Below are 115,343 nucleotides of genomic sequence, written 5' to 3' on the forward strand. Positions count from 1 at the left end.
TCACGGCGTTTCCGCGCATTACCGGCCTGGTTCAGCCTGACTGCTTATGGCCGTGAAGGGTTTGAGCAGATCGTGGCAAATAGTGTTGCGCGCGCGGCACAGTTGGGGAAGTATATCGACGAAAGCGATCATTTCGAGCTGGTGGCGCCAGTCAGGCTCAATGTGGTATGTTTCAGGTTGAAAGCAACGATTGAAAAGATGCCCCAGTTTCTTCGAAATCTCAACCGGCGGGGAAAGGTTTTTATGACCCCGACTTTGCTGCGGGGTGAACCTGCGTTACGAGCGGCATTTGTGAATTACCGTACGTGTGAAGAAGATGTGCAGATCGCTATTCATGAAATGGAAGAAGTAATGGCAAGCCTGTGATTTTCCCGGGCAAAACTGTATATTTAGGCTGGTACAGTTGCGTTTCCGGGTGCACACATGCTAAAATTGCTATCCACACTTCTCATCGCTGTTGCGGGCTTGTCGGCCATGAATTGCCGACCCGGCCGTTCTTCGCTGATGGTTGGCCAACTCCCTAATTACAACAGAGAATCTAAAGACCATATCATTTTTCTGACATTTCAGATAACCGGTGAGGTGGGGGGGAGAGAGAAAGTCAGGCTGATGTACGCCAACGCAGGCAATGGCCGGATGAAGGAAATGCTCCGTCCGGTACATTTCCCATATCAGATCATAGCCATTCCGCGATACACTACGAATACAATTGAAAGGGAGATGGCTTTTGAACATCCGCTTTTCAAATCCGCCGAGATCAGTGACCCTTCCGGCAAAATCCGGCAGGTTGAGGCGACGTCGAAGGAGGGCACCATGCTGGTTCGCCTGCAACAGAATCCGGGACTCAACCGATTGGAGCTTTTCAGTGTCAGTCCTCAAAAAGGAGCTGTGAAGATTTACACCCTGCATTTCGATTAGCTATGAAAAAAATCTTTACGACGCTTCTGACTATCTGCATTTACGCCGCGGCGCTGGGCCAGCCGTATCAGGTGGATACGCTGTACAAAACCGGCTCGCTGGATAACCGGATCAACGTCGTGATTCTGGGTGACGGTTTTACGGAGCAGGAGCTTCCAAAATTCGTCGGAGAGGCTAAAAAGTTTGCAGATTTTTTCCGTGCCTACGATCCCTACGACCGTTATCACAATTATTTTAACTTTTTTGCAATCCGGACACCTTCCCAGGAAAGTGGCATCAGCAACCCCGGCACAGCGCCGGATGCGTATCCGAACCAGCCGGTTGTTACAAAAAACACTTTTTTCGGCGCTTCATTCGGGCATTCCATTCACCGGCTTGTGACGATCTCGAAGTGGGATGTTTTCGGGAATCTCATGTCGAGTCAATTCCCGATGTATGACCTCGTCATCGTATTGGCTAATACTACTTTTTATGGAGGCTCAGGTGGGGGAATCGCCGTACACACGCTCCATGACGCTGCAAATCGCATCGGCGTGCATGAGGTCGGGCATACCTTTGCACACCTGAACGACGAGTATTGGGCGGGTGCGATTTATGGATGGGAAGCCGCCAACATGACTGCCGACTACAATCCGGCCACTATCAAATGGAAAAACTGGCTGGATAGCCCACCGATCGGCATCTACAAGCATGGCAGCAGCGACGGCGCGGACAAATGGTACAAGCCGACGCAGGGCGCCTGTTTGATGGAATACCTGGATAAGCAATTTTGTGCTGTGTGCCGTGAAGCAACTACCGAGACGATTTTACAGCTCGTTAACCCTATCGAACGGGTCGAGCCCGATAGCGCGTACGTGGTGAACGCCGAGGGTGACACGCGGTTTAGGTTAACTTTGGTAAAACCGGAGCCCAATACTTTACAGGTAGAATGGAGATTGAATGACAATGTCGCCGCCGTCCACGGCGACGAGCTGGTATTGAATGACAGCCAAATTCCGGATGGTTCAACGTTGACAGCCACCATTTTCGACTCTACTACAACCAGTCGAAGGGACGGCATCAGAGCGATCCGTACGCGGAGGGTGAGTTGGTCGCTTCGATCAAAAACGCCGAATGTATTCAGGGTTGTAGCTTCCAGAGACACGATCTGCGAAGGTGATGAGGTAATGCTTACCGCGTACAGTTGCTCTGGCGCACTGAGCTGGTCGACCGGTGAAACGGGAGCTTCCATTTCTGCAAAGCCAGCCGCAAGTGCCAGATACCAAGCCTATTGTAAAATGCAGGGCCAGCCAACCATTACAATCGAAACAGCGGTAACTGTGCTCCCATTGCCAGCTGCCATGGCGACCAACACCGGGCCTTATCTGGTGGGCGAAACGGTAGAGCTGGCGGCTCAGGGCGGGGTAGATTACAAATGGGCTGGACCGCGTAACTTTTCTGCCAACACAGCCAATGCTTCTATTTCTGAGGCGGGGACTAGTCAGGCGGGCATCTATGAAGTGAAAGTAACGGACGCGCATGGCTGTTTCAAAACTGTGCAGACAGAAGTTAAAATAGACCCTATTCTGTCCGTGCCCCAGGATCCCGAAGAATGGGTGCGTGTTTCGCCGAATCCTGCGGCAGATTATATTTTGGTTGAAACTGTGCTGCCCGGCGAGTCTGTGTTGATTTTATATGACCAGTCAGGACGAAAGTTGTTGTCCAGGTCTTTCCGCTCCAGAACGGAAATAGCTTTGCGGATTCCCGCTGGCCTTTATGTCTATCATTTTGTAAATGGTGCCCGGGAAACATCGGGGAAACTAGCGATCCGGTAAATCTCAACGAATCGTATTTTTTCCAAGACTGATATTTTTCTTTCGGCTAGGGCTGATTTTTCTAAGGCGTATGTAACTTACCGTTCGTTTGAAAATTGCCATTAAACTGCTGTACGGCCGATTGTGAGAGTGCTGATTGTCCTATGATTATTGCGTTTAATACTTTAAATTTAGGTAAATCAATCAGTCATGAAGATAATCATTCACACACTATGTGCATTGGGTTGGTGTACAGCTGCATTTGCACAGCATTACCAGGTCGATACCCTTTACAAGACCGGGCCGCTGGATAACCGCGTCAACGTCGTGATCCTGGGAGACGGTTTTACAGCACAGGAGATGCCCCAATTTGCCGACGAAGCCAGGAAGTTCTCGGATTTCTTACGCGCCTTCGATCCCTACGACCGTTACCGCGATTATTTTAATTTTTTCGCGATTCGTACTCCCTCGCGGGAAAGTGGCGTCACGAATCCCGGAACAGCTTCCGACGCTTATCCTGATCAGCCCATTGAAGTGAAGGACACCTTTTTTGGTGTGTCATTTGGTGAATATAATCACCGGTTAGTTAAGATAACAAAAAATGACGTTTTTGCTGAGCTGATGGCTACCCATTTTCCCATGCACGATCTGGTGATAGTGTTGGTTAATTCGAAGTATTATGGCGGCTCCGGAGGCGGTATCGCTATTTATACCCTCCAGGAACAAGCGGACCGCGTTGGGGTACATGAGGTGGGGCATACTTTGGGTCAACTGGCAGACGAGTACTGGTTTTCGGGAGGGGAAGCGGCCAACAGGACTGCCGACAATAATCCGTATACAATCAAATGGAAGAACTGGTTAAAAACTCCTCCCATCGGCATTTATCAGCATGGGACCAGCGACGGTGCGGAACATTGGTATAAACCGGCACACGGCACCTGTATGATGGAGTTTATAGATAAACAGTTTTGCGTAGTATGCCGGGAGGCAACAACTGAAAGGATTTTAGAGCTGGTGAGTCCCCTCGACCGAATCGACCCCGATACTGTCCATGCGGTAAATGTAAATGCAGAAAGCCATTTTAAATTGACATTGGTAAAGCCCAGCCCAAACACTTTACAGGTTGAATGGCGATTGAATGGTGAACTGATTGCGCACGGCGTTGACGGGGTAGTGCTCGATGCAGATCAGACGCAGGATTTTTCAACACTTACCGCCACTATTTTTGATTCGACTGCTACCAGCCGGAGAAATGGTATCAGAAATGTCCGGACAAAAACGGTTAACTGGTCACTTCGGTCACGAATGCCTGGTGTTTTTAGGGTTCTAACTTCGAAGGACACGATCTGCGCCGGTGACAGCGCAATCCTGAATGCCTACGGTTGTTCCGGTACATTGAGCTGGTCGACAGGCGAAACGGCAGCGGCAATTTCTGTGAAACCAGCCGAGACCGCGAAGTTCAACGCTTACTGCAAAGTGGAAGGGAAATCACCGATTACAAGCGAAGTTATGGTGACGGTGTTGCCGCTACCTGCTGCCATCGCAAGTAATACCGGTCCTTACCTGGTGGGCGAGACGATTGAACTTACCGCGCAAGGAGGCAATAGCTACGAATGGATTGGGCCTCGCAGTTTTTCGGCGAATACCGCAAACACAACTATTCGTGAAGCTGGGGTTAGTCAGGCAGGGGTCTATGAAGTTAAAGTCACGGATGTAAATGGCTGCACTGAAACGGCGCAGACGGAAGTGAAAGTGGATCCAATCCTTTCTGTACCAAACGACCGGGAAGAGTGGGTGCGGGTTTCGCCGAATCCTGCGACGGATCATGTTTCTGTCGAAACAGCATTACCCGGTAAATCCACGCTGGTTTTGTATGACCAGTCCGGCAGGGAGCTTGTTTCGAAATCTTTCTTATTAAAAACAGAGATTTCCTTGCGTGTGCCTGCCGGCATTTACCTCTATCGGTTTACAAATGGTGCGCGGGAGGCTACGGGGAAAATGGTAGTTCAATGATCAGGCCCGATTAGGTTCCAACGAAAAAGTCTCCCGGAAGGAGACTTTTCTTATTCCGCCATAGACTTGGGTTTGCGGCCCACCTTGGTGCGGTTACGTATCTTATCGGGGCGCGGACGGATTTCTTTGTCCTGAAAATACAGCTTTAAGGATTCCAATATGATGTCTTTTTGCGTAAGACCCTCCCAATAGCCGTAATCTTTCATATTTTCCATCAACACGTAGTCACAATCGAAAGTTACTTTGGTAGGAGCTCCATCGGCAACCGCTTCTGCGGGTTTGAAGGCCGGCTCATCTTCCTGTACATCGGTTACCAGGGGTAGGGGTGCAAAATCAAACTTCCTTTCCTTTGCCATAGTGTCAGTTATTTATTCGTTCCAGTATTTCTTTTGTTAACTTATAATAATCCTCGGCTCCGTTGCTGTTTGGCGCGTAGTCAAAGATCGTGGTTCCGTTGGCCTGCGCTTCCGACAATGCAATGTTGTCGCGGATGTAAGCCTCCATAAAAACCTCACCCAGTTGTTCCCGGGTTGCCATGATCAGTTCGTGGCTGATCTTCTTCCGGATCTTCGGATTGTAGCGTGTCGCGAAAACCCCACCGAGGTTAGTGCTCGGACTGATCTTCTTAATCTCCGCCGAGTACACCAGGAAGTTTCGAAGACCCTCGTAGCTTAAAAACTCTGCCTGTAACGGAACATAATACTGGTGGCATGAAACCAATGCCAGCCTCGTATTTCCGTAGAGGGCGGGAGGGCAATCGATGATCACAAAGTCGTAACGGTCCTTTACTTTTTCCAAAGCAATTTTCAGGTTGAAAGGAAAAATCGGAGCCGACTTGATCGTGTCTTCCCGGTGGATCATTTCAGCAGATCCTGGTAAAACATCAATATCTCCAACACGCTTGACGATCTCATCAAATTCGTATTCGCCGGTGATGAACGAGCCGCTGTCCTTCTTAAGACCGGCATGGTGAATGCCGAAACTTTTTGTAAGACTGGCTTGCGCATCCAGGTCAATAACCAACACACGGGCATTGGCAAATTTGCTGAGACCGGCAGCAATACTTTGGGCTGATGTAGTCTTTCCCACACCACCTTTGTTGTTGACAATACTGATGATTTTCATTTAAAAGTATTATATGTATAAAAAGTTAATAGTTTATTTCATGTCGAATATGTAAATAAACGTAAAATATTTTTATACCTAATCCTTCCAAATAGAAAGTCTTAAAAGTTTTTTGTCGACATAAATGTATCAATCTTTTTAAAAGAATAATAAGTATTAAAAGATTTTATTTTTAACCATCCTGTAAAATATTAATTATCAAATTGTTGTAAAAATTAACTACCTGCCCTAAAACGCGTATCACCCTGACCAAAGTCGAAAGGTGTTTGACATAACGCCATTCGACTTCGATCAGGGTGACAATAAATGTGACCAAAAAGGCTCAGACCGCCGGGTTAGCCGCGCCGACGGGTGGGGTGGCCGCCAGTTTTTGGCCGACATACTTATGAATGCGGTACATCAGCAATGCTGTAACGATTACCGCGAACACGACGACGTCACCCAATAATGGGTAGTTTTCGATGAAACCGGTGCTCGTTTCCGACACGATAAAACCTGCCAGCAAGGAAGCCAGCCCGCCGGCAATCTGCTGGACCGACGAGTTGATACCCATGTAAGCGCCGCGGTCCTGGGGGTCGGGGACTGCGGTCATCAATGCGGAGGCTGATATCATCCGGCCGGTGATTCCGATGAAGAGCAGGATGTTCAAGCCGATGATAATCCACAGCGGTGTAATGCTGAGGTTGCAATAAATGAAGGTCATGATACAGGTAATGGCCGACCCCATCAGGAACACTTTGTACTTGCCGATCTTGTCGCTGAGCTTGCCGATCATCGGGCTGAAGACAAGCATACTGATACCCGTTACCATATACAATGTGGGGAGCGAAGCTTCTGCAATACCGAGGTTGTGCACGCCATAGGCAGTACCGAACGGCATGAGCATGAAGCCCCCGGTCGCGAGCAGGGTAGTGGCTGCAAACCCCTGGAGATATTCCGGGCGCGCGAGGGTCTTGCCCAGGTGTTGGAAAGCATTTCCTTTCGATTGCATTTTCAGGTGTGCATTGATCGGCTTCATATACATGACGATCAGGATGCCGACGATCAGGCCCAGTCCCACGATCATCAGAAACGGCGCATGCCAGCTGAACTGCTTGGCGAGATACAGGCCGATGGGGATACCTAAAACCTGACTGCTCGCAAAAGCCATTTGTACAAAACCCATTACACGCCCGCGAACCTGGATGGCAAACAGATCGGTAATAATGGCAAAGCTGATAGATCCGATTACGCCACCAAAAACCCCGGTAAAGACCCGGGCTGCCAGTAGAGTTGGATAGGTGGGCGCTATTCCACACAGGAACGTCCCGATTAGGAAGCCGCAATAAAAGAATATAAGCAGCTTCTTCCGGTCGAATTTATCGGCAAAGCCGGCAGTAAGGAGGCCTGACGCCCCTGCGCTGAATGCGTACGCCGACACAACCAAACCGAACTGGCTGGTTGTGATGGAGAGTTTGTCGAGCAGGATGTATCCCAGCGGCGAAAGTACCATGAAATCGAGGACGACCGTAAATTGCAACGTAGCAAGGAGTGCTATGATGAACTTCTCATAGCCCGTAAAGGTGTTTGTTTTTGTTTCGGACATAGGGTTGATTTTTTGTGGACATTAGTCTGTTAATTCTTCGCAGGCATACCCTGCATTAGTCACCATTTCGATTACCCGTCCGCAATTTTCGTGGGTGGATTCAATGCGGAGCACCTTGTCGATGTCGGAAATATCGACATTCCATTTGCGTATTTCCGGGCAACGGTCCAGCAGGGCCGAAATGGATTTTACCTGTTGTGTACTGTTTATATTGGTTCTGAAAACCAGGACAAACAGATGGGTTGTACTTGAATCGTTCATAGCAAACAAATTAGGATGCGGACCGGTTTCAGTGCCTGAAAATTAAGGTTTCAGGGCTTTGAGTATCAATCCGAGAGTAAGATTGATTTTTTCTTCATCAAAAATGAAAGGAGGTCTGTCGGGCATGCTCCTTTTTGAAATATGAAACTTAACCAATTGGTAAAGAGGTGCAAATGCAACTGACCAGTAGATCTCGACGGGTAGGGGAATCAACTCCCTTCTCTCAATGGCATTATGCACAAACCGGCCCATGGCCTGCAAAAAACGGGTATCCACAGTCGAGCGATCCAGGAGTGGCGAATGCTTTACCTGTTCCATGAATGTCATGCTGTAAGGATTTTCGAGACAATAGTTCATGCGGTTGATCCACTGGACCTTCAATCCTTCATCGAAATGTGAATCGGGATCGAAACCGGTCAGAGTGGCGTCTGTCATTTTCCTGGATTCTTCCTTGTAAACTTGCTGAATCAAGTCTTCCCGGTCTTTGAAATAAATGTAAATAGTCGCGACGGAAACGTTGGCCGCTTTCGCCAGCTTATGCATGCTCAACCCGTCGAAACCGTCATGGACGATCAGCTCAATGGCTTTTTCGCGGATTACCGCCTCTTTATTTAAGTCCCTTGTTCTCAATGTAAATGCAATTTTTCCGATTGCAAATATAAATGAACGTTCGTTTATTTATATTCTTATTTCCTGAGATTTTCGACGTGTGGATTTGAAAAATGCTTGGTTAATAGGACACGATCTGTCGTAAATGGTGCTCCATGTGATCGACATAATCGTCGAAATACCATTTTAGGGTATGCTTCTGACCGTCACGCCCAATGCCGTTCTTTTGCAGGTTTTCGGGTATAATTGCCTTACCCAGGGTGATCAGGTGAAGATTATAGTACTTCCAGAGCGCAATCAGATGAGACGGGCTTACGGCGTTGTAATTACTGAGTGCTACCCAGTCGTTCTGATTGTAAAAAATAACAGGCTCATTTTCAGCTTGTATTCTGATAAACCGCTGGTGATTGTTGGCAGCACTGTCGATCAGATGCCCGAGAATCTCCTTTTTGCTCCATTTGCCTGGTGCAGGCCTGGCGGTAAATTCATGGTCCGGGATGAGATCGAGCAAAGCGGGAATATTATCGCAAAGCCAGATAAGGCGGTTGGCGGCATGCTGGACATCCATGGCATCAGGAGTGATTGGTGATGATAAAATTCTCGATTATCTTTTTGTTGTAGCCTTTATAGCCACCCTGAAAATCCCGTCCGGCTGTGGCGATAAAGTCGGCCATGCGCTGGGAATTAAGTTGCTTCAAAAGTGCGTCGTAATCTCCCTCGTATTTAATAAAATACCCCGAGTAAACTGTTACGTCCGGATTTTTATACAAAATGAAATTGGGCTCCCGATTCATGGGTGAAAAAATGATCTTTTTACCAAATGCATTGTCCAACCCCTGCGCCCTTCCGAACGCGTACCATGCGACGGCATTAGGCTTCCCATTATCACGACGATCTAATTCCGGTTTTACTTTAAGCAGGTAGGAATAAGTTTGCGGAAATTCAGATTTAAGGGTCTCTTCCGGTATAATTCGCTGTTTTTCAGCAATGTCCTTTTGGTATGGGAATAAAATATATTCGGTTACTTCATCGTCCGGGCCCTTGAGTTTGGATCCTTTGACGACCGGTTTGAGTAATCCTTTTTCGAGATGTGTGAAAAAACCGTTTTTATTCCGCGCATAAACTACTCCGTTTTTTTCACTGAGGATTGTAAACAGATAGCACCCGTCGGAAAGAGTGGTTAGCCCGACTGAAATTTTACAAATGTCACCCAGACGCTTTCCCGTTGCCTGAGGTTGCATCCGCACCGAAAGCTGCCATGGCAGATCGGGTTTGACTTCCGGGTAGGGAATGTCCCTGCCTTCGTATTCAAAGCGGTTGTTGAGGCATTGTTCGAACCGGAAGCCATCGTTTCCCGCCTTGCCAAAAACCGTCACCGCCGCATAGGTAGACGCGGCCCCAAAAACCGACACAGTGCCAAAATTCGTGATATGCAGCAGGTTTTGTTGCTTTTGAAAATAGGTCCGCAATGGACGGCCCGATTCGGAAACCAGGTAGGAATTGGGAGTGATAAACCCGCAGACGCCGCGCTCGGCAAGCAGCTTCGATGCAAGCTGAAAGAATGCGATATATGCATCCGTGGAGCCGCTGCTACAAAACGAATAGTTCTTCTGAATGTATTTGCGTTGTTGCTCCGGCAAATGCTGAATCCGGATATAAGGCGGATTGCCGACAATGAAGTCGAACTTCTGACGATGCCGGCTTTGTTTGAGCGCATCGCAGCGCCGCAGGTTCCATTGCACCGAAATACCCAGTGGCACGATCAGCGCGTCCAGGTTTTCGCGGCATTGGAGCAATGCGTTCCGGTCGATATCCCAGCCATGAATGCACAGTAGTCTTTCGACAAGCTGTTCCGGAGGTGAATTTTTGATGATAAAATCAGCAACAGGCACCAGGAAACGACCATCGCCGCACGCCGGATCCAGGAAGGTTTTATGACCTAAATCTATCTCGTAGAACCCCGAAATGTGCAGTATCTTTTCAACGATATGCGAAGGGGTGTAAACCTGGCCCAGAAGCTTTTTTTGCGCATAGCTGCGTGTTTGAGAAGCCATTTGTCAGAAGTCGATGCCGGGCCGTTTGTTCAGAACCTGGTTGAGAAACTGAGCAGGCGAAAAGACCCGCATTTGAGTTGCATGAATTTTAAAATCACGCACGTTGCATGTAATCAGGTGATCGCATGCGGCTTGTACGCGGTGGAAATACTGAAAGACATCTTCGGTGTCTCTGAAATCGGACCGGATGCCTTGCAGAAAATAGCTTCTACCGCTTGAACACAAATGCAAAAGCGAAAAGTAATGTTCAATCTTCATTTTTAAATTATCGCCTCTGACTCCATTCTTTTGAAATGAGTACAGAGAGCCGGGAGAAATATACACAGGAATATCATGTTTTTCAGCCCAAAACACTGGATAAGCAATCTCTGAGGGCTGTCCGGTAGGACGGGAAAGGGCATGATCAAGAAGCACATTCGTATCAAAAAACAGCCTCATAGGCCATACCTGTCGAGCACCATCATATCCTTTATCTGGTCATCAGTCAATTGGCTTAGCGGACCTTTTGCACAGCCCATTAACTGATATGACAATGCATTAACTGATATGACAATGCATTGCGAAATTCCGAAACTTCCGGGTTGTCGTCCTTTCCTAAATTATGGCCATAATCTTCGCCAGAAAAATGTTTGTTTGTCTTTCCTTTACGAAGTTGACCGGCACTCAAAGTCAATTTAACCTTTGGCTCTTTTGCAGTTTTCATTGTTTTCACGAAAATGAATGAGTGTTATTCAAAAATACACACAAAACATACTCATTTCAATGAACAAAAGCGGAAACCCTTTATCCTGCGTAGAGAATTGGTTATCACGGGCGGGCGTATGTCGCTGAGTGGCACCTCGTAGGTGGCCTCATTGAAGGTGAAACTGCTACCATCTTTTCGGGTACGCTTTGTGCCTTGCGCAAATAGTTTCCCGGTTGTGCCGTCTGCCAGTTCCTGTTTGTCCAGGAAGCCGATCAGTGAGGCAATAGTGCCTTCGGATTCAGATTGGTGAAAAGAGATGCAGAAGTAGTGGGAGGTTTTGGCGCCCGGTTTGTGCAATTGGGATGCTGGAATATTCAATACGTAGTCTCGCCCCAGTTCTCCGGATTTCCGTTTCATGGATTTGATGTCCACCACAAAAATATCCTGGTCGGAGCGAATCTCGAAGTCCATTCCCCAGTCTTGTCCATCGGTGGCCCCAAATGACCGGCTCGGACGGGGGAGATGGTAACAGTCGGCGAATATGATTTCTCCCAGTGTACCCGTGAACCGCAACATGCGGGTTTGCGTGAGGCGCTCTTTATTTTTATCCCAAATGTTTGATACGTGATGGTGACGGAGCGAGTGCTCTACGAGCTGGCGGGCAAAAAGCTTCTGCTCGCTGCTGACAGAGATTTGAATATACGTGCCGTTGTTCAGAACAATTTGCTCCATGCAAACCTGATGGCTAGCAAAGTGAGGATAAAACCAATTAAAATGACCGAAAACGGAACGTAAGTAAATGCTACAAAGTGGATTCTGTCAAAGAACCACATCACGCCGATGAGCGCGGCAATTAAGGTAAGAAAACCTGAAATCTTGCCAAAACCGGGAATAAGTGAGAAAGGGATCTTGCTTTTGATCAGCATCAATGTAACAGCCATTGAAATGATCGGCAAAAACTGTAAAACGATGTTGGCTTGCCAGACACTCTGACGTTCGAAGAAAAAAAGGTAGATGTTGAGTGTAACGGCGAAAATTCCGGGAATGCAAACTGCATAGACAAGGATAGCATAAACAACACTCCAGAATCTGACATCACGACTCCCGTCAGCAGCCATACCAACCACCCAGGCAACAAATGGCAATAGCAAAAAGTAAACTGCTGCGGGCCACGGATTGGAAGAAACGGAGGCGAAAAACTGTGATAGTGTCATTTGTGAAAATGGGAGGATGGGGGGAAGGAGGATGGAGGAATGGGAAGAGGGAGAAATGGAGGAAGGAGCCCGGGAGGAGTATTTCCCTTTCCTCCATTCCTCCCTCTTCCTTTATTATAGTCCTAGCAAAAATCCGATGGTAAAGTTAGCGTCCCAATCGAAGACAAATTGCTGGCAACCGGTCGCGTCGGTAACGGCTTTATAAATGTTAACTCCTGCTTTTGATTTAGCATTGGTTAATTTGGAATAGGCAAGAGGCGCGCTCAAAGTCGTGTAGCGTTCTTTTCCCTTACGCACTTCCTTGGCCATTTCGAAAGGTACACCACCGATGATGAAGCAGGTTGTCCGTAATTCGGCAGGTACTTGTTTTGCTTTCGCGCTCACTTCCTGGTATACCTTGCTGTCGTCCGTCCCGTCCTGGAAATACTTCGCGCCATAAGATTCGATTGCCGAGACCTTCGACCCGCTGATCCACGAAATTTTGGTATTTCCTGAGCCAATGTCAACCACGAATGCCTTGCTGGCGTATTCCGCAGGTAGAACCGATTTGAGTGCCAGCTGCCCTTCCTGCTCTGGCGTAACCTGATTCACTACATAGCCCAACGACTTCAAAACCCGGGTAATTTTCGTAGTAACCTCAGCTTTCGCAGCGCCGGAGCTAACAACAAAATGAATGTCCTTGCTTCCTACGCCGTAGTCCAGCATCGTACCAATGTACTTTTTCAAACCAATGCGGACATCTTCGTCGGTAGCCATGTTCTCGGTAACCAGGCTGTTGCCAAATTCTGATTTTTCAAGCTTCCAGCGTTTCTCCTTGTCGACTTTAATAACAAAAGAATTAAAACCGCTTGCCCCCAGCTCTACGACGCCTTTCAGTTTGCCGTCGACGGGGACAGGTGGCGTGTAGCTGAATGCATTTGCAACTGCCGATGTGGCCTCGGTATTTTCAGGCGACGATCCCCCAGGTGCGGGGCTCTCGGATTCTCCGGTGGTAGCTTCTGTCTGAGGGCTTTGGGCTTGGTCAGCAGCCATTTGGTCCAGAGCCTTCTGGCCGCCGAAGTATTTGTACCCTACGAATATGGCTCCCAAAATCAGCGCGGTGATCATCAACCGGCCGGCAACTGTTAGTCTTTTCATGGATTTTTAAATGTGTAAAATGAGAAATATGAAGCGAATAAATGAAGAATTATCAATCCAACAGGCCTTTGTAGCTCGAATCTTTCGGTGTATCTATCGAACGGGTGTTGCTTTGCTGGGAATCGAGCTGGATCAGTCTGAACTGCCCCGAATTGTAGGCTTCCAGCATGGCCTGACCTTTATCGGAAAGCAACCCGTTCTGAACATCTACGCCATTGATGAAGTCGAGGGACAGGTCCATGGCACGTTTCATTTCTCCGAGTTTCTGGCTCATGTCGTCCTGGATATATTCCATGGATTCGTCGAAATAGAACTTCTTGTCGGGGTTGCCTTTGAAAATGCTGATGGCGGTACGCAAGGCATTGGAGCTCTCCTTTACAATTCTATATTCCGCTTCTTTGAGTTTAACTTTTATTTCAGTCTCTTTAATAATGTAATCTGCGCTCTTGTTTACTTTTTCCATAAACTCAAGAATCACCTTCATATTCCGTTGTAAGGGCAGCAGTTTTTCGTTCATTTCCTGTAAACCGGCCCCTTCGATGGTCGCCAGAGAAGCGGTTTCCTTCATTCCGGGGCGGTCCAACATCGTGTTTGCTTTGTTAGCCTCGGCAAACTTCTGCTTGATCTGTTCGTTGTTTTCGTTGATGTTTTTGTTCAGCTTCACCAGTTGACCCGCCAACGTGTTGATCTGGCCCTGCATCTTCTCGCGCTTTTCTTTCAGATCATCGATGTATATCTTCATAATAGCGATCGGATCGAGCTTGATAATCAGTCCGGTAATGTTCCGCATCAGGGTCTTGAATAAAAAGAACGCAGCTGTTCGTACGTCTTTACTGGTCAGCAGGAAGATAACCAATGCCAGTACAGCCATCAGGAAGCCGAGATACAGCGTGTTTTGCGTCACCTCGATCAGGAAAGCGGCGATCTTGTTCCAATAGTACAGCGCAATAGCCCCTGCTGCTCCCAGGAACAGGAGGGAAGTAATGCCTTCCGGTCGGCTCCAATAGGATTTTTTGGAATTATCTTCCTGTGAGCCGCCGATCTGCGAGAAATCTGGTGTTGCCATTGTTGATTCAGTTGTCAGGTTATTGAAGGTATTGGTTAATTTTTGCAAGATCCGAGCTAATCTGGTCTACAAAGCTCGCATAAGTAACTTCGAAGCTATCTTTATTGGTATTGATTTTCGCGGTCTGTTCAGAAACCTCTCCCGAGATCTGTCCCAGTCGTGCCTTATTATCGTCTATTTTCTTTTGTAAGTCAAGAATTTGCTGTGCAAAGGCGGCATTGCTTTCTTCCAGTTTTTTATGTTCGTCCTGCAATGCCCCAACACGGTCCTTAATAGCTTTATCGACGTCTTTCAGAAAAGATTCGCGGTCTTTTACAAGAATCGCAAGGTACTGATCCGCAGAAGTTTTGAGAATGCCGGTATCCTTTGCGCCACCCATCGCCTTGAAACTGGCCCATGCAGCCTGAAATTGCTTTTCCTCTCCGAGCCCCAGGCTCTCCATGCTCTGCAAGGCCTGCTTGTATTCAAAATAGTCGGGGCCGGGCAGATTTGCTTTTTCAAGCAGGTTAACAAAGTGCTCGACGAATTTTCGGTCGATCTGCCCCGTGCCTGCTGCATTGGGAACTGTCGCAGGCGCTGCGGGTTTGGATGGTTCCGGAGCGGGGTCGGCAGCAGTGGGCTTAGCAGCCGCTTCGTCCGCATCGTTGATGAAAAAGCTGAGTATTTTTTTACCAATACCCGGTTCAGAGTCTGCCATAAGCTGATAATGTGTTAAGGTTCATCGATTTTCTCGGATCAATATTACTAAAATTAAAAGGATTTCACAGGGAGCGTTAGTTACCAATGGCGTCCAGCCCGGATGAAGCCGTCGAATTTTTGGATGAATCCTTGAAAGCCGGTCGATTTTTATGGATGTTTGCCTCAAAAACTGGATCCTTATGCTAAAATTAGGTTTTAATAGTGCAATCCTGGCCGATTTCGGCTTCGAACACGTGGTTCAATTTGCCGGGACTAATGGCTTTTCCTGTGTCGAAATGATGTGCTGGCCCGCCGACAATACCGACAGTCGGCGCTACGCCGGGGTTACCCATATCGATGTCAACCAATTGACACCGGCGAAAGTATCCTCTATCCGGCATGCGCTGAAAGAGGCGGGTGTTTTTATCTCCGCTTTGGGATATTACCCCAACCCCCTGGACCCGGATACCAGCCGCTCTGAATATTACATCGAACATATTAAGGAGGTGATCCGGGGTGCTGCGAAGCTGGATATCCCCGTTGTGACCACCTTCATTGGTCGCGACCCTTCCAGGAGCATTAAGGATAACCTGGCGCGTTTTGCGGATGTCTGGCCCGCTATTGTGAAGGTTGCAGAGGAGAATGATGTGAAAATTGGGATTGAAAACTGCCCGATGTTTTTTACGGACGACGAATGGCCCGGTGGCAAAAACCTCGCCATCAGTCCGGCCGTGTGGGACAGGATGTTCGAAATTATCCCCAGCCCGATCTTCGGCTTGAACTATGATCCTTCACACATGATATGGCAGATGATGGATGAAGTGCTTCCGATTTATAATTATAAATCAAGATTGCATCATGTACATTTGAAGGATGCGAAAGTTTATAAAGGTAAACTTAATAATGTTGGTATTTTGGCCAATCCCCTGGAGTACCACTCTCCAAAACTTCCGGGATTGGGAGATGTAAACTGGCGGGGCTTTTTTGCTGCATTGACTGATGTTCGTTATCGCGGCCCGGTTGTTATCGAAGTGGAGGACAAAGCCTACGAGGGTAACGTCGCCGATGTACATAGCGCCATTTTGACCAGTCGCAACTATCTGAATCAGTTCTTGGGTTAAAATAAAAGCCCTTCCGTCTATTTATTGTCAGCGGAAGGGCTTTTATACAGAGCTTTCGGTCCGCTACTTCGCCAGAAAGCGGAGCAATGGTCCGATAAAACGGTCGAAATCTTCGATATGGGGTAGGTGTCCGATATTATCCAGCTCCACCAGCTCGCTGTTGGTGATCTTTGCCTTGGTTTGTCTGCCCAGCTCCGGGTAATTGCCAAGCGTCTTTCTGACGTTTTCAGGTGCGAGATTCTTTCCCACCGCGCTCCTGTCCCGTTGCCCGATAATCAGCAACGTCGGAGCCTTGATTTGCCCGAATTCATAGCAAACGGGCTGTGTATAGATCATGTCGTACGTGAGCGCGCTGTTCCAGGCAATGCGGGGGTAGTCCTTGCCAAGTGTCCAGCCGGCAAGCAGATTTACCCATTTGGTATAGGGATCTTTCCATTTCCCATCGTAATAACTCGCGAGCTGATAGTTCTTAATGGAGTTGAAATCGCTTTTCAATTCGCTCATGTACCATTTGTCAACCGGCTGATAGGGGACTTTCAGCTTGTAATCTTCGAGACCTATCGGGTTTTCCAGGATTAGTTTCTCTACGATCCCGGGATACATCAATGTAAACCTGGTGGCTACCATTCCGCCCATAGAGTGGCCCAAAACGGTTATTTTGCTGATGTTTAACTGATCGAGTATCCTTTTCGTGTTAGCAGCAAGCTCGTGGAAGGAATACTGAAAATGAAGCGGCTTGGCCGACTTTCCAAAGCCTATCTGGTCCGGGATAATGACCCGATACCCCTTCTGCACGAGAACTTTGGCTGTTTGTTCCCAGTAAGCACCGTTGAAGTTCTTTCCGTGCAGGAGCATGACGGTCTTGCCATTGGCTGCGCTGGAAGGCACGTCCATATAGGCCATACGCAACTTTTCGCCCTGGGATTCAAACTCCACGAAGGATACGGGGAAGGGGTAGGTGTAATTGTCCAGATTCAGATCCAGGCTACGCAGGGAGTCGCTCTGCCCGCGACCGGCAGCAATGCTTACCCAGAATATCGAAATATAAATACAGGCTTTTCGCATGGCAGGTTGTTTTTAAATGAAAAAGAGGATCGCGTTTCCACTATCCTCTTTTCTCACTAAAAATATAATTCCAGCTGTTCTAATCGATCAAACGTGCCTTGGTTGACAAATAGGCGGTCAGGGACGCCAGGACACCAACAATCGCAAATGACCACCGCAGATCTGCAAACTGGGCGACAATACCGATCAATGGCGGACCGATCAGAAAGCCTATGAAGCTGATCGAGGAGACCGCCGCGAGGGCCATTCCGGCCGACATCGTTGTGGATTTACCAGCAGCACTATATACCAGCGGAACCACGGATGAAACGCCAAAGCCTACCAGCAGGAATCCGAAAGTGGCCGGGATCAGGTAAGGGAAACCTACGGAGATCGCAAGGCCGGCTCCCATGAGCAGGCCGCTTATCTGGAGCATTTTCCGGCGTCCGAGACGGTTGGCAAGCCAGTCACCTGCAAAACGCCCGCCTGTCATGGTGCCCATAAATGCTACGTAGCCCAATGTGGTCATGGATGACGGAACGTGAATTGCCTCCTGGAAGTAAACGCCGCTCCAGTCGAACATGGCACCTTCACAGACCATCGCGCAGAAACCGATCAATCCCAGGGTAAGCAGGTCGCGGTCGGGTCTAACGAACATCGGTTGCGCCTCGCCTTCATTCTTTTCACTATCAGGCATCGTGTGCTTGTAGGCTGTGAAAATGACTGCAAATGCTGCCAGGGCGATCACGATGAAATGGATATGAGGAGGGATATGTACCGAAATAAACAGTGATCCGATCATCGCGCTGACAAAGCCTGCGAGGCTCCATAAGCCGTGAAAGGACGCCATAATGGATTTTCCGTAAACTTGTTCGACGGCTACTGCCTGTGTGTTTACGGCGATATTGGTGAGGTTACCCCAGAGTCCGAATGCAAACAAAGCAATGACAAGTTGCTCGGTGCGGGTTACAAACCCGATGAACATCAGCGTGGTCGCATACAGCACAGCGCCGATCAGCACCATTTTCTTACTGCCGTAGTGGGTTACCATCCATCCGGAAATAGGAAGGGAGGCCATCAAGCCGATCGGCAATGCCAATAACACGGTACCTAGCCCGCCCTCGGTGAGGTGTAGCATATTCTTGATATCGGGGATCCGGCTTGCCCAGGCTGCAAAACTGAGACCTTGTACGAAGAAGAAGGCAGCGACTGCCCATCTCAGGTATTTTCTCGAATCGGAAGGGGCGAAAATTGAATAATTCATAGGAGCGAAAATTTTATCAGGCCATGCGCCCAAGTGTGATTTCGTATGTATGTAATATGATTTTTTTAATTTTTAGACAATCAGTGTTTTAGTCCTGAAAATTGCACTTTATTTTTCATGTATATTCTCAGATGCAAATTTAACGGATTTGTCGCTAATTAAATTCAAATAAATTGTACTTTTTTGATAAAATTAAAAAGTAAGTATTGTACAAAATGAAGATTTTAGGCTTTTTTGAGGGGAATGCCGGCCGAAAAGACAGTGATGAATAAATAAGTAGGCAAAACAAGGGCGGTTTGTTAAATTCACCACCTGGCATCGAAATCAAACCCAGACCATTATGCGGCTCATTTTTACATCACTCCTAAGCATTTTTGTATGCACATCGCAAGCCCAGCAGGCAACCGACGACCGGCTCGCCAAAATCAGGTCCACGCTGCCGGTCATTGAAAAACTCTATCAAGATTATTCGGATAAAAACCACTTTCCCGGGCTAGCATTCGGTTTGGTGGTGGATGGCAAACTGCTGCTCTCCGGCGCAAACGGCTTCTCGGAAATTGGAACGTCGGTTAAAGCATCTCCCAAATCGCTGTTCCGTATCGCATCGATGTCGAAAAGCGTGACCGCAATGGGCATTCTGGCACTCAGAAAGGAGGGGAAACTTAAACTGGACGATCCGGCCTATCTATACATTCCGGAACTACGTAGGATGCCATCTCTGACAAAAGACGCGCCGGAGATCACGATCCGGCACCTACTGACGCATATGGCTGGCTTTCCGGAGGATAATCCCTGGGGTGACCGGCAGCTGGACACCAGGGATGATGAACTCATCGCATTGATTTCCAAAGGGATCTCATTCTCGAATGTGCCTGGCGTGACTTATGAATACAGTAACCTTGGTTTTGCGATGCTCGGCAAGATCATTACGAATGTCTCCGGAAAGCCTTATCAGGCATATATCAATGAGGTTATTTTCAAACCACTGGGCATGAACAGCACCATCTGGGAGTATACCGAAGCGCCCAAAAGCCTGCTGGCGCACGGATACCGCTATGAAGATGGCATTTGGAAGGAAGAGGAGTTGCTTCATGATGGCACATACGGTGCTATGGGCGGGCTAATCACATCTATCGAAGATTTTAGTAAATATGTAAGCTTTCACCTTGCAGCCTGGCCGGCGTCATCCGCGCCGGAAACCGGGCCCGTATCCAGAAGCGACGTCCGGGAAATGCAGATGCCGTGGAATTTCAATAACCTTAATGCCTCCTACAAATATCCGGCTGGGCGGCCCTGCGCAATGGTATCCGCGTATGGGTATGGACTCCGTTGGACCAGAGATTGCGAAGGACGTACGGGTATCGGGCACACAGGCGGGTTGCCAGGTTTTGGGAGTCAGTGGCAGATACTGCCGGAATATGGAATCGGTATCATCGCGCATGCAAATCGTACATATGCGGGCATGGCGGCAATTAACACTGCGGTGCTCGACACTGTGATTGCGCTCGCGGGACTTAAACCGCTACCGATAAAAGTTTCACGGGTACTGACGCAGCGGAAGGAAGAGCTGGTAAGATTGCTGCCGGGATGGCAAAATGCCGAGCAAAGCGGCATTTTTGCGGAAAACTTCTTCCCGGACCGCTCTGTCACACATCGTAAAAAGGAGCTGGACTTGCTGCTGAGCAAGGCCGGGGCCATTACAGGTTCATCGGACATGGAGGCCGAAAATCAGTTGCGGGGGACATTTTTGCTGACGGGGACCACGGGCAACATCCGTGTGTATTTCACGCTGTCACCGGAGAATCCGGCATTGATCCAGCAGCTCGATTTTTCGATGGCCCAATAGCCCCGTGCAAAAGTTGATGGTGGCATAGGGGGATAATATTGCTGGGTTGTCTCCTAAGAAACAACTTAGCAATCATGAAAAGGATCATTCTATCATTCATCTTTATTTTTTGCCTTGGCGGCATAGCGCGCACCTACGCCCAGGACAATGAGACCATCTTTAAGAACCGTGGGATTTACCGTTCGGGGGGCTATGCGGCGATATCCAATAAGTTCACGAAAATCAATGGAGATTTTGCGAATATGGCCGAGCTTTATGGCGGCTGGTTTATCAACCAGCGGTTTCTGCTCGGAGTAGGGGCATCGGCGACGACCAATTACATTCCGGTACCGCTGGCGCAACAAAACTTTCCTGCCAGGAAAATGACCTATCAGTACGGGCAGTTTGGACTGATGACCGAGTATGTGTTTGCCTCCACACGCAAAGTGCATTTTTCGGCGAACCTCCTTACTGGCACGGGTTTTACACTACAGTATGACCGCCGCGATTTCGACAACTGGGAGTGGGATGACTGGGATGATCGTTACGATGATGACGATGCCAAATTCTTCTTTGTAATGGAGCCTGGTGTGCAGGTTGAATTCAATTTGTTGAAATGGATGCGGTTTAGCCCGGGGGTTTCTTATCGGAAAGCATTTAATGCCAAAGGTAATGGTCTCACCGATAGTGATTTGAGTAATGTATCTTATAACCTGACGCTTAAATTCGGAAGGTTCTGACGCGCGCAGGGACCATGTGCCGTTGCGTAAATGAGGCGGCATTTGGTCCCTGTTTCTATTATACGGTCGCCTGTTTTCTTTGGTAATGTGTTAGGTTAACAGCCTGGAAATCTTTGTTCAAAAGCAATACGAGCGAGAGATTCAGAGTTATAAAAGGATTGCACACTATTCAGAAATTTAAACGACCGGAAGATGCGCGTATCGGGATTTGCAGTGATTGGGTTTTTAATATTTTGCGTTTCTGTCGCCAATGCCCAGAATGTCTATGATGTGATTGTGGCGGGACGGACCATCGGGTCATTGAAAGTATTCGCGGACAAAGGGGAGGACGATGCGGAGACGCACCGGATCGAAAGTGTCTTTAAAATTATGTTCTACAAAGGGTCTTACTCGACCCAGACCAGCTACGCACACGGAAAGCTGGTATCAGCCACCTGCTCACACCACGTCAATGGTGACCTGAAAGAGAAAACCCTCACGAAAGGGAGTGCCAAAACGCTTTATGAAGTACTGTTTTCTGGCGAAGATTCGGAAGGGAAGGCCAATATCGAAGTAAATACGCCTATCCTGGCCACCATTACCGGACTTTATTACAAAGAACCAGTCAATATAAGAGAAGTGTATTCCGAACGGTATGGCAAAATGTGCAACGTCAGCAAGCTCTCGGATGGAAAGTACGGTGTGCAATTACCGGACGGTAAACTGGGTATATACTCCTACAAAAACGGTCTTTGCCGTGAGGTAAAGACCGATCTTGCTGGTTTCAAACTGCGAATTGTATTGAATGAGGGCAAAAATGCCCTGCGTTGACAGCGTTTAGATGCCTTCCTGTTTTACGCCGTGGATATCTGAATTGTCGCGTATTTCTTCGTTAGCTACTTTCACCAGTACATCACCTTCTTTTACATCCCCGAAGATCTCTGTTTTGTCCGTACTGCTGCTGCCTGTTTTGACAGGTACCCATACCGCCTTTTTATCCGCAATCTTGATCACATAAGTTCCTTGCGTAGAGTTGAGTACCGCCGTACTTGGCACGGCAAAAGTGCTGACATCGCCTGTCAATGGAATGGAAACTTCTGCTATCATACCGGGCAAAAGTTTTCTATCGGTGTTAACTACATCCATTTCGGTACGTTGTGAGCGTAGTCGGGTGTCCAATGCACCGGCCAGGCGGGTTACTTTGGCCGGGAAACTCTGGTTGGGCAGCGACTTCACTTTGAATGTAACCTGGCTCTGATTTTTCAGATAGCTGGTATATTGCTCCGGCACACTCACTACCAAACGCAGTTTGCGCTGCTCTACCAATGTGAAAAGTGGAAACTCGGAGCCTTTGCCCGATGGGCCTACATAGGCACCGGTGCTTACATTACGCGCAGAGATAATGCCGCTGAATGGTGCCCTTATTTCAAGGTAGTTGCGGTTATCGGTGATCTCCCTGCTGCCCGATCGTGCGGCATCCAGTTGGGCGAGATCTGATTTCTGCTTCGCCAACGCTACATCCAGATCATTTTGTGAAACGGTACCCGGTGTCTTGCTGGTTTCGAGTAAACGTTCGTAGTTGGCCTTGCTGGCCTGGTAAATTGCCTCGAAAGATTTGAGGCGCGATTCGCTGGCTACCAGCTGCGAGGTGAGTTCAGGTGCTTCCATGGTAGCCAGCAGCTGCCCTTCACGGACTTCCGAACCTACATCCACATGCAGCTTTTTAACAAAACTGCTCACTTTGGCATAAATGTCAACCTGTTGGAAAGCGATCAGTTCGCCCGGGATCTGGATGCTCGATGCCAATTGTTCTTTTTTCAACGGGAATGCGTCCACCGCAGCCTTTTCTGCGGGGGCTTTCTTGCTTTCCTCTTCTTCGGCTTTGGATTGGCCGCAGCCTTGCAATACTACTGTTGATCCAGCAACGAGTATAGTGATAGCGATTTGATGAATATGTCTCATGGTCGGATAGGTTCGATGTTTAAATTAACGGGTCATGGGAACGTAGTATTTGCTTTCTTCATCCTCAGGATCCAGTGAAACACTTTGGGTATCGGCTTTCCCCTGTCCCCAGGCGAACACTAGCGGCAGGATGAACAAAGCCGCAAAAGTAGACGCAATCAGTCCGCCGATAACGGCCCGGCCCAGTGGGGACGATTGGTCGCCCGCCTCACCCAGCCCGCTCGCCATCGGGATCATACCTACAACCATCGCCACGGCTGTCATTACAATAGGGCGGAGGCGCAGACCTGCCGATTCCTTTGCGGCTTCGATGGCATTGCCACTGTGCTTCCGAAGCTGTTCGGCATTGGTAATCAGAAGCACGGCATTTGAAATAGATACTCCCACAGACATGATAATGCCCATGTACGATTGAAGGTTCAATGTGGAGCCGGTGATCATTAGCAATGCAAGTGAACCGAGAATTACCGCGGGAACAGTCGCGAGTACGATCGCAGATACTTTGAACGATTGGAAGTTAGCCGCCAGCATTAGGAAAATTACTACAATAGCCACTACAAGCCCGTTTTGCAGGCTGTCGAGGGTATCGGTCAATGTTTGGCTTAAACCAACCAGCTCAACGGTCAATCCCCGGGGCAGTTCGCCCAGAGAGGACAATGCCTTTCTCACATCGGCTTGCGCTACGCCGAGGTCGGTATTATTCAGATTGGCAGTCACCGAAAGCACGGGCATGGCACCGAGGTTGTCGTTTTCGCCATACGTCGTATCGGGCGTAATGGTCGCAATGTCGCTCAACACGGGACGGTTGGTGTTTTTAAGCAAGGGAATTTCACCCATTTCCTGAATGCTGTTCATTTTGCTTTCCGGAACCTGCACTTGCACCGAGTAGCTGAAACCGCCTTTTTCGTCTACCCAGATATTCTTGTCAGTATAGCGGGAAGAAGATGTCGAAGCGATAAGCGATCTGGAAACATCATTCATATCCACACCCAGTTGTGCGGCCCGGATACGGTCAACTTCGATGTTGATTGCCGGATATTTAGTGGATTGGCCGAGCTGAATATCACGCAGATAGCTGATCTCCTTCAATTTAGCAATCACCTTTTGCGCATACTGCTCGTTCAGTTTCTTATCACGTCCCGACATCCGCACTTCGATAGGTGTGGGTGAACCCTGGCTAAGGATTTTATCAGTCAGTTCAATGGGTTCGAAAGACATCGTCAGATCCGGCATCGCCTGTTTGACCTTCTTGCGGATCTTTTCTTTCAATTCATCCAGATTCGCATGAAAGCCTTCATGTAAACCCACCTGCAAAACAGCCTCATGCGGGCCTGCCATGAACAGGTAAATGGGACTTACAGAGAACAGCCCGGGGTGCTGGCCGACGTAAGCCGAGGTTACCGATACATGCTGTGGTCCCACGAGTTTCTTGATAATATCGATGGTTTTCAGTGTTTTTTCCTCCGTGCGCTCTATTCGTGTACCCTCGGGAGCGCGCAGGCGCACCTGGAACTGGCTACCGTTTACTTTCGGCAAAACATCCTTGCCAATATTGTTTAACAAGAACGCAGCTAATGCGGTGGTTATGATCAGATAAGCGGCCACTATGGGTTTCCGGAAGGGCATCACCCGGTTGATAAATCTCATAAACCGGGCCCGAATCCGCTCGAATGTGCTCACTTTGCCATTCTGGTCGAAATCGGTGCGGTGGATCAGCGCTTCTTTTTGTGCGTCAGGATCTTTGCTGAGACCCGAGGCGGCAAACTCTTCTGCGTCGGTCATTTGTGAACCGTCGGGTTTCTGATGATGCTTCACTTTCATGATCCAGTTGGCCATCACAGGTACAAATGTCTGCGCCAGGAAATACGAAACGATCATGCTGAAACCGATCGCCAGGGCCAGTGGCAGGAACAAAGAACCCGGAATACCACCCATTGTGAATGCTGGCGCGAACACCGCCAGAATACAGAAAAGGATCAGCAGTTTGGGGAACGCGATTTCTTTACAGGCATCCCAAATAGCGAGCGCTTTCGGTTTGCCCATATCGAAATGCTGGTGAATGTTCTCGATCGTTACGGTACTCTCGTCTACCAGGATACCAATCGCAAGTGCCAATCCGCTCAGTGTCATGATGTTGATTGTCTGCCCAAAGAGATTCAGGAACAAAACCCCCGCGATGATGGAAGTAGGGATAGTCAGGATGACGATCAATGCACCGCGGGCATCGCCGAGGAAGAGGAGCACCATTAGGCCGGTCAGGATCGCACCGATAGCTCCTTCCGTCAGCAAGCTCATGACCGAGTTCATCACATAAGTAGACTGGTCGAACTCGTAGCTGACCTTCACATCCTCCGGTAATGTATTCTGAATGCGCGGAATAGCCTTTTTGAGATTTTGTACCACTTCCCAGGTGGAAGCGTCGGCGCCTTTCGCGATACTCAAATAAACAGACCGCTTGCCATTGACCAATCCGTAGCCCGAAGTAATGTCGGCACCGTCTTCCACGGTAGCTACGTCGCGGAGGTACAGGTTTTGGACACCGCCTTTAAAAAGCGGAATGTTTTCAAAATCCTTCACCGTGCGGACGGTCGTGTTCGTGGGCGTAATATAGTTTTTATCACCAATGCGTACGTTACCCGAAGGCGCGGTCTGGTTGTTCACCCGCAATGCCTCCACAAGCTGATCGGGCGTAAGGTTATGCGATCGCAGTAACTCCGGGTCCGCCTTGACGACGATCGTGCGGATGTTTCCCCCAAACGGTGGAGCGGAAACCAGACCTGGGATAGATGTGAATGTCGACCGCACGTACACATTGGCAAGGTCAAGCAATTCATTGTTGCTTCTTTTTTCGCTGCTGAGTACAAGTTGTCCTACCGGAAGGGTCGATGCATCGAAACGGATGATGAACGGAGGGTTGGAGCCTGGCGGGAAAATGGCCTGAGCGCGGTTGGTGAATGCGCTCAATTCGGCAGAGGCCTGTGCCATATTGGTGCCGGGGTAGAAATTCACCTTCATCAGGGTTAATCCCTGGATATTTTTGGTTTCAATACTTTTGATGCCATTTACATAAAGCAGAATGTTGATATACTGCTTGGCAAAAAAAGTCTCCATTTGGGTAGGTGTGTACCCACCGAACGGGTGGGCAATGTACATCACCGGCAAATCCAGTTTCGGGAAAATATCGACCTTGATATTCCGCACCGCATTGATACCGAAGAAAAACAAACCGGCTACCACCACCATGATCGTAATGGGTTTACGGAGTGCAAAACGTATTAAATCCATGTTACAGGGGTAATTGTAAAGTATAATTCGATTGGAAGACGGCCAGGTCTTCTGCAAAGCCTACTGATTCAGGAACAGGCCGATATCACCCGCTGCCGCGGCTTTCAGGAGCACTGCCTGCCATACATTCGTAACAGCTATGTCGCGGCTGGTTTCAGCACGGTTGAGGATGTAAAGCGATTGGGTTACGTCCACGATATTGCTCAGTCCGTTTTTATAAAGCACGCTCTTTTGCAGGTAGGCATCCGAAGCGGACTGCACCTGTACGGGCGCTTCGCGGTAATTCGCCATGGCGTTGCCAATCTTGGTTTCGGACAGGATCAGCTGGTTCTTAATCTGCTGGTCGGTCAGATCGTATTCTTCTTTCAGCGCATTGGAAACAAACTTCTGCGACATGACCTGCTGCCTGGTCCGGAGAACACCGGTGAGGTTCCAGGTAGCACCGACACCCAGCAGATAGTTGGCCCGGACCGGCTTGATACCCTCCAGATAGTTCTGCGTGTAAGCGTGCTGATCACTCGCATAGTTGGATGAAAATCCGGCACCACGTCCCTGGAACACACCAAAAAGTGAAAATACGGGCATTCCGAGTGTTTGGTAGTATTTGGCCTGCTGCTCACTGACCGCGATCCGGTTGGCATAAAATTTCAGCAACGGATGGTTTTCCGGGCGAACCGCCGTATCTGCGACGGCCCTCGGAATGCGGCTGAGGACGGTGGTATCCAGCTGGAACCGCTGATCGGTGGTCCCCATCAGACGGGCCAGGGTGTTGGCCTGCTCCTGTTCGAAATCGCGGGCCTGTGTAATGCTGATCTTGGCATTGGAAACCTCGGCATTCGCCAGGGAGGAGTCTACACCGGGTATCAGGCCATTTTTGGCGCGGGTTACCACGACGGTTTTCAATGCCGTAGCGCGTGTCAGGTTGTTTTCCCACGATCTGATCAACCGTTGGGCGGCAAGCAGGTTGAGATATGCCGCGGCTACACGCACGCCGTGCTGGAATCGTTCCTGTTCCAGATCGCTTTCGTCACGTGTGACAACCGATTTGGAGACATTGATGCGTTCCCGGGCTCGTCCGAAGGCGAAGAAATCCCAGTTGACATTCGTCAGGTAAAGCGCCCCGAACGCAGAGTTCCAGTTTTGTTCCGGTAGTGGCAGCCCCGACGAAGCCACTGACAAGCCAAGCCCATACAAAGGACCGTTCTGGCCGTTTATGGTGCCGTAATCCTGCTGGGCCGATACATTGAGATTAGGCAGGTATTCCTTTTTGCTTTGCAGGACGGTTGCTTTGGATGCATTTACATAGCTGCTTTTGGCCTTAATGCTTCCATAATTGGAAAGCGCTGTTTCGATGGCTTGTGGTAAAGTCAGTGTCTGAGCAGTAAGCGTTTCACCTGCGGCGACCATCGCGAGGGTCAGAAACAGGGACGGGAGATACTTCTTCGATGTCATTTGCATTGAAATTAGGAGGCGATTGAACCGGGTACGTGTGTGGGTTATCCGGTTGGTTGCGAGCCCTGTCGAATTGCTTCGCAAAGTTAGTCCGGCAACCAGCCATATTCTTTATTACTTTCAAACAATATCTTATAAAATTCAAACAGCACTATCGTTCATGAACCCGATAGGACTTCGGTGTGATGCCAATTTGTTTTTTAAAGAGATTGTTGAAGTAGGCCGGGTACTCGAATCCCAGGCAGAAAGCAATTTCGGCGACACTCCAGTTGGAATGCCGGAGCATGACTTTGGACTGTGCCAGGACGCGGTCGATAATATGTTCCGTTGTTGTCTTTCCCGTTATTTCCTTCAACGCGCGGTTGAGATGATTAACGTGGACGCCGAGTTTGCCGGCATAGTCTTTCGCAGTTTTGAGTTTGAGCTTATGCTCCGGCGATTCGATTGGGAACTGACGTTCGAGCAGATCGTGAAATAGTGTGGAAAGCCGTGCGGAGCCATTCACATGCATATCGCTGAGTTCGGAAGGCTGCATTTTCATCGCCTCATGCGCGATCACATTCACGTAATTGCGCATGAGATCATATTTGTGTACGTAACTCGATTCAATATCCGTCTGCATTTTGCCGAAGATGCTCAGCAGATATTCCTGCTGTTCCTCATTGATGAAATACACAGGGATGGCGTCGCTGCGCAGGATAGGACAATCGTTTAGGGTCGATGAACGGTTGATCGTACTCAGGAACTGGTCGGTAAAAAGGCAGAAAAAGCCGGACTGCTCCCCGGACAACGCTTGCCAGGAATAGGGGACGTTGCGGTTGAAGAAAACGAGTGCATTCCGGTTGATGTCGATCTCGTGGTTGCCGTAGGTAATCCGGCCCTTACCAAGTATCAGTGAAATTTTGTAAAAATCCCTTCTTGCGTAGGAAGTATATTTGTTGCAGAATACGCGGGAGAACACATTGAAATGCCCCTCGTCCCCGGTTGTTTTATCCGGACCTTTTAAACCTTTCGCAGCCGGGTGCGTTTGGTAAAAGTACTCGACGGTCTCATTCGGTATCATGAGCTGAAATTATGAAATTCAAATATTGGCTACAAAACCAGTGGGTTAAAAATTGATTAAATACAGTGTGTACTTGTAATCGTCATAATTTTTCTTTGTTAAGTAAATTTTGGCGATTCAAACGGCAAAGGCCGGTGTTCGGACACCGGCCTGGTCATGGACAGCAAACTTTACAGCTACATCGTCCCGCAAAGCCACTCTTCCCGGACAGTTTTGGCGGCTCGCAATCCACTCCCCGTTTTGTAATGACGTGTTGAGGTCAGGGGATTGATACCGGCTTTCTGTTTGTGCTGTGTTGTGAAAACAACAAATGTGACCGGTCGGGATGCGTATTTCGGAGTAGGATCGGATTGATTCCTGCCGACATCGAGTCGGGCGAAGCGGGCTTCCAGTGCAGGATCAGATGAATTCAGAACAAAGCCCGCCATTTGTTCCGTTCGGGCGGCCGACGCTTTGTTGGGGTGCTTGTAATTGTGGATGGAAATCCCGGGATCCGAAACACGGACGGCCTGGGCCCGGGATAATGTGCCTCCGGATAAGGCAAAGGCCAGGAATGCTGAGAAAATGAATGGTTTAGGATGCATAACAGAGTAATAGTAAAGGAAACTGTAAAGGACTAGGTTTCAAAATTACCCGCTGCATGGTTAGCAATTCATATCCATTTCAAACATAAAACTATAAAATTCAAGCATGTTGAATTTTATTTTTTGCTGCGTTAGCATTCTGCCCGGAAAGAGTTTAGTTTTTCGAAGTGGAAAAATGAGCACGTTTTAAATGGACAAAAAAAGCTGTAAAAACTCCTAAATGTCTTTATTTGAACTTTTTGATAAATTTTTGGATAGATTTTTGAGCTATTGACAAGATTTGAGAAAACCATTGAGAATTGATTTCCTGCTGTGGTTCAAAATGTCAGTCAAGGTAACTGAGTATAAAATTCAAATAATTATTAGTGTTGTTATATGTGACGGGCCAAAACAAAAGCGCCGGCCACATGGGCCGGCGCTTTTGAGATCAACACATAGTCCTAATCTCTGGTTGGATAAACCTTGTCAGGGCTGTTATAGTAGTCAGCCATTTGTGCTGTATCCTTGGTCACATTGATAGCGGGGGTTTTATAATTTCTCGGTGAGGTTAGCGGATTGATTTCCACGCCTTCCGGCTTGTACTCCCGTGTCACAACAAGCGTCGCGGCCCGTGGCGCGTATTTAGGCGTGCTGCTGACAACCCCTTTTTGATATTTCCCAAAACGCTCTACTGTCCTCAGGTTCGCGACCCGGATCGTATTTTGCTCTTTTCCGGCAGCTTTGGCCTGCGCGGCTTTATTGGGATGTTTGTAGTTATAAATGGAAATGCCCGGGTCGACAATCGACTGCGCATTGGCGGAAATGGTGGTCAGTCCCGCAAATAATATAGCTATTAAGAAGCTGGAATTTTTCATGTTGACAATCGTTTATTCTTCATAAAAGACCAATCCGATGAAGGATTACATGAAAATTAGTTACTGTGAAGACTAAAATCAAACGCTCTAATTTGCTTTAAAAAAGGCGAAATTGGCAAAATGATGCTTGTTTTTAGCTGATTTGGGTAGAAAAAGTACCTTATTTAAAAAATCAGGCTGCTGATTCAGCGTAATTTCACGATAAGTGAAGCTAAATCTTCAAAATGGCCGCAAATGACGGGCGGTCGAAAATGCTTAAAATAATTTCGATTTTAATGAGTTTCTAACCAGTTTCTAATTTTTACCCTTTTCCCAGTCTATTTCAGCAAAGCCTGGGCAGAAGTATGAATGCCCTTACAAATGCGCTCGATAGGCAAATCATTGCTGTCTTCACCAAAAGGATCTTCGATTTCCTCCGCGATAACTTCAAGGCTTGCAAGAATGTAGAAGACAAACATGACGAACGGGACAACAAGGAAATGCAAGCTGAAAACGTACCCGATGGGTAAAGTAAGGCAATATGTAAAAATGAATTTCTTTATAAATGAGCTGTACGACAGTGGAATAGGGGTGTTTTTGATCCTTTCACAAGCCCCGCAGATATTCGTAAAGGCCTCGAGTTCATGGTTGAGCAGGATGGTATGCTCGGGCAGAAGGACTCCTCTTCTTTGTAGTTCGATCACTTTGGCAAACAGCGCAGCGGCAATTTGGTTAGGAACATGATCGGTGGTTTTCAGCAACGACTTCTGGTAAAGCACAGTATCGGTGAATTCCTCCGAAACATAGCGGTTGCGTAAATGATTCTTAAGTGAAAACGCATAGTTCGGGATCATGTTCATGAAAAACTCCCGCTCGGCAGTATGTTCGGGGTCGATCAGTCCGGCGATTTTCAATGACAGGTTTCGGCTAATGTTCATGAGTGAACCCCATTGCTTGCGTCCTTCCCACCAGCGGTCGTAGGCGGTGTTGGTACGGAACACGAGGAGCATCGATATCACAAAGCCTAGCAATGAGTGCATCAGCGAGATGTTTTTCAGGTCATTGTTCTCGGTGATTTTGAAGTGAATGATAATAAGGTATGCAATTACACTCGAATACACAGCCATGATCACAATCATCGGCGCCAGTTTGCGTACCGTGTCTGCCTTCTGAAAGTAGAATATATAACGTAGCCATTCCTTGGGATTATAATCGATCATATGAGCTTAACCTGGTCGATGAGCTTGAAAAATTCTTTAAAACATTTGGCGGTAAGGCGGGCGTCTTCCAGTGCATTGTGTGTTTCTTCCTCCCGCTCGAAACCGAAATAACTGGCTACGGAGCCGAGGCTCAATGAACGGGGAACCTGCTTGCCGTTCTTTTCGAGGATCTGGAAGAAAAGGTACGATACAGTGTGCAGGTCAAGCATTTTGTTGGAGAATCCCCATTTCATTTTCTCGTTGCGGTACGCAAAACGAAGGAAGTTGATGTCGTTGATCACGCTCTGGCCGCAAATGATCACATTGGCAAGGCCCGGTTTGCCGACATTGAGCTTTTTGATCCATTTTTCGAATTCGGGGATCACGTCGTAGATCATCGGCGCGTCTTCCAGATCGGCCAGCGACAGTCCGTGCACTTCCTCGGACTTGACGGAAAAAGCCTCTTCGTTTTCGGGATAGACGTTCTGAAGGTAGGTCCCGAGTGATCGCCAGTTGTCGTCAAAAAACTCCGCACCGATCTGGATAATCTCGTTCCAACCCGGCTCCGGTCCGGTCATTTCAATATCTAATACAAGGAAGGACATAAGGGAACTGGCGGGTTCGGTTGAAAAATGGTGATGGTTTGGAAACTCAAACTTATACTTTTGTGTACAAAATTATACAATCATTGCTTTTAAGAAGAGCCTATCAACCGTCATTTATAACTAATGTCCATCGATTTCAACCAAATTCCATCACCTTGTTTTGTCCTGGAAGAAGAATTGCTGCGTAAGAACCTGGAACTCATCGACTCTGTCCAGAAGGCGGCGGGATGCCGGATTATCCTGGCGCTGAAAGGTTTTTCCATGTACAGTGCTTTTCCGATCGTAAAGGAATATCTGACAGGCGCTACGGCAAGCTCCCTGAACGAAGTAAAATTGATCAACGATTTTATGGGATATCCGTCGCATACCTATATGCCTGCGTATCTGGACAGTGAATTTGAGGAGATCATGGAGCGCAGCAGCCACATCACATTCAATTCGCTCAGCCAGTGGGAAAGATTTCAGAGCAGGGTAGAAGCTTACAAAGCTGAGAATCCGGGCCGGACTTTATCTTGTGGGATACGTGTGAACCCGCAATACTCGGAGGTGGCCACAGACATGTATAATCCGTGCGTACCCGGCTCGCGCCTGGGTGTTACACGTGATAAGCTGCCCAACGAGCTTCCCGCAGGTATAGACGGGATTCATTTTCATACGCTCTGTGAAAATGGCTCAGACACTTTGGAGCGAACACTCGAAGCACTCGAAGCCAGGTTTGGTGATTTGCTGCATCAGGCCAAATGGCTGAACATGGGTGGCGGACACCTGATGACGAGGGAAGGATATGATATTAGTAAGCTAATAAAATTAGTTAGTACTATCAAAACAAAGTACAATCTGGATGTGATACTGGAACCGGGTTCAGCCATTGCCTGGCGTACCGGAATACTGTATACAACAGTACTTGATGTACTCGATAGCCAGGGGATAGACGTGGCCATTCTCGATACCTCTTTTGCGGCACATATGCCCGATACGCTGGAGATGCCTTACAAGCCGGTCATTCGCAATGCGTATCATGAGCCGGTAGCCGGAAAACCGACTTACCGGATGGGAGGAATGACCTGTCTGGCAGGTGACTACATGGGAGATTACTCTTTTAACAAACAGCTGGAAATTGGCGACAAAATTATATTCGAGGATATGATCCACTACACGATGGTGAAGACCACAACATTTAACGGCGTTAACTTACCTTCCATTGGCATGTGGCAAGCTGACCAAAAATTCCGGTTGATCCGTTCCTTTGGCTATGAAAGTTTCAAAGACCGGTTATCATAGTAAATGTAAACTATTGTGTCAATATCGGTTACAAATTGCATTAAGCATATCCCGGAAAAATTATAATGACTGAATGAGTGAACGATCGGTTGAATACATTCCGTCATTCCATCATTCAGTCATTCAAAATTACTTCGGGAGCATCGGAAACAGTCGCTTGATCTCGTCGGCCGAGGGCTGTTTTCCATACTCGCAAATCTCGAAAACTTCTACAAATTTTACTTGCGCCGCCTTGTCGGCACCATACCATTTTTCCAGGGAAACCTTGATTTCCGGGTTCACCGAGGAACGTCTTTCCATAGCAGCCAACAGCCATTTTTTGCGTTCGATCACGTCTTTGGGAACGTTAGCAAGATTTCCATCCGTCCACGGGAGCCACTCATAAAATTGGGAAACGTGTGCGTCCAGTCCGTCCACTTTTTTAGCAAGATGATCGGTGATATCGATCGCTATATCGGGACGAAAGGGGTTAGGCCGCTGGAACCGGTCGCGAAAATAGAGGAATACCGGGTTTTTGGTCAATGGCGGTACGCTGCTCAGGATATTGGGCACGATCACCAGGTACGCTGCATCCTGAACAATCACACCGGTGTTACGGTGGTCGGGGTGGTAGTCGTTCGTGCGTGGGGCTATCACCATGTCGGCATTCCATTCGCGGATCTTACGAATCACCGCGAGCCTGTTTTCAATGGTCGGAAATAGTTCGCCGTCGTGGTTGTCGAGGACATCGTACTGGATTCCCCAGCGGCGTGCAGCTTCCTGTGCTTCTTTCAGCCGGCGGTTAGCCAATTCTCCGCCGCCGATATCCTGGTGCCCTTTGTCTCCGTTGGTAAGCGAAACAAACTTGACTTTGTGTCCCAGAGAGGAGTAAATCGACGCGATGCCTCCTGCGCCCAGGTCGCAGTCGTCGGGATGGGCGCCGAAGACAATAATGTTGAGCGGTTTCTGGGCATAGGTTGTGGGGGCGACCAGCGCGCACAAGCCGGCAAAAACCCACGCCGGGATGAGCAGGAATTTTTTTCTTGTCATTTTGAAAGGATATAAAGGTTTGGAAGTGGCGTAAATTATAAATTTATATTTTGTCCGCGCTCTTACGGCCGTTATTTTATATACGTAACCATCCAATTGACGAAAAGAAAGGATAGCATGGAAAAGCCGGGTGTGAATGAATTTTTGAAACCGATTTTTTTGCAACGGAATTTTTGCGATTTTATGAAGGTAGCACGGCCATTCATTTTGGAGGAAAGCAGCGATTGGAGCAAGTGAGGCCAGAAAAAATTATATTTGTTAACAGTTCAGACTTCCAAGCGCTTACTGTTTTCCAGCCAAATATTTAAATGGCCTCCGCTTATATTCTTCTAATAATCCTGTATCTTTGTATCCCGTAATCATAGAAAAACAGCAAAGTCTTATGGCTTCCAAAGCACGAAAGACCGCTAAGTACATTTTCGTTACGGGCGGTGTTACATCTTCACTTGGCAAGGGAATTATTGCCTCATCACTAGCTAAATTACTGCAAGCCAGAGGGCTTTCCGTCACCATTCAAAAATTTGATCCTTATTTGAATATTGACCCGGGTACCATGAATCCATACGAGCATGGCGAATGCTACGTGACGGATGACGGGGCCGAAACGGACCTCGATCTGGGGCATTACGAGCGTTTTCTTAACGTTCGCACTTCCCAGGCCAACAATGTCACTACCGGGCGTATTTACCACAACGTTATCACTGCCGAGCGCCGTGGCGATTTTCTTGGGAAAACCGTTCAGGTGGTCCCGCATATCACCGATGAGCTGAAACGAAACATGTTGTTGCTGGGACAAACCGGCGACTATGATATCGTAATCACTGAGATCGGTGGCTGCGTCGGCGATATCGAATCCCTGCCGTTCCTGGAAGCCGTACGTCAGGTGAAGTTCGAAATGGATCACCAGGATACGCTGGTTATTCATCTGACCTTGATCCCATACCTGAATTCGGCGGGAGAACTAAAAACCAAGCCAACCCAGCACTCGGTCAGAATGTTGCAGGAATCGGGTATTCAGCCCGACATCCTCGTGTGCCGCAGTGAGCATCCGTTGCCGTACGATATCCGTAAAAAGATCGCATTGTTCTGCAATGTCCAGGTAAACTCGGTCATTGAGGCAATGGACGCCGATACGATCTATGCCGTGCCTTTGCTGATGCTGAAAGAAAGACTCGATCAGCGCGCACTGTATATGCTGGACATTTACAACGACAAGGATGTGGACCTGGATTCGTGGAAGACTTTCCTTTCGAGATTGAAAAATCCTGTTGATTCCGTTCGCATCGGCCTTGTGGGTAAGTATGTGGAATTGCACGATGCTTATAAGTCCATCGTGGAATCCTTCATCCATGCAGGTGCAGCCAACGAATGCAAGGTGAATATCGAATGGATCCACTCGGAAAGCCTGACCGCTGAAAATACTGTCGAAAAACTGGAAGACCTCGATGGCGTACTGGTTGCACCCGGTTTTGGAGAGCGCGGAATTGAAGGCAAGATCGCCGCTATTCAATATGTACGTGAAAACAACATTCCTTTCTTCGGGATCTGTCTTGGAATGCAAATGGCTGTGATCGAATATGCACGTAACGTGATCGGCTGGGAGAACGCGCATTCGGTTGAAATGGATACTGCTACCGATCATCCCGTGATTCACCTGATGAAGGATCAGAAAGATGTTTCCAACAAAGGGGGTACCATGCGTTTGGGTGCTTATCCATGCCGCATTAAGAAAGACACACTGGCTCACAAGATCTACGGCAAGACCAATATCAGCGAACGTCACCGCCATCGGTACGAGTTTAATAACAAATACCTGAAAGAATTTGAGGAAAAAGGACTGGTTGCAGCCGGTATCAATCCCGAAAACAATCTGGTCGAAATGGTAGAGCTGCCAGGGCATCCATTCTACGTGGGCGTTCAGTTCCACCCGGAGCTGAAAAGTACCGTGATGAACCCGCACCCGATTTTCGTGAATTTTGTAAGCGCTGCGCTGACCTATTCGTTGGAAAAAAGAGCGATAGGTGCATTAAATCCGGTTTCCCACTGATCACAATTTAAGGCCTACTAAGCGAAAAATCTTGTTACCTTTGCCGCCTTGTAAGCGGTATACTATTTCAACAATTAAAGTAAATAATGGATAAAAATTTTGTAATCGGCCTGGTCTTGATCATGCTGATGCTGATAGGCTACCAGATTCTGGTTCCCAAGCCAGTGGAACCGACACCGGTAGCGGAGGTGAAGAAAGAGGTATCAAAAACCCCGTCTGTCACTTCGGACTCAACCCATAATTCCTCGCAATCCGTTGATTCCGCATCTGTCGTTCCCCCCAAGGATCTGGTAATTGAGACAAAAGATACCCGTGTTGTTTTTACCAGCAAGGGTGGGGTAATGAAGGAGGTTTTGTTGAAAAATTACAAAACCTATGATCAGAAACCATTGTACCTGATCGCAGAAAAGCACAATGACTTCAAGATAGATTTTCCTACTCAAACCGGTTATGTCCGGATTACTGACCAACCGTTCACTACCGATGCACAGGATCGGACCCTTTCGGAAAAAGACTCGGCGGTGATCACCTATCGGGCTACGCTGAAAAATAACCAGGTTGTTGAGCAGACCTACGTGGTTCACGGCTCCGGTTACCTGATCGACTACGGTATCAAGTCCAATGGAGTGGGACTGGCTGACAAGTTGGTGCAGTTTGACTGGGACAATGACCTGCTGCAGCTCGAAAACGACATGAACAAAAACCGGGAAGTGGTTACCGTCAACTACTACACAGATGAGTTGAAGAGCCTTCCTACGAGTCCCACATCCAATGAAGAGGAGAAAACGGCTGACCCCGTAAAATGGTTTACCATCAAGCATAAGTACTTCCTTGCCGGTTTGATCGCCAAGCAGCAACCGTTGACAAACGTCGCATTGCGTGCCAACGTCAACCCGAACGATTCCGTGATTGTGAAAAACATGAACGTGGCAGCAGGCATTCCGATGGCGGCCATTCAGAAAGGAGAGGCTAATTATCAATTCTATCTCGGTCCTAACGAGTACCACATTGTTGATAAAGTTAAAGCAGAGAATTTCGATCAGAACGTATACCTCGGATATGCATTCCTGAAACCGATCAACAAATTCGTTCTGGTTCCCCTTTTCAACCTGATCGAGAAATTTGTGAGCAACTACGGTCTGCTGATCATCCTCCTGGTATTGTTTGTGAAAACCTTACTGACACCGCTGACTTATAAGTCGTACATCAGCATGGCGAAAATGAAGCTGCTTGCCCCGGAACTGGAACAGATCCGTCAGCAGAATCCGGATGATATGGCGAAACAACAACAGGATCAGATGAAACTTTACCAGCAGGTAGGTGTGAGCCCCCTGAGCGGATGTATACCCGTGCTGGCGACGATGCCGATCCTGTTCTCGCTGTTTTTCCTGTTCCCGAACCTGATCGAGCTCAGGCAACAGTCGTTCCTCTGGGCGAGCGACCTTTCGACCTATGACTCATTCATCAAGCTGCCATTTACTGTGCCTTTGGGAATCGGAAATCATATCAGTCTTTTCACGATCCTGATGACAATTTCAAGTATAGGGTACGCTTATTACAACAATCAGAACACGCCTACACAACCAGGACCGGTCAATATGAAGGCCCTGGGTTATGTAATGCCCCTAATGTTTATGTTTGTGCTGAATTCGTTCCCAGCTGGTCTGACGTTTTATTACTTTGTTTCAAACATCGTAACGATTGCCCAGCAGCTTCTCATCAAGCGTTTCGTGAATGAGGACAAGATCCGCAATATCCTCGAAGAGAACCGCAAGAAGAATGCGACCGGAGAGAAGAAGCAAACCAAATTCCAGAAGTATCTGGAAAAATCTTTACAGGCGGCGGAAGAAGCTAAAAAGAAGCAGGCTGAATTAGAGAAACGCTCCAAGAAGAAATAAAAGGTCTTTTGAATCGTAATATAAAGGGCAATGTTCCGGTTGGGATATTGCCCGTTTTTTTCCATTTTAGGCTGTTTTTTTAAAGACAGATCCCCAATCTTGACCCCGAAATCCTGATGAGAGTTATCTTTTTTTTGATTTTGACAGTACAGGTCAGCTTATACCAAGCATCCTACGGGCAAGGCAATGCCCAGGCGGAAAGCAGGTATCGGTCGGCCCTGACAGATTTTAAACAAGGTAAATATGCGGTGGCGATGGAGAAGTTTTATCCTATGACGAGCGTCAATGTGAAAACATCTTATTCCACCTATGCACATTATTATTATGCATTATCCGCCTATCAATTAAAACGCTACCGGGAAAGCCGGCAAATGCTCACGCAGTTGCAAAGCAGATATCCTGGCTGGACAAAAATGGGAGATGTTTATTACCTGCTTGGGGCGGTAAACATGGCCAACGGGCAGATCAGCGAAGGACTTGGCAACCTTGCGAAGATCAAGGATTCGTCCCTGAGCAAAGATGCCCAGGCATTAAAGCAGCATTACCTGGGAGGGTTGAAAGATCTTGCAAAATTGAAGGACTTTCAAAAGGAATATGCCTCCGACCGCGACATTGCGTTGCTGCTGTACCAGGCCATTGAATCATCGCCTTCATCCGTACCAGCGGATGTGCAGCTCGCGAATCAGCTCGACAAGCAATTCAAATTCAATAAAAAGGAGAAGGTGGCCGATGACGCGCCCAAGCGGAGCACTCCCAGGTCGGATACGCAATGGACGAAAGGTTATCTGGACGTAGCTGTTTTGCTGCCGTTTCGGCTCGATGAGTTTAGTGCTTCCAAACGCCGTTCCAACCAGTTTGCATACGATTACTACATGGGCCTGGTCCTGGCGAAGGAGCAATTGCAGGTAGAAGGCATTCAGGTTAACCTCTGGGCGTATGATGTCGGCAATGACGCCAGGGCAATGCAAGCCATCGCCGATAACAAGAATTTTCAGCTTTCCGATATGGTGATTGGCCCGCTCTATACCGGGACTTTTGATGTAGCAGCTGGTTTTGTCAGCAATAGCAGCGCCATTATGCTGAATCCTCTTTCTACGGACGCGTCTTTGCTGAAATCTGCAAAGAATATTTACCTGGGGCACCCCTCGATTACCTATCAGACACAGCGGGCCGCGGAATGGATGCGTACGCTTTCACCGGGCTTGTCGGCGGTGGTTTACTACGGCAATACCTCGAAAGATTCGGCAATGGCTTTCTCTTATGCCAATGAATGGAAAGCAAAAGGTGGGAAGGTGGCGATCATGGCCAAGATCCAGCCCGACCGGGAATGGATGGAAAGCAGTATCCCGTCTTTTGAGATCAATAAACCCGCGCATGTCGCATTATTTTCTTCGGACGGCGAATCGGGTAGCCACCTGATCGAGGTGCTGAATGGCCGTAAGCTGAACAGCCTGCCGGTGTTGGCTACCTCAACGAGCTTCAATAGCCAGCAGTCCCGGTTATCGCGTTATGGAGCCAGGTTGTCGCTCATCGACGCGGACTATGTGGACAGGGAAAAGGAAACGATCAGACAATTCCAGAAAAGCTATTACAACAAGATCAGTACATTCCCCTCGGTTTATTCTTATCAGGGATATGATCAGTTGCTTTTCTTCGGGCGTATGCTGTCGAAATACAAGGATAAGCTGCCAGACGGGCTGCAATCGCGAAAATACGGAAGTGAAGAATACCTGCTTTCAGGATTCGATTATACCAAAACCAATGAAAACCAGATTAGCCCTGTCCTGAAATATGCCGGATCCAAATGGACCCCGGTAGACAGGTAATTACCAATTGTACCAAAAAATAATGAATACTTCAACGAGTCAAAGCCTTTTCGAGAAAGCACAGCGTTATATCCCGGGTGGAGTAAACTCTCCCGTGCGGGCATTCCGTGCTGTGGGAGGGTCTCCACTGTTTATTAAATCTGCCAAAGGGCCTTATATCTACGATGAGGACGGCAATGAATATATCGAACTGATCAATTCCTGGGGGCCGATGATCCTGGGGCATGGGCATGAACTGATCCATCAGGCAGTTTCGGACGCCATCCAGCATTCATTTTCCTTCGGGGCGCCTACGCGCAGGGAGGTTGAGATTGCGGAACTGATCGTTTCGATGGTACCGTCGATTGAAAAAGTACGTATGGTGAATTCCGGTACGGAAGCAACGATGTCGGCCATACGCGTGGCCCGTGGCTTTACGGGCCGGGATAAGATCATCAAGTTTGAAGGATGTTATCATGGGCATGGGGACAGTTTCCTCATTGCGGCGGGCAGCGGGGCTATTACATTCGGTACCCCGGACAGCCCCGGTGTAACGAAAGGCGTCGCCAATGACACGTTGACCGCCCCTTTCAACGACCTGGAAGCCGTTCAGCAACTCGTGGACGCGAACAAGGGGCAGATTGCCGCGCTGATCCTCGAACCGGTGGTGGGTAATATGGGCTGTGTACTACCGAAAGACGGCTTTCTGACAGGTTTGCGCAGTATATGCGACCAAGAGGGTATTGTATTGATTTTGGATGAAGTCATGACCGGATTCCGCCTTTCGAAGGGTGGTGCACAGGAAAGGTTTGGGATTACACCGGATTTAACAACGTTAGGAAAAATAATAGGCGGAGGAATGCCGGTTGGTGCATACGGAGGCAGGGCGGAGATCATGAACTGGGTTTCGCCGGCGGGACCGGTTTATCAGGCCGGCACGCTGTCCGGTAACCCTATCGCAATGGCGGCAGGAATGGCCATGCTCACTTATCTGAACGAGCATCCGGAAGTTTATACGCAACTGGAACGTGCAGGAAGCAAACTGGCGACGGGTTTCAGAAGTTCAATGGAAAGACTGGGATTGCAATACACGCTGAATCAGATCGGTTCGATGTATACGCTGTTCTTCACGCCCAATGCGGTAACCGATTTCCCGTCTGCTAAATCTTCGGACCTGCCTTTGTTCGGAAAATACTTTCACGCTATGCTCAATCGTGGTATTTATATGGGCCCAAGTCAGTTCGAGGCGATGTTCCTGTCGACAGCGCTCACGGACGCACATTTGGATCGAATCATTGCTGCGAACGAAGAGGCGCTTGTTGAGATACTGAATTAATAAATTTCGGATGATTGAATGACCGAATGACTGAGTAAGCATTCATCGGTTTTTGTCGAATCGTCACCTGAGTGCAGTCGAAGGTATGCGGAGTAGTTTCCTGGATAGAAGCCAACGTTTCGCAAATCCCCTTCGACTTCGCTCCCGGGTGACATTAGGGCGTTCACCGATTCACTCACTCATTCCCTGTCCCACAGCGGTTTATTCACTCATCAACTCATTCACTTTTTCACTCATTCAAAATTGGAACCCCGGCGCTACTCCATCATCATTCCCGTTTACAATCGTCCTGACGAGTTGCAGGAGTTACTGGATTGTCTGGTTCGGCAAACTTACAGGCACTTCGAGGTGGTCATTGTGGAAGATGGTTCCAGAATCAAGGCTGATGATGTGGTAAAATCTTTCACGGGAAAGCTCGATATCCATTATCATTATAAGGAAAACGGCGGCCAGGGTTTTGCCCGGAATCACGGTTTTGAACGCGCTGCGGGCGATTACTTCATTCTGCTGGATTCTGACGCATTAATCGAACCGGATTATCTTTCGATTGTCGAAAGTCGCCTGAACACCGACTATGTTGATCTGTACGGTGGGCCGGATACGGATCATCCTTCATTTTCTCCCATTCAAAAGGCGATTAGTTACTCGATGACCTCGGTGTTTACCACTGGAGGAATTCGTGGCAAAAAGAACAATATGGGCGGGACTTTCCATCCGCGGAGTTTCAACATGGGGCTTTCCAGGAAGGTGTGGGAAAAGACCGGCGGCTTCCTGACGAGCCGGATGGGGGAGGATATTCTTTTCAGTATTGCGGCCATGCGGTTAGGCTTTCGTTCTGCATTGTTCCCGGAAGCATTCATTTACCACAAACGCCGGACGCAGTTCGGGGCCTTTTTCAGACAGCTCAAATTTTTTGGCAGGGCGCGGATCAATATTGCGCGTTATTACCCCGCCGAGCTAAAACTGGTGCACACCTTTCCGGCACTGTTTACCGTCGGGGTTTGCAGCATTCCATTGTGGTTCTTTGTTTTCAAACCGTTCTTTTACCTCGGACTCATTGGCCTGGCTGTTTATGTGGCACTTCTGTTTACCGACGCATTGAAAAAGACCAAAAGTGCCGAAGTGGCATTTTTGAGCGTCGGAGCTGCATTTGTTCAGCTTTTTGGCTATGGAACCGGCTTTTTACAGGAGGGCTGGAAACGGCTTTGGGAAAACAAATCGCACCGCGAGACCGGGGCGGCCATAGAGTATCCGTCCTAATTATATTCCAGCTTAAATGAAATGAGGCAGCCTCCCGGGAAGCTGCCTCATTTCATTTATATATTATTACTATTGGCTATTGCTGGTTATTTCTGACAGAAATAGACGATCTCCTCGCCGGGCAACGAATATCGCAAAACTTCCGCCTTACTTAATTCATCCATCACAAAACGGTCTTCTGTGACCTTGAAACCGCCTTTTTCCAGCTCGCGGCCATAGTTTCTGCCAAACAGCCGCAAATGATCGTTTTGAAGGAAATGCTTTTCGCGCTCTTTGGGATCGGTAATGGTAGGATCTTCGTAAGTTACCTCGTACTTCATATCCTGCGGCGACTGGATCAGCGCCCAGCCTCCGGGTTTCAGCACGCGGTGCAATTCGCTCATAGCCAGAATGTAATCGTCTACGTGTTCCATCACGTGGTTGCAGATGGCCACATCGAAAGAGGCCTCAGGAAAAGGGATCTGATGAATGTCCATTTTGACCTTCGCTAAGGGTGATTCAATGTCGGCGGTAATGTATTCCAGGTTTTTCATCTGCTCGAAACGGTCGATGAAGCAGTATTCGGGCGCAACATGCAAGACTTTCAGGTTGGCGGTGTAGAAGTTGGTTTTGCGCTTCATGTACAGCGCCATCAGCCGGTGGCGTTCCAGTGACAGGCAGCTTGGGCACAGTGCGTTCTCACGGCTGGACGTATTGCGGCCATAGGGTAGGAATTTGCGGTATTTGCTGTTGCAAACAGGGCACTTAACCTGGTTACCGATGTAAAAGATGCTCAGCAGTCGCGCTGCCCAATGTCCGACAAGTTGAAGATACGGGCGTGGGATGTAGCGCAGAACTAAACTAATGATGGATTTCATTAAACCAATTGACTAAAAATTAATAATTTTAGGATCACAACACCGAACAGATTGATTAATGATCCCCTCGATTGACCCGAAACCCCCCGGTAAGCGACTGATAAAAAGAATGTCGACGCGCACGAAATGGATGATACTCGCGCCCGTCGGCTTGTTGTTATTCAGTTTTGGCCTTACCGTACTCAGCGAAGCGGCGCATCAGCGCCGGATCGGGGAGCCTACACAGGTCTGGGTCGTGCTGGGCCTGTACAGTCTTGCGCTGATCAACGGAGGCCTGATCATGTTTGGTGAAGCCCTTCGTTTCCGCATTTTACTGGATGTCCGTCGCGAAACACGCCGGAGCATGCGCCAGCTGCTGCGGAAAGTCAATCTGAAAGCTTCTTCGAAAAGCAAACCCGGTAAAAAAGCAAAAAGCCCTACCAAAACAGATTGACAGGACTAGTTGAATAACATTTCGAAGAGGCCGAATTATTTTTTATTTGCTTCGAATTGAGCCTTGATAGCCTCAACGTCAACATTGCGCACTTCTGGTTTGCGTAGAAGGTTTTTGATCTTAGCAGTGCGGTTGTTGGCTACTGCTTTGTTTCTGCGACCTTTACGTTTTAATTCCGTAACTCCCATTGTAAAAGTTTGTTTTGTGAAAGAGCCGCAAAATTAAGCATTTTCGTGTAAATAATGCAGACAATAGTCATAAATATTGCATAACCTGCCCTAACTTTACGGTTTCATAGGCCATTTAGGGCCTGATTTTTTCAATTCTGACACCGGAATATCATGCTTTCCCGGCGAACATACGCGGGAGGACATGATTGAAACGGATCGGACCAAGGCTTAATTGACAGCATTAAATAATGAGTAAACCATCTCTTGCCCGTGGGACCCGTGACTTTGGTCCGGAGCAAATGGCAAAGCGTACTTTCATTTTTGACACCATCCGGCGCTCTTTCCAACGATACGGCTTTCTTCCATTAGAAACACCTGCCTTCGAAAACCTGTCTGTACTGATGGGTAAATACGGGGAGGAGGGAGACCAGCTTCTTTTCAAATTGCTGAATTCCGGCGATTTCAGTGGAAAGCTGACAGAGGATGACTGGAAAGAAGGTTATAAGCCGCTCACGACTAAAATCTCCGAAAAAGGGCTTCGATATGACCTGACGGTTCCTTTTGCGCGCTACGTGGTCATGAACCGCGGTACATTGGCGATGCCGTTCAAGCGGTACCAGATTCAGCCTGTATGGCGTGCAGATCGCCCTCAGAAAGGCCGCTATCGCGAATTTTATCAGTGCGATGCCGATGTAGTAGGTACCGATTCGCTGCTTTGCGAGGCGGAGATCGTCACATTGCTGCACGACATCCTGCCTGCATTAGGTATCACAGATTTTACGGTTAAAATCAATAACCGGAAAATCCTGACCGGCATCGCGGACATGATTGGTGCGCACGGGTTGGAAGGACCACTTTGTGTGGCCATTGACAAACTGGATAAGATCGGGAAAGACAAGGTCGTCGAAGAACTGCTTGAACGTGGCTTTGCGGCGGCTAGCATTGAAAAACTGGAACCTGTTTTCAGTCTTTCCGCAAAGGATGAGCCGTTCACCGAGCTGAGAAGCTGGCTGGCAGAATCTGAAATCGCATTGAAAGGAATCCAGGAGCTGGAAGAGGTGTGGGCAATGGTGAAGATTCTGGGTCTCGAGAATGCGAAGATCGAATTCGATGTGACGCTGGCAAGGGGGCTTTCGTACTATACCGGCGCCATTTTCGAAGTAAAAGCCAATAATGTCCAGATCGGCAGTATTTCAGGTGGTGGAAGATACGATAACCTGACGGGTACTTTCGGCGTGCCGGGCATTTCAGGTGTGGGGATTTCGTTAGGGGTCGACCGCATTTACGATGTCATGGAAGAGCTGAACCTGTTTCCGGAAGCCCGGAAAACCAGTACCAAAGTGATGATCTCCAATTTTGATGAAGATGCTTTTGCGTACGGGCTTTCCATTTTACCCAAACTGCGGAATGCGGGTATCAACTCGGAGATCTATCCCGATTCGGTGAAGCTGAAAAAGCAGCTGGACTATGCTGACCGTAAGAGCATACCGTTCGTGATCCTGGTCGGGTCCGATGAAATCCAGTCAGGTTTGTTGACTTTGAAAAACATGAAAAGCGGTGAACAGCAGAAGCTGAAAACCGAAGATATCATAACTTTACTCACCCAGGAAAACCAGTAAACCAGTTAAATGGCTGCCAGCCAGCCAGTAATGATATGAATGATAATATTTTAAGAATTGCCATCCAGAAATCAGGCAGGCTTAGTGAAGATTCTTTAAAACTCATCAAGGAATGCGGGATCCGCTTCGACAATGGTGCCGGTAAACTGAAAACGGACGCGACGAATTTCCCTGCTGAAATCCTTTTTTTGCGAGACGATGATATTCCCGGTTATGTAGAAGACGGCGTGGCGCATCTGGGCATCGTAGGAGAGAATGTTTCGGAAGAATCCTATAAAGATGTGGATACCGTTCATAAACTGGGCTTTTCCAAGTGCAGGCTATCAATCGGCGTTTTGCGCGAGCATGAGTACAATGGGGTGCAGGACCTGGAGGGCAAGAGCATTGCCACTACATACCCGCGCTTACTGGGTCAGTATTTGAAATCACATAATGTCAATGCACAGATCCACGAGATCAGCGGATCGGTGGAGATCGCACCGAGTATTGGCCTTGCAGACGCCGTTTGCGATATCGTTAGCTCAGGAAGCACTTTATTGAGCAACGGACTGAAAGAAGTGGAAACCATTTTCCGTTCGGAGGCTGTGATGATTGCCGGTAAGAACCTTTCAGAGATTCAGAGAGATTTGCTGGAACAGCTTTTGTTCCGCATTAAATCCGTTCAGGTTGCCAAGAACAACAAGTATATACTGTTGAACTGCCCTACTAGCGCGGTGGAAAATATTACTAAATTTCTGCCGGGGATGCGTTCACCAACGATCCTTCCTCTTGCGACAGAGGGCTGGTGTTCATTGCATTCGGTGATTAACGAGAACGAGTTCTGGGAGAATATCGAGAAGATACGCCAGGCAGGAGCGGAGGGGATTCTGGTTATCCCAATCGAAAAAATGATTGTTTAATGGTCCGGCAATACCGGATGCGATGATTTGAAGATTATGAATATTATTCCATTTCCCGACAGGGCGCAATGGCCTGCGTTGCTGGCACGCCCGGTTCTGGAAGCACAGGATATAGAGAGCAGGGTGGTGCCCATCCTGGAACAGGTAAAAAAGGAAGGTGATGCGGGTATCAAGGCATTAGCCCTGAAATTTGATCAAACAGCGCTGACCGAGCTCGCATTCGCGGAGGCAGATATCGCTAATGCGGGCGAGTTGCTGGATGAATCGCTGAAAGGGGCGATTGGTCAGGCTTATGAGAATATATACAAGTTTCACCTGAGGCAATTGCAGCCCATCGAGAAGGTGGAGACAATGCCCGGGGTGACATGCTGGCGCAAGAGCGTAGGAATTGAGAAGGTAGGAATCTATATCCCGGGCGGTTCGGCTCCTTTGTTCAGCACGGTACTGATGCTTGGGATTCCCGCTCGGATTGCTGGCTGTAAGGAGATTGTACTTTGTACGCCGTCCGATCACCCGGCTATCCTTTATGCAGCCAAGCTCGTAGGGGTAACCAAGGCATTCCGCATCGGCGGAGCGCAGGCAATCGCGGCCATGGCTTACGGAACCGAGAGCGTTCCAAAAGTATATAAAATATTTGGACCTGGAAATCAATACGTTACAACTGCCAAGGTGCTGGTGAGCAAAGAGGGGATAGCCATTGATATGCCTGCCGGGCCTTCGGAAGTGGCGATTTATGCCGATGATACGGCGATTCCATCTTTTGTTGCTGCCGATTTGCTGTCACAGGCGGAGCATGGTGCCGATAGCCAGGTGCTGCTCGTTTCTACCAGCAAAAAGCTGCTTTGCTCGGTTAACCTGACTTTGACGAGCCAACTCGAAGAACTTCCGCGGCGGGATATCGCGGCGAAAGCCATGAGCAACAGCAAGGCCGTCCTGCTCGAAACAGCGGAAGAGGCCATTGATATGCTCAATGAATACGCGGCGGAACACCTGATTCTGAGTGTGGCCGATGCGGAGGAAGTCACGGAAAAGATCGTGAACGCCGGCTCGATATTCCTGGGGAACTATACGCCGGAATCCTGCGGGGATTACGCATCGGGGACCAACCACACACTGCCCACCAATGGCTATGCCAGGGCTTACAGCGGTGTTTCGGTGGATAGTTTTGTCAAGAAAATCACCGTGCAGCACATTACCCGGGAAGGAATTCTGAGTATAGGGCCGGTAGTTGAAGCCATGGCAGAAGCCGAATCGCTCGAAGCCCATAAAAAGGCTGTGAGCATCCGATTGCAAAGTCTTTTGTGAAAATTTAGGAAACTGGGAAATTTGTCTTAAATTTAAGGACAAATTTCAATGGTCTATAAATTGCAAGAAAATGACAGCACGAATGGTCAATGAACGTCTCGGTGGTTACAGCATTCTGAAACAGCCTATCAAGAATGACTTCGATCTGGCTCAGCTGGCTGAGCATGGCGTACCCAAAGCTTCTATTCAGCATCTGGCCGATTCCATAGGCATGGATATCAAAGATGTGATCGCATTGCTGCCGATGACTTCCCGGAACCTGCAACGCTACAACGATATCGATCTGCTGAGTAATGTGGTTTCCGATCACCTGATCGCCCTGGCTGATCTTTTTTCAGTGGGGAACCGGGTTTTGGGGAAAGAGTATTTCCTCGATTGGCTGAATAACGAAGTACCTGCGCTGGGAAGCGAGAAACCTGTCAGCTTTTTACGGACCCATGCGGGTATAGAGCTGGTCAAAACCGAATTGGGGCGCATGGAACACGGTATTTTTGCTTAATGGAGCTATTCAGGATAACGCGGGCCGAATATCAGGATGATTTGAGTGGGATAGGTGCTTTCTATAATGGAGGACGTTGGAACTCCCCGAGAAACGCCATGCTTTATACTTCCTCACACAGGTCATTGGCCATGCTGGAAGTCCTGGTCCATTGGCACAAGACAGTGACACCTCCCAACTATGTTATTGTTTCCCTCGAAATTCCTGATGATGTCGCCAGTGTAGCTGTGCCTGATCTGCTACCGGATTGGTCCGAGGATCAGCAATTGACCAAGGACGTGGGCGACAGCTGGCTGAAAGGCGGTAGCAGCCTGTTGCTGCGGGTACCTTCGGTGGTGGTCAAAGCGGAGCAGAATTATCTGGTGAACCCGATGCATCCCGACGTTGTTTCCGTCAAAATCACCGACATAGAGCCCTTGAACTTTGATAAAAGGCTTTTCGTATTGAGATAGAATACCATTAACGGCACTCGCCGTAATCCATTAATAGTATGAATAACAGTTTCGATTTAACCAAGATCCTTCGCCCGCACATCCTCACGCTGGCCCCGTATTCATCCGCAAGAGACGAGTATACCGGGCATGTGGGAACATTCCTGGACGCCAACGAAAATCCCTACGGATCGGTGACAGATGAGCATTATAACCGCTATCCCGATCCCTATCAGGCAGAGATCAAGCAAAAACTGAGTCCTATCAAGCATGTCAGCCCCGACAGGATTTTCCTGGGCAACGGGAGCGACGAACCGATCGATCTGCTGGTGCGTGCTACCTGCACGCCGGGCCGCGACCGGGTGATTACCCTTCCGCCTACTTACGGCATGTACGAGGTGAGCGCTTCGATCCACGACGTGAAAATCGACCGGGTCTCATTGACGGCGGATTATCATATCGATACCGAAGCGGTCTTGAACGCGGTAACGCCGGAGACGAAGATCATCTGGATCTGCTCACCCAATAATCCCACCGGCAATGTAATGCAGCAGGATGCTATTCAGACCATCGTGGAGCATTTCAATGGTCTGGTAGTGGTGGATGAAGCCTATATCGACTTCACAGACGCACCGTCATGGGTACAGCATTTGGATAAATACCCTAATCTGGTCGTATTGCAGACTTTTTCAAAGGCATGGGGACTTGCCGGTATCCGGGTAGGGATGTGCTTCGCCTCGGCGGACCTGATCCGTGTCCTGAATAAAATCAAACCGCCGTACAATATCAGCCTGCCCGCGCAGCAAGCGTTACTGGAAGGATTGAAGGGAATAGAAAAGAAAGACCGGATGGTGGCTGATATCCTGCGGGACAGGGAAGCACTTACAGGTATGCTGGAAAATTTGCCGATCGTGGTCAAAATACACCCGACGGACGCCAACTTTCTGCTTGTTCAATTCGAAGATGCGAAGGGTGTAATGGACTATCTGATCCATGAAACGATCATCGTGCGCGACCGCTCACGGGTACATCTGTGCGAAGGTTGTCTGCGAATTACGGTGGGAACAAAAGAAGAAAATGAACTTTTGATCGAATCATTAAAGAAATACCAGCCAAAATCCGTTATTGTATAGCTGTTGTTTCAGCGTTCCAGGAACATTTCCCCGATTTTATTAACTATGAAGAAATTAGCCTTAACTGTTATCTGCGCACTTTGTTTTGGAATGGCACACGCCCAATACGACAACTGGGCGGTTGGTTTTAAACTGGGCGAACCTACCGGCGTCAACATCCGTAAATATTTCAACAACATTCACGCGCTCGACGTGACGATCGGTACCTACGGCGGGATTTTATCCAACGACCGTAAATACCGGGGTGACAACGGGATTTACAAGAATGCAGGTTTGTCGCTTCAGGTGCATTATCTGTGGCATACGCCGTTGTTCAATTCGGAAGCCGTACATGTCTATTACGGATTAGGCGGCCAGATCAACAACCGCCGGTCGTACCCCAAGCGTCTGGCCGGACAGTATGAGAAAACCGTCACACTCGGCGGCTCGGTACTGGGTGGTTTTGAATACTACATTCCCGATAACCGCATTTCCGTTTTCCTGGAAGGAGGGACTTACGTGGAATTGCTGAGAAAGCCGTTTTACTTCAGCCCCAATATCTCGGCAGGTCTCCGTTTCAATCTCTGAGCAAATACTTACATCGAATGCCCAAGGAAAGCAGGTTAGCGCCTGCTTTTTTTATGTAATTTGACCTCCGGTTTTCTTTCGCTATATCCATTTCCAACGCAAAGTGTTTAAAGTTTACAGCTCATCGGCAGGCTCGGGAAAGACCTACACCCTCACCAAGGAATATCTCAAACTGGCCCTGCATTCCAATTCGGAGACTTATTTCAGGCATATCCTGGCCGTCACGTTCACGAATGCGGCTGCCAATGAAATGAAGGACCGGATCCTGCTCATGTTGAGGACATTCTCGGCTTATCAGGAGCAGGACTCTCATCCGCATCCGATGATGCGGGACGTTGTGACCGAGATGTATCCGGATACGGAACATGACGCTCCGCTGTTTTCGGGAGCCTGCCAGCTGATCGCTGCCAGGGCGCAAATGGTATTTGGTCAGATCCTACACCGCTACTCCGACTTTTCGGTGATGACAATCGACAAGTTCACGCAGCGGCTGATCAGCAGTTTTACGGACGAGCTGGGCATTCCGTTCGTGTTCGAAACCCAGCTCGACGGTGATCTGCTGGACGATGCCGTGGACCGGTTATTAGCCAGGATCGGGCAGGAAGGCGAGGAAATACTGACCGACATCGTCGAAAAGTATTACCGTGAGAATGCCGAAGAAGGGAAAAGCTGGGGCACATTGCCGATGCAAATCCGCGATACGGCCGGCACGTTGCTCAGCGAGCAAAGCTACATGCAGATGAAACGCGTGGAGGAGCTCAAAATGGAGGACTGGATAGCCGTTCGCAAGCAGATGCGCGATTTCGTGCGGGGGCGGGAAGAGATGATGACCAGGGGTGCGAAAAATGCACTGGAGCTAATCCAGTCGACCTACCTGTCGGAGAAAGATTTTCATCAGAGCGGGCGTGGCATTTATGGCTATTTCCGTGACAGGGCGGAAGCGAAAAAATTATGGGCCGAGCCCAATTCCTATGTTTACAAGACAATCGGGGAAGGCGTTTGGTATGGTGCCAAGACAGCCGGGCCGATTAAAGACGAGATTGAACGCATCCGTACGGACCTGGAAAATTATTTTCACCAGATCGAAAACATCCGCTCGTCTGAAACAGAGAAGATAACGCTCTACAACCAGCTCGACAGGCATATCTACAACCTCTCACTATTGGGCGAGATCCGGAAAGAATTCGATGCATTGCTGAAACATAACAATCAGGTACATATCTCGGATTTTAACCGGAAGATCGTCGATATCGTAGCACGTGAGCCGGTCCCTTTTATTTTTGAGCGGCTGGGCGACAAGTACAACCATATTCTCGTCGATGAATTCCAGGATACATCGAAATTGCAGTTTGCCAACCTGTTGCCTCTGATCGAGAATGCACTGTCGAGTGGCTATTTTAACCTGATCGTGGGTGATGCGAAGCAATCGATTTACCGGTTCCGGGGCGGCGATATGGACCTGATCCTGCATTTGGCCCAAAACCAGGTGATGAAGCTGGGCAGCATACTGGGTAGCGGTCCCTTCCATGAAGAAAGGTTATTTAGTCTGGATAATTATTTACATATCAATCATTTAAAGGTAAATCGCCGCAGCTACCGCGAAGTTACCGAGTTCAATAACAAGTTCTTTGGTTTCATCGCAGAATCCCTGGGCGGTGAGTATCCTCTGATCCGTGACGTGTATGACGAGCACTTCAGCCAGGAAATACCCGAGGGGGTTAGTGAAGGAGGGCACGTCGAAATCGAATTTCTGGAAATGAATGAGATGGCCGAGGAAGACGGGGAGGAGTCTTCGGCAGACAATATCACGAAACGAGCCCTTGAACTCGTCGGAGAGCTGCGCGCCACCGGATACCAGTGGCGCGACATTGCGGTATTATGCAGGAAAAAAAAGGAGGCGACCGCATTGGCCAATGCGATGAAGGAATCGGGTTTCCCGCTGATTTCAGACGACGCTCTTTCGCTGGCTTATTCGCGTTCCGTGCATTTCATTATCTCTTTCATGAAGGTTCTGCACAGTTCCGATCATCGCCTGGCGCGTTACGAGGCCGCTTACCTTTTCCATCAGGTGATCCGCCGACAAAATCCCGCGCCGTACGAATATGAGGCGATCCGTGTGCTTTGCGAAGAGCGCGGATTAGACAGCTTCCTCGAATATTTCCGGAAGTGGGACATCAATATCACCTCTTTCAAAATGCGGCAGGTATCTGTTTTTGAACTCACGGAGCTTTTGATGCAGCAATTCGGGTTATTCAAAAGCCAGTTTGAAAACGAATACCTGTTCCGTTTCCTCGATGTGGTTCTGGAATTTGGCAACAGAAAAACCAATCACCTGGGCGATTTCCTGACCTACTGGGAATCAGCTAAATACAAATTTTCCATCACCGTGCCCGATGGTACCGACGCGATCCGGATCACGACTATCCACAAATCCAAGGGACTCGAATACCCGGTGGTGATCATTCCCTATGCGCAATGGAAGGTAACGCCCAACGCACGGCTCGACAGGCTTTGGGTTGACCTGGACAATGTAGATTATGAAGAGATCAAATTGCTTGAACGCCCTGGCTATACAAATTCCAAACTGCGGAGTTCCATGGTTTCGGTCGTAAAGGATCTGGAAAACACCGTGGTTGCAGCGCAGTACCGCGACGAGCGCACGCGTACATTGATTGAAAACCTGAACCTGCTGTACGTAGCCTTCACGCGCCCGGTGCAACGCCTGTATGTACTGGCAAAACGGGAACGCAAATGGGAAATGGGCCAGCAGATCAACCATTGGCTGCGTGATTACTTGAATCAGGAAGGCTTTACGCCGGCATGGGACGAAAGCCTGTCCCGATACATTATCTCGGAAGGACGGGGCGGCTTGCGCCACGCGCACATCAGCTCGGGTACAGAACCGTTCGTGCTGACGCATATATTGAGTAACGACCGCACCGAATCGCTAAGGCTGCGCCGGATGGCCGACCGTATTTTCGATGTCCAAACCTTCGAGCCGCGCCTCGACCGTTTGCAAAAGATGCGTTACTTGCTGACGAGGTTGAAAACGATTTCGGACCTGCCCCAGGCTTTGGAAAAGCTGGTAGGGGAAGGAATCTTTACCAGAAAGGAAACCCGTGAAATCGAAAGCCTCACTGTCTCCCTCTTGCAGGATCCATCGTTGCAGGTGTTGTACCAGGACGAAAATAGCATTCAAATTAACAAGGAACTACTGATCCCCGGCGGGAAAATGCTCCATATAGACCGGGTAGTCCAGCGACCTGACGGCGAATATATCTTCATGTCTTTCGTGGGAGGCAACAGCGCCGACGAGCCGCGCAGGCATCTGCGTAAACTGATCGCCGCCTTCGCGGATGCGGGTAAAGCTTCGCGCGGAGTGCTGCTCACGCTGGAAGATGAGCTGACGGAGTGGGTGTGAAAGCAGAAGGTCATTTAACGGAGGTTGATAACCAGTTAAAAAACGCTGTAAATCTGCCGAAATACCGTCAGAATGCTTTATTTTTCCAAACGATCTACAAAACACACACTGAATATTATTTCTACATGTTTATTCAACGTTTATGCAGCTTACTTTTCAGCGTCAGGTTTTACTGGGAATCTCATTTTCAATTCTTTTGGTTCTTGCTGTCGGTTACGTTTCCTATAATGCGATCATCATACAGCAGGAAAATGCGGCCTGGGTGGACCATACGAGGGAGGTAATACGCGTTTCTTCTGTTCTGAAAAATCATCTGCTCACTGCCGAAGCCAACGTCCGCGGGTTTGCGATTACCGGAAACGGCTCCTTCGAAACAGCTTATCTGCAGGCCTCCAATGAGATCTGGGACCAAACCGATGCGTTCCGTAAGCTGGTACGTGATAACAAGATACAGAGCGCGAGGGTCGATTCGCTTTCCAGCCTGTTGCAGATGAGACTATCGCTCATGCATCGCCAGTATGAAATTTTAAAGGCGGGCAAATACAATACCGACACCATTCAGAAAATCGTGCTGGCTGGTAAAGAAGTGGCTTCGCAGATAGAGTTCAATTTCCGGCGTATCGAAAATGTGGAGGAGGGGCTGCTGATCGAAAGGGAACAGATCGCTTCTATCAGTTCTTCCAGGGCCAAACAGTATATTCTGCTGGGATCTTCGGTGTTTTTCCTGGTAATCCTCCTGTTGTATTATTTTATCCGTAAGACTTACCTCGCGCAGGTCGCATCCGAAAATGCAATGTTGCTGGCGAACAAGCAGCTTGAAACATTGGCCGCGGAAGACCAGGAGAAAAACTGGATACTGAACGCGGCGATCGATCTGTCCAGCGCGGTGCGGGGAGAGCCAACTCTAACGGAACTGTCTGATAAACTGCTGCATAGCCTGGCCACGATCACGGGAGCCCAGGTTGCGGTGATGTACCTCGTAACGCGTTCCGGTGATGTTCTCGAACGGTCGGCCGCGTACGGGACGTCTGAATTACGCGACGTACCTGCGTATATTCGTTTCGGTGATGGTATTCTTGGCCAGGTTGCTTCGGACCGGTTGGATCTCAAACGGCTGGATGTCTCCCCGGGCTACCTCAGAGTGCAGACGGCAACCGGCCAGACGAGCTCTGGGGTGGTTCTGCTGAAAAATATCATATTCGAAAATGCAGTCACTGCATTGATCGAGATCGCCTATTTGCAAGATCCGGGACCGAAAACAATGAAATTGCTCGAAATGGTTTCTGATAACGTCGCTGTGGCTGTTATGGCCGCACGTGCACGGCAGACTGCCAACGAACTGCTTGAAAAAACGCAATTGCAGGCCGAAGAACTGGAAAGCCAGCAGGAAGAATTGCGTGTAACGAATGAAGAACTCACGCGCCAGACATCGCTGTTGCAAGTTTCAGAGGAGGAGCTTCGGGTGCAGCAGGAGGAATTGAAACAGATCAATACCGAGCTCGAAGAAAAGGCATTTATGCTGGAAGAGCAGAAGCGCACGATCGAGGAGGCGCGCGATCAGATCCAGATCAAAGCCGACGAATTGGAGCGAAGCGGGCGGTTTAAGAGTGAATTCCTGGCCAATATGAGCCACGAACTACGCACGCCGCTCAATAGTATACTGATCCTTTCCCGCATTCTGGGTGAGAATAAGGCCGCGAGACTCAGCGAAGAGGAGCAACGTTATGCGTCGGTGATCTACAATTCGGGGAACGATTTGTTGACGCTCATTAACGACATTCTGGATCTGGCGAAAGTGGAAGCAGGCAAAATAGAGCTGATCCACGAGCACGTAACCACGGAACGCATCCTGTCGGAAATAAGGAACACATTCCAGAAGGTGGCCGAAAATAAGGGACTTGTATTGCAGATCGAAAAAAACGAGTCCTGTCCCGACAACCTGTACATCGACCACACCCGTTTGTTACAGATACTTCGCAACCTGATTTCCAATGCAGTGAAGTTCACTTCCGCACCCGGCAAGGTGTCGCTGCGTATCAACCTCGTAGGCGATTATTTGCACTTTGAAGTAGCAGACACGGGGATTGGCATTCCGTTCGAGAAACAAAGCTCGATTTTTGAGGCATTCCAGCAGGCCGACGGTTCCACCAGCCGCAAATACGGCGGTACCGGTCTGGGACTTTCGATCAGCCGCGAACTGGCAGGCTTATTCAAAGGGGCCATTGCCTTGAAGAGCACTCCAGGTGAGGGATCGGTATTTACATTGAGAATACCCTTGATTACGGAAGAGGAACAGGAAACGCCGGATCATATCGAGCCGGCAAACAAGCTTGCTCAATCCGGTCCTTCCTTTACTCCGGCATTGGCCGACAATGGTAAAGCGCGGAGACTGCTTCTGATAGAGGACGACGAGGTTTTTGCAGCCGATATGTCATCCAAGGCAAGACAGAGTGGTTTTGAGGTGCAGACAGCGACGGATGGCAGGAGCGGATTGGAGTTGGTGAAGACATTCAACCCGACGGCCATTATCCTGGATATGAACCTCCCTGATATTTCCGGCGAGGAGGTTTTAAAAGAGCTGAAAAACGATACGCGAACGCGCCTGATACCCGTCCATACCGTATCGTCGGGAGATTATGTGGATGAGGATCTGCTCAAAAACGGGGCGATAGGCTTCATGCAGAAACCCGTTGACGAACGGTCCGCCCAGCATATTTTCAACGCATTGAAGCTGGAAGGAAAAGACCTGGACAAGCAGCGCATTCTGCTCGTGGAGGATGATGCATACCAAAGTCAGTACCTGGGCGAATTCCTGGTGGGCAACAACATTTTTGTGCTGTATGCCTACACGGCCCAGGAAGCACTGGACATTCTGGAACGCGAGACAGTCGACGGTATTATCCTGGACGTGCGGCTCTCGGATATGAATGGGCTCGACCTGCTCGACATCATCAAGAAAAATACCGAATGGAACGACATTCCGGTGGTGGTAAACACCGCCGAGGATCTCACACAATCGGATCTGGCGCGCGTGATGAAATACTCGCACCCCGTGGTGATCAAAACCAAGAAATCGAACGAACGCCTGCTGGATGAAGTAAAGCTCTTCCTGAAAAAGATCCAGCCGAAGTTGAAAGAGCCCGAGGTACGGGAAGAAGCATTCAGTAACCCGGTGGTTAATGCGGAGCAGATATTTGTCGGAAAAAAAATACTCCTGGCAGACGACGACATGCGCAACATTTTCGCATTAAGCGCGGTGTTGGAAGAAGCCGGATTCAACATCGAAATCGCCACGAACGGTAAAGAGGCGATCAGAAAGCTGGAAGAAACCGATGGGATCGAACTGGTGCTGATGGACGTGATGATGCCTGAAATGGATGGTATCGAAGCAACGCGGCTGATCCGTCAGCAGAGCAGGTGGGTAAATATTCCGATCATCGCCGTAACGGCCAAGGCCATGCAGGGCGACCGGGAGCAATGCCTGGAAGCAGGTGCCAATGATTACATTTCGAAACCGGTGGATGTGGATAAATTGCTATCCCTCATCAAAGTCTGGTTGCATTCAGCCTAGTTATGGTTTTAATGGAATATTCTGAGCTGGAAATACTGATCAGGCGTATCCGGGAGATTTCGGGTTTCGATTTTTCGGGATACGCACGCCCATCCCTGCTCCGGCGGGCAAGCCGCTATCTCACCAGGCACAGAATGAACCTGGATGCGTTGTTACTGCACATCGAACCCGGCGGAAGCATTGTGTACGATCTGATCCAGGAGCTGACAGTCAACTACTCTGAAATGTTCCGGGACCCGGATTTTTTTATAAAAGTCCGCACGGAGGTTTTCAATTACCTGGAATCCTATCCGATGTTGAGGTTCTGGGTGGCTGGTTGCGCTTCGGGCGAAGAGGCCTATTCGATGGCTATCCTGTTGCAGGAAGCAGGTTTTATGAGCCGTTCGCTGATTTACGCCACGGATCTGAGCAACCGGGTACTTTCGGCAGCACGGGAAGGGATCTTTACTTTGAGTAATGTGCGTACGTTTTCGGAGAACTACATACAGGCGGGCGGTTCACATTCATTATCGGAGTATTACCGTGTTGCCTACAACAAGGCTGTGATTTCTCCGGAGCTGAGAAAAAACATCGTTTTTTCCATGCACGACCTGACAGGTGACGGAGTTTTCAATGAGTTTCAGTTTATCAGCTGCCGCAACGTAATGATCTATTTTACATTGGAACTCAGGCAAAAAGTATTCAGACTTTTGTATGATAGTCTCAGCATGTTGGGTTTTCTTTGCCTCGGCAAGCGGGAGACGTTGCGCTATTCCGGGTTGGAAGACCATTTCAAGGTAATTGACGCAACGCTGAACATTTACCAGAAAATCAAATGAAAGCACCGGACGCCGAACCGCTAAATCTGATACTGATCGGTGGCTCGTCGGGCAGCTTTGCCATATTTGAAGAAATGCTCAAAATGCTGAAAAGCCCGTTGTCTTTTGCATTGATATTCGTGCTGCACAGGGGTAAATCGAGTACTGCGGTTTTGCCGCAATTATTCAGGAATAAAACGGATGTATATATGAGTGAGCCTTATCATCTGGATCACATTGAGCAAAACAGCGTTTATTTCGCTTACCCGGATTACCATTTGCTGATCGGGCCGGACCGGCGGTTTTACTATGATGTTTCGGACAAAGATTTTTTTTCCCGGCCCTCTATCGACGCCACGTTTGTGTCGGCAGCCGTTTCGGGCATTCCGGTGAAGGCTGCGATGCTGTTTTCAGGTTCCAGCGCCGATGGTGCGATGGGAATGAAAGCATTGGCGGAAAAAGGGTTTCCCACTTATGTACAAGACCCGAATTCCGCAGAGTCGCCACGGATGCCGGCAGAAGCGCTTCGGGAGTATGAGAAGCATACGATATTGCGCGATGGCGATTTGTTTTCAGTGATCAACGACTTACTTTATTAGCTACTCAACGTAATTCATGGAAAATACTAAGCTTTTATTGCTGGATGACCGCGAGGAAAATCTCTTCTCGCTCAAAGCGATCCTGAACCGCGACGATATAGACATCTATGCCACTACCTCGCCAAACGAGGCATTAAGGATCGTCTGGGAGAGTGATATCGCGGTTGCACTCGTAGATGTGCAAATGCCTGGAATGGACGGTTTTGAGTTTGCGGAAACACTTTTTTCCAATCCCAAGACCCGAGAAATCCTGATCGTTTTCGTTACTGCCATTTCCAAAGAAACAACGTATGCGGTCAGGGGTTTGAAGACAGGGGCCATCGACTACCTCTACAAACCGCTTGATCCCTACATTACCAATGCGAAAGTCGATTCACTGATTAAACTTGCACGGAGTCAGCGTGACATCAGGGACAAGAATAAGCTACTGGAAAACTACGCGACGATCGTCCTGAATTCGCCCGACATCATCGCTACCGTTGAACCGGAAACAGGTTCCATTCTTTCGGTTAATCCCTCGGTCGAAACGATTCTGGGCGTCCCGCCCTCTGCGCTGGTAAAAACATCTATTCTCGACCTGCTGGTGGATCCTTTGCGCTCCTCGTTGCGTGACGTGCTGGTGAAACGGAGCTATGTGGGAGGGGAGACCATCGTCGTGGAAGACCAGTTTTACGGAAGGCTGCAACAGCCGGTCTGGCTGGAATTGCGCATTATGTATAAAAACCGCTTGCTATTCGTCAACCTCCATGACGTAGAGAAGCGTAAGGCCCACGAACTGGCGCTGATCGACGCGCAGGCACAGGCGGAGAAGGCCCGTAAAACCAAGGAAGCGTTCCTGGCAAATATGAGCCATGAGATCCGCACGCCACTAAACGGCATCATCGGTTTGGGTAACCTGCTTGGCGCGACGGAACTAAGCAGCAATCAGCGCGAACTCGTCGAAATGCTGCGGCAATCATCCGGGTCGCTGTTGAACATCCTGAATGATATTCTCGATATCTCGAAAATAGATGAAGGGAAATTCTCCATCATCCCGGTATCCACAGACGTGCGTTTGCTGGCCAAAGGCATCATCGACCTGATGCAGTTCAAGGCTGATGAAAAAAAGCTGGTACTGAAATGTACTATAGGAGAGAAAGTACCCGAATGTGTGATGGTAGACGGAATGCGACTGAAGCAGATTCTGCTGAACCTGGTGGGTAATGCATTGAAATTCACGGAAACCGGCACTGTGACCCTTAAAATAGAGCATCTGGCAGCAACCCAGGGTGGACATACGATCCGGTTTACCGTGGAGGACACCGGTATCGGAATGTCGGAAGAACACCTTTCCAATATTTTTTCGGAATATGGTCAGGCCTCTGAAAATACTTCGCACCAGTACGGTGGCACCGGACTCGGACTGACAATCTCTCAGAAGCTGGTTCGCCTGATGGGAAGCGAGCTGGAAGTCAACAGCCGTTATAATCATGGCAGTCAGTTTTTCTTCACACTGATCCTGCGAGACGCTGATGAGAAAGTTGAAAATGTAAGTCCGGTTGTTCCCTTTCAGGATCTGCCGCCATTCGAAGGAAAGAGGGTATTGGTTGCCGAAGACAACCCCATTAATGCACTCTTGCTGAGGAAATACCTGAAAACCTGGCAGTTGGATGCGACGATAGTGGGGAATGGGAAGGAAGCCGTAGAGCAGCTGCGCCACGAAACTTTCGACCTGATCATCATGGATACACGTATGCCGGAGATGGATGGTTTTCAGGCGGCCCGGTTTGCACGCGAGGAACTGCGCATCGACACGCCCATTTTGTCGTTGTCGGCCACGGTATTGCCGGAGGAGGTCGCACAAGCGCTGGAAGCCGGTATGAACGACACGCTTTCGAAGCCATTCGAACCCGAAAAACTGCACAGAAAGATAGAAATGCTCCTGTCGGCGGTGGTGCGGGATTGAGATGCAACGATTTGTTATAGTTTGTCGTAATGATTAATTGCAGGATTTCGTTGTTACAAGAGTAATTCTAATCGTTATAACCAACAAAATGAAAACTATAAAGAACAGTTGGTCTCTGCTACTGTTGATTGCCCTCGGCGCTTGCAGCTCCTCTAAAACCATGCCCTATGAATCGAAGTGGAATGCGCCTTTCTCGTATGTCGACGAGATCAAGCCTGACCAGCAGGACCAGCGTTCCCGGTTGAAATACGGGATCATCAACGACGACCAGTACGTATACATCACGTTGAAAACCAAGGACCCGTCCACGATTCAGAACATTCTGAGCAGTGGACTTAAAATTGCATTCAGCCCGGAAGGCCAAAGAAAAGAATCGTATGCACTCATATTCCCCGTGGTTGCGAAGGAGGACAGAAAGGCGTTAAAAAGGATCGAAACAGACCTTCCAAACAGCCTGGGCCTCGATTTGCTGCTGGATTCTTACAACAAAGAGGCAGTTTGGAAAGATAAGGAAGGCCAGCATTTGATAGATCTCGTAAGGCCTGATGGTAGCATCAAATCCCACATTTCTATGGACCGGAATGGCGAGTTGACCGAACAGATCGCGATCCCGTTTGCCTTAATGGCGGTAAATGCCAGGGAAACATCCATGATGGGCATGAGCATCAAGGTTGACGGACAATCGTCTTCTAACTCCGGTTTTAGTCCGCGCATCGGTATCGGCCTCGGAGGCGGTATCGGCATGGGCGGCGGAATGGGTGTGGGTATCGGTACCGGCGGCTATAACTCCCGTTACAATGGCAACGACCGGAATGTAGATATCCGGCTGGAAGTGCAGCTGGCTCGAGCCAACTAAATATTGAAAAGAAAAGCCATCTTGGAACCCGTCGTGTATTTATGCGACGGGTTTTGTCTTATCAGATCTGCCTGTTGTTCGGGCGGCTGTAAACGACCTGGATAACACTGATGTTGCGCATCAGGAACGCAGCTTCGCAGTAGCAAAGGTAAATAAACCCATTTGCGGGTAAATATGCTGTCGAAACCCAACGCCTGTACGCGGGGGAGATTTGCCTGAAATTCCGCAAGCCAGAGTCTCAAAGTCCTGGCATAATGCAACCCGAGCTCTTTCAGGTCGATCATCGTCAGGTCGCCGGCCGCGTTCACCGCTTCGTTGATAGCCCCGACCGACGGTAACAACGATCCTGGGAAAATATGCTTCTGTATCCAATCTACCCCTTTTCGAAGGCTATCGTAGCGGGAATCGGGACATACAATTACCTGCACAGCCAGAATACCTTCTTTTTCGAGCAGTTCTGTACATTTCCGGAAATAAGACTTCAGGTAGCGGTGCCCGACGGCTTCCAGCATTTCGATGGAGACGATCTTATCGAACTTGCCTGTGATGGTGCGGTAATCCTGCAAAACCACTTCGACCCTGTGCGACAGACCAGCCTCCGCGATACGTTCTGTGGCCAGTTTCTGCTGTTCGACCGACAAGGTAACTGAAGTAACCCGACAGCCGTAGTTTCGTGCCATATAAATGGCGTTACCGCCCCAGCCGCTGCCGATTTCCAGCACATGGTCGGTGTGGCGGAGGTTGAGTTTACGGCAAAGCCGATCGTATTTCTCTCTGTTTGCGCTTCTTCCAGCTTCATATCATCGGTCCTGAAATAGGCGCTGGAATAAGTCAGGGTAGGATCAAGAAAAGTCGCAAAAAATTCATTGTTGTCAAATGCGAGCAAAGGCGGACTGCGCTCGCAAATGCGTGTTCATGAAACCCGTATTTGAAGTAGCTGCCGCAGAAGTAGACGGGGCCATCGGCGTTCAACGTGCTGAGTTCTGCCTGTGCGTTGATGGCCGGGATATCGAACAGAGGGTACTCATAGTCGATTTCCCGGATGATCGCACGGGGATCCAGATCGTCGTGTGGATTAATGGAGAGGAAGTAGTTTTCGTGTTCTGAAACATTCTGAAGGCGGTTCATCCAATATATAGTGCTGGGTCTCAGGCGGTCATTTTCATGGGTAATGCGGTAATTCCAGCTGCTCCACGCGCGCTTTGTTTTGGGCATAACGGCCGCATCGGTGTGAAGCACGGCCTTGTTGTATTGGTATTTGAAACAAGAGAGAAGGCGCTGTTCCGTGTCTGTGGGAGCGTCGAGCATACGCAGGGCCTGGTCGCCATGGCTGGCGACGATTACCCGGTCGTAGCTCTCTTCGGTGCCGTCTGTGCATTGTACGATCGCGCGCACGCCTGCACGTACTATCTTCGCGACTTTTGTATTGATCCGAAACCTGTCGCGAAAAGGTGCGATTAAGACCTCGCGGTATGACCTGCTGCCCTGGTGAAGCGTGTGCCATTGATGCTGCGTGTCGAGACCCAGAAATCCATGATTCTTGAAAAACCGGACCAGCGTCACAATCGGAAAATCAAGCATTTCTTCCATGGGGGTGGACCATACTGCCGAGCTCATCGGTATCAGGTATTTCCAGAGTATATCGTCACCATAATCCTCTTCCCGCATGTACTGCGCTATTGAATGGCTGGCGTACCTGGGGTTATCGAGTACGGCGACGCTCTCCCTGTTGAAACGGGCAATCTGAGCGAGCATTTTGAGGTAGGGTAAATTCAGGAGGTTTGTGCGCTGGGCAAACAAATGATTGAGGCTGGTACCGCTGTATTCCAGGCCGCTGGGCTTATGCTGTACGCTGAATGACATATCGGTTTTCCGGATCGGGGCCTGGATCTGTTCGAAAAGTTTGCAGAGTAGCGGGTAGGTTTGAAAATTAAAAACCATAAAACCCGTGTCGATGTAAACCGGCTTCCCCTGTTCGTCGACGATAACGGTGTTGGTGTGCCCGCCTTCATAATCATTTTGTTCGTACAGGGTAATGTCGTTGTGTCCGTTCAGGAAATGGCCGCAGCCCATTCCGGCAATACCGGTTCCTATGATCGCTGTTTTCAGCATATTATCGGGTGACAGTGTTCAGAAAATAGGACACGGCATAGGTAGACAGTTGTCCGCCAGGACCATTGATATTATAATCGAAGCCATGTGTGGCCCACGGGAGTGTCAGCAGATAATGCCTTACATGATGCTCCGTCAGTTTTTTGTTCAAACGACGGCTGTGCTCGTAGGCGACCAGCACGTCGTTCTGACCATGAATGAGCAAGGTGGGTGGGGAATGCGACGTGACGAAACGGATGGGGGAGCTGTCTTCATATTTCTTAACAAACCGATCGTAAGGCCCGCCCAGGTAATCTTCCATCACTTTTCTGGAATCCATAACTAATGGATTGGACGGAACGGAATAACCCCAGACCATGTCGGCTGGTCCATAAAAATCGATTACACCTTTGATCGACGGGTCGTTGAGGGTATAGGCTGCCAGCAATGCGATTTGTGCTCCCGCAGATCGCCCCAACAATACAAAACGGCTGGTGTCGATCTGCCACGTTTCGGACTGGGTCCGGAGAAAATGCAGGACATGCCGTATATCTTCCACCGGTGCCGGCGATTTCGCGTCCGGTGCCAGCCGGTAGTTAATAGCTGCGACATGATAGCCCTGCTTGGCCAGGATGCTATTCAGTTCTGGCAGCTGGGTATTGTCCCCGCTTTTCCAGGAGCCTCCGTGCACCACGATGACACAGGGCCGCAAACCTTTTTGGACCGAGGGGTAGAATGCGAGCGAAAGTGGCGCCTTTTGGTCGTTTTTATAGATTTTACGCTGATAGGGCAATTCTCTAACAATGTTAAATAATTTTACAATGCTGAAAGGGTTTGCCGAAAGCTGCTGTGATGGTTTGAAAACCGGTCCGAGCGCATCGGAGAGCTGACGGTCCAGATCCTGTTTTAAGAGAACAGCGCGTATTATCGGGGTAGAAAAAAAGATCAGCGCGCCCGCCAGCAGGACTGTACACGGCTGCGTGTATACGGTGCCTCGGGTGTTCAGGAACAGTAACGCTATGGTGATGACTAGCGAGAGCCAGGGAAATTCATCGATAATAATCGCGAGCATCCGGAACGGATAGGCTGGTGCGGGAAGTATCGTGAGCATAGATACCAGGAACACAACGATGCAAAGGATGAGCTTAGGCATTGGATTTGGGCTTTTCGAACAGATAATGACTCACAATCCATTCATTGCCTGCATTGAAATTCCAGAGCTCGGCGCAGGAACATGAAGAACACCCGCCAGTAAACCCACCATTTCAGAGCCTGGGACTGGCCGTAAGTCATATCGAAAATAGGCATTATCTGCTTTTTGTGCAGATCCATGTTCGCCAGCCAGGCCTCGGCGGTTTTTCCGTAATGGCTGCCGCTCACATGCCAGTGCTTTTTCACTGTCAGGTCGTCATTGAAATAGAACATCAGATCGTCGCTAGGCATGACCCCGCCGGTAAAGAAGTACTTACTCATCCAATCTGTTTCATCCACTACTTCGAACACATAAGCGTATTCACGATGAGTAAAAATGTGGATGAAGAGCTTGCCGTCCGGTTTCAGGAAAGAGGCTACCTTGCTGAGCAACAACTGATAATTACGCATGTGTTCAAACATTTCCACGGAAACGACCCTGTCGAATCGTTGGTCGATTTCGAATGTATTCATGTCGGCGGTCAGCACAGTCAGGTTGCTGATCTCCCGCTTTGAAATCTGGTCATCGATGTGCTGTTTTTGGGTCCTGGAACTAGAGACGACTGTGAAATTACTATCGGGATATCGTACTGCCCTGTACAGCGAAAGAGAGCCCCATCCGCAGCCGAGTTCAAGCACCTGCTGGCCACTGGCCAATTCCGCCCGTTCGCAGGTAAGTTCGAGCATATCGCTTTCCGCAGTGTCGAGATCGGATACACCCGGTTTCCAGTACGCCGAGGAGTATTTGAGGTGTTTGCCGAGGCAATACTGATAGAATTCCGTAGGTACCTCGTAATGCTGCTCATTGGCATCGGTTATGCTGACGGCAATCGGAGTGTTCTTGAGTTTTGCTATGAATGCCGAAAGGTGTTCCTGCTGCCGCTCCATGTCACCTTTATTCTCGTCGTCGAGACGCTGTTGCAGCAGTTGGCGTATGCGTGTGCGAATGAGGAAATCCGGGATCCGGTCTTTTTCTAAAATGCTGTCGAGCCACATAAATGTCGTGGGGGTAAATTGTTTTTAACCTACGATAAAGAATAACGTTTGGATTGAAAACCTGAGCGGGTTTAACGCCTGGACCGGTGGAACCACGGTACAAATGCGCTCGTTTCGCGTTGATATCGCTCGTACAGCGCTCCCTTGGACCGGACCGCTTGTTCCTCGGTAGCCGGAATGCCCGTCACGCGGAGCAGCAAGTAGAGCATGATCGCCGGACTGACTAAGCCGATGTACCCGAATGCTGATCCCAGCGCAAATACAGCGAATGAAACCCATATCAGCCATTCAAAGAAGTAGTTGGGATGACGGGAATAGCGCCATAATCCGACATCGCAGACTTTCTCCTTGTTTTCCGGGGCTTTCTTGAAAACTTCAAGCTGCCGGTCGGCCGCAGTTTCACCTGCCAGGGCTACGAGCCATAATGCAGCGCCTGAGTATTCCAAAAGCCGACAGTTCAGACGCGGTATTGGCCGTCGCAATAAAAAACGGGGTGGCCAGCAGCACATTAGAAAGGCCTTGCGCCTGAAAAAACCAGAAAAGCCGCCGGTCGACGTAAGGTGCCCAGTCCTTTCGCAACTGTGCATAGCGGCCTTCCTCTACCTGTATATGGGTGAATACGCGCCTCGCAAGGTGTGTGCCTAACCGTAGGCCCTATACGATCACCATGGCGGCCAGGAGCAAAACCGGTTGCGTGAGGCCGTCAGCGAAGCCAAGTAAAATCAATGCAATAACCGGGAAATTATAGGACCAGAAAATATCCACCACACCGGCATTGCGGATGCGGTAGGCCCATAGCCAAACTGCCGCCATAATGAGGCAACACGCAGGCAGGCTGAGCGTGACCGGAAGCAGGAGTGTCTCAATCATGTCGGTTCAATAGCAATTCCCTGACGCCGTCGCCGGGACCGAGGCGGAACAATTGGATGAGGATATACACGCAACTGGCAATGCTGCCCAGGCAGATCATGGCCACTAGCCACATCACTTTGAGAAGAATTCCGGGCTCCTTGTAGCAAATCCAAAGGTAGATAACCAAAGCGTTGGCGTAAAAATCCCAAAGTGTAGCCCGCATCCAGGGAATAGATCCGAGAAAATCCCGCTCCTTGAAAAGGTTGCTTTCCAGGCCAGTTGTCACGATCACGTAAATTATCCAGACCGGGATGATGCTGAAAGTGATTTTAAGGCTTTTGATCATATTGGAGGTCTTGCGTCAAAACGGGAATGTAATTTGCTATTCTGTTAATGCATACGAATTTTGAGGTCAAAGAGATTTGCCGGAAACGGAATTGGGCGACTTGTGCCGGACCTATACCCGTAAATGACTGATTGTGAATAAAAACAGCATCAAGAAATTTTATAATTTCCTGAGGTTCCGAAGGAACTTCACCCGTTACAGCCTCCGTAAGGCCCGTAGCTACGAAATCATCATATTCTGGCTCAAAAGCATCCTGACCCGCACGCAGTTTCTGATCTTCTCGGGTGTGCTGGTGGGTATCACCTGCGGACTGGCGGGTGTATTGCTCAAATCGCTCGTGCATTACATTCATTATGTGATCACCTACAAGGTCCATTTTGAAGAACAGGTATTCTTCTACATTCTGTTTCCCTTTTTGGGTATTGTATTAACCACCTTGGTTGTGTTGTTTGTCTTCCAGGGGCAGGACCGGAAAGGTATTCCGGCAATCCTGTATGAGATTGCCAGGAATTCGAGCGTGGTATCATCCGTGAAAATGTATTCGCAGATCATCCAGAGCGCCATTACCGTGGGGTTGGGAGGGTCTGCCGGGCTCGAAAGTCCCATTGCAGTGACAGGCGCCGCGATTGGCTCCAACTTCGCTCAGACCTATAAGCTGGACTACCGCGAAAGGACCTTACTACTGGCCGCGGGCGCGACGGCGGGTATCGCTTCCGCGTTCAACGCGCCCATTGCCGGGATGATGTTCGCATTCGAAATATTGCTCACAGGAGTGGTTTTTTCCGACTTTTTACCGCTGGTCGTCGCGGCGGTCTGCGGCAGTCTTACTTCCAGGATTCTCCTGAAAGAATCGGTGCTTTTCCAGTTCAAGACCCGCAATCCGTTCGACTATCATAACCTGCTTTTCTACCTGATCCTCGGTATTCTTTGTGGTTTGTATGCCCGTTATTACGTGACGATCGCGCGGTATGTCGACCAGGGTTTTCATCATCTGAAACTTAGCCGCATTCAAAAAGCGATGCTGGGCGGGGCGGTTTTGTCGGTTTTGTGCGTCCTGTATCCACCGCTTTTCGGAGAAGGTTACGACACCATCAAAGCCATTACCAACGGACAAATGCAGGAAGTGATCCAAAACAGCTTCTTCCGGTTTATTGGGTACCACGAATGGGTGGTCATCATATTTGTTCTGGTAATTTGCCTGCTCAAAGCCTTTTCAGCATCCATTACGATTTTCGCCGGCGGCAACGGTGGTAACTTTGCACCTTCACTTTTCGCGGGCGGGTTGGTAGGTTATGCTTTCGCGCTCCTTTGTGTGCAGTTGGGCGTAACAAACGTGCCGGTCAATAACCTGGTAATCGTGGGTATGGCCGGTGTGATGAGCGGCGTACTTTACGCACCGCTGACTGCTATTTTCCTGATCGCGGAGTCGACTTCCGGTTATGATCTTTTTATCCCGCTCATGATGGTCTCGGTCATTTCTTTTTCGATGGCGAAATGGTTTTCGTCGGTATCTCCCGACCTGGCAAACCTCGCGAGGGAAGGAAAAATTTTCACGCGGGAGCATGACAGAAACCTGCTTTCGCTTCTTCATATTCCCGACCTCATCGACAAGGACGTCCAGGTGATCGGAGTCAATGCGTCGCCGGACGAACTTGCCGATCTGGTACGCACCGGTAAGCGGAACATGATTTCGGTGCTGGACGAAAGCGGGAAGCTGGCTGGGATCATTTCGATGGACGATATCCGTCCGTTGTTCTTCAGGCCCGACGCGCAGGATCTGCTCACGATTGCCCACCTGGCCAAGCCGCCGGTCGTGGTCATCAGCGAATTCGACGACGTGATGCGTATTGTCAAAAAGTTCGACGATTCCGGCGCATGGAATTTGCCGGTTGTCAAAACGGATGGGGTGTTCGTCGGCTTCATTTCCAAGTCCGGTGTGCTGGAACGCTATCGCCAGTTACTCCGGTCACATTCGGGGTAGTGTACTTCGTATGCTCATATTGAAATTTTACAATCATTTGTTTTCTAGTCAAATAATAGATTTATATATTTGCATAATACTTGAAAAGTCAAGTATGTATCAATTATAAATCAAATACATTTCAATTATATGTCAACTATTTCTCAGGAACTCAGACTCTTTTTGAACCTCACTATGATCCAGACAGTCACTGCCAAACGCTTCGATGTGAAGCTGGGAAGTCACGGGATCAGCCTTAATGAATTCATGATTCTACACCATTTGGCCAATGCTCAGGACGAGAAACTGAGGCGTACTGACGTAGCCGAAAAAGTCGGCCTGACAGCCTCGGGAATCACGCGGATGCTGTCGCCGTTGGAGAAATTGGGGTACGTCAAAAGGGAGGCTAACAGCCGGGATGCACGTGTGTCGTACGTAAAACTGGCCAATGCCGGCAAGAAGATTTACCTCGAAGCCATCGCCACCGCCGAGGCGACCACCGAGCAGATCATGGCTTCGGTAAAGACCAGAAAGCTCGACGAACTTCAGAAAATGCTCATCGAGCTCGGCGCGACAATTGAATAGCCGGCGGCGACACAGTAAAATTTCCGTACAGGTCAATAAAAAAGCCCCTGGCGCAGGATCTGCCAGGGGCTTGGAAGAAAGATGAGTCAGTATTACTTCGCCTTTCTGACGTAAATATTGCCGTTCATATTCTTCATCATGATTTCGCTGCCGCCGCCGTTGACTTTGCCTTTTACCCAGTCTTCGATGCTGACTTTGTACATGCCATCCTTGGCGGTACGGCTCGCCTGCGGTACGGATTTGTCGACGTCCACATCGAAGTCGCTGTAAATCTCGCCGCGGTCGGATTTGAGTTTAACATCAAATTTCGCGGTAGCAGGGAGTGTCACATCAACATTTCCGTTCAGCGTCGAGAATGCCATCGGTGATTTTGCATCAACCGTCTTGAAATTCGCTTTCAGCAAACCGTTGACCGTGTTGGCAACGGCTGAACCCGAAACGTTGGTGAGCCGGATATCGCCATTGACGTTTGTGATCTCCATTTCACCTTCCACATTTTCGATGAAGATATCGCCATCATTCACCGTTCCGACGTTCAATGCGAATTTCAGCGGGACTTTGATATTCAACTCCATTTGCGTGTTGAAGAGTTTTGAGCTGATCCTCACGATGTTGTTCTCTTCGGTGGCAGTAATGTCCAGCGAACCATTTTTCGAAATGCGTTTCATGCCCTCGGCATTCTCTTTGGGCTTTTCGGGCTTCTCCTGTTTGGAGGTAGCGTCGATCACCACCTGATTTCCGTTGTACCCGGTCACGCGGATGGAGCCGCGGACGAGGTTTACTTTCAGCGAGCCTGGTTTCGCCGGATCGCTCAGCGGCACGGTCAGTTGTTCTTTGAGATCGCTTTGAGCCAGCAGGGGTGCCGATAGGGTAGTGAATGCGGCGAGTGCAATAAGTGCCAGAATACGCGGGGTTTTCATTTTGTTATGATTGTTTTTTAAGATAGATATTGCCATTGAAAGTTTCGAACTTGTAGGTAGGGCCTCCCTTACCGATGCGGATAAACGTTTCGGTACTGAGCTTATAGACAGTTTTGTTTTCATGATTTTCTGCATTTTTGACCACCTTCACGGGCAGCTTTTCTATGTTAGGGAAGTCGGTGTAAAAATCGCCGTTGAACGTTTTGAACTGGCAGTCGACGGACAGGGAAGTGGGATAGGTGATCTTGATGTCCCCATTCAGGGTTTTGAAATCCGATTCACCCGGTGGCAGGGTCAGATAATTCACTTCCACATTGCCATTGATGGTGTGTACACTGGCCGGGCCCTTGGCATTGACGATTTTGATCGCTCCATTCACATTGCGGACGCCCAGTGAGCCGACCACATCGTTGACGTTGATATCGCCCCCGTTGACCGTTGAAACTTGAAGGTTGAGCGAATAGGGTACTTTCACAACGAAATCCAGTTCAAAATTATAGTGGATCTTCGGGCCGTCCCAGTTTCTCCGGTTGCGGTTCGGTCGGGAATCGAACGGATTGGCGATGTAAGCGATAATGCTGTCGGCCTCCTGTTCAATTTCCAGCCGGAATTCCTGCTTGCCCTGGTCGAGCACTTCCTGGGTCTTGGCTGAAATCTTTTTGTCGATTTCCAGTACGACTTTGTCGCCGTTGTAGCCTTCCACTTTGATGGATCCGTTGATGTTATAAATGGCCAGCGTGTTTGTAGCGGCATTGCCGTTCACCGAAAACGCTTTGCTGACGTGTTCCTTGAATTCCAGCTTCTGGGCCGGGGCCTGGGTACAGCAGAACACTGCTCCCGCCAGCAGGGGGATTGCAAAATACTTCATGGCTAATAGTTGATTATGGTTTTATGATAAGTCTTTGATCGTTTGCTCGATTTTCACTTTGACGAGGTCATTCAGGTCTTCTTTCTGTAACAATGTCCGTAGCGCCTTCACAGAGCGCTTTTCCTGCATTTTTACCATCAGGTCGGCGAGGGCTACTTGAACCATCGGGGAATCCTGCGAAGTGAGCGATTTCACCAGCCCCTCGCGTACCGTCGCATTGTCGGCGTACTGTGTGAGCGCTTCAAGCGTGACAAGCCTTACATTTACGTTCGGATCATTGTTTAAGGTGGCAAACAGCGCTTCCAGGACACGATCGTCGGCATGCGCGATCTCGCTAGTGTATCCCACTGCCCGAAGACGCTCAGTGGCCGAAGGGTTCTCCAGGAGCGATAGCATCATGGTACTTTTCATATCCTGTACCTGAGAGGCGAGGGTTTCTATCTGCTGCTGATAGGCAGTGACGGACACCTTGGTCCGGTTAGTCCTGTTGCCGATCACCCAGCCTAAGCCCACGAGCAGCAGACTGAATGCAACCTGCACAGTCCATTGTGGCAATACAAACTCCCGGATGCTTTCCATCATGCTATGAAACGAGAAGCGTACCGCGGCTTTTTCCTTTTCCTTGAAGTCATCGAGCATCGCGTAGAAATTGTCACGCATCTGCTCCGACGGCTCCGGTACCCTGATTTTTTCAAGGTTGGTCCAGATTTGCTTGTCAGCCTCGAACTCTTCCTGGCAATTCGTGCATTGTGCCAGGTGCTTGTTTACCTCGATCTGCTCGGTTTTGCTGAGATTGTTGTTCAGCCATTCGGTCAATCGGTCCCGTGTATATTCGCAGTTCATGCCGTTATCTTCTTTCATTTGTAAAAAATCTTTTTTTCAATTCTCCCAATGCCCGGTGCACACGCACTTTGACGGTTCCCTCATTGATATTCAAAACCCGGGCGATCTCCTCGTACTTCATTTCCTGGAAGCGGCTTAGTATCAGCACTTCCCGGTATTCGGGGCTCAATGCGCCCATGGCTTCGTGCAAAAAATCCTTGTCCTGCTGCCGCTCGATACTTTCATCGGCCAGGGCACCGCCTGCGATCCGGTCGGCGACCTCGTTGACGTCATAGAAATTGAACGACCTGTTTTGTTTCACCCAGTCATTGAGCGCATTACGGCCCAGGTGATACATCCAGGTCCTGAACTCGCCCTCCCCGGTGAACGTATGTTTGTATTTCATCATCCGGTAGAACACATTCTGCACCAGATCTTCGCTGGCATCCCGCTTATGCGTCATATGATAGAAGAATGCGAACAACGGTCTGTTGTACCGTTCGAAGAGCAAGCCCATCTTATCGAGGTCTCCGGCTTTTACCCGGAGCATTAGCGAATTGTCGGTCAGCGTATTCAATAGCTTGCTCTTTGCGGTGATTTTGATGTGGTAACTAGCCGTACCGGGAAAGGTTACAGGAATTTAAGAAAAAGTTTGAAAAAATATCAGTACTCTCAAATATCTATTTCATTATCAATGAATTACAAATATTTCTTGAATGTGCGGGAAGTCTGGATTTTGCAGTAACAGGTTGAAACGGCCACGAATTAGCCCCGGGGGTTTGTGTTCCTGATCATAAAAATGCCCCCAAGAAACGTAACTTCTTAGGGGCAGTGCAAACGGCCTTTTTTGCTAGGTGGTGAGCGGGTATCGTGACACATCACGCTGGCGATCACGCTCGTGCCTGATCGTGTCGTGGGCTGTGCGGATATTGGTTTGCTGGTGTTCGATAACCCGCCGGATATCGGCCGGTAAAGGTTGCTGCAAAGCTTCTACATAAGCCTTTTTGGCCGCGTCTTCACCCGCCTCCGTATTTTCAAGAACAGCTCTGCGGTTATCGGAAGTGAATGTGGCGCGGATGTCCATCCAGACGCGATACAACTTCCCCGAGAGCATCGTTCCTGTGGCCGGTTCGCCGCCCAGGGTGCTCACCAGGTTTTTCAACTCGGCCGCGTGCCTGCGGCTTTCATCGGCCAGGTCACGAAAAAGTGCACGAAGATCGTTTTCCAGTTCATTGGCCTCTGCTTCGGCCTTCTCGTAGCCGGCGACGCGATCATTGTTGATCAGGATAAGATCGTTCAATGTCTCGATCGTTTCTGAATTTTGTGCCATGATCATGTATTTTGATGAAGACACTGCTCATCAATAACCGTTCCAGGGGCTATCTCAGTAGAGAATGCTGATGGAGTTGGAATAGATTTTGGAGTGACATCCCGGTGCCTGGTCCCGGATGACCTGCTCGCACAGGAATGTCAGGATTTCGTCCCTTCTGGACAGGGGAGTTCCCGTTCGCGGTTCCCAGTGCTTTACCTCGGGAATGTAGATGATCACCACGGCGTTACCGCCCCCGAATTCCCAGTCGAAATGAATGTTCAGTTCGCCTTCTTTGTAGTAAATGCTGCCACCGCGGCCGTTCTGGGTGTATTCCAGCCTGCGTGTGAACCGGGCAAATACTTCCTGTTTCAATTTCTCGTGGTCGAAACCGGAATCCATTTCGACACCATTGGAATCATACAACCGGTATTCATGGTCGTTTTGGACCATACGTACATTGCCGGGAGGGGAAACATACCCTTCGTGCGGTTTGGGACGAATACTGCTCACCGAGGGTTTAGGGGCCGGTTCTTCCGGGAATGACGGCAGTAAATGCAATTCTTCCCCACGTATGGCGCGGAGTACATGCGGCGGCGGGTCGGAATAGCCGGATTTTGGGAAACCCTCATTGAATTTGATAAACCTGATCTGGTGGGTCCACCCGTCTGGCCAGTCCGCTTCGATTTCGTAGCAACCGGGCGGATAGGGCAGCGTATTGATTAGCAGCATAGTACTGCCATTCAGCCTGTTTCCAACCAGACATTCTTCGATCGCCTCGCCGGAAGCGCGGTTGGTGATCCGGAATGTTCGCGCGTCCCGGGCGTTCGCGGGCATGTGGAAAACAAGTTGCTGGCAATCCGGATAGTGGATGACCCGCACGTTTTCCGGCTTCACAATACCGGGCGTTCCTGTGTCGGCCTGCCCGTCGGGTCCGGTATTCCTGGAAAAGTTCGAGACGGATGTGAGGAGGCATTTGCCGTAGTAGGCTTCTCCCGATGGATTGAAGTCGTTTAATGGGTTAACGGCGTCGAAAGGGATAGCACCGGGGAGGCCGTAGCCCGTATCGGCGATCAGGTAGCCGGAGTCTGCCTCACCTTGTTTCTTTTCAGTAACTCTTTTCCGGACCTCTACAATGGCTCCGGTTTGAAAAACGTAGGTGTGCCGGGTGATCTGGCAATGTATGGTGGTGTGCATGTGAGTTGTGGCCGGTTTTATACTTGCTAAAAGCCACTTGCGTGCAAGGTAGCAACTTCACAGCAATGCAGTAGAAATTCCGTTGACAACTGATTGAACGCACATTACGGACCGGAAAATGGTCCGCAACGTGCGCGAATATGTTCGGAAGTGTTATTCGGAACGAAGGGATTTAACCGGGTTCATCAGCGCGGCTTTGACTGACTGGTAAGAAATTGTAAAGAGTGCCACCAGTATTGATAAGGTCCCTGCCAGTGCAAATACCCACCAGGAAATACTGATTTTGTAGGCAAACTCCTGCAACCACTTGTCCATGAGCCACCAGGCAGCCGGTATTGCCACGATCAACGCGATGCCCACGAGTTTGAGAAAGTCTTTTGAAAGCAGGGTGACAATGCCGGCTACCGAGGCCCCGAGCACTTTCCGTACGCCGATTTCTTTGGTCCGTTGCTCAGCGGTGAATGTGGCCAGCCCGAACAGGCCCAGGCAAGCAACGAAGATTGTCAGTCCTGCAAAAGTGCCCAGGATCTGGCCGGTCTTTTGTTCGGCTTTGTATGTTTCATTAAAGCGATCGTCCAGAAAGGAGTAGCTGAACGGCATGTCGGTCCGGAAGCTGTCCCAGTTTTGTTTCATCGTCGCCAGCAGCCCCGAAACCTCGCGGCTGCGCGTCTTAACCAGCACCCATCCCCATCCATTGCTCAGCGTCATTACCAGTGGCGTGATCTTTTCGTGCATCGACCGGAAATGGAAGTCTTTTACCACGCCGATGATGTGGTAGGTCGCTTTCGTCCCTTCGTTGCTATTACGGGTAACCGTCTGGTTAATCGCTTTTTCAGGTTTCCAGCCAAAAGTTTTAGCGGCAGTTTCATTGATGATGATCGCGGAGGAGTCGGTGCCGTAAGCTTTTGAGAAATTGCGTCCGAAGGCCATTTTCATGCCAAGAGTCGCCATATAGTTGTAGTCGACCTCGTAGCGCAGCGTTTTGACGAATTGATCGGGGTTGCCGTTTGGATTGACGGTGAAATTGTTATTGTCCGAGGGCCCGGCCGGTACATAGCCGGAAAGGCTTACCTGCGCGACGCGGGAATCATTCATTAGGGTTTCGCGGAAGGCGGCTTCGTTTTTGCCTAGTGACCAGGAGGGGATCACAAGTACCTGGTCTTTGTTATAGCCGAGTTTCTTATTCCGGATAAACTGTAGTTGCTGATAAACCACCGTCGTGCCGATCATCAGCGTGATGGAGACAAAGAACTGAAAAACGACCAGTCCGCTTCTCAGATTGATATTTCTGCCCGAAGAATTTAGCTTGATCACCGAAGCGCCGCCTTTCAACACCGCTACCGGTTTGAAGGACGACAAGAAAAACGCAGGGTAGCTTCCGGCAAAAATGCCGACGAATAAGCCAAACAGAAGCAATGCAGGCACCAGGCCGGGGATGCTGTCCCATTGCAGGCTAAGTGTTTTTCCCGAGAGGTCATTGAAGAGCGGCAATGCCACGATGCATAGGATAGTCGCCACGATCAGCGCAATGGATGTCAGCAAGATGGATTCCATCAGAAATTGGGCCACCAGCTCGATTTTTTCTGAACCCATCACCTTCCGCACGCCCACCTCGCGTGCACGCCTGGATGAACCCGCGGTGGAGAGGTTCATGAAATTAATGCAGGCGATCAGCAGCATGATCACGGCTACGGCTCCGAAAATGTATACGTAGTTCATGTCGCCATTGACACCGAGATCATACTGAAAATCGGAGTGCAGGTGGATGTCAGTTAATGGCTGAAGGTGAAGCGCCAGGTCGTTGCCTTTTTTCCGGAATTCGGTCAGTGTGACACCCATCGCCTGTTTCAGTTGCGGGCTGACGTATTTTTCGACGGTTCGAGGGAGTTTTGCTTCCAGTTTTTTATAATCGTAACCGTCCTGAAGTAGGAGATAAGTAAAAAATTCGGATGTCATCCAGGAGGTTGATTTAGCCTCGTCGATGGTAGCCATAGCGCCCAGCATATCGAAATGGAAATGGGAATTGGCCGGGATGTCTTTCATGACGCCGGTGACGCGGTAGGTCGCCTTCCAATCTTTAAATGTGATGGTTTTCCCGAGGACATTGGTATTGCCGAAATATTTAATGGCTGTGGTTTCGGAAATGACCATCGTGTTTGGTTCCAATAGAGCCTTCTGAGGCGAGCCCTGGATGAATGGAAGCGTAAAAACCCGGAAAAAATTGGAGTCTACATATGCCAGCTTCTCGTCGTTATAGATTTTGTTGTTCAATAAAACGAGCGGCTTGCCTCCGTGGCGCAATCGGGTCGCTTCCAGGATTTCCGGGTAGTCATTTTTCAATGCACCGGCGGTAGGAGGCATTACATGTGACTCATTGATCTCGCCACCCTGCATGTTTGCCTTGAAGAAAACGCGGACAATGCGGTCTGCGTGCTCGTTGAACCGGTCGAAACTAAGCTCGTCGATCACGTACAGGCTGATCAGCATGCAGGAAGCCAGTCCGATCGCGAGGCCGGAAATGTTGATGGCTGAGAAAGCGCGGTTCCGGCGAAGGTTGCGCCAGGCAATTTTGAAATAGTTCTTAATCATGGTAAGAGCACGGAATGGGTATTGATTATCAAATGAATTTTCATGGCTAACAGGCACTACATTGTATTACATAGTACATTGTATAAAATACATGCCACAAATATAATGTATTGTTTTACAGTTGCTTGATGGCCTTCTGGTATTTTGGGCTGTTCGGATGCGGACACTTTTGTGCGATACTGGTCGTCCATGCCCGCACAATGTTTGCTACATTTATGGCCAGTTTAGCGCGGAACTATGACAGAACTTGAACATTACCTGCATACCTATTTTGACTTTGACCAGGGCGAGCTGGCGACGGTAGCTGCTTTTTTTAAGCCAGAAATCATCAGGAAGGGCGATTATTATTTGAAAACAGGCAGGCAATGCAACCGGCTCAGCTTCATCCGTTCGGGCCTGCTCCGGGTTTTCGTGGACCTGGAAGACCGCGAAGTGACACAATGGATCTGTACGCAGGGCTATTTCGTGACCGACCTGGCGAGCCTTATTTTTGAGAAACCCGCCCGCTGGAACATCCAGGCGCTGGTCGACACGGCCGTCTACTCGATCGATCGAGCCGACTACAACCGGATAGGGGACCATATCCCGAAATGGCCCATGACTGAGAAGCTGTTTATTGCGCATTGCTTTACGACACTCGAAGACCGGGTGTTTTCATTCCTTTCCATGACGGCCGAGCAACGCTATAACCTGCTGTTCGAGGGCCATCGGGATATCTTTAACCAGGTCCCGTTGCAGTACATTGCCTCGATGCTCGGCATGACGCCCGAAACCATCAGCCGTATTCGCAGGAAACAGCTGAACTGATTTCTTGATCTAGGTCAAGTGCGTTGAGAAATGGCCCGGATACCTTTGCAGGGTCATTAATCAATCACATTATCATGTTTCTAGGTCATTATGGTTTAGCATTCGGGGTTAAAAAAATAGCTCCCAAAGTATCGCTCCTCACACTTTTTGTCGCGGTCGAATTCGTCGACATACTATGGCCGGTATTGCTGCTGCTGGATGTGGAGCAGGTGAAGATCAAACCCGGTTTTACGGAGGTGACGCCTTTTGAGTTTGTGCATTATCCCTACACGCATAGTCTCGCGATGGGTATCGTATGGGGACTAGTGTGCGGGGCCATTTACTGGTTTTTCCAAAAAGATTTGAGAAGCGCGCTGATCGTAGGGCTGGCCGTGCTGAGCCATTGGTTTCTTGACCTGGTGGTGCACATTCCGGACCTTCCATTGACGCCGTTCGGAGACAGCAAATTTGGAATGGGGATGTGGCATTCCCTGCCGCTTACGGTCACTACGGAGGCCATTATCTTCATTACCGGCCTTTGGATTTACATCAAAAATACCAAACCGCTGAAAGCGAAGGGGAAATGGGCGCTGGGCGCTTTGGTAACCTTTTTTGCCATCGCAGAGGTGGCCAATACATTTGGCCCGCCGCCGGAGGATTCTATTCCTGCGTTGTTTGTCACTTTCGTAGTGCTGCAGGTGGTGGTTCTGTCGCTGGCACACTGGACCGACAGGAACCGGGTGGTGCGGTAGCGTAGGTACTGTCCTCCACGTCATCGAGGGACAAGGTGATCGCAATTCCTCAGCTCAACAATGTAAAACTGATTAAGAATGAACTTTATGCACTGGTAAATAATTGAATTTCGTAACTTCGCTCATGGCAAAGAACGAAACACTCGAAGAATTTTACCAGCATAAGCTCAATTGGCTGCCCGATGACCTGCAAAAGGATATCGGGCATTTCAATGTGTTCGCAATGGGGGAAAACTATGCGTTGAACCCCGCCCGGGTTCCGTATAGCCGGCGCGATTATTACAAGATCGCCCTGATCCGCGGCCATAACATTTATCATTATGCGGATAAAAGCCTGGAACTGAACGGTACAGCGCTGATCTTTTTCAACCCGCTGGTACCCTACACCTGGGAGGCTGCATGCGACCGGATCACCGGGTATTTCTGTATTTTCAGGGAAGGTTTTTTCCTGGAAAGCATGCGCGGAAATATCATTGACCTTCCTATGTTCGTCATCGGCGGCAAACCATCGTACATCTTATCGGAGAGCCAGGATGAACAGGTAAGCCAGATTTTCGAGAAAATGCTCGGCGAAATCAGCTCCGATTATCCTTTTAAATACGACCTGTTACGGAGTTATGTGACCGAACTCATTCACTGCGCGTTAAAGATGCAGCCGACGGAAGCACTGTATCAACACCCCAACGCCAATTCGCGCATTACTGCCATTTTTACGGAATTGCTCGAACGCCAGTTCCCGATCGAATCGCCGGCACAGCGTTTTGTACTGCGCTCGGCCAATGATTTTGCACAGGAACTTTCTGTGCATGTCAACCACCTCAATCGGGCGATCCGGGAAACGACCGGAAAGACTACCACGAATCACATTGCCGAACGCCTTACTGCCGAAGCGAAAGCATTGTTGCGGCATACCAGCTGGAACATTTCCGAGATCAGTTACAGTCTGGGATTCGAAGAGCCGTCGCATTTCAACAATTTTTTCAAGAAACAGACCAGTCAAACCCCCTCCGCCTACCGCATTGTTTGAATTTCGTAAGTATCTGTTTGAACGGCGCAACGTCGGCGCGTCGCGGCCATTTTACCTTTGTCCTGTTAAATCATTCAACAAAGACAATGGAAAACAGAAAAGTATGGTTTGTTACCGGTGCCTCCAAAGGCCTGGGACTGGCGCTCGTGCAAAAATTATTGATAGACGGCTATGCAGTGGCGGCGACCTCAAGGTCGATTGGTGACCTCAAAACGGCAGTAGGGAGCTCGGGAGAGCATTTTTTGCCGTTGAGCGTATCGCTTACCGACGAGCAAAGCGTGGGTAAGGCGATCGCCGATACCCTGGCAAGATTCGGCCGTATAGATGTGATCGTGAATAACGCCGGTTACGGATTGGCGGGAAGCCTGGAAGAGCTCTCAGATGCGGAATCGAGGGGTAATTTTGACGTGAATGTGTTTGGTACCCTCAATGTGATCCGCGCTGCGATGCCCCATTTGCGGGCGCAGAAGTCCGGGCACATCATGAACATTTCTTCGATCGGAGGCGTCACGGGCGCATTTCCCGGATTTGGGATCTATTGCGCCACTAAGTTCGCCGTCTCAGGGCTTTCCGAATCGCTGGCTGAAGAAGTAGCGGATTTTGGAATAAAAGTGACGGTCGTTGAGCCTGGCTATTTCCGGACGGAATTCCTGACCGCAGGATCATTTGCAACACCCAAAAACCAGATTGCGGATTATCAGCAGGTACGCGAAACGCAGGCGCTACATGAGCAGCAGATCAACGGCGCCCAACCCGGCGATCCTGCCAAGGCGGCCGATGCGATGATCCGCATTGCAGGCGAGGCGCATCCGCCATTGCATCTGGTCCTCGGCGAAGACGCATACGGTTTGGCACAAGCGAAAATCGCGGCATTTTCAGCTGAACTGGAAAACTGGAAATCAGTGTCCGTTTCCACGAATTTTGAAGCCTAGTCGCCTTAAAATATCGTTATCTTGCGGTATCAACACATTTCAAACCGCAACAAACTATGGCCGTTGAAGGAAAAATCAGGGCAATCATTACTGGCGCGACAGGCATGGTAGGTGAGGGGGTGCTGCTCGAATGTCTGGACAACCCGGAGGTCGAGTCGGTGCTCATCATCAACCGGAAGCCGCTTGGGATGAATCACCCGAAGCTCAAAGAGATCGTTCACAAAGACTTTTATGACATCTCACCTATTGAAGGGCAATTGAAGGGATATAATGCCTGCTATTTTTGCCTCGGTGTGTCGTCGGTGGGGATGAAGGAACCTGAATACAGGCGCATTACCTATGACCTGACCATGCACGTAGCCGGAGTACTCAGCCGGCGGAACCCGGAGATGACTTTCTGTTACGTTTCGGGTGGTGGTACCGACAGCACCGAAAAGGGCAGCCTCATGTGGGCGAGGGTGAAAGGTAAAACCGAAAATGAGCTGCGTAAGCTGCCTTTCGATCAGGTATTCGCATTCCGTCCCGGCTTTTTGAAAGCCGTACCGGGCCAGCAAAACGCTTTGCCGTTGTACAAGTATCTTGGTTGGCTTTATCCGGTCATGAAAGCGATTTTTCCCAATGGCGCGTCGTCACTCACACAACTCGGGCGGGCGATGATCAACGTGACGAAATATGGTTATGGGCAGTATGTCATCGAAGTAAAAGACATCAATCTCCTGGGTGATCGCCAGTACGTCTGATCATTTCATTTTCTCGTAGGAGAATGCATCGCCTTTCAGCAGCGGATGTTCACCGGAGAGTCCTTTCTTTTGGGGTCTGAGTGTGATATTTTCAACGAAGATTTCGATGATCCATGGCTCGATCCGGAACTCGAAGTAGTTTTCGCCGGAAGTAACGGGGAAGGAAGAGTAGCGTTCGGGAGCCAGCGTAAAGAACAGGTCGATACCGGTAGCTTTGTTTTTGGGGATCTGGACAATACCTTCCTGGTTCATTTTGGCATACTTTTCACCTTCACTGGTGTGGATCAGCGTTTCAAAGAAAGGAAGAATCTGCTGGTTGCTATCGACGATCTTGACGGTGATAAAGCTATCCGCTTCCATTTTGCTGGACACCAACGCAAAATCACGCTCCGGGCGGGGCCGGCTGTTTAGTACCACATTCCCGTTCTGAAAGGTCCATTTACCGTGGCCCTGCCGGTCCATGGCCCCATAGGAAAAGTACAGTTCGAAAGTACTGTCGGGTTTCAGCAAAATGGCCGAAGCGGTTTCCATAACGCCTTGCAGATGGTATTCACCGGCAATGGAAGGAGGCTTTTGTGCGATAACGGAACTGGCTGATAAGAATAGCAGAAAGAGGAGGTAGCGCTTTTGCTTCATCGATGGATAGTTTAAAGTGTATAGTTGAGTCTGCCTGGTGTACAAAGGACATAAGACTTAGGAAATTTAACTAAAAACAGCCGTTTTATCCACCGGATAATTATTATAAGGCTGAAATACTGAGTGTGTTAATACAACAGCGCCGTGCCAATTGTTTTGGCACGGCGCTGTTTATCTATTGGCAATCGGGAAATTAGCAAGTGGCTGTCCGTTGCTCCACCCACTGGATGATTTCGTCGGCGCGTTTGAGGCCCTGTTGCGCAGTGGTGACTTCCTGATTACCGTCATAACTCATGGATAGATGCAGCAATTCATAGGCACTCATAAAGTTGCTAAGTAATTTTTTGTCCATTACTGCAACTTGATCTCTATACCAATTGACATCCTTTCGCCCCTTGGTTTTCAGGCCAAAAAGTCCATCTAACGCTAAGAGCACCCCGGTGTAAGCCGCGTGCCCGGCCAATTTCACATACTTTCGATCGGTGTAACGGTCATCTTCCTTGACAGCTTTTTCTCTCAAAATTGTCCGCGCATTGTCTAGATAACGTTTAGCCTCCAGAACAGGGTTTTTCTCTGCCATAGTCTGTGTTTTTAGTTTCGATAAAAACAAAAATACTTTTTTTGACAGCCTATTCCAACTCCAATACTTCCTTCGGCTTCCGGGGTTTGCGCCGCTTTTCACTCCACAAATACAGCGGCGGAAGGAGTATCGGCGCGAACAGTAATGTGCTGGTTAAGCCCCCGATAATTACTGTTGCCAGAGGCCGCTGTACGTCGGAACCGATGCCAGAGGAAATCGCGGCCGGTACCAGACCGATAATGGCTACAACAAGGATCGAAAGCATGGCACGCAACTGCTCTGACGATGCTTCCAGCACATTTTTTCCCAGGTCGTTTTCAGATGCCTGGGTGATGCGGTTCAATGCGGAGACGAGCAATACCCCTGCCATGACCGAGATACCGAAAATGCTTACAAAGCCAACCCCGGCGGAAACGTTGAAGTAGTAACCCCTGAGCAGCAATGCCACGATACCTCCACCCAGTGCAAACAGGATACAGCTCATTGTCACCATGGTGTGCGGGAGATTTTTGAAAAGCATGAACAGGAAGAGAAATACCATCACGATGGTCAGTGGGATGGTGAATGCCAGTTGTTTGCCGGCCCGTTCCAGATTTTCGTACTGGCCGCCGTAAATAATGCTGTATCCTTTCGGAACGTGCACCTGCGCATTCAGCTTTTTCTGTAATTCTTTCACAAATCCACCCTGGTCTCGACCGCGGATATTGGTGCGGACAGTAACCATCCTTTTGCTGCCGTAACGGTATATATTGGTCTGTCCCTCCATAAAATGGATGTCGGCGAGCTGGCTCATCGGGATCAGGGCGCCGGTCAGAGATGGTACCTGCACATTCCTGATCGCGTCGATGGAGTTGCGGTATTTGGGCAGGAACCGGATCACGATATCGTAGCGTTTGGTACCGTCGTAAAGCGTCGAAATGGTTTTTCCGCCGATCGCTGCTTCGATCATGTTCTGGATGTCGGCAACATTGATCCCGAAACGGGCTGCGGCTTCACGGTTGATAGTAATAGCCAGCTGTTCCTGCGGGCCTTCCTGTTCGATATTGACATTGTCGGCTCCCGGCGTAGCTTTGACGATCTTCACAATGGCTTCCGCTTTTTTCCGCATCATATTCAGGTCGTCGCCGACTACCGAGACGGCGAGATCTGCCGCGCTGCCTGTTACGATCTCCATGACCTGGTCGATGATCGGTTGACCGGACGAGAATGCGACCGCCGGAAGCTGGGTTTGCAGATCGTGCCTGATCTTTTCCACGAGTTCCTTTTTCGTGATGGTTTTGCTCCACAATTCATAGTCCTTTAAACCGACCAGGATCTCGTTCCGGTTGGCGGGGAATGGGTCGGTACCGTCGTCATTACGTCCGGTCTGCGTGATTACGAAGGAGATTTGCGGGTATTTGGCAATGATCTTCCTGATTTTAGGAGCGTAGCTCGCATTCTCCTGAATGGTAATGCCCGACGGGAAATTGCCGCGCAGGAATATCGAGCCTTCGTCGAGCGTCGGAAGGAATTCGGTTCCCAGTTTTACCCCAAAGAGCACGAGCACGATGACGACGCTGAATCCGATCAAAACCGTTGCCTTGTAATTTTTCAGAAAGCCGGCTAATGCTTTGGAATAGGAATTGGTGAGAAAATCCAAAACAAAATTCTTATGCTCTTTCATGGGTTTATCCGGATCGGCCAGCGCCTTTTTATAGGCGAAAGAGATCAGGACGGGAATAAATGTCAATGCGGCGAGCATGGAGCCGATCACGGCAAATGCGAGCGTCAATGCCATGGGTGAGAACAGCTTGCCTTCCACGCGGGTCATGAGCAGGATTGGCATGTACGCGAGGATGATGATCGTCACCGAGAAGAAGATCTCGCGGCCTACTTCCTGCGCAGATAGCAAGGTGATTTTGACGATCCCCTGCTGCTTTTCTTCCGGACTGGCTGTGCGGTATTTCCGGATCAGATGCTCGGCCATCACACACGCACCGTCCACGATGATACCAAAGTCGATTGCGCCCAGTGACAGCAGATTGGCGGGAATACCGGTCAAACGCATCAATATAAACGCGAACAGCAATGAGAACGGGATCGTCAGGGCTACCACCAATGCACTCCGTATGCTGCCCAGGAAAAAGATCAGCAGGATTACCACAATGGAGATACCTTCAAACAAGGTATGGGCTACAGTTTCCAGCGAGTGGTCGATCAGGAAGCTTCTGTCATACAAAGGCTTCAAATGCACGCCCTCGGGCAGTTCACTCGATTCCAGATCGGCGATCTTCTCTTTGAGCACCTTCAACACCTCGCTTGGGTTTTCGTATCTTCTCAATAGGATAATACCCTCCACACCGCTGCTAACGTCCACTTTATCAGCCGTAATGGTGTAGCCCATCACGCCGCTTGGAGGAGGAGGTGTGACTTCGACCGTGGCCACATCGCGTACAAATACAGGCACGCCATTGTCGGATTTCAGCACGATATTCTGGATGTCCTGCTCGTTTTTGATCGCCCCGAGCCCGCGTATCGCAAATCCTTGCCCGCCCCGCGAGATCACATTCCCGCCGGTATTTTGGTTGTTGACATTGATGGCGTCGATCACGTTCTGCATCGACAGTCCGTATTTGACCAGTTTTTCGGGTGAAGTAATGATGTGAAACTGTTTCAACGGCCCTCCGAATGTAGTCACATCGGCAATGCCGGGTACTTGCAGCAATGCCGGTTTGATCACCCAGTCCTGCAAATCGCGGAGCTGGGTGGGGCTGTAACTGGCAGGCGCCTCTACGACATAGCGGAGGATTTCCCCCACAGCCGTCGACAACGGGGCCAGCTCGGGCGCGACGCCGTCGGGCAGTTCGGCGGAAGCGAGTCTTTCGGTTACCTGCTGGCGTGCGAAATAATCGTCTGTGCCGTCTTTAAATGTCAGCTGCACTACTGCCAGTCCGAAGATGGTCCGGCTGCGCCTGTCGAGTACATTCGGGGTGTTTTGTAACGCCCTTTCTATCGGTACGGTAACTTGTTGTTCCACTTCCTCGGCAGCACGGCCCGGATATTGGGCTACCACGATCACGTTGGTATCGGCGATATCGGGGTAGGCTTCTATTTTCAGCTGGGTAAAACACCAGTAGCCTACACCCATCAGCACAAAGCTGACGGCAATGACAACCCAACGGTTGCGAAGGCTAAAAAAAAGCAGGTTCTTGATCATTTTAATTCCACTTGTCTACATGATTGGTGACTATAAATCCGCTTTTCACTTCTTTCCGAAGCCGGGTCAATGCGGATTTGACTTTTTCTTCCTCGTCGATGAAGGAGATCACCATGGGTGTTTCATCGAAACTGAACAGGTCGTTGGGACGGTTCAGATGTTTGCCGTCGAACCCGAGCCTTCCGCGGTACACGGTGGCACCTTGTACCTTTTGCTTGACAAGGAACTGCATAATGTATTCGTAAAGTGGTATTTCGTCCTTCCAGTGATCGGCACTGATGAAGATCTGAGCTTGTAGCATATCCGGGGAGGGGTTAGTAGCCGAACGATAAACCTTTGAGTTGCATGACGCCTTTGGTGACCACATGATCGCCACCCTTCACGCCGCTGAATGCGACAATGCGGTCGCCGATCTGGTCGCCGATGTTCACTTCCCTGCGTTCAAAAACGAGTGGTGCGGTTTTAAGGAAAACATAATTGCGGCCCTGCACGGTTACCAGTGCATCTTTGTTGATACTGAGTTTTTTACCTTCGCTCAATCCAAATGCCACGGTGCCAAACATCCCGGCCTTGAGTTTGCCGGTCGAATTGTTGATACTTACCCGCAGCTTGATCATCCGGGTGGTCTGGTCCACCAGATCGGCGATGTCGTCGATAGTGCCGGTGAAGTTTTCGTTTGGAAATGCGGTAAAGGTGATGGTGCAATGACTCCCTTTTCTGACCTGGCTCAGCTCGCTTTCGGGCACGTCACATATGATGTAAGCGGTACCGGCAGGTGCGCGCCGGAGCTGTTTTGGCTCGAAACCGCCGGCTTTCAGCTTGGTTTCGTGTTCGATAATGGCCGAGCGTTCGTTGATCAGGTTGGTTTCTTCCATCGAAAGGGCCGTCTGTGATTCAAGCAGGTCCTTCCCGGTGGCGGCACCATGCTCCTGCAGATCTTTGATCCGCGAAAGTTCGGTTTTGCGCTGACGGATATTGATGTTCTGAATCTGGTTGATCATCGTCAGGTGTTGCAAAAGCTGGGTATAGTTACCCGCCAGTTCCGGATTGTCGAAAATGACGATGTTCCCGGACGCGCCCTCGTCGGAGCGCACCACTGTGGCGGAAACTTTGGCCGGAGCGGTTACATTGGCCATCAGCGAACTGCTTGATATGCTTTCAGTTTGAAAGAAATCCGCGCTTTCTGCCTGTGGGAATGTTATTTTAGTGCCGGAAGTATTCACGACCGGCGTCGAGTTATCCTGGACGATTTTATTGCTAGCCTTGTTTTTGCAGCCCGCAATCAATGTTATGGTCAGGCAGGTGCAAACGATTAAGTTCTTCATTGTCATTGCGCGATTTGATTGATCAGTCCTGATGCGTAAAGGAGGTCGATGTAGCTCTGGCGGTATTGGCTGAGCACATCGTAGTACTGCTGCTGGGTATCGAGCCAGCTGCGCTGGGCTTCCAGAAAGTCGATGATGGTCGTCCCGCCACGGAGATAAGAATACTTGACGCTGTTGAGGATTGTTTGGGATTGAATTAGTAACTGATTGAAATTCTGTACATTCTGCTTGTGGGTCATGTAACTTCTGAAAGCCGTCATAATTTCGGTCTCGGCCTGCGTCTCTGTGGCTCTCAGGTCCTGTTCGGCTTGCTGTTTGATCACCTGCGACTTTTTGATCTCACCCTGATTTCGCGAAAAAATGGGAATTTCCAGGGTTCCGTAAATACCCATGTAATGTGCCTTGTTTTGCGGGTTGTAGATCAATCCCAGTTCGGGGGTCGGTAAAGCGCTGGATTTTTGCAGTTTGATGTTGGCGTCGGCGACGTCCATGGTCGACTTAATGGCCTGGATATCGGTGCGGTTCTGCAGGGCTTGCTGAACGATTGCATCCATCCGATCGGGGAACGCAAATGCAAACTGGTCGGTAGTATCGATCCGGATCGAGTCCTGTACACCCATCAGGAATTTCAGATTTATCAGCTCGTTGGCATACAGCTGACTGGCTGATTTGAGCTGGATCGCGTATTGGTTGGCCAGGAGTTCGGTTCGTGAAAGGTCTGTTGTGGTGATTACCTGGTTTTTCAGACGAAGGCGATTGATATTGGCCAGTGAATCGATATTGGCCTTTGCAGTACCCAATAAATCGAGTTGCTTGCGGGCCGTCCAGACATCCAGCCATTTCTGCGCAACTGTCTGAAACAGATGCCTTTCAGTGTCGGCATACTGCTTCTGGGTCAGCCTGACATTTTGCTGTGCGAAATTGATCTTATTCTCTCTTTGTACAGGCAGCTGAAAAGGCTTGGTCAGCTGCCACCATATCTGCCGGTTAGCACCGTTGAACCAGCCGGTGTTTTCCGGGAACTTGGAGGACTGCACCAGTTGTAACGACTGGTTGTTCAGTATCACATTGGGGCGAAGCTGCGCGGTGGTGATATCGCTCTGTGAAATATCGACATTGAATTGCTCCCGTTTCAATATGGGGTTATTGGATTTTGCCGTTTGCAGGGCCTGCTGCAAATTGTAACTTGTCTGGGCCCGTGCCGATGCCATTCCCATCAGCAGCGCGATGAGAATCGGTTTTACAAGTTTATAGGACATGTTCGCTTAGTTTGAATTACTTGCGGGCAAAGGTTCGGAGCTATGCTAAAAATGGTATTAAAACTGTTTTATAATTACATTAAAAATCAGTTAGAAATAAATTAGAGGCGAAGCAAAAGGCCCGTTCGGATCATAGGACAGAATTTACGCGGGAAAATAACTATTTTGCCGGTTGAACGGGGTTTTAGCCAAAGCGAACAAGTATATACGGGTCATCTACATGCATTTTATCGTAGCCTTCTTTCTCGTCCAATTTGCCCATCAGGCCATGCAGCATGCTGATAAGCTGCCTAAATGGGCCAACTTTTTCAAATATGCGCGCTTTTATGTGTTTGCCCTGGTGGCGATCTATTTTATAGCAAGGCAGCCCGAGATGTTTACCTGGGTTTGGAACCTTTCCCTGCTTGCATTACTATGGTTTTTTTACAAGGAGGAGGATTTTAAGCCTATTCGCTCTACGGTCCAGTCGATAGTTCCGTTTGTGGGTGCATCCATGCTGAGCGATACCATCGAGCTGATCTTTCCTAAATTTCATAAAAGCTATGGCGATATGTTCGCCATGGTTACCATGTTTGCCTGGATTTTCTGTTTTGTGATATGGTTTTATGCCAGGAAGCAGCAAAAGGTTTTAGCACAGGAACGGCGCGACCGCTTGCGTGACGAAGAGATCGCCAAAGAACAGAAGCAGTCATTGGAATACCTGGTTGCCGAACGCACTCAGGAGCTGACCCAGCAGAAAGAGGAGCTCCAAAAGACCATCGAAGAGCTGAAATCGACCCAGAACCAGTTGATACAGAGTGAGAAAATGGCATCGTTGGGAGAGCTTACCGCCGGTATCGCGCATGAGATCCAGAACCCGCTTAACTTCGTGAACAACTTTTCGGAAGTGTCGGTAGAGCTTTGCCAGGAGCTGGAAGAGGAGATCGACAAGACCGGAATTGAGGAAAACGACAAGGATTATATCAAAGGCATTATCAGCGACCTGAGCCAGAACCAGCAGAAGATCACGCACCACGGTAAACGAGCAGATTCGATTGTGAAGGGAATGCTGCAACACTCGCGGGCGTCGTCGGGCGAGAAGGAGCCTGTGGAGGTGAATGCGCTCGCCGACGAGTACATGCGCCTTGCATACCACGGCCTGCGTGCGAAGGACAAGGAGTTTAATGCGGCATTAACGACGGATTTTGACCCGACGATCGGGACTGTCAATGTGCTCCCGCAGGACCTGGGCCGTGTTTTTCTCAACCTTTTTACCAATGCATTCTATGCCGTTGCGGAGAAAAAGCGAAAACTCACCGAGGCGGGCCAGCTGGGCGAGTATAAGCCAGAGGTGAAAATCAGCACCAAAAAATTTGATAACAAACTATATATCAGGGTTTCAGACAATGGAACTGGCATGCCGGAACACGTGAAAGCGAAGATATTCCAGCCGTTTTTTACGACCAAGCCGACCGGTCAGGGTACCGGTCTGGGCCTTTCGATGAGCTACGACATCATCACCAGCGGGCACGGCGGCGTGCTCGAAGTGGATACCGTAGAAGGTGAAAAAACCGAGTTCCGCATTACCCTGCCCATCGCCTGATTAACCCTTGCCGAAGATGAAAATACTGGTTGTAGACGACGAGGAAGACGTCAAATCGCTTTTTGAGCAGAAATTCCGGCGCGAGATCCGTGCCGGGCAGTTGGAGTTTTCGTTCGCCTTTTCGGGTGAAGAAGCACTGGAATTCATGAAAAACCATCCTTCGGAAGTGGTTATGATCCTTTCGGACATTAATATGCCCGGCATGAGTGGTATCGAGCTCCTCAAAAGGATCCGTGCCGATCATCCGGCCGCGCCTCCGCAGGTGATGATGATCACCGCTTACGGCGACAGCGCCAATCACGACCAGGCCATGCAGCTGGGTGCGGACGATTTCCTGACCAAGCCTGTTAATTTTAGCGAACTGAAAGAGAAACTGCTCCTTATTTTATGAAAGCCAAAATACTCGTAGTGGACGACGAGGCCGACCTGCAACTGCTCATCAAACAGAAGTTCAGGCGACAGATCCGCGAACAGCAATATGAATTCATTTTTGCCGAAAACGGCCTGAAAGCCTTGGAAACGCTCGCGGAGCATCCCGACGTGGACATGGTGCTCAGCGATATCAATATGCCTGAAATGGACGGGCTTACATTACTGATCAGGCTGGGTGAAATAAGCCCGATCCTGAAATCCGTAATCGTTTCGGCCTATGGCGATATGGATAACATACGTACGGCCATGAACCGGGGTGCATTTGATTTTCTGACCAAACCCATTGACTTCAAAGACCTGGAAGTTACAATGGAGAAAACGCTGCTATATGTCGCACAGTTAAAAGAGACATTGAAGGCGGTGCGCGAAAATGACATTTTGCGGATGTACGTCGACGCGTCGGTGTTGCAGTTCATGACGCAGGAGACGTTCGAAAAGTCACTGATGACGAGCGAGAACATTGAAGGAACGGTCGTTTTTATGGATATGTGCGGGTTTACAGCGATATCCGAAAAGGAACGCCCCGACGTCGTGGTGAAGCTCATTAATAAGTATTTCGATGTGATGGTCAAAGAGATTATCGCACAGGGCGGGCATGTCGACAAGTTCATGGGTGATGCCGTAATGGCTGTGTTCCGCGGTGATTACCACCTCGACAGGGCCGTAGAATCCTCGCTGGCCGTACGCAACCATATCAACGGCTTTCATGAAGAACTATCGGACCAGTCGGGCTACTTTCCGAAGGTGTCGATCGGTATTAATTCAGGAGAAATGGTGTCGGGTAACATCGGATCGGCCGCATTGAAACGTCTGGATTACACCGTGATCGGAGATGTGGTGAATATTGCGCAGCGGTTACAGTCGATCGCCAAACCCGGGCAGGTCGTAGTGTCCGAACCGGCTTATGAAAAGCTGAAAGAGGCATTCCAATGCAGTCTGGTGGGCGAAGTAAATCTCAAAAATAAGGCCAATCCGTTGTTGATCTATGAAGTACTGGAGTAGCTATGGACGTTGAAAAAGCCCGGAAATATATTTTGAGCGAGCTGAAAAGCAGGCTGGATCCTACGCTTTATTATCACGGCCTGCACCATACCATCGACGTAGTACAGGCAGCAGGTGAAATTGCAGCGCTGGAAGGCGTCCGGGACGAAGCTTCGCTGACGTTATTGCGTACGGCTGCCTGGTATCACGACAGCGGATTTATGACGACCTATCTGGGGCATGAGGAGGCGGGCTGTGAGCTCGCCCGCAAAGTGCTGCCCGGTTTTGGGTACAGCGACGCGCAGATTTCGGTGGTATGCGGCTTGATCATGGCCACGAGGATCCCGCAAACCCCCCAAAATCACCTCGAAATGATTCTTTGCGACGCCGACCTGGATTATCTTGGCCGAACCGATTTTGAGGGCATTGCAGCCACCTTATTCGAAGAACTCAAAACCCGCGACATGGTCGAGGATATTCCGGCCTGGGACGCCGTGCAAGTGCGTTTTCTTGAGGCACACAGCTACTGGACAGCTTCGGAGCAAAGGCGCCGGGATGCGGTCAAGCAACAGCATCTCGATCACCTCAGAGGCATGGCGAGGGCGTTATAGCTGGCGCATTTTTTCGTTCTGTACGCGTATGCGCTGGCACAGGATACGCAGCACGTTACGCAGGATCTCATCACGTTCTTCCATCAGTTCAAAGAAATCTTCCTGATCGATCCGAAAGACAAGGGCGTCGGTTTCCGCGACGGTGGTGGCAGAGCGGGGCTCGGTATCCAGTAATGAGAGCTCGCCGAAAATTTCCCCTTTATCGAATAATGCGAGCTGCTTTTTACCGTCGTAGATCCCTACCTGGCCCGTATAAATGATGTACATCGAATCGCCGATATCTCCTTTCGCGAATATTTCCTGTCCGTCGCTGTAAGTGACTTCTTTCATAATCGGCGCAATGGAGCTCAATACGTTTTCAGGGGTTTGTTCAAAAAGGCGTGTGTTTTTGAGTACGATCACCCTTTCCATTTCGGAGATCTGCTGGGTCGGTTCGGCGTGTTTCATTGGGATTCGAAGTGAGAATTGAAGATCGGGGCGCTGCGCCAGTAAGTTGTATTTGTCATAAACCGCCTCCCGGATCAGGCGGGAAGGGTGGGTAGCCAGTTTTTCGAGATAGCCGAGGTCAGACTCAGCAACGGCACAGTTGCGGACAGCCAATGCGATGGTCCAGGTTGTGAAGGATCGTTCGTGCTGGGACAGTACGCAGGTAATCAGTGACAGTCCCGGATCCGCATTACCCATGTACTGTCGGAGCGCATCGCGCTTGCGCTGAATGGGTATGTTTTCAAACAATGCATGCAGCGATGGATACAGCATCCGCGGCAGCAGGCTCTCGATCAGTTCCAGTGAATTGGCGCGTTTTTCCTTGCTTGCATGGAGTATTCCCTTCCATGCGCTTTGCACGGCATCCTTGTCGTACTGCATCATAAAGAGATAGAACAACCGCCGGGCAGTCAGTTCGAGTTCGTATTCCAGTGCATTATTCCAGGTCAGGTCCGTTTCAGAGGCGTCCATGCCGTTCAAAAGCTGGCCTGCATGGATCAGTTCTTTTTCAACAAATTCAGGTATAAGTGATTTGTAATCAGCTATAATGGTATAATGACTGAGCGCTTTGAGCGCTGCAATATGGGTGAAGCTATCTATATTGTTTATATATTTTTTACTTTCATTACTATTTGTACTATTTATATTTTCATCATTTATAAATAGTTTATGATGGTAAATATTTTTAATAAGGTTAAAAAGTATTTGGAGTATAAATTCATGCCTGCCTTTTTCAGCTACTTTGACGAACGTACGAATGCGTTCGCCCCGGTCATCTTCCTGCAACCATTCCTCAACAATGCGGATGCCGAGGTCGCCTGAACGGATCAGCGCGTGGATGGTGGCGGGCGTAAGCGTACCCGTGAGGACGGTGCGCAGGTCGCGCAGCAGGGCAGGGGAACCTACCGTAGCCGCTACCTCGATGGCATAGTTGCGTACGCGTTGGGTGCCGTTCCGAATGCAGCTCTTGAGCAGGTTTTCGTAGGAATTGATGCCGGTTACTTTCAGGCAGTCCAGTGCGGCAAGCTGATCATTTTCCTGCTCTGAGCCGAAAAGTCGTTGCAAGGTACCGTGGATGAGCGGCAATGCTTTTCCTGCCTCCCAGCAGCCGATAATAGTGCCTTTGACGATATCGAGGTCATGGTGCGCCAGGAAGTGTGCCAGCTGTTCATCCGACAGCCGTCCGTTGGCGCAGGCCAGTCTTACCGCCAATACCTGGCATGCCGCGTCAGGCTCCGCTTCGATGTATGATACAAACGATGCGGAAAGTTCCGGTTTGTCGAGCGTGGTCAAGGTCTGGAGCGTCTTTAATCGTACCTGCACAAACGGATTGAGCAGCAGGTGATCAGCATGTTTCCGGAACAGCGACACTTTATTACGCGCCAGCCAGTCGATGGCATTCAGTACCTCCTCTTTCCGGTCGCTTTGCAGGTTTTCTGTAATAATGGGCAATGCTTCGGCCGGGGAGGCCATTTCCCCGCTCCGGATGAAGCGTTTGCTGATCGCTGATTTCAGTTCCTGCATATAGTGCTTGTAAGACCTTCTGAAAACAATCAGTGCTCCCAATGCGAAGAGCAGCGAGAGATCGAATGTGAGGCTGATATCGCTCCATTGCTGTTTGTAGATAATCCAGAGCATCCCGCCTGCGATGAGCATTCCTAGCGGTTCGAAAAGGCCTTTGGCGAGCGTATGGCCTTTCAGGCGGGTTTTGGTGGACAGTGGCTGAAACAGGACCAGGAATACAGGGTCGAAAATCGTTCTTCGGACCAGCTCGAAAAGCAGGTAGGCAATACAGTAATAAACCAGCAGGGAAGGCTCGTCCTTGCGGAAGTACGAGGAAACCAGCAGGCCTAGCGAAATAGCGACTGTCGTCAGCGGAAGCAGGTAAAGCGTTAGTTTGACGCCGAAACGCTCCACTGTTTTGCCCGAAAGTATTATTTTAACAAAGGTCGAGATGACATAAGTCGCGGTCAGCAAGGACCCAACGAAGAAAATGACGTCGTGTTGGCTGTGGAATTTGTATTTGACATTGACAAAGAAATGATATTCGATCCACGTCGCTGCGGCGGCGATAGCCACCATTCCGATACAGAGGGAGGTAAGCAGTTTGTTTCCTCCGAAATACTTTTCTATAATGCGGGAACCTGATTCGCTGACCTGGCGGGGACGTGCGTGATGCGGATTGGGGATGTCGGTATAGCGAAAGGTCAGAATCTGCGTATAGAAAGCCAATGCGAAGAAGACCAGTGAGATAGCGAGAAGTATCGCCAACACGGACGGTGAATGGATCAGAATGGCCAGCACGGCGCCCAAAGCTTTGGCAGGCATATCTCCCGAGCCGATCACGCTGAAAAGCCGTTTGCTTTGCCGCACGTCGAAAACCAATGCGGACAAACCCCAGAATTCCAGGTTGATAAGCAGGTAAATGATACGGTAGCCTACCATCACCGCCACCGCGGTAGCGACACCGTGCCCAAGCAGGAGCAGCCCCATAACGATGATCACCATGAATAGTGATGACAGCATGGTGCCCAGGCTCAGCTTTTTCAGCAGGAGATGGTGCTCAAAGTACTCGTAGATCTTACCGGCCACCATTACGGCCAGCGCTGCGGCGATGTAGGCAATGGGCAGAGAATACTCCGGGTGATTTTCAAGCAGCAGCACATTGGCGGAAACGTAAACCAGCGTGGTGCCGACATTGATAAAGAAGTTATGGAAAAAGAAAAGGAAAGTTTGCGGGTTAAGGGACTTCGTAATGCGGTTTTGCCGTAGAAAAGAGATCATAGAGTTGGAATGCTAGCGTCGCTCCTGTAAAATAAACACATATTATTCCTTTTAAAAACCGCAGGAGGAGACTTTCCGGGCACTGGACGCCCGGAAAGTCTCTTATTCAGCCCCGTATGATCAGGACGGAAGGTGAATGTGAAAGCCATACGCTGTGCGATTCGACAGCCTTTTTCCAGCTTTCGAGGCTGATGATCATCAGGTCTTTGCCCTGCAAAAAATCTTTTTCAAGCACGTTTTCGTAAAGCAACGCCACGTTTTCAGGCGATTTTTCTTCCAGTGCATGCAATGCGCCACCTACTTCTTCATGCTGGCTAAGGGTGCGGGAAGGGTCCATGACCGTTACATGCAGGCTACTCACGGTCGTCAGACGGTCAGCGAAACGGATGAGAAATTTGTCCTCGTGGGTGAAGAGCGGCATGAACACATTTTTGACCTGATCCATGTTTTTTTCAATCAAGATACCCACCGGCACCTTCACGGACTTGATGATGTGTGTCGTCCTTTCGTCGAAAACATCTGCGTGGAAAAGCTTCTCCTTGCCGGTAATGGTGTCGAAAAGGCGCTCACGGCTCACGAACTTGGATGTGAAACCCAATATTTTACCCAAAAAAGTGCCCTCGAAAACCGACCGGCCGATCCCGATCATGAGCATATCGAACTCACCTTCGTTGGCTATTTCGATAATGTCGTGCTCGATATTCTGTGACGGCTTGAACAGCGATGTGAATGTGGCATTCAGCCCGTGCGCCTCCTCGTTGATCGGGCGGAAAGTTTCGTACTGGTATTCTTCGGTGTTGACCTGGTTGAGATAGCTGCTCGGCGAGAGGTGCAATGCAGTAATGTTTTGTTCATCAGGCTGTTTTGAGACTAGTTTGTCGGCCAGGCGAAGCATTTTTCGGCCGCCTTGCGGGCTTGCGAAAGCGATCAGGACCGAAAAGCGGGACGGCAGGTGTGCCGGATGGAGATCGTCCCCTTTTCGTGCAGGGAGAAACTTATCGATCAGGTCGAGTGCGGGACCGGTCATGCAAGTAGTTGCGAGTGCCATGATCACCATCATTGTGAAGATCTCCGGCGAGAGTACGCCGATATCATACCCGATATTAAGCACCACCAGCTCCACGAGGCCCCGGGTGTTCATGAGTGAACCGATAATGAGGCTGTCGCGCCACGATTGTTTGACAAACAGGGCCGCTATGGTGCTTCCAACGAACTTGCCCACCACGGCCGCGGCGATGATCAGCCCGGTGACGAACCACAGGTGAGGATCGTTCAGCAAGCCAATCTGCGTTCTCAAACCTGTAAAAACAAAGAATAGCGGCAATAGCAGTACCAGTGAGACGTCCTCTACTTTTTCAATAAAAATATTACGGAAACGCTGATTGGCAGGCATGATTACCCCCGCCATAAATGCTCCGAAAAGTGCGTGGATACCGATTACCTCAGTGCAATAGGACGAAAGGAGCAGCATCAGAAAGAATACCGCTACCACCGGCTTCGTGAGTCCCTCGCGGTAAGCATAATGGTCGCCGATGCGTTTCAGCAATGGCTTGACCACTTGCAGCATCACCAGCACATACCCGACGGACAGCACGATGGTGTAGATCGAACTCATAAATTCTCCCGCTTTCACGATCGCGATCACTGCTGCGAGGATACACCAGGCGGTAATATCGTCGGTAGCCGCGCAGGTGATTACCATCATGCCCAGCCGTGTGCGCGAGAGCCCGCGCTCCTGCACAATACGTGCCAGGACCGGGAACGCTGTAATACTCAATGCAATACCGGTAAAAAGCGCAAACGACAGGAAACTGATGCCTTCGGGCGCAAAGTCGGTATACATATACAATGCCAGCCCGACACCCAGCGCGAATGGCAGCATAATACTCGCGTGGCTGATCACAACGGCTTCTTTTGCCTTGGTTTTCAGCACATTCAGATCGAGCTCCATGCCGATGATGAACATGAAAAGGATAAGTCCTACCTGGCTGAGAAATTGCAGGTTGCTCAGCGAAGTCTTAGGGAAAATGAATGCGGAAATTTCGGGATAGAACATCCCCAGCAGCGACGGCCCCAGGAAAATCCCGGCTGCGATTTCACCGATCACGGTCGGCTGGCCGATGAGTTTGCAGATCCAGCCAAACAGGCGGGCTACGATGATGATGGTGACGATTTGTGCAAGGAGCGTGGCGAGCGGGTGGGTGAGATTGTGCCCGAAGGTATCTTTAAATTGCTCCCAGGAAGAGATGGTTTGCGCTTTTTGGGTAATCTGGCCGGCTTTTTCGAGGAATGTGCCCTGTCGGATAAAGAAGTAAAGCAGGGCCGCGAAAATGACGATGGTAATGCAGTAAAACAGTACGTTGCGAATATTCTTCATCAGTACATATGAGAGTGAAGCGCGCAAAATACTGAATTAAGCCGAAAAATGGTAGGACTTCACGCCCTACCATTCTGCGAATCCCTAGCTCCACAACCGGTCGTGCGAACGTTTTTCGTTCCAGTCCGGGGTCGGGGCGAAGAACGATTTGTCTTTCGGATGCAGGTGTTTTTTTACCTCTTCGTCAACCAGCTCGATGCCGAGACCGGGCGCCTCCAGAGGCACCGGCGCATACCCTTTATCGATCAGTTTACGGCCGTCGGTGGTTTTCACGAGACTTTCCCACCACGGCACGTCCACCGAATGGTGTTCCAATGCCAGGAAATTCTGCGTAGCGGCGGCGCAGTGCACGTTGGCCATAAAGCTCACCGGGGTGCCCGCGAAGTGCATCGCCATGGCAATGCCATGATCCTCGGCGAAATCACCAATGCGTTTGGTTTCCAGCAAGCCGCCCGACGATGCCAGGTCTGGGTGAACGATATCCACCGCGCGTTGCTCGATCAATGCCTTGAAACCTTCTTTGAGGTAAATGTCCTCACCGGTGAGCGTAGGCGTTTCCAGCGCGTCGGAGATGGTTTTCCATTGGTCGGTATATTCCCAGGGTACCATATCTTCGAACCACGCGAGCCGGTATTTGTCGAGGGCTTTGCCTAAACGAATGCCGTTGTTAAGGTCAAAATGGCCGTAATGGTCGGAGGAAAGCGGTATTTCATAGCCCACCACGCCGCGTACTTCTTCTACTACTTTGGCCATTTCTTCCAATCCTTTCGGCGTGATCTGGATTGCGGTGAAAGGGTGTTTGGTATTGGCATAAGAATGGTAATCGCCGGCCCATTGCGAGAAACCGCCGCCCCAGACCTTGTTATTCACCACGCTGCCTTCATTGTTCCGCAACATCCCGATCGAGATATCCATTTTCAGCCATGTATAACCCTGGTCCTGTGTACGGAATTTGATTTTTTGCTTAAACTCATTGATATCGTTCGACTCTGGTGTATCCGCGTACAAGCGAACCTTATCGCGATACCGCCCGCCCAACAGCTGCCAGCAAGGCACGCCATAAGCTTTGCCGCAGAGGTCCCAAAGCGCCATCTCCACCCCGCACACGCCGCCCGCCTGGCGACCGTGGTAACCAAACTGTTTGATCGATTTGAACAACTGCTCCACATTACACGGGTTTTGCCCCAGCAAATGGCTCTTCAAAAATAATGCGTAACGCTCATCGGCGCCATCCCGCACCTCACCAAGCCCGTAAATGCCCTGGTTCGTATCGATGCGGATAATGGGAGTGCGTCCCACATTCTGCACAATGCAATACCGCAGGTCTGTGATTTTCAGCTCCGACGGTTTGGAAGCACGGCTTACTTTGGAAGTTGCCTGTGCAATGGTGTCTTCGGTCGACATCGACATGAAACCACCTAATGCAATTCCGCCAACTGCTGTTTTACGAAGGAAGTTACGGCGGCTGTCTCCTGTTTTAGGGCTGGCGATTTCTGCCGCGGCCGCTGCTTTTTCAGCGCTTTCAACCTGTTTGTTCGATTCAATGATTTGTTTTAAGATGTTTTTCATTTTTTTGATGCTTTAAGCTGTAAGCTATATGCTTTAAGCCATAAGCCTCAGACTATAAGTTTTATATGCATACCACCAGGTTCGCAAAACGCTTTATGTATAACTTGATGCTTATAGCTTACTGCTTATTGCTTAAAGCCTGTTACTTACAGCAATTAATAATTTCTTTCCTTCAAATAGTCATCTAGTTCCTTCTTCGTCATCGGCAGCTTGCCGGGGTAGTTGTTGACCCAGTTCAGAAAATCTTTCTGGATCGTGTCCGACCATTTGGTGTCGATTTCTCCGGGCGTATACTTGCCCTCGCGCAGGCGCAGGTGCCCGAACTCGTCGCGCAGGGCCGTTACTTCCGATGTAATCACCAGGTCTTCCACCAAATGTGCCGGAATGAAGATCGTACCGTATTTTTTAGCCAGAACAACATCCCCCGGAAGCACCACAGCCCGACCGATACGAATCGGCGTGTTGATGTTCGTGAGCATCATTTGCTGGATGTACGACGGATCCTGGCCTTTGATCCACGCGTTAAAGCCTTTGATCTCGCTCAACCCTTCCACATCGCGTACCGAGCCGTAAAAGATCACCCCGCGTTTGGATTTGGCGTAAATAGAGTTGCCCAGGTTGTCGCCGATGAGGGTACCGTCAGCGATTTTGCCGTAGCCGTCGGCCACGTACACATCACCCTCTTTCAGGACGTCGATCGGCCAGGAGTTGGTACCGCCGGTTTGTACGCGGCCTTCTTTTTTGCCGGTTTCCTTCACCAGGTCCTGCAAATCGGGGCGGGCGGGCATGTACTGAGCGGTAACCACGCGTCCGGTCATGGTGCTGTCGTTGTGGATCAGCTGCCATTCGCCTTCGAACTGGTTGTGGTAGCCTTTGTTTCGGAGCACGCCCCAGGCCTCTTCCATCGAAATGTTTTTCAGGCGGGCCAGGATCGCGTCCGATACATGGGGGCGGCCATCCGGCGACCGCGCGCCCTTCCAGCCGGAGGTGTAGGCTTTGATCTGATCAGGAGTGGGGGAGATCGCCTGTGCGTAGGAAGCGACGCTTCCCAGCACAAACGCTCCCGCAAGCAAGGTTTGTTTAAGCATAAAAGAGAAATTAAGGGTTAGTATTGATTATTATTTATCCCAAAAAACGGGCGTTCCGAGCTCGTCAGGGCCCATTCTGGCGACTGCCTCCTTGTAGTTGGCCTCGTTCACAGAGCGTTCGAGAACCGGGTACACCAATCTTTTGATAAAGTCTTTCACCGACGGGTCTTTACCCGGGTAATTGTTGACCGGAAGCACCGGAAAACCACTTCTGCGGAAGTTCGCCCAGGCTTCGGAGCCGTTCAGGAACGACGAGATCCAGTATTGGTTGTTGATCTGTTCCAGTGCTTTGGCCGGTACGAAGGGGTTAGCCGTCAGGAATGCATCCTGGTTGGCAGTCGAAATGGTCGCTAACACGTCATAGGTAGCCATCTGGTTCATATGCGCACGAACGCCTGCTTCATACAAGGCTTTCACATCGCCCGTTGCCCAGCCGCGTTGTACCGCCTCGGCCAGCAGCAACGAAGTTTGGGAATAGGTAATGAAAAACTCCGGCGCATCGATCTTGCCCAGCGTACGACGGTTGATCTGCGAATATTTGAATGCAGAACCGATCTTTCCGGGGAAACCCGGCGCATTCGCGATGGTCGATTCGTTGTAGCCATAAGGCATTCCTTCCTGGCTGGCAGGCGCAGTATCCTCGGCGCCGACAGTCGCCAGCGGGTTACCCGGCGTTTCGTATTTAACGGCGATCACGCGGATGCGCGGATCGTTGGTCGTTTTCAGGAAGTCGACCAAAGCTTTGCCGAGGTACACATTACCACGCTCGGTACCCTGGAAATAGTTGGCCAGCGGGTGGTTGAAAGTGCTGTTGAATGCGATCAGCGCATTGTCGGCATTGGAACTTTGAAGGCCGCCATTCGCAGGGTCAACGGCTATCGCTATATATTGCTTTGCTTTCGCGACGTCGATTTTGGAATAACGCATCGCAGCACGCAGCATCAGCGAGTTACCGAGCTTCTTCCATTGCGCGATATTTCCTTTGAAAAACAGGTCACCGGCTTCGATCGCCTTGGACGCGTCCAGTCCTTTGGTGCCTTCCTGCAACTCTTTCAGGATATCGTCGTAGATCACTTTCTGGTCGTCGTATTTCGGGAGGTTAATGCCTTCCAGAAATGCTTTTCCTGCCTGAAAATAGGGCACATCGCCATAGGTATCCACCAAAACCATAAATACATAGGCCTTCCAGATCCGCGACATGTGGTACAGGTTGCTGCGCGCCGGATTATCCTTCGTTTGCGCGATAACCGTCGTCAACAGGTTTACAGGGCCGTTTTGCAAATACAGCGAGTTGAAATTGGCGTTCGAATTGGGATCGGAAACCGCATTATGGTTCCCGCCTTCGAGCACCCCCGTGTAAGGCGTATTGATCTGCTGGACGATCTGCATCTGGTAGTTCTGCGTGGCAATGGCCGACGTGAACTGCGAGTTCGAGAACAGGTAAACCGGATCGACGCTCGTCGCCAGTACCGGATTTTTGTTTACATCCTCAAATCCCTTATCGCAGGAACTGGCCGATACAAGTATGGCGAGCGTTGTTGCGTATATGAATATTCGTTTCATGTTTAATTTTTTAATGAGTGAATGAGTCAATGAGTGAATGAGTGAATGAGTGGATGAGTCCATTTCCTGTCCATCCTCCCTTTCCTCCTTCCTCCCTTTCTTCCCTTTTACAACTTAATATTCAGGTTGATACCGTAACTCCTTGTCGTCGGAAGCGTATGCGTTTCGATGCCTTGCAGGTTGTCGGAGGCGGATACTTGTGCTTCGGGATCGAGGTTATCGATGTACTTCTTGATCATCAGCACGTTGTTGCACATCGCCGATACGGTGAGGCCTTTCACGAAGGTCTTGTCACGTACGAAGCGGGAGAGGTCGTAACCGATTGAAAGCGTTCTCCAACGCACGAATGCGCCATTGTATACGAAAGGTGTGGCCAGGTTGGTGCTGCGGTAGGCGGTGTAAAACTGCTGCGCTTCCACGCGCTGTGCATTAGCTTCGCCGGTGGCTGTTACGCCTTCCAGCAACACGCCGCCTTCGCGGCCTACAAGCGATGGTTTCGAAAGTCCTTCCCGCAGGAAGTTCAGGTTCGAGTTCGAAAGGATCTTGTTACCAGCCTTGAAATCGATCTGAGTACCGATCCGGATGCCTTTCACATTGATGGTGTTCACCCACGCGCCCACCCATTTCGGGATCGCGCTGCCGAAGGTGGTCAGGTTGCCCTGCTGCGGCAAACCGCCCGAAGTAACGATGCGGCCCTGGTCGTCGCGTTTGTAGTCGAATCCGCGTAGGGAAGCCAGCGGTTTGCCCACTTCATGGGAAACAATGCCGAAGAATTCACCCGTACCTACATCGAAGCGGTCCTGTCTTTCGGCCAGCTCAATCACTTTGCTAATGTTGTAGCTGCCGTTGAAGCTGGTTTCCCAGGTAAAATTGTCGTTACGGACAGGCACGACGGTCAACAGGAACTCGACACCCTGGTTGCGCAGCTTGCCCACATTTACTTTGGTCTGGCTAAAACCGGAAGTATTCGAAATGCTGACATTCAGGATTTCATCGACGGTGTTTTTACGGTACAATGAAAGATCCAGGTTTAACCGGCTATCGAATGTCTTGAATTCCAGACCCACTTCCGTTTCTTTTACTTTCAGCGGACGGAGGTTTGCATTCGGGCTGACCGTCGATGGAAGGTTACCCAATGCCGTTCCATTGAACGGGTTGGCATTGATCGCATAGTACAGGTTATTCGAATAAGGATCGGTATCGCCACCTACCTCGGCGTAAGCAGCGCGGAGTTTACCATATGTAAGCCACTCGGGCGCATTGGCAAATGCCTGGCTGAACACGAAGCTACCACTTACGGACGGGTACAAGTAGCTGTTTGATTGCGGATTGAGTGTCGAGAACCAGTCGTTGCGGCCCGTTACATTCACAAAAAGGAAGTTTTTGTAGGAAAATTCCGCCGATCCGTAAATAGAGTTAACCTTCTTTTTGCTGTAACCATAATTCGGGTTCTTGACCTGGCCGTTGGCGATCGTGTACAGGTCGCGCACGTAGAAGTTGGTCACGGCAGTCGATACATTGTCGCTGACCTGCAACATCTGGTTGCCGCCCAATGTAATGTCGATGCCGAAGTCACCAAATGTTTTATTAGCGCCAATGAGGATGTCCATGTTGCGCTCGCGGAAAGTGGCGACATCCTGGTAATAATAGCCGTTGAAACCGGTCGCGACGGCGCCAATGGAGCGGGTGCCCGTCGGGCGGTTGTAGTTGTACGGCCTTGTGTAGTAATCCTGCCCGATGCGGCCTTGCACGAACAACCAGTCGGTGAAATCATACCGTACCGAAGTATTACCGAAAATCCGGTCGCGACGTACGTTTTCGAAGCGGTCGTAGGCTACCCAGTACGGGTTATTCCGGTTGGTAAAACGCGCCAGGGGCATTTCGTTGCCGTTGGCATCCTTGCGGTTTTTAAGCCAGTCGGTGTCGATGCTGGTAGCCAGGGTATAAATGGTGGTATTCGCATTCATATCCTGAATACCGATCTGGGGCGGGTTCTTGTTGTATTCGTTGGAATAGTTCGCGTTCAGTTGGGCCGAAAGTTTTTTGGTAAACTTGTAATTGAGGCCCAGGTTGAAGATTCTTTTATGATAAGCCGAATTCGGCATGATCGCATTGGCATCGGTATTCGCAAAAGAGAGGCGGAAGTTTCCTTTTTCATTGCCGCCTGACAATGCTACTGAATTAGTGAAACTGGTTCCTGTGCGGTAAAATTGCTTGATACGGTCCTTATGCGCCACATATGGCTGGGTACTTCCATCGAACTGAGGCGTTGGCTTGCCGTCGAGCTTCTCGCCAAATGCAAATACGCCGGAGCTTTGCGCTTCTGCCACGTTGGTTGGGCGTTTCCCGAATTCTCCCTGGCCGTATTCGTATTGGAAATCTGTATAATCCAACGCCTGCTGTGCCTGGAAATTTGAGTTCAGCTCCACACCGATACCGGTTGTTTTGCTACCGCTTTTGGTAGTGATGATGATCGCACCATCCTTTGCGCGGAAGCCATACAATGCTGCAGCGGCCGCACCTTTCAGCACGGTCATGGATTCGATATCGTCCTGGTTAATGCTTTGCAGACCGTCGCCCGCGTCGGAAGAGCCGCCTGTCGGATTGCCCGTGCCGTTTCCATTCGAACCGCCCGCCGAAACGCTGCTGTTGTTGATTGGAATGCCGTTTACGATGATCAATGGGGAGTTGTTGCCGCCAAAAGACGACTGGCCGCGGATACGGATCTTGGTAGAACCACCCGGACCACTCGCAGGCGGCGTCACATTCAAACCCGCCACTTTTCCCTGCAAACTGTTACCTAGGTTAGTGGTGCGGTTGGTCGTCAGTTCTTCGGTGTTTACCGTGGCTGTGGAGTAGCCCAGTTTTTTTGCATCACGCTTGATCCCCAATGCGGTCACAACCACCATTTCGAGGTTACGGACGTCGGGTACCATCGAAATATCGTAGCTGGACTGGTTACCGACCGGGATTTCCTGCAATGTATAGCCTACGGATGAAAAAATCAGAACACCGCCTGCATCGGGTACACTGAGCTGGAACGAACCCTCGGTATCAGTTGCCGTGCCGATCTTGGTTCCTTTCACGACAATGCTCACCCCGGGCAGGGGAAATCCCTTTTCATCGGTCACTTTACCAGTGATGTTCCGGTCGATGCCGCTCTGGGTACGGATGATTTCGGGTAGGGCGCTGCCGGGCTCGCTATTGCCTTTAATCAGGATCACCTGTTTTCCATCGATTTTGTAGGTGATATTGACAGGTTTGAACAAATCGTCCAGAATGTCGCTCAGCGGCTTGTCTACGGCGTTCAGGGATATCCTCCGCTGTGATTTGATCAGTGATGAGCTGTATGTAAAACGCAGCTGCGTCAGCTTGTTCAGTTTGGTTAGCACAGTCTTCATTTCCAGGTTGCTGACCTGTATGGTAATCTTCTGATTCAGAATATCCTGCGTCTCAACGGTGCCTGCTGTTGACACAGTAGCGAAGATAAGGGCAATAAATAATTGGTAAAGTGATATTTTCATAGCCCTGTAAAGTAGCCGGGGTAGGTATCGGTGTTTTTTCATACTTTTGATTGTTTTGTTCAGGATTGAAATGATGGGACAAAATGCTCCTGTATCGCCACAGATTCCAGTCCGGGCGAGGGGAGGCGCAGGGCCGGTGATGGCGCAATCATCACTGGCTCTTTATCATTCAAGGGTAAGCAGAGTTACTCGTATGTCATAGGCAAATCGGGGATTAATGGTAGGTGATTTTAGTTCTGAAAAGGGTTTAGAATTTAGAAATTGCCGTTTGGCAGCACATTAATTACAACCTTTGGAACGGATCACAACGCGACCATCCTCCATATCATAGCCGGCGCCAATCGCCTGGCATATTGCATTCAATCGTTGTTTCAGGTTTTCATCGCCGAATTGCGCGCTGATCACGCAGTTGGAAAGTGTTTCGGGCTGGTACACAATGCTGATCCCGTATACTTTTGCCAGTGCATCGAACGCCTCGGTGACTGGCCTGTCGTCGAATACCTGGTCTTTCAGCACCGCCGATTCAGCCAGCAGCACCGGATTGGCCGTGCCGGCTTTTTCCAGTTTGTTCTCCTTGCGGTTGAATACTACCTGCTGGTTGGGGTTCAGGATCACACCCGCGGGTTTGGCTCCTTGCGAGGTTTCATATTCCTTCTTGGCATACACCGACACACGCCCGGTTTTAACAGCTACCATTTCGGTATTATCGCCCTCAAGTGCCTTAATGCGGAAGCTCGTACCGAGCACTTTGGTCACCGTTTCGCTGGTATAGACCAGGAATGGTTGCGCGGGATTTTTGGCCACATCAAAAAACGCCTCGCCCGTGAGATACACACGTCGCTCATGAGCCGTGAAATGCCGGGGATACCGGATGCTGCTGCCTTGGGCGAGCGTAGCCACGCTGTTGTCGCTCAGGAGCACGGTCATTTCCAATTCCGTCGGGTTGGTTTTGACGAGCATCTCGCTCTCCAAAATAATTTCCTGCCCTTTTCCAGCCGGTGCTATTGCATTATTCTTCGTATAATAAAGCCAGCTTAGTCCGCCGGTGAGCAGTAGCACCGCCGCAGCTTTCCAAATCGCCCGCTGGTAGAACGGCACACGGTCGTCCGCTTTACGCTCCTCCGCCAAGCGCGTAATCTCAGCGATTTCATGCTGGAGCGTTTCGTCCGAGAGGTCGTCTTTGTAGATTTCATGCACCGCGAGTACGAGCTCCCGGGCACGCGCAGCAATGCCCGCACGATCGGGGTTTTGTTGCAGCCAATGCTGCCAGTATCGGTCGAGTTCCTGCGTGGGCGCCATCACCCAACGGCGGAACGATTCGTCCGTCGCCAGTTCCTCCACAGTAAAAATTCGGTGTAAGCTCATCGGTAAAACAAAAACATACGGTTCAGAGTATTTGCGGGCTCTTTAAAATGGTATGTCTGTTTTGAATGCCGGGATAACCAAAAAAGTCAAAAAAAATTTTGAAAAGTTATAAAGGAAGGGTCGTGGCAAGGAGGAAAGGGAGAATGGGGAGAATGGTGTGTAAATTTTAAAAGTATTATATGTTTAAATAGTTTATATTGTTTAATATATATTTAAAATATAGAATGTATCGTGCAATGTTGCCGAACAGCTCGGCACGAAGGATACCTTCGCGCCATTTGATTTGAGATTACCGTATCAGGTGCGCAGGCATCATTTCGCGGATATAGAATATTCCATCAAAGACATTGAACCATTGAGCCGTGACCGCACCGTGTCCCCGGGCTTTAAAAATCGCCTGATCGAAACGGAGTCCTTGGGAATACTGGACCAACCGGCGGTCAGTGCATAGAAATCGCTTTCGAAGGCTAAAATCTCAAACCCTTTGACCTCATGCAGGTATTTGAGCAAGCGCGATTTGGCGAGGAACGTGCTGCCATCACCATGGGACTGCTCGCCGAGCATCACAATGCGCGCATCCCCGATCGCTTGGCCGATGCATTCGAGCTCAGTGAATGGCTCATCGAAATTCAGCGAGCGCACCGCCTGTGCATTTTCACGCACGAAACGGCTGACATTTGTTCGAGCCGGGCAGTGCCCAGAGAGAAGCAGCGTGATGGCTATGGTTAGCGAAAAGAAGTACTGGTGGCGTTTCCACATTTGTAGTTCGACGCTGTACGCATATCCCCTTAATGGATAATATACACGAGCAACAACCAAAAAAACTCCGCCGGTGCCCATATCTCCTTAATCTCTTTCAATGTCCGGTAAAGCAGATTGGACACGCTCTGGCGGCCCAGGCCCATTACGCTGGCAATGTCTTCGTTGTCGAGATTTTGGTAAAAACGGAGGTAGATGATCTCCTGCTGGCGTTTGGAGAGCAGAGAGATAATGCGTTTGAGATGGCCATTCTGGAAGCGGATGTGCTCTGCTTCGATGATGTTGGTTTCAATGGAAGGGTCCGATGGGTCGGTATCGAACATGGCTACCTGCGGCTCGTGGAAGCGTTTAAGCCGGATACTTTCCTTGATCAGCTTGTGACGGAGTGCTTTGAGGAGGTACGATTTGACGAAAACCGTTTCGGAGAGGAAGTTCCGCCTTTCCCAGAGTTCCAGGTAGAGTTCCTGGATTGAATCACGGATGAAATCCGGATCGGAGGAGAATTTGGTGGCGTAGTTGTAAAGTGCCCGGTAATGCAGCTGAGCGAGCCGGCCCAATGCGTCGGAATCCCCGGCTCTGAACCGCAGCCATAATCCTGCGTGCATGTCGGCTGCATTCGATATGTTTTCTTCTTTGTTCAAATCTTTAATGCCACGGCAATGTTTTATTAAATCAATGAATTATACCAATCAAAGTAGTCCGTAATGCCATTCTCCTTGTAATTGGCAGGTAATTATCGGAACGTAAATGTCAGGGGGAAATAAATGCCGGACGGATCAGTCCGTCCGGCATCCGGAAGGTTATTTTACTACTTTTAGTTTTCCCTGCATGAGCGTGTAATGCCCTGGAAAAGTGCAGACGTACTGATAAGTGCCCTCTTGCTTCGGTGCAACGAAGTAGATGGATTCGGATTTTTCAGGCTCCACAATATTTGTGTGGAAGAGGACATCATTGGTTTTGGGAACATAATTCAGCTCGGAGCCTTTCAGTCCCAGATTAAGTCCTGCTTCACCTACCGCATTGGCAGCTCCGGGTTTGGTAATGACCAGGTTATGCAGCATATCGTCGTTGTTGTTGAAGACGATCTTGATCTTGCTGCCCGCTTTTACCTGTATTTCGGAAATATCAAATTTCAGGCCGGGGACCGTGCCGATTGTTACCACCTGGTCGGGGCCGTTGGTCCAGCCCGATGGCATTTCCGTCACCCGCTTCGCCGACGGTGCCGTGGTGGCTGCCTCGGTGGCAGACATGTTATGTGCACTGTGGTCGACGGCAACCGCCTTTACGGTCGTTGTGAACTGTGATGCGCTGGCCGGTGAACCTCCTGCAATTTCATTGAGGGTATAGTACCCGTTTGTATGTAACAGCGCATTTCCATCGGGAGATTTTACACCTTCTGCCTTGATTTCGTGGATATATCCTTTGCGCAGGGACGCGGGATCCACTACGAGACGCACGCGCAGGCCGTCTTCCGAAACGATGATGCCTTTAAGAGGGACTTCCTGGGTGTTGATGATCGGGCTTCCGTAAGTTTTGTGGTAACGGTATGTGAAGCTGCTCATTTTATAGGCGTCCTGATCGGCTGCTGCTTTTTTGTCGACAGGGCTGGTGAATGTGATTTCAAAACCATCCGGCATAGAGCGCACGGTTTTCATTTCAAACGGCATCTTGCCGGTCCAAACGAGCCTTTGGATGCCAAACTCTTCCTTACCTGTTGCGGACCATCCACGGCTGGTTTGTCCTACGAACATCGAGCCGTCCAGGCCCCATTCCAAACGCAGGATACCGGACATAAATCCTTCACGGAAGGGGAAAACGGTCCCCTGCCACACGCCGTTCACTTTTTCAAGATCTACACGGGTGATGATGCTGTGTCCCTGGTCTCCCACGAACATCTGGCCGGTGAAAGGGCCAAATGCGCCGTTGGTGACGTCTTCTTTGAAATCGGAGGTAGAGATCCCCACCAACGTATGCGGAAACCACACAGCCGGCGGTTTGATGCCCGGGATCTTCTTGGCTACGTCGTATAAAGGTTCTCCGGTGCTGGGAACATCCTCGGGGCTGAGTTTAACCGGCGATCCTACTTCCTTGCTCCATCTTAAACCGGCGGGGTTTCCGGCGAAATCGCCCTTTTCCAGGTGTGTCATACGCCCGGAACCGACCCAGTCACCCTGGTTTTCGGTATAGAAAATATCGCCCTTGTAGGATCCGAAGCCGGAAGGCGAGCGGAGGCCTGTTGCGTAAGGCGTGAGCTTGCCGTCCTGGCCAAGTTTGAGCATCCAGCCGCGCCATTTCGACTGGCTGGCGCCGCGGCCGACCCAGTCGAGGTTCAGGGTAACGAGCATTTCGCCGTTAGGCATGGCTACGGGACCATAGGAGTACTGGTGATAGTTGCCGGAAAGCGGCCAGCGCGTAAATGAATCGTACACATCTGCGACGCCATCGTTATCGGTGTCTTCCAGGCGGGTTACTTCGCCCCGTTGTGAGATCAGGAAATCTTTGCCGCGATACAGCAGGCCGAGCGGCTCGTGCAGTCCGGAAGCGAAACGATGGAAGGATGGCTTGCCGTCGCCTTTCAGATAGGGGTTGCCAACCATCCACACTTCACCCCGGCGTGTCGAAGTTGCCAGGCGGCCGTCTGGCAGCACCTGCATCCCGCCTACTTCCATTTTGATGTTTTCTGGGATCGGGATGGTGATGATGCGGTAGTAATCATCAATCTTATTGGGTTTTGACTGCGCGAAAGCACTCACACAACCAGCAGAAATCAGCGTAGTTAAAAGGATATTTTTCATTGATGGAAATCAAATGGTTAAATGTTTGTCAAGCCTACCAGAACAGCGAGTAGCTTGTCTGATTGGATACGGGCAGAATGAGCTCTTTCATTTCGCCTGCGGGACGCACAGTCGCTTTTGCTTTTTTGTCGATCTGGACGTAGAAACGGTCATCCACCTGATAGAGTCCTTTTTCGATTTCGACGATTTGTTTGCCGCTGGCCAGCAATGAATACAAGGCACCTGCCGAAGAGCCGTCGACCCGGAAAGTCCTGGTCAGGCTGTTTCCGCCGGATTGCAGCTCGTCGCTCACGGTCGCACCGCCGATTGCGTAACGGAAAACCGGGTATCCTTTTGGGTCGATCTTGTAACCGAGGTAATTGATGTTGGAGGAATCCGGCCATGCGACGGATGTGTTCTCAAGCACTGCCACACTGCTTCTGCCGGATACGTGTACTTTCAACCCTGCGGGGAAGAGCAGTTGGGGTTCGCCGCGTTCGTACCACATTTCGGTAACATCCGCGAACTGTCCACGCCATGCCTGAACAAGTGCGCCACGGTTCAGATCGACCGTGTAGTTCCAGCCGTCGGGACTGCCTACTGAAATGCAATGCGTGCGTTTGTATTTTTCGCCTTCCACCAAAATGAATGAGCGTACCATTTCAGGGCGCATTTCGGGCGTTACGCTGATGTAGGGTTTCGGTTCAGGCTCCGGAAGTGATGATAATGCGTGCAGGTCGTAAGGGCGTACACCCGCTTTCTCTACGCGGAGGCCGAGCGCGGGTTGCCGCCATGGGAAGCGGGAATAGTAGATCCTGAACTTATGTTTTCCCTGGGTAAGGCTCGCAGAGCCGGTATGCGTTTCCTGAGAAGTGCTTTCACCTCCTGAAAAAACATTTTTGCCATCTACATCGAGGGAAAGGACAGGGCCTGAATAAATGGTTGTGAAGATGTAGTCACCCGCTTCGGTCACATCCACGTCTCCTTCGTACACCAGGTGAAATTCACGCATTCCGTTGGTCACTTCCTGGGTTAGCACGGGAGATTTTCCTTCGTGATCAAGCTTGCTATATTCCTTAGCATCCCATTTATCACCATATACCTTATAATTCAGGTTGCTGATCGACAGCGGTTTAAGATTAGCAAGGAGCTGATAGCCGACATTGCGGAAAGCGATACTGCCTTTGGTCACTTCGAATGCGAGCGGCTGGCCATCACCGGTCGCTTTGGAATTGGGCAGATACACAGTTTCAAGTACAGTCACACCATTTAATACGAGGGAATTGAGCTTTGCGGAATTGGCTACCTGTGCCACCGATGCATCATAGGAAAGTTCCAGCGTCTGCCAGAGACCTGCTGATTTGGCGGCATTCTGGGTAGGGAACTGACCGACGTAGCCGGAAGTCGACGCATCCGCTGTCTTTTGTTTGCTGCTGTCCGAGATTTTCACCTTCTGGCCTCCCGGTAATACGATGAATCCCTCTGCGCCAGGGGAGACATTGAATTCTACGTAAAGACGGAGGTCGCTGGCCTTGAGGCGGGTGATCAGGGCTGTGCCGACGTTGCCGACCAGTACACCGCTACCAGGCATGGACTTGGGTTTTACGGTACCGGCCGGATGTATGGCAATGCCACCCTGGACAGACCAGTTGGTGGCGGCACTTTCAAACGCACTGAGGTCTTTGAGAGGAAGAGGAGAGTAATTTCCCTTCGCTGTCTGGCCCATTACCATTACCGGGCACGCCAGGAAAAGGAGGGAGACTTTCTGAAACAAATGATGCATTGGAATGTATTAAGTGTATTGTTTACAATTAAAGGGCGAAGTTCGGAATTTTTTCTACTATTATATCTTGAAATAGTATGAATTTTTTTAAGGTTCTTTGGATGATAAAAAGGGGCCGCCATTGATAGGCGGCCCCTTGTCCATTCTTTAAAAAAATAAATTTGCATCCATATTTCACTCGTCTTTGGTACAGTTGCATGAATTACCGCATGTGGCATAATAGCCGGTTTTACACGTTATGCTACAACAGGCATTCGAGCAAGATGAGCTCCCTGTTCCTCCGGAATAGTGGCAGACTTCCGCAACATTCTCCGGATTGCCTTTCAATGTCGGCAGCGGGCCTTGAAATGCAATACCGATCGCTTCGACAGCGGAATTTGAGAAGTAGCTCGAAGGAAGGCCGGCTTCTAGTTTCAGCAACTCTTCGGAAGCAACGCTAAAAGTATATCGCAAACCCGTTTGCGGCTCGTTTAAGACAATCAGATGTTTCAGATACAAGACTTCAAAATCGCCGGACTTTATTTGAAGACTATTCCAGTCCTTTTTTTCGAGAAAGACGTTTACCGTGTGCGGCTTGATTCCACCATTGGTCAAGACAATTTGTAGCCGTTCCTGTCCATTGTCGGTGTCCTTTTTCATGGATACCCGACCTTCTTTGAAGTAGAGACCGCCATGTTGTTGTGCCAGTTCTGCTCCGTTAGGGAGGTAACTTGGGAATTCCGGACGCTCATTGTTCTGTTCACATGAGATGAAAATCATTGCAAATGCAAGAGCAATGGCGAAGATCAAGGCAATTATTTTTTTCATAGATAGATGTGTTTTAGATTGAAAGACAAAGTTAATTCGCGGCTATCGACGAGTAAATCCCCCCTTTAGAGTGATTTTTCACGCTTCTTTTCGAATGCAATCGCAAATTCGAGCAGGGGTGTCGGTTGGTCCGTTACCTCCGGAATTTTGCGGATAATGTTTTTACGGTGGGACTTGACAGTCTCCGTGCTCAGGCACAAGCGGTCGGCGATGACGCGCGATGTTAATCCCTGCGCGATCAGACGGATTATTTCACATTCTCGGTAGGTAAACATGGCGATCGGTTCTTTTTGGTCCGCCATTAATACGACAATTCCAATAAACAGTAACAGAAGAATGATCCAGCGTGCCTGTTGAAAGATTAAAAGTTCAACAAGGATGAATAGTTTCCGTTGAGCGTATATCGGAAAGAGTTGATGTAGGTATCACCTTTAAGCCAGACCACCACCCCGACGCAATAATCCGCGAATAGCCCACTTCAAAGATTTTCCTGTATTATTTCAACAGTGCGAAGCCTGTTTTAGGGTTTTAAAAGCAGCATATGTTTAAAATGTTACTAAACAGTTGAATAGAGCAACGTACGATCGCTTTTTTATTAAATCTGATTTTGTAAATTTAAAGGAATACGGCGCTGCTGCCGAGCGTGGGTGCGGCATGAGTGTTGTAGTCGTGTGTGCAGCAGTTCGTGAGCGTTTCAAGCATTGATCAGTTGTCGTTACAGGGCGCCAGAAGGTTCTTTCGAATGGCCGATTTGTTTATAGTATGTTAATAAATACTTAACACAATAGACTTTAATTAAATAGATTTTTGCGTTTTAAAAGGCATCGTTTGCCCATTCTATTTTCTCACCTTAATAAACAAGTGCTCATGATCAAACACTTTTACTTGTGCTTCCGGCTAAGTATTTTCAGAAGCGGCGCGTGCGCGGGCATCGCGCTCACGGGCCTGATGTACTCGCATGCAGGCATCGCGCAGTCGGTCGTCACCGGGCAGGTGATTTCCGGCGATGATAAAGCGCCTCTCGCAGGGGTGAGTATCATTGAAAAAGGAACAAACAACGGGACGGTCAGTGATTCGAATGGAAAGTACCAGATCACAGTGAAGGGCGCCAGCTCGGTGCTGACCTTTTCTTTCTTGGGCTATGTGTCACATGAACTTACCGTTGGCGGTCGTGCGGTGGCGGATGTGACGCTGATCGCCGATCAGAAACAACTGGCAGAGGTAGTAGTAACCGCTCTCGGTATTAAAAAGGACGTCCGTAAACTGGGCTATTCAGTGCAGGAGCTGAAAGGCGAAAGCATTGTCACAGCTCGTGAGACCAACATTGTCAACCAGTTGGCGGGTAAGGTAGCCGGGGTGACCGTCGTAGGGAGCCCGTCGGGGATCGGCGGTTCGGCACGGGTAACGATCCGCGGTGAACGGTCCGTGGATCTCAACAAAAACCAGCCCTTGTACGTGATCGATGGTGTACCGATCAGTAATTCGATCACTGGCGGTTCGGGACAGGGTAACCTGGAAGTCGATTTCGGCAACGGTGCGAGCTTTATCAATCCCGACGATGTCGAAACGATGAGCGTTCTGAAAGGACCTGCCGCGGCGGCATTGTATGGATCCAGAGCGGCGAACGGGGTGATCCTGATCACGACCAAATCCGGGAAAGGTAACAAAGGTATCGGTGTGGAGGTGAACAGCAACACCACCTTCGAGCGCGCTTTGAAACTGCCTGAATATCAGAATAAATATGGGCAGGGAAATGGAAATGGGGGTGATTTTGCCTTCGTAAACGGCGGCGGCGGCGGTTTGACCGACGGCACCGATGAAGGCTGGGGCCCGGCATTCAACGGCCAGAGTTATCCGCAATATAACTCACCGCGCACACTGAACGGGCAGGCGATACCTTACCTCGGCGGCGACCTGAATGCGCCGGCGGGAAGCGTAATCACGCCGACGCCCTGGCTACCGGACGTGGACGGCCTGAAAAACTTCCTCAAAACAGGCAGGACGCTTACTAACAATGTCGCGTTGATCGGCAATAATGACCAGGGCA

Annotated in this window: 100 protein-coding genes and 1 pseudogene (2 of these 101 only partly in view); 40 read left to right on the top strand and 61 right to left on the bottom strand. The window is 49.7% G+C overall.

Features of this window, described 5'->3' with window-relative positions:
- The 4 genes from BP71_RS04515 to BP71_RS04530 form a co-directional block, all read left to right on the top strand.
- Nucleotides 1-366: the final stretch of a pyridoxal phosphate-dependent decarboxylase family protein gene (locus tag BP71_RS04515; RefSeq protein ID WP_496377048.1), read on the top strand. 1,029 nt of this gene lie to the left of the window's left edge; 366 of the gene's 1,395 nt are visible here — the last part of the coding sequence; the start codon falls outside the window, past its left edge; it ends in the stop codon at nt 364-366.
- 57 nt (nt 367-423) lie between these two features.
- Nucleotides 424-918 (top strand): hypothetical protein, encoded by a 495-nt coding sequence (locus tag BP71_RS04520; protein WP_496377050.1) that lies wholly within the window; start codon nt 424-426, stop codon nt 916-918.
- 2 nt (nt 919-920) lie between these two features.
- Nucleotides 921-2,732, top strand: coding sequence for a M64 family metallopeptidase (locus BP71_RS04525; RefSeq protein WP_496377052.1), 1,812 nt, complete (start codon nt 921-923; stop codon nt 2,730-2,732).
- 189 nt (nt 2,733-2,921) lie between these two features.
- Nucleotides 2,922-4,724 (top strand): M64 family metallopeptidase, encoded by a 1,803-nt coding sequence (locus BP71_RS04530; RefSeq protein WP_496377054.1) that lies wholly within the window; start codon nt 2,922-2,924, stop codon nt 4,722-4,724.
- A gap of 50 nt (nt 4,725-4,774) precedes the next feature.
- Here the strand turns inward: BP71_RS04530 and BP71_RS04535 are convergent, their stop codons facing one another.
- The 14 genes from BP71_RS04535 to BP71_RS04600 form a co-directional block, all read right to left on the bottom strand.
- Nucleotides 4,775-5,080 carry a hypothetical protein gene (locus BP71_RS04535; protein WP_496377056.1) on the bottom strand — a complete coding sequence of 102 codons (306 nt, stop codon included), beginning with the start codon at nt 5,078-5,080 and terminating at the stop codon, nt 4,775-4,777.
- Between the two features lie 4 nt (nt 5,081-5,084).
- Nucleotides 5,085-5,849 (bottom strand): ParA family protein, encoded by a 765-nt coding sequence (locus BP71_RS04540; RefSeq protein WP_496377058.1) that lies wholly within the window; start codon nt 5,847-5,849, stop codon nt 5,085-5,087.
- 322 nt (nt 5,850-6,171) lie between these two features.
- The gene (locus tag BP71_RS04545; protein ID WP_496377060.1) at nt 6,172-7,434 is read right to left on the bottom strand and encodes an MFS transporter; all 1,263 of its coding nucleotides are present in this window, start codon (nt 7,432-7,434) and stop codon (nt 6,172-6,174) included.
- A gap of 21 nt (nt 7,435-7,455) precedes the next feature.
- Nucleotides 7,456-7,695, bottom strand: a complete 240-nt coding sequence (locus tag BP71_RS04550) for a hypothetical protein (RefSeq protein WP_496377062.1) — start codon at nt 7,693-7,695, stop codon at nt 7,456-7,458.
- Between the two features lie 42 nt (nt 7,696-7,737).
- Entirely contained in the window at nt 7,738-8,325 is a 588-nt protein-coding gene (locus tag BP71_RS04555) for a TetR/AcrR family transcriptional regulator (protein ID WP_496377064.1), read from the bottom strand.
- A gap of 100 nt (nt 8,326-8,425) precedes the next feature.
- Complete coding sequence (locus tag BP71_RS04560) at nt 8,426-8,872, bottom strand: DinB family protein (RefSeq protein ID WP_496377066.1); 447 nt, start codon at nt 8,870-8,872, stop codon at nt 8,426-8,428.
- A gap of 4 nt (nt 8,873-8,876) precedes the next feature.
- Nucleotides 8,877-10,358, bottom strand: a complete 1,482-nt coding sequence (locus tag BP71_RS04565; RefSeq protein WP_496377068.1) for an HsdM family class I SAM-dependent methyltransferase — start codon at nt 10,356-10,358, stop codon at nt 8,877-8,879.
- 3 nt (nt 10,359-10,361) lie between these two features.
- Nucleotides 10,362-10,796 carry a PIN domain-containing protein gene (locus BP71_RS04570; protein WP_496377070.1) on the bottom strand — a complete coding sequence of 145 codons (435 nt, stop codon included), beginning with the start codon at nt 10,794-10,796 and terminating at the stop codon, nt 10,362-10,364.
- A gap of 79 nt (nt 10,797-10,875) precedes the next feature.
- Nucleotides 10,876-11,061 (bottom strand): hypothetical protein, encoded by a 186-nt coding sequence (locus BP71_RS04575; RefSeq protein ID WP_496377072.1) that lies wholly within the window; start codon nt 11,059-11,061, stop codon nt 10,876-10,878.
- Between the two features lie 51 nt (nt 11,062-11,112).
- Nucleotides 11,113-11,775, bottom strand: coding sequence for a hypothetical protein (locus tag BP71_RS04580; RefSeq protein ID WP_496377074.1), 663 nt, complete (start codon nt 11,773-11,775; stop codon nt 11,113-11,115).
- The gene (locus BP71_RS04585) at nt 11,757-12,257 is read right to left on the bottom strand and encodes a hypothetical protein (RefSeq protein ID WP_496377076.1); all 501 of its coding nucleotides are present in this window, start codon (nt 12,255-12,257) and stop codon (nt 11,757-11,759) included. Before BP71_RS04585 ends, BP71_RS04580 begins: the two co-directional genes overlap by 19 nt.
- Before the next feature lie 114 nt (nt 12,258-12,371).
- Nucleotides 12,372-13,394 carry a Ppx/GppA phosphatase family protein gene (locus BP71_RS04590; protein WP_496377078.1) on the bottom strand — a complete coding sequence of 341 codons (1,023 nt, stop codon included), beginning with the start codon at nt 13,392-13,394 and terminating at the stop codon, nt 12,372-12,374.
- A gap of 52 nt (nt 13,395-13,446) precedes the next feature.
- Complete coding sequence (locus BP71_RS04595) at nt 13,447-14,460, bottom strand: hypothetical protein (RefSeq protein WP_496377080.1); 1,014 nt, start codon at nt 14,458-14,460, stop codon at nt 13,447-13,449.
- A 19-nt stretch (nt 14,461-14,479) separates the two neighbouring features.
- Nucleotides 14,480-15,157 (bottom strand): hypothetical protein, encoded by a 678-nt coding sequence (locus tag BP71_RS04600; protein ID WP_496377082.1) that lies wholly within the window; start codon nt 15,155-15,157, stop codon nt 14,480-14,482.
- A gap of 181 nt (nt 15,158-15,338) precedes the next feature.
- Between BP71_RS04600 and BP71_RS04605 the strand changes: the two genes are divergently transcribed.
- Nucleotides 15,339-16,259, top strand: coding sequence for a sugar phosphate isomerase/epimerase family protein (locus tag BP71_RS04605; protein ID WP_496377084.1), 921 nt, complete (start codon nt 15,339-15,341; stop codon nt 16,257-16,259).
- Nucleotides 16,260-16,322: 63 nt separating this feature from the next.
- On the opposite strand, the gene BP71_RS04610 is transcribed toward BP71_RS04605, so the two are convergent.
- Complete coding sequence (locus tag BP71_RS04610; protein ID WP_496377086.1) at nt 16,323-17,324, bottom strand: alpha/beta fold hydrolase; 1,002 nt, start codon at nt 17,322-17,324, stop codon at nt 16,323-16,325.
- Between the two features lie 79 nt (nt 17,325-17,403).
- Nucleotides 17,404-18,567: an MFS transporter gene (locus tag BP71_RS04615; RefSeq protein ID WP_496377088.1), complete on the bottom strand. Its 1,164-nt coding sequence runs from the start codon at nt 18,565-18,567 to the stop codon at nt 17,404-17,406.
- A 340-nt stretch (nt 18,568-18,907) separates the two neighbouring features.
- On the opposite strand from BP71_RS04615, the gene BP71_RS04620 reads away from it, so the two are divergent.
- From BP71_RS04620 to BP71_RS04630, 3 genes are all read left to right on the top strand, one after another.
- Complete coding sequence (locus BP71_RS04620; protein WP_496377090.1) at nt 18,908-20,413, top strand: serine hydrolase domain-containing protein; 1,506 nt, start codon at nt 18,908-18,910, stop codon at nt 20,411-20,413.
- A gap of 74 nt (nt 20,414-20,487) precedes the next feature.
- On the top strand, nt 20,488-21,132 hold the full coding sequence (locus BP71_RS04625; RefSeq protein ID WP_496377092.1) for a hypothetical protein: 645 nt from the start codon (nt 20,488-20,490) through the stop codon (nt 21,130-21,132).
- Between the two features lie 192 nt (nt 21,133-21,324).
- On the top strand, nt 21,325-21,942 hold the full coding sequence (locus BP71_RS04630) for a DUF6134 family protein (RefSeq protein WP_496377094.1): 618 nt from the start codon (nt 21,325-21,327) through the stop codon (nt 21,940-21,942).
- Between the two features lie 6 nt (nt 21,943-21,948).
- On the opposite strand, the gene BP71_RS04635 is transcribed toward BP71_RS04630, so the two are convergent.
- The 8 genes from BP71_RS04635 to BP71_RS04670 all read right to left on the bottom strand — a co-directional run bounded on the left by BP71_RS04635 (nt 21,949) and on the right by BP71_RS04670 (nt 32,094).
- The gene (locus BP71_RS04635; protein ID WP_496377096.1) at nt 21,949-23,073 is read right to left on the bottom strand and encodes an efflux RND transporter periplasmic adaptor subunit; all 1,125 of its coding nucleotides are present in this window, start codon (nt 23,071-23,073) and stop codon (nt 21,949-21,951) included.
- A 24-nt stretch (nt 23,074-23,097) separates the two neighbouring features.
- Complete coding sequence (locus BP71_RS04640; protein ID WP_496377098.1) at nt 23,098-26,358, bottom strand: efflux RND transporter permease subunit; 3,261 nt, start codon at nt 26,356-26,358, stop codon at nt 23,098-23,100.
- A 60-nt stretch (nt 26,359-26,418) separates the two neighbouring features.
- Nucleotides 26,419-27,810, bottom strand: a complete 1,392-nt coding sequence (locus BP71_RS04645) for a TolC family protein (RefSeq protein ID WP_496377100.1) — start codon at nt 27,808-27,810, stop codon at nt 26,419-26,421.
- A gap of 151 nt (nt 27,811-27,961) precedes the next feature.
- Nucleotides 27,962-28,873, bottom strand: coding sequence for a helix-turn-helix domain-containing protein (locus BP71_RS04650; protein WP_496377102.1), 912 nt, complete (start codon nt 28,871-28,873; stop codon nt 27,962-27,964).
- Between the two features lie 176 nt (nt 28,874-29,049).
- Complete coding sequence (locus BP71_RS04655; protein ID WP_496377104.1) at nt 29,050-29,457, bottom strand: hypothetical protein; 408 nt, start codon at nt 29,455-29,457, stop codon at nt 29,050-29,052.
- Nucleotides 29,458-29,897: 440 nt separating this feature from the next.
- Complete coding sequence (locus tag BP71_RS04660; RefSeq protein ID WP_496377105.1) at nt 29,898-30,311, bottom strand: hypothetical protein; 414 nt, start codon at nt 30,309-30,311, stop codon at nt 29,898-29,900.
- A 317-nt stretch (nt 30,312-30,628) separates the two neighbouring features.
- On the bottom strand, nt 30,629-31,510 hold the full coding sequence (locus tag BP71_RS04665; protein WP_496377107.1) for a bestrophin family protein: 882 nt from the start codon (nt 31,508-31,510) through the stop codon (nt 30,629-30,631).
- Nucleotides 31,507-32,094 (bottom strand): 3'-5' exonuclease, encoded by a 588-nt coding sequence (locus tag BP71_RS04670; protein WP_496377109.1) that lies wholly within the window; start codon nt 32,092-32,094, stop codon nt 31,507-31,509. The genes BP71_RS04665 and BP71_RS04670 overlap by 4 nt, the downstream gene beginning before the upstream one ends.
- A gap of 123 nt (nt 32,095-32,217) precedes the next feature.
- On the opposite strand from BP71_RS04670, the gene nspC reads away from it, so the two are divergent.
- On the top strand, nt 32,218-33,375 hold the full coding sequence (gene nspC / locus BP71_RS04675; RefSeq protein ID WP_496377111.1) for a carboxynorspermidine decarboxylase: 1,158 nt from the start codon (nt 32,218-32,220) through the stop codon (nt 33,373-33,375).
- A 129-nt stretch (nt 33,376-33,504) separates the two neighbouring features.
- On the opposite strand, the gene BP71_RS04680 is transcribed toward nspC, so the two are convergent.
- A complete protein-coding gene (locus BP71_RS04680; RefSeq protein ID WP_496377113.1) occupies nt 33,505-34,404 on the bottom strand; it encodes a PIG-L deacetylase family protein in 900 nt (299 codons plus the stop codon).
- 382 nt (nt 34,405-34,786) lie between these two features.
- Here BP71_RS04680 and pyrG point away from each other — a divergent pair, with 382 nt between their 5' ends.
- The 5 genes from pyrG (at nt 34,787) to BP71_RS04705 (ending at nt 42,750) form a co-directional block, all read left to right on the top strand.
- Entirely contained in the window at nt 34,787-36,451 is a 1,665-nt protein-coding gene (gene pyrG / locus BP71_RS04685) for a CTP synthase (RefSeq protein ID WP_496377115.1), read from the top strand.
- A gap of 86 nt (nt 36,452-36,537) precedes the next feature.
- Nucleotides 36,538-38,349: a membrane protein insertase YidC gene (gene yidC, locus BP71_RS04690; protein ID WP_496377117.1), complete on the top strand. Its 1,812-nt coding sequence runs from the start codon at nt 36,538-36,540 to the stop codon at nt 38,347-38,349.
- Nucleotides 38,350-38,465: 116 nt separating this feature from the next.
- Nucleotides 38,466-40,175 carry an ABC transporter substrate-binding protein gene (locus BP71_RS04695; protein WP_496377119.1) on the top strand — a complete coding sequence of 570 codons (1,710 nt, stop codon included), beginning with the start codon at nt 38,466-38,468 and terminating at the stop codon, nt 40,173-40,175.
- 22 nt (nt 40,176-40,197) lie between these two features.
- Nucleotides 40,198-41,490 (top strand): glutamate-1-semialdehyde 2,1-aminomutase, encoded by a 1,293-nt coding sequence (gene hemL, locus BP71_RS04700; protein ID WP_496377121.1) that lies wholly within the window; start codon nt 40,198-40,200, stop codon nt 41,488-41,490.
- Between the two features lie 243 nt (nt 41,491-41,733).
- Nucleotides 41,734-42,750, top strand: coding sequence for a glycosyltransferase family 2 protein (locus tag BP71_RS04705; protein ID WP_496377123.1), 1,017 nt, complete (start codon nt 41,734-41,736; stop codon nt 42,748-42,750).
- 86 nt (nt 42,751-42,836) lie between these two features.
- Here the strand turns inward: BP71_RS04705 and BP71_RS04710 are convergent, their stop codons facing one another.
- Entirely contained in the window at nt 42,837-43,607 is a 771-nt protein-coding gene (locus BP71_RS04710; protein ID WP_496377125.1) for a class I SAM-dependent methyltransferase, read from the bottom strand.
- Between the two features lie 58 nt (nt 43,608-43,665).
- Between BP71_RS04710 and BP71_RS04715 the strand changes: the two genes are divergently transcribed.
- Nucleotides 43,666-44,040 carry a hypothetical protein gene (locus BP71_RS04715; RefSeq protein ID WP_496377127.1) on the top strand — a complete coding sequence of 125 codons (375 nt, stop codon included), beginning with the start codon at nt 43,666-43,668 and terminating at the stop codon, nt 44,038-44,040.
- A gap of 35 nt (nt 44,041-44,075) precedes the next feature.
- Here the strand turns inward: BP71_RS04715 and BP71_RS04720 are convergent, their stop codons facing one another.
- Entirely contained in the window at nt 44,076-44,228 is a 153-nt protein-coding gene (locus tag BP71_RS04720) for a hypothetical protein (protein ID WP_015810647.1), read from the bottom strand.
- 230 nt (nt 44,229-44,458) lie between these two features.
- On the opposite strand from BP71_RS04720, the gene hisS reads away from it, so the two are divergent.
- From hisS to BP71_RS04785, 13 genes are all read left to right on the top strand, one after another.
- Nucleotides 44,459-45,829 carry a histidine--tRNA ligase gene (gene hisS, locus BP71_RS04725; RefSeq protein ID WP_496377130.1) on the top strand — a complete coding sequence of 457 codons (1,371 nt, stop codon included), beginning with the start codon at nt 44,459-44,461 and terminating at the stop codon, nt 45,827-45,829.
- 35 nt (nt 45,830-45,864) lie between these two features.
- A complete protein-coding gene (gene hisG, locus BP71_RS04730) occupies nt 45,865-46,728 on the top strand; it encodes an ATP phosphoribosyltransferase (protein WP_496377132.1) in 864 nt (287 codons plus the stop codon).
- A 36-nt stretch (nt 46,729-46,764) separates the two neighbouring features.
- A complete protein-coding gene (gene hisD, locus BP71_RS04735; protein WP_496377134.1) occupies nt 46,765-48,033 on the top strand; it encodes a histidinol dehydrogenase in 1,269 nt (422 codons plus the stop codon).
- A 70-nt stretch (nt 48,034-48,103) separates the two neighbouring features.
- Nucleotides 48,104-48,532 (top strand): Xre family toxin-antitoxin system antitoxin, encoded by a 429-nt coding sequence (locus tag BP71_RS04740; RefSeq protein WP_496377136.1) that lies wholly within the window; start codon nt 48,104-48,106, stop codon nt 48,530-48,532.
- A complete protein-coding gene (locus BP71_RS04745) occupies nt 48,532-48,984 on the top strand; it encodes an RES family NAD+ phosphorylase (protein WP_496377138.1) in 453 nt (150 codons plus the stop codon). Before BP71_RS04740 ends, BP71_RS04745 begins: the two co-directional genes overlap by 1 nt.
- Nucleotides 48,985-49,022: 38 nt before the next feature.
- Entirely contained in the window at nt 49,023-50,096 is a 1,074-nt protein-coding gene (gene hisC / locus BP71_RS04750; RefSeq protein WP_496377140.1) for a histidinol-phosphate transaminase, read from the top strand.
- A 45-nt stretch (nt 50,097-50,141) separates the two neighbouring features.
- A complete protein-coding gene (locus BP71_RS04755) occupies nt 50,142-50,663 on the top strand; it encodes a hypothetical protein (RefSeq protein WP_496377142.1) in 522 nt (173 codons plus the stop codon).
- A gap of 103 nt (nt 50,664-50,766) precedes the next feature.
- Nucleotides 50,767-54,084, top strand: coding sequence for a UvrD-helicase domain-containing protein (locus BP71_RS04760; RefSeq protein ID WP_496377144.1), 3,318 nt, complete (start codon nt 50,767-50,769; stop codon nt 54,082-54,084).
- Between the two features lie 142 nt (nt 54,085-54,226).
- Nucleotides 54,227-57,655 (top strand): response regulator, encoded by a 3,429-nt coding sequence (locus tag BP71_RS04765; protein WP_496377146.1) that lies wholly within the window; start codon nt 54,227-54,229, stop codon nt 57,653-57,655.
- An 11-nt stretch (nt 57,656-57,666) separates the two neighbouring features.
- Nucleotides 57,667-58,473 (top strand): CheR family methyltransferase, encoded by an 807-nt coding sequence (locus tag BP71_RS04770; RefSeq protein ID WP_496377148.1) that lies wholly within the window; start codon nt 57,667-57,669, stop codon nt 58,471-58,473.
- Nucleotides 58,470-59,051, top strand: coding sequence for a chemotaxis protein CheB (locus BP71_RS04775; protein WP_496377150.1), 582 nt, complete (start codon nt 58,470-58,472; stop codon nt 59,049-59,051). The genes BP71_RS04770 and BP71_RS04775 overlap by 4 nt, the downstream gene beginning before the upstream one ends.
- 16 nt (nt 59,052-59,067) lie before the next feature.
- A complete protein-coding gene (locus tag BP71_RS04780; RefSeq protein ID WP_496377152.1) occupies nt 59,068-60,996 on the top strand; it encodes a response regulator in 1,929 nt (642 codons plus the stop codon).
- Between the two features lie 88 nt (nt 60,997-61,084).
- Nucleotides 61,085-61,852 carry a hypothetical protein gene (locus BP71_RS04785; RefSeq protein WP_496377154.1) on the top strand — a complete coding sequence of 256 codons (768 nt, stop codon included), beginning with the start codon at nt 61,085-61,087 and terminating at the stop codon, nt 61,850-61,852.
- Here BP71_RS04785 and BP71_RS04790 read toward each other — a convergent pair.
- The 8 genes and pseudogenes from BP71_RS04790 to BP71_RS04825 all read right to left on the bottom strand — a co-directional run.
- Nucleotides 61,849-62,613, bottom strand: a pseudogene (locus BP71_RS04790) (class I SAM-dependent methyltransferase); the annotation flags it as partial. The gene BP71_RS04785 and the pseudogene BP71_RS04790 overlap by 4 nt on opposite strands.
- Nucleotides 62,614-62,683: 70 nt before the next feature.
- Nucleotides 62,684-63,964: an NAD(P)/FAD-dependent oxidoreductase gene (locus BP71_RS04795; RefSeq protein ID WP_496377156.1), complete on the bottom strand. Its 1,281-nt coding sequence runs from the start codon at nt 63,962-63,964 to the stop codon at nt 62,684-62,686.
- Nucleotide 63,965: 1 nt separating this feature from the next.
- A complete protein-coding gene (locus tag BP71_RS04800; RefSeq protein WP_496377158.1) occupies nt 63,966-65,096 on the bottom strand; it encodes an alpha/beta hydrolase fold domain-containing protein in 1,131 nt (376 codons plus the stop codon).
- A 41-nt stretch (nt 65,097-65,137) separates the two neighbouring features.
- Nucleotides 65,138-66,130: an SAM-dependent methyltransferase gene (locus BP71_RS04805; RefSeq protein ID WP_496377160.1), complete on the bottom strand. Its 993-nt coding sequence runs from the start codon at nt 66,128-66,130 to the stop codon at nt 65,138-65,140.
- 71 nt (nt 66,131-66,201) lie between these two features.
- On the bottom strand, nt 66,202-66,576 hold the full coding sequence (locus BP71_RS04810; protein ID WP_496377162.1) for a DUF1295 domain-containing protein: 375 nt from the start codon (nt 66,574-66,576) through the stop codon (nt 66,202-66,204).
- The gene (locus BP71_RS04815) at nt 66,530-66,739 is read right to left on the bottom strand and encodes a DUF1295 domain-containing protein (RefSeq protein ID WP_496377747.1); all 210 of its coding nucleotides are present in this window, start codon (nt 66,737-66,739) and stop codon (nt 66,530-66,532) included. The genes BP71_RS04810 and BP71_RS04815 overlap by 47 nt, the downstream gene beginning before the upstream one ends.
- Nucleotides 66,740-66,784: 45 nt before the next feature.
- Nucleotides 66,785-67,000, bottom strand: a complete 216-nt coding sequence (locus BP71_RS04820; RefSeq protein WP_496377164.1) for a hypothetical protein — start codon at nt 66,998-67,000, stop codon at nt 66,785-66,787.
- Nucleotides 66,993-67,328 carry a DUF1475 family protein gene (locus BP71_RS04825; protein ID WP_496377166.1) on the bottom strand — a complete coding sequence of 112 codons (336 nt, stop codon included), beginning with the start codon at nt 67,326-67,328 and terminating at the stop codon, nt 66,993-66,995. Before BP71_RS04825 ends, BP71_RS04820 begins: the two co-directional genes overlap by 8 nt.
- A gap of 133 nt (nt 67,329-67,461) precedes the next feature.
- Here BP71_RS04825 and BP71_RS04830 point away from each other — a divergent pair, with 133 nt between their 5' ends.
- Together BP71_RS04830 and BP71_RS04835 are read left to right on the top strand one after the other, a co-directional pair.
- The gene (locus tag BP71_RS04830; RefSeq protein WP_496377168.1) at nt 67,462-69,309 is read left to right on the top strand and encodes a chloride channel protein; all 1,848 of its coding nucleotides are present in this window, start codon (nt 67,462-67,464) and stop codon (nt 69,307-69,309) included.
- A 129-nt stretch (nt 69,310-69,438) separates the two neighbouring features.
- Nucleotides 69,439-69,873 carry a MarR family winged helix-turn-helix transcriptional regulator gene (locus BP71_RS04835; protein WP_496377170.1) on the top strand — a complete coding sequence of 145 codons (435 nt, stop codon included), beginning with the start codon at nt 69,439-69,441 and terminating at the stop codon, nt 69,871-69,873.
- Between the two features lie 92 nt (nt 69,874-69,965).
- Here the strand turns inward: BP71_RS04835 and BP71_RS04840 are convergent, their stop codons facing one another.
- The 7 genes from BP71_RS04840 to BP71_RS04870 all read right to left on the bottom strand — a co-directional run bounded on the left by BP71_RS04840 (nt 69,966) and on the right by BP71_RS04870 (nt 77,578).
- Nucleotides 69,966-70,793: a DUF4097 family beta strand repeat-containing protein gene (locus tag BP71_RS04840; protein ID WP_496377172.1), complete on the bottom strand. Its 828-nt coding sequence runs from the start codon at nt 70,791-70,793 to the stop codon at nt 69,966-69,968.
- Between the two features lie 4 nt (nt 70,794-70,797).
- Nucleotides 70,798-71,661: a DUF4097 family beta strand repeat-containing protein gene (locus BP71_RS04845; protein WP_496377174.1), complete on the bottom strand. Its 864-nt coding sequence runs from the start codon at nt 71,659-71,661 to the stop codon at nt 70,798-70,800.
- Nucleotides 71,662-71,682: 21 nt separating this feature from the next.
- Complete coding sequence (locus BP71_RS04850; RefSeq protein ID WP_496377176.1) at nt 71,683-72,522, bottom strand: HEAT repeat domain-containing protein; 840 nt, start codon at nt 72,520-72,522, stop codon at nt 71,683-71,685.
- Nucleotides 72,509-73,033, bottom strand: a complete 525-nt coding sequence (locus BP71_RS04855; RefSeq protein ID WP_496377748.1) for an RNA polymerase sigma factor — start codon at nt 73,031-73,033, stop codon at nt 72,509-72,511. The genes BP71_RS04850 and BP71_RS04855 overlap by 14 nt, the downstream gene beginning before the upstream one ends.
- 300 nt (nt 73,034-73,333) lie before the next feature.
- Nucleotides 73,334-73,813 (bottom strand): ferritin-like domain-containing protein, encoded by a 480-nt coding sequence (locus tag BP71_RS04860; RefSeq protein ID WP_496377178.1) that lies wholly within the window; start codon nt 73,811-73,813, stop codon nt 73,334-73,336.
- Between the two features lie 54 nt (nt 73,814-73,867).
- Nucleotides 73,868-74,989, bottom strand: a complete 1,122-nt coding sequence (locus BP71_RS04865; RefSeq protein ID WP_496377180.1) for a hypothetical protein — start codon at nt 74,987-74,989, stop codon at nt 73,868-73,870.
- Nucleotides 74,990-75,142: 153 nt separating this feature from the next.
- On the bottom strand, nt 75,143-77,578 hold the full coding sequence (locus BP71_RS04870; RefSeq protein WP_496377182.1) for an ABC transporter permease: 2,436 nt from the start codon (nt 77,576-77,578) through the stop codon (nt 75,143-75,145).
- A 237-nt stretch (nt 77,579-77,815) separates the two neighbouring features.
- On the opposite strand from BP71_RS04870, the gene BP71_RS04875 reads away from it, so the two are divergent.
- The 5 genes from BP71_RS04875 to BP71_RS04895 all read left to right on the top strand — a co-directional run bounded on the left by BP71_RS04875 (nt 77,816) and on the right by BP71_RS04895 (nt 81,815).
- A complete protein-coding gene (locus tag BP71_RS04875) occupies nt 77,816-78,385 on the top strand; it encodes a Crp/Fnr family transcriptional regulator (RefSeq protein WP_496377184.1) in 570 nt (189 codons plus the stop codon).
- A gap of 74 nt (nt 78,386-78,459) precedes the next feature.
- Nucleotides 78,460-79,116, top strand: coding sequence for a metal-dependent hydrolase (locus tag BP71_RS04880; protein WP_496377186.1), 657 nt, complete (start codon nt 78,460-78,462; stop codon nt 79,114-79,116).
- Nucleotides 79,117-79,240: 124 nt separating this feature from the next.
- Nucleotides 79,241-80,143 (top strand): helix-turn-helix domain-containing protein, encoded by a 903-nt coding sequence (locus BP71_RS04885; RefSeq protein WP_496377188.1) that lies wholly within the window; start codon nt 79,241-79,243, stop codon nt 80,141-80,143.
- 86 nt (nt 80,144-80,229) lie between these two features.
- A complete protein-coding gene (locus BP71_RS04890; protein ID WP_496377190.1) occupies nt 80,230-81,075 on the top strand; it encodes an oxidoreductase in 846 nt (281 codons plus the stop codon).
- Nucleotides 81,076-81,131: 56 nt separating this feature from the next.
- Nucleotides 81,132-81,815: a Rossmann-fold NAD(P)-binding domain-containing protein gene (locus BP71_RS04895; RefSeq protein WP_496377192.1), complete on the top strand. Its 684-nt coding sequence runs from the start codon at nt 81,132-81,134 to the stop codon at nt 81,813-81,815.
- Here the strand turns inward: BP71_RS04895 and BP71_RS04900 are convergent, their stop codons facing one another.
- The 6 genes from BP71_RS04900 to BP71_RS04925 form a co-directional block, all read right to left on the bottom strand.
- Nucleotides 81,816-82,451, bottom strand: a complete 636-nt coding sequence (locus tag BP71_RS04900) for a hypothetical protein (RefSeq protein ID WP_496377194.1) — start codon at nt 82,449-82,451, stop codon at nt 81,816-81,818. It lies immediately after the preceding gene.
- A gap of 193 nt (nt 82,452-82,644) precedes the next feature.
- Nucleotides 82,645-83,031: a DUF5618 family protein gene (locus BP71_RS04905; protein WP_496377196.1), complete on the bottom strand. Its 387-nt coding sequence runs from the start codon at nt 83,029-83,031 to the stop codon at nt 82,645-82,647.
- Between the two features lie 49 nt (nt 83,032-83,080).
- Complete coding sequence (locus BP71_RS04910; protein ID WP_496377198.1) at nt 83,081-86,227, bottom strand: efflux RND transporter permease subunit; 3,147 nt, start codon at nt 86,225-86,227, stop codon at nt 83,081-83,083.
- A 1-nt stretch (nt 86,228) separates the two neighbouring features.
- A complete protein-coding gene (locus BP71_RS04915; RefSeq protein ID WP_496377200.1) occupies nt 86,229-86,528 on the bottom strand; it encodes a DUF190 domain-containing protein in 300 nt (99 codons plus the stop codon).
- A 13-nt stretch (nt 86,529-86,541) separates the two neighbouring features.
- A complete protein-coding gene (locus BP71_RS04920) occupies nt 86,542-87,552 on the bottom strand; it encodes an efflux RND transporter periplasmic adaptor subunit (RefSeq protein ID WP_496377202.1) in 1,011 nt (336 codons plus the stop codon).
- Between the two features lie 2 nt (nt 87,553-87,554).
- Nucleotides 87,555-88,811 (bottom strand): TolC family protein, encoded by a 1,257-nt coding sequence (locus BP71_RS04925; RefSeq protein ID WP_496377204.1) that lies wholly within the window; start codon nt 88,809-88,811, stop codon nt 87,555-87,557.
- A 220-nt stretch (nt 88,812-89,031) separates the two neighbouring features.
- On the opposite strand from BP71_RS04925, the gene BP71_RS04930 reads away from it, so the two are divergent.
- The 4 genes from BP71_RS04930 to BP71_RS04945 are packed head-to-tail and all read left to right on the top strand — an operon-like array spanning nt 89,032 to nt 92,417.
- Nucleotides 89,032-90,393 carry a sensor histidine kinase gene (locus BP71_RS04930; RefSeq protein ID WP_496377206.1) on the top strand — a complete coding sequence of 454 codons (1,362 nt, stop codon included), beginning with the start codon at nt 89,032-89,034 and terminating at the stop codon, nt 90,391-90,393.
- 16 nt (nt 90,394-90,409) lie between these two features.
- Entirely contained in the window at nt 90,410-90,784 is a 375-nt protein-coding gene (locus tag BP71_RS04935) for a response regulator (protein WP_496377208.1), read from the top strand.
- Nucleotides 90,781-91,827, top strand: a complete 1,047-nt coding sequence (locus BP71_RS04940; RefSeq protein ID WP_496377210.1) for an adenylate/guanylate cyclase domain-containing protein — start codon at nt 90,781-90,783, stop codon at nt 91,825-91,827. The genes BP71_RS04935 and BP71_RS04940 overlap by 4 nt, the downstream gene beginning before the upstream one ends.
- 2 nt (nt 91,828-91,829) lie before the next feature.
- Entirely contained in the window at nt 91,830-92,417 is a 588-nt protein-coding gene (locus BP71_RS04945; protein WP_496377212.1) for an HD domain-containing protein, read from the top strand.
- Here BP71_RS04945 and BP71_RS04950 read toward each other — a convergent pair.
- From BP71_RS04950 to BP71_RS05010, 13 genes are all read right to left on the bottom strand, one after another.
- Nucleotides 92,412-95,687, bottom strand: coding sequence for a cyclic nucleotide-binding domain-containing protein (locus tag BP71_RS04950; RefSeq protein WP_496377214.1), 3,276 nt, complete (start codon nt 95,685-95,687; stop codon nt 92,412-92,414). The genes BP71_RS04945 and BP71_RS04950 overlap by 6 nt on opposite strands.
- A 106-nt stretch (nt 95,688-95,793) precedes the next feature.
- Nucleotides 95,794-98,064, bottom strand: coding sequence for a cation:proton antiporter (locus BP71_RS04955; protein ID WP_496377216.1), 2,271 nt, complete (start codon nt 98,062-98,064; stop codon nt 95,794-95,796).
- Nucleotides 98,065-98,148: 84 nt separating this feature from the next.
- Nucleotides 98,149-99,633, bottom strand: a complete 1,485-nt coding sequence (locus BP71_RS04960) for a mandelate racemase/muconate lactonizing enzyme family protein (protein WP_496377218.1) — start codon at nt 99,631-99,633, stop codon at nt 98,149-98,151.
- 155 nt (nt 99,634-99,788) lie between these two features.
- Nucleotides 99,789-100,721 carry an RraA family protein gene (locus BP71_RS04965; RefSeq protein ID WP_496377220.1) on the bottom strand — a complete coding sequence of 311 codons (933 nt, stop codon included), beginning with the start codon at nt 100,719-100,721 and terminating at the stop codon, nt 99,789-99,791.
- Nucleotides 100,722-100,751: 30 nt separating this feature from the next.
- Nucleotides 100,752-102,284 carry a SusD/RagB family nutrient-binding outer membrane lipoprotein gene (locus BP71_RS04970; RefSeq protein WP_496377222.1) on the bottom strand — a complete coding sequence of 511 codons (1,533 nt, stop codon included), beginning with the start codon at nt 102,282-102,284 and terminating at the stop codon, nt 100,752-100,754.
- A 107-nt stretch (nt 102,285-102,391) separates the two neighbouring features.
- On the bottom strand, nt 102,392-105,850 hold the full coding sequence (locus tag BP71_RS04975) for a SusC/RagA family TonB-linked outer membrane protein (protein ID WP_496377224.1): 3,459 nt from the start codon (nt 105,848-105,850) through the stop codon (nt 102,392-102,394).
- 237 nt (nt 105,851-106,087) lie between these two features.
- Nucleotides 106,088-107,173 (bottom strand): FecR family protein, encoded by a 1,086-nt coding sequence (locus tag BP71_RS04980; RefSeq protein WP_496377226.1) that lies wholly within the window; start codon nt 107,171-107,173, stop codon nt 106,088-106,090.
- A gap of 312 nt (nt 107,174-107,485) precedes the next feature.
- A complete protein-coding gene (locus tag BP71_RS04985) occupies nt 107,486-107,932 on the bottom strand; it encodes a hypothetical protein (protein WP_496377228.1) in 447 nt (148 codons plus the stop codon).
- A gap of 29 nt (nt 107,933-107,961) precedes the next feature.
- Nucleotides 107,962-108,573 (bottom strand): RNA polymerase sigma factor, encoded by a 612-nt coding sequence (locus BP71_RS04990; protein ID WP_496377230.1) that lies wholly within the window; start codon nt 108,571-108,573, stop codon nt 107,962-107,964.
- A gap of 159 nt (nt 108,574-108,732) precedes the next feature.
- A complete protein-coding gene (locus tag BP71_RS04995; protein ID WP_496377232.1) occupies nt 108,733-110,727 on the bottom strand; it encodes a plastocyanin/azurin family copper-binding protein in 1,995 nt (664 codons plus the stop codon).
- 34 nt (nt 110,728-110,761) lie between these two features.
- On the bottom strand, nt 110,762-112,489 hold the full coding sequence (locus BP71_RS05000) for a 3-keto-alpha-glucoside-1,2-lyase-like domain-containing protein (RefSeq protein WP_496377234.1): 1,728 nt from the start codon (nt 112,487-112,489) through the stop codon (nt 110,762-110,764).
- Nucleotides 112,490-112,663: 174 nt separating this feature from the next.
- Nucleotides 112,664-113,296: a hypothetical protein gene (locus BP71_RS05005; RefSeq protein ID WP_496377235.1), complete on the bottom strand. Its 633-nt coding sequence runs from the start codon at nt 113,294-113,296 to the stop codon at nt 112,664-112,666.
- 65 nt (nt 113,297-113,361) lie between these two features.
- A complete protein-coding gene (locus tag BP71_RS05010) occupies nt 113,362-113,571 on the bottom strand; it encodes a response regulator transcription factor (protein WP_496377237.1) in 210 nt (69 codons plus the stop codon).
- A 592-nt stretch (nt 113,572-114,163) separates the two neighbouring features.
- Here BP71_RS05010 and BP71_RS05015 point away from each other — a divergent pair.
- Nucleotides 114,164-115,343 carry the 5' portion of a SusC/RagA family TonB-linked outer membrane protein gene (locus BP71_RS05015; protein WP_496377239.1) on the top strand. It continues 2,138 nt past the right edge of the window, so 1,180 of the gene's 3,318 nt are visible here — the first part of the coding sequence; the start codon lies at nt 114,164-114,166; its stop codon lies off the right edge, out of view.

Source organism: Dyadobacter ginsengisoli DSM 21015, assembly GCF_059568735.1.

What these genes read in the sequence shown, in the direction of transcription:
- BP71_RS04520 (WP_496377050.1), top strand. Translation starts at nt 424, where the DNA reads ATGCTAAAATTGCTATCCACACTTCTCATCGCTGTTGCGGGCTTGTCG.
- BP71_RS04525 (WP_496377052.1), top strand. Translation starts at nt 921, where the DNA reads ATGAAAAAAATCTTTACGACGCTTCTGACTATCTGCATTTACGCCGCG.
- BP71_RS04530 (WP_496377054.1), top strand. Translation starts at nt 2,922, where the DNA reads ATGAAGATAATCATTCACACACTATGTGCATTGGGTTGGTGTACAGCT.
- BP71_RS04535 (WP_496377056.1), bottom strand. Translation starts at nt 5,080, where the DNA reads ATGGCAAAGGAAAGGAAGTTTGATTTTGCACCCCTACCCCTGGTAACC.
- BP71_RS04540 (WP_496377058.1), bottom strand. Translation starts at nt 5,849, where the DNA reads ATGAAAATCATCAGTATTGTCAACAACAAAGGTGGTGTGGGAAAGACT.
- BP71_RS04545 (WP_496377060.1), bottom strand. Translation starts at nt 7,434, where the DNA reads ATGTCCGAAACAAAAACAAACACCTTTACGGGCTATGAGAAGTTCATC.
- BP71_RS04550 (WP_496377062.1), bottom strand. Translation starts at nt 7,695, where the DNA reads ATGAACGATTCAAGTACAACCCATCTGTTTGTCCTGGTTTTCAGAACC.
- BP71_RS04560 (WP_496377066.1), bottom strand. Translation starts at nt 8,872, where the DNA reads ATGGATGTCCAGCATGCCGCCAACCGCCTTATCTGGCTTTGCGATAAT.
- BP71_RS04565 (WP_496377068.1), bottom strand. Translation starts at nt 10,358, where the DNA reads ATGGCTTCTCAAACACGCAGCTATGCGCAAAAAAAGCTTCTGGGCCAG.
- BP71_RS04570 (WP_496377070.1), bottom strand. Translation starts at nt 10,796, where the DNA reads ATGAGGCTGTTTTTTGATACGAATGTGCTTCTTGATCATGCCCTTTCC.
- BP71_RS04575 (WP_496377072.1), bottom strand. Translation starts at nt 11,061, where the DNA reads ATGAAAACTGCAAAAGAGCCAAAGGTTAAATTGACTTTGAGTGCCGGT.
- BP71_RS04580 (WP_496377074.1), bottom strand. Translation starts at nt 11,775, where the DNA reads ATGGAGCAAATTGTTCTGAACAACGGCACGTATATTCAAATCTCTGTC.
- BP71_RS04585 (WP_496377076.1), bottom strand. Translation starts at nt 12,257, where the DNA reads ATGACACTATCACAGTTTTTCGCCTCCGTTTCTTCCAATCCGTGGCCC.
- BP71_RS04590 (WP_496377078.1), bottom strand. Translation starts at nt 13,394, where the DNA reads ATGAAAAGACTAACAGTTGCCGGCCGGTTGATGATCACCGCGCTGATT.
- BP71_RS04595 (WP_496377080.1), bottom strand. Translation starts at nt 14,460, where the DNA reads ATGGCAACACCAGATTTCTCGCAGATCGGCGGCTCACAGGAAGATAAT.
- BP71_RS04600 (WP_496377082.1), bottom strand. Translation starts at nt 15,157, where the DNA reads ATGGCAGACTCTGAACCGGGTATTGGTAAAAAAATACTCAGCTTTTTC.
- BP71_RS04605 (WP_496377084.1), top strand. Translation starts at nt 15,339, where the DNA reads ATGCTAAAATTAGGTTTTAATAGTGCAATCCTGGCCGATTTCGGCTTC.
- BP71_RS04610 (WP_496377086.1), bottom strand. Translation starts at nt 17,324, where the DNA reads ATGCGAAAAGCCTGTATTTATATTTCGATATTCTGGGTAAGCATTGCT.
- BP71_RS04615 (WP_496377088.1), bottom strand. Translation starts at nt 18,567, where the DNA reads ATGAATTATTCAATTTTCGCCCCTTCCGATTCGAGAAAATACCTGAGA.
- BP71_RS04620 (WP_496377090.1), top strand. Translation starts at nt 18,908, where the DNA reads ATGCGGCTCATTTTTACATCACTCCTAAGCATTTTTGTATGCACATCG.
- BP71_RS04625 (WP_496377092.1), top strand. Translation starts at nt 20,488, where the DNA reads ATGAAAAGGATCATTCTATCATTCATCTTTATTTTTTGCCTTGGCGGC.
- BP71_RS04630 (WP_496377094.1), top strand. Translation starts at nt 21,325, where the DNA reads ATGCGCGTATCGGGATTTGCAGTGATTGGGTTTTTAATATTTTGCGTT.
- BP71_RS04635 (WP_496377096.1), bottom strand. Translation starts at nt 23,073, where the DNA reads ATGAGACATATTCATCAAATCGCTATCACTATACTCGTTGCTGGATCA.
- BP71_RS04640 (WP_496377098.1), bottom strand. Translation starts at nt 26,358, where the DNA reads ATGGATTTAATACGTTTTGCACTCCGTAAACCCATTACGATCATGGTG.
- BP71_RS04645 (WP_496377100.1), bottom strand. Translation starts at nt 27,810, where the DNA reads ATGACATCGAAGAAGTATCTCCCGTCCCTGTTTCTGACCCTCGCGATG.
- BP71_RS04650 (WP_496377102.1), bottom strand. Translation starts at nt 28,873, where the DNA reads ATGATACCGAATGAGACCGTCGAGTACTTTTACCAAACGCACCCGGCT.
- BP71_RS04655 (WP_496377104.1), bottom strand. Translation starts at nt 29,457, where the DNA reads ATGCATCCTAAACCATTCATTTTCTCAGCATTCCTGGCCTTTGCCTTA.
- BP71_RS04660 (WP_496377105.1), bottom strand. Translation starts at nt 30,311, where the DNA reads ATGAAAAATTCCAGCTTCTTAATAGCTATATTATTTGCGGGACTGACC.
- BP71_RS04665 (WP_496377107.1), bottom strand. Translation starts at nt 31,510, where the DNA reads ATGATCGATTATAATCCCAAGGAATGGCTACGTTATATATTCTACTTT.
- BP71_RS04670 (WP_496377109.1), bottom strand. Translation starts at nt 32,094, where the DNA reads ATGTCCTTCCTTGTATTAGATATTGAAATGACCGGACCGGAGCCGGGT.
- nspC (WP_496377111.1), top strand. Translation starts at nt 32,218, where the DNA reads ATGTCCATCGATTTCAACCAAATTCCATCACCTTGTTTTGTCCTGGAA.
- BP71_RS04680 (WP_496377113.1), bottom strand. Translation starts at nt 34,404, where the DNA reads ATGACAAGAAAAAAATTCCTGCTCATCCCGGCGTGGGTTTTTGCCGGC.
- pyrG (WP_496377115.1), top strand. Translation starts at nt 34,787, where the DNA reads ATGGCTTCCAAAGCACGAAAGACCGCTAAGTACATTTTCGTTACGGGC.
- yidC (WP_496377117.1), top strand. Translation starts at nt 36,538, where the DNA reads ATGGATAAAAATTTTGTAATCGGCCTGGTCTTGATCATGCTGATGCTG.
- BP71_RS04695 (WP_496377119.1), top strand. Translation starts at nt 38,466, where the DNA reads ATGAGAGTTATCTTTTTTTTGATTTTGACAGTACAGGTCAGCTTATAC.
- hemL (WP_496377121.1), top strand. Translation starts at nt 40,198, where the DNA reads ATGAATACTTCAACGAGTCAAAGCCTTTTCGAGAAAGCACAGCGTTAT.
- BP71_RS04710 (WP_496377125.1), bottom strand. Translation starts at nt 43,607, where the DNA reads ATGAAATCCATCATTAGTTTAGTTCTGCGCTACATCCCACGCCCGTAT.
- BP71_RS04715 (WP_496377127.1), top strand. Translation starts at nt 43,666, where the DNA reads ATGATCCCCTCGATTGACCCGAAACCCCCCGGTAAGCGACTGATAAAA.
- BP71_RS04720 (WP_015810647.1), bottom strand. Translation starts at nt 44,228, where the DNA reads ATGGGAGTTACGGAATTAAAACGTAAAGGTCGCAGAAACAAAGCAGTA.
- hisS (WP_496377130.1), top strand. Translation starts at nt 44,459, where the DNA reads ATGAGTAAACCATCTCTTGCCCGTGGGACCCGTGACTTTGGTCCGGAG.
- hisG (WP_496377132.1), top strand. Translation starts at nt 45,865, where the DNA reads ATGAATGATAATATTTTAAGAATTGCCATCCAGAAATCAGGCAGGCTT.
- hisD (WP_496377134.1), top strand. Translation starts at nt 46,765, where the DNA reads ATGAATATTATTCCATTTCCCGACAGGGCGCAATGGCCTGCGTTGCTG.
- BP71_RS04740 (WP_496377136.1), top strand. Translation starts at nt 48,104, where the DNA reads ATGACAGCACGAATGGTCAATGAACGTCTCGGTGGTTACAGCATTCTG.
- BP71_RS04745 (WP_496377138.1), top strand. Translation starts at nt 48,532, where the DNA reads ATGGAGCTATTCAGGATAACGCGGGCCGAATATCAGGATGATTTGAGT.
- hisC (WP_496377140.1), top strand. Translation starts at nt 49,023, where the DNA reads ATGAATAACAGTTTCGATTTAACCAAGATCCTTCGCCCGCACATCCTC.
- BP71_RS04755 (WP_496377142.1), top strand. Translation starts at nt 50,142, where the DNA reads ATGAAGAAATTAGCCTTAACTGTTATCTGCGCACTTTGTTTTGGAATG.
- BP71_RS04765 (WP_496377146.1), top strand. Translation starts at nt 54,227, where the DNA reads ATGCAGCTTACTTTTCAGCGTCAGGTTTTACTGGGAATCTCATTTTCA.
- BP71_RS04770 (WP_496377148.1), top strand. Translation starts at nt 57,667, where the DNA reads ATGGAATATTCTGAGCTGGAAATACTGATCAGGCGTATCCGGGAGATT.
- BP71_RS04775 (WP_496377150.1), top strand. Translation starts at nt 58,470, where the DNA reads ATGAAAGCACCGGACGCCGAACCGCTAAATCTGATACTGATCGGTGGC.
- BP71_RS04780 (WP_496377152.1), top strand. Translation starts at nt 59,068, where the DNA reads ATGGAAAATACTAAGCTTTTATTGCTGGATGACCGCGAGGAAAATCTC.
- BP71_RS04785 (WP_496377154.1), top strand. Translation starts at nt 61,085, where the DNA reads ATGAAAACTATAAAGAACAGTTGGTCTCTGCTACTGTTGATTGCCCTC.
- BP71_RS04795 (WP_496377156.1), bottom strand. Translation starts at nt 63,964, where the DNA reads ATGCTGAAAACAGCGATCATAGGAACCGGTATTGCCGGAATGGGCTGC.
- BP71_RS04800 (WP_496377158.1), bottom strand. Translation starts at nt 65,096, where the DNA reads ATGCCTAAGCTCATCCTTTGCATCGTTGTGTTCCTGGTATCTATGCTC.
- BP71_RS04805 (WP_496377160.1), bottom strand. Translation starts at nt 66,130, where the DNA reads ATGTGGCTCGACAGCATTTTAGAAAAAGACCGGATCCCGGATTTCCTC.
- BP71_RS04820 (WP_496377164.1), bottom strand. Translation starts at nt 67,000, where the DNA reads ATGATTGAGACACTCCTGCTTCCGGTCACGCTCAGCCTGCCTGCGTGT.
- BP71_RS04825 (WP_496377166.1), bottom strand. Translation starts at nt 67,328, where the DNA reads ATGATCAAAAGCCTTAAAATCACTTTCAGCATCATCCCGGTCTGGATA.
- BP71_RS04835 (WP_496377170.1), top strand. Translation starts at nt 69,439, where the DNA reads ATGTCAACTATTTCTCAGGAACTCAGACTCTTTTTGAACCTCACTATG.
- BP71_RS04840 (WP_496377172.1), bottom strand. Translation starts at nt 70,793, where the DNA reads ATGAAAACCCCGCGTATTCTGGCACTTATTGCACTCGCCGCATTCACT.
- BP71_RS04845 (WP_496377174.1), bottom strand. Translation starts at nt 71,661, where the DNA reads ATGAAGTATTTTGCAATCCCCCTGCTGGCGGGAGCAGTGTTCTGCTGT.
- BP71_RS04850 (WP_496377176.1), bottom strand. Translation starts at nt 72,522, where the DNA reads ATGAAAGAAGATAACGGCATGAACTGCGAATATACACGGGACCGATTG.
- BP71_RS04855 (WP_496377748.1), bottom strand. Translation starts at nt 73,033, where the DNA reads ATGCTCCGGGTAAAAGCCGGAGACCTCGATAAGATGGGCTTGCTCTTC.
- BP71_RS04860 (WP_496377178.1), bottom strand. Translation starts at nt 73,813, where the DNA reads ATGGCACAAAATTCAGAAACGATCGAGACATTGAACGATCTTATCCTG.
- BP71_RS04865 (WP_496377180.1), bottom strand. Translation starts at nt 74,989, where the DNA reads ATGCACACCACCATACATTGCCAGATCACCCGGCACACCTACGTTTTT.
- BP71_RS04870 (WP_496377182.1), bottom strand. Translation starts at nt 77,578, where the DNA reads ATGATTAAGAACTATTTCAAAATTGCCTGGCGCAACCTTCGCCGGAAC.
- BP71_RS04875 (WP_496377184.1), top strand. Translation starts at nt 77,816, where the DNA reads ATGACAGAACTTGAACATTACCTGCATACCTATTTTGACTTTGACCAG.
- BP71_RS04880 (WP_496377186.1), top strand. Translation starts at nt 78,460, where the DNA reads ATGTTTCTAGGTCATTATGGTTTAGCATTCGGGGTTAAAAAAATAGCT.
- BP71_RS04885 (WP_496377188.1), top strand. Translation starts at nt 79,241, where the DNA reads ATGGCAAAGAACGAAACACTCGAAGAATTTTACCAGCATAAGCTCAAT.
- BP71_RS04890 (WP_496377190.1), top strand. Translation starts at nt 80,230, where the DNA reads ATGGAAAACAGAAAAGTATGGTTTGTTACCGGTGCCTCCAAAGGCCTG.
- BP71_RS04895 (WP_496377192.1), top strand. Translation starts at nt 81,132, where the DNA reads ATGGCCGTTGAAGGAAAAATCAGGGCAATCATTACTGGCGCGACAGGC.
- BP71_RS04900 (WP_496377194.1), bottom strand. Translation starts at nt 82,451, where the DNA reads ATGAAGCAAAAGCGCTACCTCCTCTTTCTGCTATTCTTATCAGCCAGT.
- BP71_RS04905 (WP_496377196.1), bottom strand. Translation starts at nt 83,031, where the DNA reads ATGGCAGAGAAAAACCCTGTTCTGGAGGCTAAACGTTATCTAGACAAT.
- BP71_RS04910 (WP_496377198.1), bottom strand. Translation starts at nt 86,227, where the DNA reads ATGATCAAGAACCTGCTTTTTTTTAGCCTTCGCAACCGTTGGGTTGTC.
- BP71_RS04915 (WP_496377200.1), bottom strand. Translation starts at nt 86,528, where the DNA reads ATGCTACAAGCTCAGATCTTCATCAGTGCCGATCACTGGAAGGACGAA.
- BP71_RS04920 (WP_496377202.1), bottom strand. Translation starts at nt 87,552, where the DNA reads ATGAAGAACTTAATCGTTTGCACCTGCCTGACCATAACATTGATTGCG.
- BP71_RS04925 (WP_496377204.1), bottom strand. Translation starts at nt 88,811, where the DNA reads ATGTCCTATAAACTTGTAAAACCGATTCTCATCGCGCTGCTGATGGGA.
- BP71_RS04930 (WP_496377206.1), top strand. Translation starts at nt 89,032, where the DNA reads ATGCATTTTATCGTAGCCTTCTTTCTCGTCCAATTTGCCCATCAGGCC.
- BP71_RS04935 (WP_496377208.1), top strand. Translation starts at nt 90,410, where the DNA reads ATGAAAATACTGGTTGTAGACGACGAGGAAGACGTCAAATCGCTTTTT.
- BP71_RS04940 (WP_496377210.1), top strand. Translation starts at nt 90,781, where the DNA reads ATGAAAGCCAAAATACTCGTAGTGGACGACGAGGCCGACCTGCAACTG.
- BP71_RS04945 (WP_496377212.1), top strand. Translation starts at nt 91,830, where the DNA reads ATGGACGTTGAAAAAGCCCGGAAATATATTTTGAGCGAGCTGAAAAGC.
- BP71_RS04950 (WP_496377214.1), bottom strand. Translation starts at nt 95,687, where the DNA reads ATGATCTCTTTTCTACGGCAAAACCGCATTACGAAGTCCCTTAACCCG.
- BP71_RS04955 (WP_496377216.1), bottom strand. Translation starts at nt 98,064, where the DNA reads ATGAAGAATATTCGCAACGTACTGTTTTACTGCATTACCATCGTCATT.
- BP71_RS04960 (WP_496377218.1), bottom strand. Translation starts at nt 99,633, where the DNA reads ATGAAAAACATCTTAAAACAAATCATTGAATCGAACAAACAGGTTGAA.
- BP71_RS04965 (WP_496377220.1), bottom strand. Translation starts at nt 100,721, where the DNA reads ATGCTTAAACAAACCTTGCTTGCGGGAGCGTTTGTGCTGGGAAGCGTC.
- BP71_RS04970 (WP_496377222.1), bottom strand. Translation starts at nt 102,284, where the DNA reads ATGAAACGAATATTCATATACGCAACAACGCTCGCCATACTTGTATCG.
- BP71_RS04975 (WP_496377224.1), bottom strand. Translation starts at nt 105,850, where the DNA reads ATGAAAAAACACCGATACCTACCCCGGCTACTTTACAGGGCTATGAAA.
- BP71_RS04980 (WP_496377226.1), bottom strand. Translation starts at nt 107,173, where the DNA reads ATGAGCTTACACCGAATTTTTACTGTGGAGGAACTGGCGACGGACGAA.
- BP71_RS04985 (WP_496377228.1), bottom strand. Translation starts at nt 107,932, where the DNA reads ATGTGGAAACGCCACCAGTACTTCTTTTCGCTAACCATAGCCATCACG.
- BP71_RS04995 (WP_496377232.1), bottom strand. Translation starts at nt 110,727, where the DNA reads ATGAAAAATATCCTTTTAACTACGCTGATTTCTGCTGGTTGTGTGAGT.
- BP71_RS05000 (WP_496377234.1), bottom strand. Translation starts at nt 112,489, where the DNA reads ATGCATCATTTGTTTCAGAAAGTCTCCCTCCTTTTCCTGGCGTGCCCG.
- BP71_RS05005 (WP_496377235.1), bottom strand. Translation starts at nt 113,296, where the DNA reads ATGAAAAAAATAATTGCCTTGATCTTCGCCATTGCTCTTGCATTTGCA.
- BP71_RS05010 (WP_496377237.1), bottom strand. Translation starts at nt 113,571, where the DNA reads ATGTTTACCTACCGAGAATGTGAAATAATCCGTCTGATCGCGCAGGGA.